The following is a 111,459-nucleotide window of genomic DNA, read 5'->3' as shown; positions in this document are numbered from 1 at the left end:
CAGGCCCTGGAAGGCGCCGAGGACCTGCTCACCGATCTGCTGGACATCTCCAAGCTCGACCAGGCGGCGGTCAAGCCCGACCCGGCGGTCTATCGCCTGGATGAAATGCTCGCGCCGCTGGTCTCGGAGTTCCAGTCGGTGGCCGAGGCGGCGGGCCTGGAGCTGCGGGTGCGCTTCGGTGACTTTGCCCTGTTCACCGACCTGCGGCTGATGACGCGGATTCTGCGCAACTTCCTCAGCAATGCCTGCCGCTACACCGAGCGCGGCAGTATTTTGCTGGCGGCGCGGCGCCGCGGCGATCAGTTGCGGCTGGAGGTGTGGGACACCGGGCGCGGCATTGCCGCCGACCGCCTGGAGTCGATTTTCCTCGAATTCAACCAGCTGGATGTGGGCCGCGCCGCCGACCGCAAAGGGGTGGGCCTGGGGCTGGCGATCGTCGAGCGCATCGCCAAGATTCTCGGTTACCGGGTGCAGGTGCAATCGAGGCCGGGACGCGGCTCGCGGTTCAGCATCGAGGTGCCCCTGGCGGCCCGGGTGCCGTTGCCCATCAGCTTGCAGGCGCCGCAGCCGGGCACCGGCAACCCGCTGCCGGGGCGGCGTCTGCTGGTGCTGGACAACGAGCTGAGCATCCTTGAGAGCATGGCCGCGCTGCTTGGGCAGTGGGGCTGCGAAGTGCTCACCGCCACCGATCAGGCGGCCGCCCTGGCGGTGCTCCAGGGCCGGGCGCCGGAACTGATCCTGGCGGATTTTCACCTGGATCACGGGGTCACCGGGTGCGAGGTGGTGCAGCAATTGCGCGAGCATTTCCAGCAGCCGCTGCCGGCGGTGATCATCACCGCCGACCGCAGCGACCAGTGTCGCCGGGCCTTGCAGCAACTGGGCGCGCCGTTGCTCAACAAGCCGGTGAAGCCGGGCAAGCTGCGGGCCGTGCTCAGCCAGTTGCTGGGCTAGGGCCGGGCCTCCGGTACGGGGCACTCCAGTACTAGCACTCCAGTACCGGGCGGTCGGGTGCGGGGCTTCTGGCATGGGCGCAGGCTTGCCGCTAAGATGCCGCTCTTTTTTCAAGGACGAAGCCGGTTCCTGCGCCGTCGCGCCGGGCCGCCGTTGACCCATCGATGAAACCCTTGTCCTCGTATCACCCGCTGCTGTACTGGCTGCGGGTGCGCCAGAAGCGCCTGATGCGCCACCTGGCCTGGCGCTGTTCCGGGCGCCGTTACGCCCGGCCCGAGGCCGACAGCCCGCGCCTGCCCCATCGGCTGATCAAGCACACCTCGAAACTGATCCGCACCCTGGGCGACTCCGACCTGGCGCTGCAGCACAACAAGGTGATCAACCTCAAGCTGGCGGTGGCCTGCATCGATGGCGTGCGCATTGCCCCCGGCGAGTATTTTTCCTTCTGCAAACTGGTGGGCCGGCCCAGCCGCCAGCGCGGTTTTGTCGAAGGCATGGAGCTGTCGTTCGGCGAGGCCCGCAGCGGCATCGGCGGCGGCATCTGCCAGTTGAGCAACCTGATTCACTGGATGGCGATGCATTCGCCGCTTCAGGTGGTGGAGCGGGCCAACCACAGCTTCGACCCGTTCCCCGACGAGGGCCGGGTGCTGCCCTTCGGTTCCGGCGCGGCGATCTTCTACAACTACATCGACCTGGTGCTGTACAACCCCGGCCCCCAGACCTTGCAGCTCAAGCTGCAGGTCGGCGCGCAGCAGCTGGAGGGCGAGCTGCTCTGCGAGCGGCCGCGGGAGTATCGCTATCACGTCTATCAGCGGGGCCATCGCTTTGTGCGCGAGGGCGCCCGGGTGTACCGCGAGAACCAGATCTGGCGCGACATCCGCACCAAGGGCCAGGACGCCACGCTGTTGCGCCAGGAGTGCCTGTATCGCAACCGGGTGGTGGTCAAGTACCCGGTGGCCGAGGCGCTGCTCGATCCGCCGCTGCCGGGCTCAGATGATGCGCAGCATCCACAGTAGGCCCAGGTAGACCGCCGCGCCGCCCAGCGGCCAGAGCACCAGCAGGCGGGTCTGGCTGAGGAACGCTGGCGCGGCCTCCACCAGGGTCGACTCCTCCAGCTGTTGCAGGGTCCTGGCGGGCACGCCGTCCTCGACCGGGGCGTTGAGCTGGGCCTCGATCAGCGGTTCCACGGCCTCGACCTTGCGCATCAGCATCCGGCCCGAGGCGAACAGGGCGGCGCCGACGAAGATCAGCAGGTAGATCAGCAGGAACTTCCAGTGCACGGCGTTGCTCAGGCGCAGGAAGTCGGGGGTCGGGCTGTTGTCCCAGAACCAGTCCAGGGCCCGGGTGTTTTCCGAGACCATCACGGTGAACTGCTGAATCGGGCGGTTGATGGTGCTCGCCATGGCGGTGTAGCTGTCCAGGCGCCAGTGGAGCATTTTCAGGGTGGAGAACAGCGTGGAAATCAGCGCGCCGGTGAACAGCAATGTGCCTGCGCCGATCTGCAGCCGGTACTTCAATTGGGCCCGGGTGTAGTTCATCTGTGCGTCCTGCCTGGAAAAAAGTGGCGCAATACTATATTTCACCGGCACGGGCCGATAGGGGCGGTGCTGCTCAGGCTATCCTTGGCTCCCTCTTTACTCGGACGACTCAGCCCATGCTGCAGGTGCAAGGCATCTTCAAGAGCTACCCCACGCCCCAGGGCCCGCTGGCGGTGCTGCGGGGCGTGGACCTGCACCTGCAGCACGGCAGCAGCCTGGCGCTGATGGGCGAGTCGGGCAGCGGCAAGAGCACCTTGCTGCACCTGGTTGCCGGGCTCGACCGGGTCGACGCCGGCAGCATCCGCATCGGCGGGCAGCACCTGGAGCAGATGAGCGAGGGCCAGCGCGCCGATTGGCGGCGCACTGAAGTGGGCCTGGTGTTCCAGCAGTTCAACCTGATCAGCAGCCTGCGGGTGGAAGACAACCTGAGCTTCCAGGCGCGCCTGGCCGGGCGCTTCGATCCGCTGTGGCAGGCGCAGCTGGTGGCGCGCCTGGGCCTGGGGGACCTGCTGCGGCGCTATCCGGAGCAGCTCTCCGGCGGCCAGCAGCAACGGGTCGCCCTGGGCCGGGCCCTGGCGGCGAAACCCGGGTTGCTGCTGGCGGACGAACCCACCGGCAGCCTCGACGAGGCCACCAGCGACGAGGTGCTGGATTTGCTCCTGGAGCTGTTGGCCGACAGCCCCACGAGCCTGCTGATGGTGACCCACAGCCAGCGCGTGGCCAGCCGTTTGCAACGCACCGTGGTCCTGCAGCGTGGCCGCCTGGCCGAACCGGGCGGGGCTTGAGATGCGGGTGCTGCGTGGCACTTTGCAGGCGCTGTTGAGCCACTGGCGCCGGCACCCGGTGCAGTTCTTCAGTGTGCTCACCGGGTTGTGGCTGGCCACCAGCCTGCTGACCGGGGTCCTGGCGCTCAACAGCCAGGCCCGGGACAGTTACGCCCGGGCCAGCCAACTGATTGGCGGTGAGCCCCAGGCCAGCCTGGGCACGGCCACTGGCACAAGCTTTAGCCAGCAAGGGTTCGTCGACCTGCGCCGCGCGGGCTGGCCGGTGTCGCCGGTGCTGCAAGGGCGGGTGCAGTTGCGCGGGCATGACGACCTGCGCCTGCAGTTGATGGGCATCGAGCCGCTGTCGTTGCCTGCGGGTTCGGCAATCGCCGGCAAGGCCCTGGAATTGCAGCAGGTGGTCGAATTCTTCAGCCCGCCGGGGCGCACCTGGATCGCCCCGCAGACCCTGGCCAGCCTCGGCTACCGCGAGGGCCAGCAGCCCCAGGCCAGCAATGGCCAATTGTTGCCGCCGCTGCAGGTGCAGGCGGACATGGCCCCGGGGCTGCTGTTGATGGACATCGGCTTTGCCCAGCAGGTGCTCGAGCAGCCGGGGCAACTGAGCCGCCTGCTGCTGCCCCGGGACTTTGCCGCCCAGGCGCCGCCTTTGCCGGCGCAACTGGCGGGGCAACTGGTGCTGCACCCGGGCGAGTCGGAGAACAATCTGGCGCGCCTGACCGAGAGCTTTCACCTGAACCTGGATGCCCTGGGTTTGCTGTCCTTCGTGGTCGGGCTGTTTATCGTGCATGCCGCCATCGGCCTGGCCCTGGAACAGCGGCGCGGCCTGTTGCGCACCCTGCGCGCCTGCGGGGTCAGTGCGCGGCTGCTGATCTTCAGTCTGGCCCTGGAATTGGGAGCGCTGGCGTTGCTGGGCGGGGTCGCCGGGGTGGTCAGCGGCTACCTGCTGGCCGGGCTGCTGTTGCCGGATGTCGCCGCCAGCCTGCGCGGCCTGTATGGCGCCGAGGTGGCGGGGCAGTTGAGCCTGAGCCCTTGGTGGTGGTTCAGCGGCATGGGCCTGAGCCTGCTGGGCGCCTTGCTGGCCGGTGCCGCCAGCCTGTTGCGCGCGGCGCGCCTGCCGCTGCTGGCCCTGGCCGCCCCCCAGGCCTGGCACCAGGCCCATGCCCGCTGGTTGCGCCGTCAGGGCGTGGTGGCTGGGGTGGCCGCGCTGGTGGCCGTGGCGGCGTGGCAATGGGGCGCCAGCCTGGCCAGCGGTTTCACGCTGATGGCGGCCTTGCTGCTGGCGGCGGCCCTGGGCCTGCCGGTGTTGCTCGATGCGCTGCTGGGGGCCTTGCTGGGGCGGCGTCGCGGCGTGCTGGGGCAGTGGTTTCTGGCCGACTGCCGTCAGCAGTTGCCGGCATTGAGCCTGGCCTTGATGGCACTGCTGCTGGCGCTGGCGGCGAACATCGGCGCCGGCAGCATGACCGCGGGGTTTCGCCAGACCTTCAACGACTGGCTGGAGCAGCGTCTGAGCGCCGAGCTGTACATCAACCCGCAAAGCCCGGAGCAGGCCCGGCAGTTGCTGGACTGGCTGCCGCAACAGGCGCAGGTGAGCGCGTTGCTGCCCAGCTGGCAGGTGCCGGTGCAAGTGCAGGGCTGGCCGGCGGACCTGTATGGGGTGATCGACCATCCCAACTATCGTCAGCACTGGCCATTGCTGGAAACCGACGGCGCCGGGCCCTGGGAGCAACTGGCGGGCCAGGACACCCTGATGCTCAGCGAGCAATTGGCCCGGCGCCTTAAGGTGCGCCCCGGCGATCGCTTGAGCCTGCCGGTGCCGACCGGCCAGTGGGCGCCCCGAGTGGTGGCGATCTACGCCGACTACGGCAACCCCAAGGGCCATTTGCTGGTGAATGCCAGGCACCTGCTGGAGCATTGGCCGCAGCTGACACCGAGCCGTTTCAACCTGCGCCTGGCGCCCGGGGCGATGCCGGGGCTGATCAGTGCCGTGCAGCAGCGGTTCGCCCTGGATGACAGTCGGATCGTCGATCAGGCCCGGCTCAAGGGCTGGTCGCAGCAGATCTTCGAGCGTACCTTCGCCGCCACCGCGGCCCTCAACAGCCTGACCCTGGGAGTGTCCGGGGTGGCGTTGTTCATCAGCCTGCTGACCCAGAGCCAGAGCCGCCTGGGCCAGTTGGCGCCGCTCTGGGCCCTGGGCGTGGGGCGGCGTCAGTTGATGCTGCTGAACCTCGGCCAGACCTGGTTGCTGGCCCTGCTGACCCTGGCGCTGGCGCTGCCTCTGGGCATCGTCCTGGCCTGGTGCCTGGACAGCGTGATCAACGTCCAGGCCTTCGGTTGGCGCTTGCCGTTGCGGGTGTTCCCCGGGCAGCTTCTGCAGCTCCTGGGCCTGGCCATGCTGGCGACCCTGTTGGCATCGGCCTGGCCGCTGCTGCGTTTGCAGCGTGCGCAACCGGCGGACTTGCTGAGGACCTTTGCCCATGAAGATTGATCGCTTGAGCAGGGCTCTGGCCGGGCTGCTGCTGGCCCTGCTGGCTGGTTGCGAACCTGCCGCCGAACCGCCCCAGGGGTTTGCCGGGCTGGGCAGCGAGGCAGCAGCCTTCACCCCGGTGCTGCCGGGGCGGCGCTTCAGCTTTCCCGCCGACCACGGCGCCCATGACGGCTTTCGTATCGAGTGGTGGTACCTCACGGCGGACTTGAGTGACGCGCAGGGTCGGCATTTCGGTGTGCAATGGACGCTGTTTCGCAGTGCCCTGCGCGCCGCTCCCGAACAGTCGGGGTGGGGCGCGCCGCTGGTCTGGCTGGGCCATGCGGCGGCCACCTCGGCTCACAGTCACCAGGCCGCCGAGCGTTATGCCCGCGGCGGCGTGGGCCAGGCCGGGGTGGTTGCTCAGCCGTTCCAGGCGTGGATCGATGACTGGCAATTGCGCACCTTGAACCCCTCCGGCGACCCGCTGGCGCGGATGCAGGTGCAGGCTGCGGGGCCGGGGTTCGCCTACCGCCTGCAGCTGTCCAGCAGTCGGCCACTGGTGCTGCAGGGCGAGGGCGGCTACAGCCGCAAGTCTGACCAGGGGCAGGCGTCCTACTACTACAGCCAGCCGTTCTTCCAGGCCTCGGGGGAGTTGCAGATCGATGGCCAGCGCTATCAGGTCAGCGGCCCGGCCTGGCTCGATCGCGAATGGAGCAGCCAGCCCCTGGCTGCCGACCAGAGCGGCTGGGACTGGTTTTCCCTGCACCTGGACAGTGGCGAGCGGCTGATGCTGTTCCGGGTCCGCGAGCGGGCCAAGGCGCCGTACATCACCGGCACCTGGATCAGCGCCGACGGCCACACCCAGGCCTTGGACCGGCAGCAGATCCAGCTGACCCCGCTGAGCCAATCCACGGTCCAGGGGCGGCAACTGCCCACGGCCTGGCAGTTGCAGATTCCCGCCAAGGGGCTGGATATCACCACCCGGGCCTTGAACCCCCAAGCCTGGATGAACCTGAGCATTCCCTACTGGGAAGGGCCGTTGCAGTTCAGTGGCAGCCACAGCGGCAGCGGCTATCTGGAAATGACCGGTTATTGACGGGGTTGTGATGCAGGGGCTGATGCGCGGCTGAACACCACCACGGTGTTTATCCTCAAGGCCCTCAAGGTTGGCCGGAGCGTGCTGGTGACCTGCACCGACATTCGGCAGGTGACCACTGCCCAAGAAGATTGAGGCAGCGAGGCTGAATGGGCGAGTCGGTGGATGAGTCAGTTAATCGTCCTGCGCAGTTTTATTCAGAATCTGCTCACGGACTTTCCCCGTCAGTTGCACTAGAATGCCTACCGTTCGCCCGGTGCAAGGGCTCTTTACCGGTGCAAGGATTGCCAAGGCCAGAGCACTGGGCGAACACCTTTCCCTGTCGTGCCCCGCGACTTTTCTGCTGCACACTTCCCTGAATGGATCCTTGCTCGATACTCCCGCTGTGGCGTGTCGCCGGTGGCCCTGGCTTACAGCGCAACCGGGTACAGGCTGACCTCGCGCGCAACCAGGCTGACAAATCCGGGCAGTTGCGCAGGGGCGTCCTGCAGCGACAGCAGGACCACGGTTGGGCCAATTGCCAGTGCCACGACGTCCTCTTCCCTGCGCAGCAATTCCCCGGTCAGCAGCAGGCCTTGCCGATCCCTCTGAATGTGCGGCGCGTCCCGGGTGGCGGCCCACAGGTTGTGATCCCAGCGAAACTCTTCCTCCAGGGTCAACTCCACCTCATGCACTTGCGCAACCTGTGGCGGCGCTCCCAACCAGCGGCCGCAGCCTTCGCCGAAGGCGCTGTCGAAATCGACCCAGAGGCTGTCAGACGTTTCGACATGGATGGCGCTGAGGGTGATACGCATGACGGATCCTTGGGGGGGGCTGGGGGCTCATGAGGCGTCGAACCGCGTGTTGGCAGGTTGGCCAGGTTGCATGGCCAGCGGCCACTGCGCTTTTCATTGCGCAGTCAGAGGCGCTTCAACAGAATGCGCGCTTGCCCGGCCGGGACGGGTCGCGGGCGGTGAATGATAACGGAGATTCTGGATTGATTTGGTTAAGGCGTTTTCTCATGTCGGTTGGCGTACTGGCCCTGGCGTTGCTGGCAATGGCCCTGTTCATGGTGGATTTTTCCAAGGCCCCGGCGCATGTGTTGGCCGAGCATCCCAACGCGCAGTGGCAGGGCGCCGAGGACGGTGGGCACTACATCGAGATAACCCGCTCCGAGCCGCCTTATTTCTTTGTTCAGGTGCGTCATGAAAGTGGCAACTTGTGGGAAGAGGGCTGGCTTAAACATGAACGTGGCGGCGGTGAAACATTGACCGCCAATGACGTTATTGCATTCGACGGCGATGGGGTGATTTACCTGCAGCAGCGCAAAGTGCTGGCGACTGATAAATCCAAGGCCCGCTGAGGGCTTGGATGGTTTTATATATGTTTGATTAATAAGGGAATATATAAAGATTAAATCTGCGACAGGATACGTATTCAACTGTGCAATAAGTTGCGCGTAGGAACTTAATCATATTTGTTCGAGATTTTTACGTATCTATATAAGATATTTCCTATGTTTTTGCCTGAGGTGTTCCGTTAGTGTTTTTGCCACCTGAACGGACATCCGGTAGTTCCAGTGCGCACTTCGCTTCCCACCTTTGCGAAACCCTCCAATAGAGAGCGAAACAACGGCTTGTGCCTTGCCTGGATGGCGGGCATGGAAAGTGGTTGCGCATGAGCTATTCCCGCAAGCTGTACTCCCATCACCTCAAACTCGCCCAGTCCTTTGTGCACGAGCACAGTTTCGCGGGCGACGACGTACGCTTCTCCAATGAATTTGAAGCCCTGGAAAACGAGCTGGGCAAAGCGCAGTCGATGCATGCCAGCGGCCAGGTCGACTGGCTGAAGATCCAGGAACAGAGCGAAGCCCTGTTGCGTCATCAATCCAAGGATCTGCGGGTCGCCGCCTGGCTGACCTGGGCCCTGCACCAGCGCGAGTCGTTCCCAGGCCTGCTGGCGGGCCTGGGGATGCTGCGCCACCTGTGCGAGCACCATTGGGATCAGGTGCATCCGCTCAAGCTGCGCACCCGCACGGCGGCGATTGCCTGGTTGGTGCCGCGCCTGCAGGAGGTGCTGGATGACAACGTGCCGATCAAGGAGCAACTGCCGCTGTTCCGCCGTGTGGTGGAGCAACTGGAAGGCCTGGACGGCATCCTGACCCTGCAACTGGGGGACGACGCGCCCTTGCTGTTGCCGATCTGCCGCCGCCTGCGGGGCATGGTGGCCCGGGCCGCGGACCATCAGCCGGAACCCGGAGCCGTGGGCACCGTGGTGGCTCAGGTCAAGCAGGCGGCGACGCAACTGTTCACCCCGGGTTCGCCCATCGATAACGAAAAGGACGCGCACAAAGCCCTGCGCGCGCAGCAGGAGAGCGCGCGGTCGTTGTGCGCCTGGTGGCTGCGCCAGAAGGCCACCGACCAACGGGCGCTGCGCCTCAATCGGACCCTGCTGTGGCTGTCCATCGACGCCGTGCCCGAGCGCAACGCCGAGCAGGTCACCGCCTTGCGCGGGTTGCCGGCGGACAAGCTGCGTCACTATCAGGAACGCTACAGCCAGGGCCAGTACGCCGACCTGCTGGTGGAACTGGAAGCCAGCCTGGCTCGGGCGCCGTTCTGGTTCGACGGCCAGCGCATGGTCTGGGAGTGCCTGCAGGAGCTCAATTCCGAGCACGCCATGCGCGAGGTGGAAATGCATTTCGCCTTGCTGCTGCAGCGACTGCCGGGGGTCGTCGAGTTGCGCTTCCATGACGGCGTGCCCTTTGCCGAACCGGCGACCCGCAGCTGGATCAGCGCCAACGTCCTGCCCCACCTGCACAGCACCAGTGCGCCGCGCAAGGTCGAGTCCGCCAGCCAGTTGCCAGCCTGGGAGCAGGCCCTGGAAGACGTGCAGCCGACCCTGCGCAAGGATGGCCTGAAGGCGGCGGTCCAGGTGTTCAAGCAGGGCCTGCAGAGTGCCCAGGGCGGGCGCGTGCGGTTCTTCTGGCAATTGAGCCTGGCCCGCCTGTGTTTCATGGCCAAGAAGTACGAACTGGCCCGGACTCAACTGGAAACCCTTGACCAGCAATTGCAGGACAGTGGCCTGCAGGCCTGGGAGCCGGACCTGGCGCTGGAAGTCCTGCACCTGCTGCACAACTGCTGCGAGCTGTTGCCGCAGAACCATGCAGTGCGCGAGCGCAAGGAAGAGGTTTATCGCAGGTTGTGCCATCTCGATCTCGAGGCGGTACTCGAATAGGCCCCAGGGCCGACAACCCCAAGGAGAAGTGACATGGCCAAAGAAGGCTCCGTAGCCCCCAAGGAACGTATCAACGTCACGTTCAAACCCGCCACCGGCGGGGCTCAGGAAGAGATTGAACTGCCGTTGAAGCTACTGGCGATTGGCGATTACACCCAGCGTCTGGATGAACGCAAGGTGGAGGATCGCAAACCCATCAGCATCGACAAGATGACCTTCGACGAGGTCCTGGCCAAGCAGGAACTGCGCCTGACCCTGAGCGTGCCCAACCGCCTTCAGGACGACGGTGGCAGCGATGAGCTGGCGGTGCAGTTGCGCGTCGACTCGATGAAGGATTTCAACCCGGCCAGCCTGGTGGAGCAGGTTCCGGAACTGAAAAAGCTCATGGAACTGCGTGACGCCCTGGTGGCGCTCAAAGGGCCATTGGGCAATGCGCCGGCCTTTCGCAAGGCCATCGAAGGGGTGCTCGCCGACGACGAGTCCCGCGGTCGGGTTCTGGGTGAACTGGGCCTGAATGCCGCTCCCGCCGAGCAAGCCTGAGACCCCCAACAGCAAAGGAAGCTAGATCATGAGCAGTAGTGCCGCACAGCAGAAGAATCAGGACAGCAGCGAATACAGCATCCTCGATAGCATCATCGCCGAGACCCGCCTGACCCCGGACGACGAAGCCTATGACATCGCCAAGCGCGGAGTCTCGGCCTTTATCGAAGAGTTGCTGAAACCGCAGAACAGCGGCGAGCCGGTGAAGAAGGCCATGGTCGACCGGATGATTGCCGAGATCGACGCCAAGCTCAGCCAGCAGATGGACGAGATCCTCCACCATGCCGATTTCCAGTCGCTGGAGTCGGCATGGCGTGGCCTGCAGTTGCTGGTGGACCGGACCAATTTCCGCGAGAACATCAAGATCGAGATCCTCAACGTTTCCAAGCAGGATCTGCTGGACGACTTCGAGGACTCTCCGGAAGTGATGCAGGCGGGTCTCTACAAGCACATCTACACCGCCGAATATGGCCAGTTCGGTGGCCAGCCAGTGGGCGCGATCATCGCCAACTACTTCATGTCCCCCAGCTCCCCGGACGTGAAGCTGATGCAGTACGTTTCCAGCGTCTCGTGCATGTCCCATGCGCCCTTCATTGCCGCGGCGGGGCCGAAGTTCTTCGGCCTGGAAAGCTTTGCCGGCCTGCCGGACCTCAAGGACCTCAAGGATCACTTCGAGGGCCCGCAATTTGCCAAGTGGCAGAGCTTTCGCCAGTCCGAGGACGCACGCTACATCGGCCTGACCCTGCCGCGCTTCCTGTTGCGCAACCCTTACGATCCGGAAGAGAACCCGGTGAAGTCCTTCGTCTACAAGGAAAACGTCGCCAACAGCCACGAAGACTACCTGTGGGGCAACACCGCCTACGCCTTTGGCACGCGCCTGACCGACAGCTTCGCCAAGTTCCGCTGGTGCCCGAACATCATCGGCCCGCAGAGCGGCGGCGCGGTGGAAGACCTGCCGCTGCACCACTTTGAAAGCATGGGCGAGATCGAGACCAAGATCCCCACCGAGGTTCTGGTTTCCGACCGCCGCGAGTATGAACTGGCGGAAGAGGGCTTCATCTCCCTGACCATGCGCAAGGGCAGTGACAACGCGGCGTTCTTCTCGGCCAGCTCGGTGCAGAAGCCCAAGTTCTTCGGCATCAGCGCCGAGGGCAAGGCAGCCGAGCTCAACTACAAGCTGGGTACGCAACTGCCCTACATGATGATCGTCAACCGCCTGGCCCATTACCTGAAGGTGCTGCAGCGCGAGCAACTGGGTTCGTGGAAGGAGCGCACCGACCTGGAGCTGGAGCTCAACAAGTGGATCCGCCAGTACGTGGCCGACCAGGAGAACCCCAGCAGCGAAGTGCGTGGCCGGCGTCCCCTGCGTGCCGCGCAGATCATCGTCAGCGATGTCGAAGGCGAGCCGGGCTGGTACCGGGTCAGCCTCAATGTGCGGCCGCACTTCAAGTACATGGGCGCGGATTTCACCCTGTCGCTGGTGGGCAAGCTGGACAAGGAATAAGGCAGAAGGAGCCAAGCCATGCGTCGCTACGGCAGTCTTTTCGAACGCCTGAGCGGTGAAGCCGAGCAACGTGTCGGCTGGAGCCGCGAAGTGGCCGCCATGGCTTCGGTGGCTGCCCATCTGGCGAAGATGCTCAGCACCCGTGCGGGCAGTGTGCAGACGCTGTCCGACTACGGCTTGCCGGATCTCAACGACATGCGCCTGAGCCTGCACGACTCCTTGAGTCAGGCGCGCCGGGCCATTGAAAGCTTTATCGAGACCTATGAACCCAGGCTGTCCAACGTGCGGGTGGTGTCACTGCCGCGCGACCACGACCAGCTCAAGCTGGCCTTCAGCATCGAAGGCCTGCTGGAGGTGGAAGGGGTCAAGCGCCAGGTCAGTTTCGCCGCGCGCCTGGATGGCAGCGGTCAGGTTCGGGTCAAGTAGGGAGGGTGCGGCGATGTCTGGAAAACCTGCGGCGCGGGTCAGCGATCCAACGGCTTGCCCGATCCCCGGGCATGGGGTCAACCCCATTGCCAGCGGCTCGGCGGACGTGCTGTTCGACGGCCTTCCGGCCGCGCGCCAGGGCGATGTCTCGGCCTGTGGTGGTGCCCTGGTGGGCGGCTTGAGCGGTACCGTGTCGATCAATGGCCGAGCCGCGGCGACCCAGGGCTCGGTGGGCGCTCATGGCAACACGGTGATTGGCGGGTCGGGCACCGTGATCATTGGCGACAGCTTTACCCCGGCGCCGTTTGTGGCGCCGTTGCCGGTGCAGATCAATTGGCCGTTCAACGAACAGTATGCGATTGAGTGTCAGAAGACCGGAAAACCATTGGTGGGGATTGCCTATACCTTCAAAACGGCTTCTGGAAAGATCTTTAGTGGAGTGACGGGGGCCGATGGTAAGACCGAAAAAATATCATCTTCGAATGCCGAGATGTATGAACTGATTATCGAACGGCAGACCGAAGTGGTGATTGCTTGATCATGGTCGATGGCGTTGAAGAGTCGGCGGCAATCCCACTCTTGCATGCAAATGGGAGTTCCTAGGTGACGGAAATAGTTGCGACATCTAGTTTGAGTCCTGCGAATAAGCATGCCGAAAAGACCTTGGCGATTCGTCTTTTCGGAGTGAGTGATATTCCAGCAGCGATGAGAAAAATGAACTGGAATGTCGCCGCCGACCTGATGCAGTACTGGTTTGATGGCAAGCCTTGGTCGACGATAGATGGCGCAATGTCGAACGAAGTCAAGGACCATGCTGCCCTTGCTCCAGCGCCCTATTTCAATAGTGCAATCGTCAAGATGAGTTGGCTTGCCAAGTTTGAGCGTTTCAATAAGGTGCTGAATGTTCTACGAGTGGCTTGGAATAATGGACCGGCTCAAGACCTGATGCGCGAAAAAATACTGCCGAAATTCAAGGGGCGAACTCCTGGTGTGTACCCGCTTCAGTTTAATGGGGAGGCGAGATCGGTAGAGCGGTTCGGTTATTGCAATAGTCGGTCGGTAATTTTTCGATTCGTCGATGAGATAGACGAGTTAAGGGCGGCTCTGGCTGATTTTAATGTTCGGGTCTTTCCCGAGGGAGAGGTTGTTGTAACTAAGGATAAGGTGCAGCTTTTAGTCAGTCGCATAGGCTTTTATGTTGAAGATGCTTATGACTTTAATGATGCCCCCAGCAGCTTTTTTAGCCAGCCTCTGGGTTTTTGGAACTTTGATGGTATTGAAGGGCCATTCGCTGCAAATGCTGCCAATGTCGGCCTAGCGGAAGCCCAGGGTGCTGTAACGATGCAAGGGCCTGGAGACGCTGCCTCGGATCGTATGTACAAAGAAATTGCCGAGGCGCGTTATTTCTATATTAAGAATTCGCACTTTGTTGCCTATAGACGACAAACAGGGAAGGGTGGCGATTTTCAGGTTTTCTCTGATGTTCTATATGAGCATGTCCCTCTTGTTGTCATGACACTGTAGGAGTGAAGTTTCGTGTGGGGCAAAAAAACAGCATGGGTATTATTTTTAATGTCTGTTTTTTGATCTGAGGCGAGTGCTGGGAATCGGGTGGTGCGCAATGATGAAGATGGCCAAAAGCAAATGGTTTCGGCGAACAATCCTAGCCGCTGTCGTGTTGGGTACAGTGTTGGCATACACCGTAAACGTAATGCTTGGGTATCCCGCGAGTACTGCACTGATAAGTCCGTCTGGCCGATTTGTGATGGAAAATGTGCGTGTTGATGGCGTCTTCTTTCTGGGTGGAATGGCTTATCTTCGAGTCATTGATAGGCAGGCTCCTGAAAAAGTCTACCGAACACCTTTGTACGACACGCAGTCTTTGGATATGCGGGCATTTGAAAATGATCATGAGGTTGGAATTTATTGGATCAAGTTTGATTGGCAGAAAAAGCTGTTTGTCATTTCCATGCCGGAATGGGAAGAGAGCTGGATGAATGTTTTTGTAAGTAATACACCTTATACCCATTTTAAAAATTAGATGGGGAGGCTCTTGCTGTAGGGGCACGAAAGTGCTCGTTTGTCTCTTGCAAAGTGTGAAGAGGTTTTCCTGTTTTTTGGTTTGTCCGCTCATTGATAGCGTATTGGGAGGTTGCTTGAGTATTGCCGTAATAGTTTTAAAAGCTTCCTTGGAACGGCTGTTTTCGGAAGTGACAACACGGATTCAAACATCACCCTGAACCGGGGCATTTTCAGCGCTCGCCCATTTCACTCACTCCAGGCAGGTACGCCATGTCCTTCAACCACTACTACCAAAGCGAACTGACCGCGCTGCGCCAGTTGGGCCGGCGTTTCGCCGAGCGTAGTCCGGCGCTGGCTCCGTTTCTCGGGCAGGCCGGGCGGGACCCGGATGTGGAGCGCTTGCTGGAAGGCTTCGCCTTTCTTACCGGGCGCCTGCGGCAAAAACTTGATGACGAACTGCCGGAGCTCAGCCATTCGTTGATGCACCTGCTATGGCCGAACTACATGCGGCCGTTGCCGGCGTTCAGCGTCTTGCAGTTCGATCCGTTGCAGCGCTCGGGGCCAGCGGTGGCGGTGCCTCGGGATACCCCGGTGGAAAGCCAGCCGGTCAATGAGGTGCGCTGCCGCTTCCGTACCTGCTATCCCACCGAGGTATTGCCCCTGGACCTGAGCGGGCTGAGCTATTCGGTGAAGGGCGATGGCGCCTTGCTCAGCCTGCACCTGCACATGAGCTGCGACGGCCATGTCGGCGAGCTGGAGCTCAGCCGCTTGCGGCTGCACCTGGCCGGTGAGCGTTATATCAGCCAGATGCTCTACCTGAGCCTGCTGCGCAACCTGGAAAGTATCGAGCTGGTGCCGTTGCAGGAAGGCGGCGCGCCGCTCCAAGGCGCCAACGGCGACCCGCTGTCGTTGAAGATTCCAGCCAGCCAGCTGCAGCCGGTGGGGTTTGCCGAGGAGGAGGCGCTGATCCCGTACCCGCTGAACACCTTCCGTGGCTACCGCTATCTGCAGGAGTATTTCTCCTTCCAGGACAAGTTCCTGTTCGTCGATCTCGGCGGCCTGGAGGCGTTGCGTTCACTGCCCGAAGACAGCCTCAAGCAGGTGCGCGGGCTGGAGTTGCGCTTCGATATCCGCAAGAGCGGCATCCAGCGCCTGCGCCCGACCCTGGACAACGTCAAGCTGTACTGCACGCCCATCGTCAACCTGTTCAAGCACGACGCGCTGCCGATCCGCCTCGACGGCAAGCAGGACGAGTATCTGTTGCTGCCGGCGGAATACGACCTGGAAAACTGCGGGGTGTTCTCGGTGGATTCAGTCACCGGCTGGGCGCCGGGCGGGGTTGGCTACCAGGACTATGTACCGTTCGAATCCTTCGAGCATGACCCCAGTTTCGACGTGCCCCAGAGCCGCCCGCACTACAGCATCCGCCAGCGTTCGTCGTTGCTGCATGACGGCCTGGACACCTACCTGAGTTTCGCCATTCGCCAATCCGAGGCCCAGGAAACCCTGTCCATCGAGCTGACCTGCACTAACCAGAATCTGCCTCGCCAGCTGCGCCTGGGGGACATCAACCTGCCTTGCGAGGCGACGCCGGATTTCCTCAGTTTTCGCAATATCACCGCGGCCACTTCCAGTTACGCGCCGCCGCTCAATCGCGATTTTCTGTGGAAACTGATCAGCAACATGTCCCTCAACTACCTGTCGCTGGCCAACGTCGATGCGCTCAAGGTGATTCTCGAAACCTATGACCTGCCGCGGTACTACGACCAGCACGCCGAACGGGTCAGCAAACGTCTGCTCGGCGGGCTCAAGTCGATCCGTCATGAACACGTCGATCGCCTGCACCGCGGCCTGCCGCTGCGAGGCCTGCGCACCGAGCTGACCATCGACCCACAGGGCTATATCGGCGAAGGCGACCTGTTCATCTTCGCCTCGGTGCTCAACGAGTTTTTCGCGCTTTACGCCAGCCTCAATTCGTACCACGAGCTGCGGGTAAACAGTACACAAGGAGAGGTGTACCAATGGACGCCACGCATGGGCTTGCAGCCCCTGCTTTAAGCGAGCTGTCCCGGGGTATACGGGAGTACTCGCTGTTCCAGGCGGTGATGCTGGTGGTCGATCGACTGCGTGATGCTCACCCCAACCTGAGTGATGACGAACTCTACGATCAGCTGGAGTTCCAGGCCAATCCGAGCCTGGGATTCCCTGGTAGCGATGTCGATCGGGTGGAGTTTTTCGAAGAGCACGGCCTGTTGCATGCGCGCCTGCGCTTCAACCTGATCGGCCTGTTCGGCGCGGGCTCGCCGTTGCCGGCCTTCTATGGCGAACAGGCGCTGGGGGATGGTGAGGAAGGCAACCCGACGCGCCATTTCCTCGACCTGTTCCACCACCGCCTGCAACGTCTGATGCTGCCGATCTGGCGCAAGTACCGCTATCGCGCGAGCTTCTCCAGTGGCGCCCTGGACCCGTTCTCCAGCCAGCTGTTCGCCTTGATCGGCCTGGGCGGCGTGGAGATTCGCCAGGCCCGGGAGTTGAACTGGAAACGCCTGCTGCCCTACCTCGGGCTCTTGAGCCTGCGGGCCCACTCGGCGGCGTTGATCGAGGCGGTGCTGCGTTACTACTTCAAGCATGCGCAGTTGGTGATCGAGCAGTGCATCGAGCGCCGAGTGGAGATTCTCCACGAGCAGCGCAACCGCCTGGGCCTGGGCAACAGCGTGCTCGGCGAGGACCTGGTGCTGGGGGAGCGGGTGCGCGATCGCAGCGGCAAGTTCCGCATCCATATCCGCGAGCTCGACTGGCAACGCTTTCATGAATTCCTGCCGATCGGCTTCGGCTACCAACCGCTCTGCGCGCTGGTGCGCTTCACCTTGCGCGACCCGCTGGACTACGACATTCGCCTGGTGCTGCGCCAGGAAGAAATCCGTGAACTGTGCATCGGCGAACAAAACGCCTGTCGCCTGGGCTGGACCAGCTGGCTGGGACGCGAACGCGCCGACGGCGTGGTGACCCTGGGCAGCCTCTCTCATTAAGGACGAGATCGATGATCAACGTAGATCTGCAACAACTGATCCAGGCACTGGATGCCGATACCCGCCGTGATCTGGAGCGCTGCGCCGAGCGTTGCGTGGCCCGGGGCGGCAGCAAGATCCTGGTGGAAGACCTGCTGCTGGAGTTGCTCGAACGCCCCCAGGGCCTGCTCGCCAGGGCCCTGCAGGATGCCGCGATCGACCTCGGTGAACTCAGTGGCGTGTTGCAGGCCGGGGCCGAGCACAGCGCGTCGCGCAATCCGGTATTCGCCCCGGAACTGGTGCAATGGCTGCAGGATGCGCTGCTGGTGGCCAACCTGGAGCTGGGGCAGACCCAGGTGGAGCAGGCCGCGTTGATCCTGGCGTTGCTGCGCAACCCGCTGCGCTATGCCGGCAGTCGCTACCAGCCGTTGCTGGCGCGGCTGAACATCGAACGCTTGAAGGATTTCGCCCTGGCTCAGCAGGGCGAGCGGGGGGCGAGCGGTCAGCCGGCGGCGGGCGGCGAGTCACTGCTGCAGCGCTTCACCCACAACCTCACCCAGCAGGCCCGGGACGGCACCCTCGACCCGGTGCTGTGCCGCGACGATGCGATCCGCCAGATGGTGGATATCCTGGCCCGGCGGCGCAAGAACAACCCGATCATTGTCGGCGAGGCCGGGGTCGGCAAGACCGCGGTGGTCGAAGGCCTGGCGTCACGCATTGTCGCCGGCGAGGTGCCACAGGCGCTGCAGGGGGTCGAGCTGCTGTCGCTGGACATGGGCCTGCTGCAGGCCGGGGCCAGCGTCAAGGGCGAGTTCGAGCGGCGCCTGAAAGGCGTGATCGACGAGGTCAAGGCGGCGCCGCGGCCGATCATCATTTTCATCGATGAGGCCCACACCCTGATCGGCGCGGGTGGCAACGCCGGGGGCAGCGATGCGGCCAACCTGCTCAAGCCGGCCCTGGCTCGGGGCGAGCTGCGGACCATCGCCGCCACCACCTGGAGCGAATACAAGAAGTACTTCGAGAAGGACCCGGCCCTGGCCCGGCGCTTCCAGCCAGTGCAGTTGCATGAGCCTCGCGTCGACGAAGCGGTGACCATCCTGCGCGGCCTGGCCCGGGTCTATGAAAAGAGCCACGGCATCTACCTGCGCGACGATGCCGTGGTGGCGGCAGCCGAATTGTCGGCCCGTTACCTGGCGGGTCGGCAGCTGCCGGACAAGGCCGTCGACGTGCTTGATACCGCCTGCGCCCGGGTGCGCATCAGCCTCGCCACCGCGCCGCAAAGCCTGGAGCGGTTGCGGGCCGAACGGGCGCAAGGCGGCCGTCAGCAGCAGGCCCTGCGCCGGGATGCCGAAGCCGGGCTGGAGATCGACCACGACGCGTTGCAGTTGCTGGAGCAACGCCTGCTGGAGGCCGAGGTCGAGCAACTGGCCCTGGAGCAGCGCTGGGCCGAGCAACGCCAGCAGGCCGAACGCCTGCTGGCGCTGCGCCAGGAATTGGCCCTGGCCCGGGAGGCGCTGGCGGTTGCTTCCACAGACGGGCAAGCGCCTGGCCGCGAGCCCGAGGAGCACCTGCAGGCGCTGGAAACCGAGCTGACGGCAGTCCACCGCGCGCTGAGCGCGGCCCAGGCCGAAGAGCGCCTGGTGAGCTTCGAGGTGTGCCCGCGGCTGGTGGCGGAAGTGATCAGCGCCTGGACCGGGGTGCCCCAGGAACAGCTGGCGCGCGAGCACAACGCCCGCGTGGCCAGTTTCGCCGACGACCTGCGGGCACGGATTCGCGGGCAGGAGCAGGCCGTGCAGGCCCTTGACCGTTCAATGCGCGCCAGCGCCGCCGGCCTGAACCAACCCGACGCGCCGGTGGGGGTGTTCCTGCTGGTGGGGCCCAGTGGCGTTGGCAAGACCGAGACGGCCCTGGCCCTGGCGGACCTGCTGTATGGCGGCGAGCGTTTCCTGACCACCATCAACATGTCCGAGTTCCAGGAGAAACACACCGTCTCGCGCCTGATCGGCGCGCCGCCCGGCTACGTCGGTTACGGCGAAGGCGGCATGCTCACCGAAGCGGTGCGGCAGAAACCCTATTCGGTGGTGCTGCTGGACGAAGTGGAAAAGGCCGATCCGGATGTGCTCAACCTGTTCTACCAGATCTTCGACAAGGGCCTGGCCAATGACGGTGAAGGGCGCGAGATCGACTTTCGCAACACGCTGATCCTGATGACCTCGAACCTGGCCAGCGAGCGCATCGATGCACTCTGCGCGCAGGGCCAAAGGCCCAGTGCCGAAGCCCTGGAAGCGGCGATCCGGCCGGCCCTCAGCGCGCACTTCAAGCCGGCGTTGCTGGCGCGCATGCGCGTGGTGCCGTTCTACCCGGTGGACGGGCCGGTGTTGCGCGAGCTGATCGAAATCAAATTGCAGCGCCTGGGCCAGCGCCTGCTGCGCCGGCAGTTGCAGTTCAGCCACTGCCAGGCGCTGGTCGGGCACTTGGCCGAGCATTGCGGGCAAAGCGACAGCGGCGCGCGGCTGATCGATCACCTGTTGGAGGCGCAGTTGGTTCCCCGGGTGGCCGACCGCCTGCTGCAGGCCATGGCGACCGGCGAGAGCCTCAAGCAGGTGCATGCCACGCTGGATGGCCAGGGCAACGTGACCTGTGAGTTCGCGTGAGGTGGCCACGATGTTTACCCAGATAGCCCAACCACTGGCCTATGCCGAATCCCTGCTGGGGATGTACCGCGACCTCGGGCATGCCCGGGACGAGGCCAGCCTGCTCGCGGACTTTGTTGGGGCCGTCGCCCGGCTCAGCGGTTGCGAGCTGACTCAGTTGTACCTGCTGGATGCCGCCCACACTCACCTCGGCCTGTGCGCCGAGCACCTGCAAGGCAGCAGCGCGCCACGCGCCGCCGAGGTCTTGCCGGCGGACTACCACGACGAACAATTGTTGCAGTTCTGCCTCTGCCAGAACCGCGTGCTGTTCCTGGCGGACCTGGGGAACGGCTTGTACCGGACCGACTTCCTGCCGGAGGCGGGCGATCCCTGGCATTGCCTGTTGTGCGTGCCCCTGGCCAATGCCCAGGGTGCGGTGCAGGGGTTGTTGCTGTGTGCCAGTCGCGCCCCTGCCCAGTTGCAGGGCTTTGCTGGCTCCCTGGGCCTGTCCGGGTCCTTCCTGCTGGCCCAGCTCAGCCTGCGCCAGCGCTGGCAGCGCAGTGCGGTTGCGCTCCAGGGCGCGCCCGCGGCCCAGCGTCGGGCCAGTGACTACGGCCTGGTCGGCAAGAGCCTGGCGATGCGCCAGACCTGCCAGTTGATCAGCAAGGTGCTGCACAGCCCCTATACCGTCCTGCTTCAGGGCGAGACCGGCACCGGCAAGGAAGTGGTGGCGCGGGCCATCCACGATTACGGCCCGCGTCGCTTGCGGCCCTTCATCGTGCAGAACTGCGCGGCGTTGCCCGAGCACCTGCTGGAAAGCGAGCTGTTCGGCTATCGCAAGGGTGCGTTCACCGGTGCCGACAGCGACCGCATCGGCCTGTTCGAGGCGGCGGACGGCGGCACGCTGCTGCTGGATGAAGTCGGCGACATGCCGCTGCCCCTGCAAGCCAAGCTGTTGCGGGTGCTGCAGGAGGGCGAGATCCGCCCCTTGGGCGACAACCACACCCGCAAGATCGATGTGCGCATCATCGCCGCCACCCACCGTGACCTGCCGGCCCTGGTGAGCAGCGGCGAGTTCCGCGAAGACCTGTACTACCGCCTGGGCCAGTTCCCCATCGAATTGCCCGCCTTGCGCGAACGCGAAGGCGACATCCCGATCCTGGCGCGCTACTTCTGCGACAAGACCTGCGCCTTCCTGCAGCGCGAGGTGCTGGCCTGGTCCGACAGCGCCCTGCACATGCTCGGGGCCTACGCCTTCCCCGGCAACGTGCGCGAGCTCAAGGGCCTGGTGGAGCGCGCGGTGCTGCTCTGTGAGGGCCGCGAGTTGCTCCCCGAACACTTGCTGCTGCGGCGCTCTGCGCGGGTCGATGTGCAATCGTTGAACCTGCGCCTGCGCATGGAGCAGGTCGAACGCGGCCTGCTGCTGGAGTGCCTGCACAAACACGCTGGCAATCGTACCCATGCGGCCCGTGAGCTGGGCATGTCGCGCCGAGCCCTGCATTACCGCCTGGCGCGCTTGAAGCTCCAGCCCGAAGAGCCACAGGAGGTGCACCAGTGAGCCCGGCCGCCCCCCGTGCACCCTTGCTCGGCGGCCTGCGCATGCCGTGCGGCCGCAGCCCTTTTCCCTTATCTGGAGATCCGCCGATGCCTGTTCGTCACTGGCCCCTGGTCCTGCTGTTGCTGGTGGTTTCCGGCCACCTGAGCGGCTGCAGTGGTAACTACAAATTCAACGACCACCACTATCGCCCGCTTGGCGACCCGCAGACGGTCAATCGCGGCAAGTGAGCGCAAGGAGCAGCACCATGGAACTGGTTTTTGAAATGCTCGATCCGCCGCAGCGCCTGCCTGCCGAGAGCGTCAGCAAGACTTTCAGGCGCCGCGGTGGTGTCATCGGTCGCGGCGAGGATTGCGACTGGGTGATCGCCGACGGCAAGCGTCACCTGTCCAACTATCACGCCCGGGTCAGTTATCGCGAGGGGGCGTTCTTTCTCACCGACACCAGCAGTAACGGCATCGTCCTCAAGGACAGCGGCGCGCGCCTGCGCAAGGGCGAGGCCTTGCGCATCGAGCATGGCAGCACCTATGAGCTGGGGGGCTTCGGGATTCGCGCGCGGCTGGTGCCACTGGGCGAGGATCTGGCTACCGAAGTGGGGCGGCCGCTGCCGGCGGGCAGCGTCATTCCGGATGACGCCTTTATCCACCTCGACCCGCTGGTGGCCCTGGCGCAGGAAGAGCAGGGCGCACGCGAGCAGGATCCGCTGGCGATCCTGCGCAGCCCGCCCCAGGCCCCGCGGTCCTTTGCCGACTATGCGCGGATCGACACCGAGAGCCTGCTGGTGCCCGAACTGGTGGCGCCTGCTGCGGCCGTGGCACCAGCACCTTCGCCGGCCGTCCCCGGCGGCCCCGGCGAGCTGTTCTGGGAGCAGTTCGGCAACGCCCTCGGGGTGTCGCTCAAGGGGCTTGATGCGCAGGCCAGGGAAACCCTGGCGATCCAGGCGGCGGCGCTGCTCAAACAGAGCATCGGCGGCCTGCAGCAGAGCCTGCGCACCCGCAGTGAATTGAAAAACGAACTGCGCCTGGCGCAGACCGTGGTCCAGAGCGCCGGCAAGAACCCGCTGCGTTTCGCCGTCGACGCCAGTGAAGCCCTGGGCCGGTTGCTGCTGGACGACAAGCCTGGGCAGTTACCCGCGCCGCAAGCCATCGCCCGGGCCTTTGGCGATCTGCAGGCGCATCAGGTGGCGCTGCTGGCCGCCAGTCGCGCGGCGGTGCGCAGCACCCTGGAGCATTTCTCGCCACAACAGCTGGTCTTGCGCTTCGAGCGAGACGGCAAGCAGCCCTGGCTGGCCAGTTCCGCTCGCTACTGGCGGGCGTACCTGCGCTATCACCACAACCTGCGTCAGGACAATGACTGGAGCGAGCGCCTGCTGGCCCGGGATTTTGCCCAGGCCTACGAGGAGCAGCACCGGCTGATCTCCACCCTCAACACCGAAGCCCATCAAGGATGACCCCCATGTCCCGCTGCAAGGCCTTAGTACTGCACACCGCGACCCTGCTCGCGCTGCTGCTGGTCTCCGCGTGCACCTCACTGTCGCCGTATTCCAGCCTGACCAAGCTCGACCTCAGGTTGACCGCCAGTGACCAACTGAACCCCGACCTCAATGGCCGGCCGTCGCCCATCGTGGTGCGGCTGATGGAACTCAAGCACCCGGTGGCCTTTGAAAACGCCGACTTCTTCAGCCTCTACGAGCGGGCCAAGGAGGCGCTGGCGCCGGACCTGGTGGCCAGCGAGGAACTGGAGCTGCGTCCGGGGGAGAGCGTCGACCTCAAGCTCAGCGTCGACAGCCAAAGCCGTTATGTCGGGGTGCTGGCCGCCTACCGCGACCTGCCGGAAACCCGCTGGCGCTACGTGATCCCGATCACCGCCATGGATGTCACCCGCAGTGAGCTGATCCTCGATCAGGCGGGCATCCGCAACCGCCTGCAAACCCTGGCCCAGGCGGGGGAGCGACCATGAACGAGCACAAGGTGATCTGGCAGGAAGGCATGCTCCTGCGGCCCCAGCACTTCCAGCACAACGATCGTTACTTCGACCACCAGCTCAAGACCCGCACCCAGTTGCTGGGCAGTTACACCTGGGGCTTTCTCGGGCTGGAAATCGACCTGCAGTACCTGAACATGGGCAAGCTGGTGATCAGCCAGGCCGAGGGCATCCTGCCCGACGGTTCGCTGTTCGCCCTGGGCGACAGCAGCGAGCCGCTGGCGCTGGACGTGCCGGCCAACACCAGCAAGACCTCGGTGTACCTGGCGCTGCCGCTGGTGACCGGCAACCACATCGAGGCGCGCCGCGCCGAGCAGTCCGATGTGCTGGCGCGCTACATCACCTATGAGGCGCAAGTCGCCGACTCCAATGCCGACGACGACTCCAGCAGCCAGATCAGCTGTGGCCGGCCGGATTTCCGCCTGTTGCTCGGCGAGCAGCAAAGCGACCAGGCCTACGTCAAGCTCAAGGTCTGCGAGATCCAGGGCAGCAATGCCGAAGGGGTGATCAGCCTCGACGGCGATTTTTTCCCGACCTTCATCCAGACCCACGCCAGCGCCTACCTGCTGTCGTGCCTGAAGGAGGTGATCAGCATGCTCGCGCACCGTGGCGACACCATTGCCGAAAGAATCCGTTCCAACGGCAAGGTCGGTGGCGCCGAGGTGGGCGACTTCATGATGCTGCAACTGATCAACCGCACCGAAGTGCTGCTGCGCCACTACCTGGACCTGGAGCAGGTGCACCCGGAGGAGCTGTATCGCAGCCTGCTGAGCATGCTTGGCGACCTGTCGACCTTCTCCAGCGAGAGCAAGCGCCCGCGCCTGGACACGCGCTACCAGCACAGCGACCAGGGCGCGAGCTTTCGCAGCCTGATGGATGCGATCCGCCAGGTGCTGTCGATGGTCCTGGAGCAGCACGCCATCGAACTGCTGTTGCAGGAGCGCCAGTACGGGATCCTGGTGGCGGCGCTGAACGACCACACCCTGCTGGAGTCGTCCTCGTTCGTCCTTGCCGCCAGCGCCAACTGCGACACCGAGGAACTGCGGCACCGCCTGCCGGCCCACCTCAAGGTCGGCCCGGTGGAGAACATCCGCCAGCTGGTCAACCTGCACCTGCCGGGGATCAAGGTCAAACCGCTGTCGGTGGCGCCACGGCAGATCCCGTTCCACTCCAGCAAAACCTATTTCATTCTCGAATTCAGCGCCCAGGAACTGACGCAGCTGGAACGCTCCGGGGGCTTCGCCTTCCACGTTTCCGGTGAGTTTTCCGAGCTGGAGCTGAAATTCTGGGCCATCAGGAACTGAGCGCCATGATCAAGGACAGGGAATACCGCGGGGATGACAAGACCGTCCTCCTCGATCGCCAGGAACCGCACGCCGGCCCCGCCGCACTGACCGATTTCGCCGCGCCGCCGCGTTTCGAACAGCTGGAGGAGCGGATGATCTACGCCGCGCGCCTGCAACCGGCACAGGCTTTCAACGTCAGCCTCAATGCGCTGGTGGCGGCGGCCTCCGAACTGCTGTCGGAAGTGGTGCGGCTCAAGCACAGCGTCAACAGCGAAGACATGCTCGCCCTCAACCAGCAACTGAGCGCCGGGGTCAAGCAGTTCGAGGCCCGGGCGCTGCACAACGGCGCCGACGGCGGGCAGGTCATGAGCGCCCGCTACGTGCTCTGCACGGTGGTGGACGAGGCGGTGGTGACCACCACCTGGGGCAATGAAAGCGAATGGTCGCAGATGAGCCTGCTGAGCCATTTTCACAGCGAGACGTTCGGCGGCGAGAAGGTCTTCCAGCTGCTTGAACAGATGACCCGCAACCCGGTGCGCCACTTGCCGATGCTGGAGCTGATGTACCTGTGCCTGTCCCTGGGGTTCGAGGGCAAGTACCGGGTCATGGCGCGCGGGGTGCTGGAACTCGAAGGCATTCGCGACGCGCTGTACCGGCAGATCCGCCAGTTGCGCGGCGACGTGCCCCGGGAGCTGTCGCCGCAGTGGCAGGGCTTTGGCCAGCAGCGCCCGAGCCTGGTGCGCATCGTGCCCGGGTGGACGGTGGCGCTGTTCACCCTGGTGAGCCTGGTGGTGATGTATTCGGGCTTCGCCTGGGTGCTGGCCGAGCAGCGCGAGACGGTGCTGCAACCTTATCGGCAGCTTGATTCGGCTCCGCTCGCGAGCCAGCCGCAAGACGGGAAACTGCAATGAAGACTCTATGGAAGAAAACCATCGCGTTCCTCGCCCGGACCTGGGTCTGGACCCTGTTGCTGGTAGTGCTGGTGGCGCTCGTGGTGTGGTTCGTCGGGCCGCTGCTGGCGGTGGACGATTACCGGTTCTGGGAAAGCGCCACCTCGCGCCTCTTGACCATCAGCGTGTTGTGCCTGGTCTGGGGCTTGAGCATGGTGTTTGTCAGTTGGCGCGTCGGGGTGCGCAAGAGCGCCCTGGAGCAGAGCGAGGAAGGCCAGGAAAGCCTGCAGCGAGAACAGCGCATCGACGAGGAGCAGAAAGAGCTGCGCAGCCGTTTCAAGGACGCGCTGCGCACGCTGAAGACTTCCAGCCTGTACCGCGGGCGCAGCGAGCACTGGCGCGATGACTTGCCCTGGTACTTGCTGATCGGCCCCCAGGGCAGCGGCAAGACCAGCCTGCTGGACTTTTCCGGCCTGGAGTTTCCCCTTAACCGCATTGAGCGCAAGCTGACCCGCGACACCCAGGGCAGTGCCCATTGCGACTGGTATTTCGCCGAGGATGGGGTGCTGATCGACACGGCCGGGCGCTACCTCACCCATCCCGATGGCGAAGTCGACAGCCATGCCTGGAACACCCTGCTGGAACTGCTGCGCAGCCGGCGGCGCAACCGCCCGCTCAACGGCGTGCTGCTGACCCTGCCGGTGGAGGTGTTGCAGGGCGGCGACGAGAAAGCCCTGGAGGTGTTGGCGCGCCAGGTGCGCAGCCGCCTGCAGGACGTGCAGCAGAAGCTGCGCGTGGACCTGCCGGTGTACCTGGTGTTGAGCAAGGCCGACCAGTTGCTCGGCTTCGACGAGTTCTTCGACCAGTTGAGCCGCGAGGACAGCGACCAGGTGTTTGGCGCGAGCTTTGGCAAGGAACAGGACGGCACCGATGTGGCGGTGCTGCGGGGCGAGTTCGAAGACCTGCTGCGACGGCTCAACAGCCAGATGATCATGCGCATGCACCAGGAGCGCGATACCCAGCGCCGCGGGCGGATCCTCGATTTTCCGCACCAGCTGGGGTTGATCGGCGAGCGCTTGTGCCTGTTCGTCGACATGGCCTTCACCGGCAACCGCTACCAGCGCGCCAGCCAGTTGCGCGGCTTCTACCTCACCAGCGCGCCGCACCTGAGCCAACAGCTCGACCCGGATACCGCCGCTATTGGCGCCAAGCTGGGCCTGGAAAGCGCCGTGCTGCCAACCCTGCACAACGGCCGTTCGCGGTTTATCCATCACCTGCTGAGCCAGGTGATCTTCCCCGAAGCCGACCTTGCCGGCCTGCAGCAGGGCGAGCGACGGCGCATTCATTGGGGCCAGCGCGCCCTGTACCTGGGGGCGCTGGGCTCCCTCGGGCTGTTCGGGCTGGTGTGGGCCACGGGCTTTTCGGCCAACCACGGGCGCCTGGAGCAGTTGCGCGAACTGGCCCAGCAATGGACGGCGCAACGCGCCTCCCTGAACGCCCAGAGCGATGCCATGGCCGCGCTCAAGGCGCTGGACCTGAGTTACCAGGCGACCCAGGTATTCCCGCCCAAGGGCGAGGTGGCGCTGCATGAACGCAGCGGCCTGTATCAGGGCGAGGCCAGCAACCCGCTGCTGCGGGCCGCCTATGAGCGCGAGCTGCAAGAGCAGTTGCTGCCCCGGGTGGCGCAGATGCTCGAAGGGCAGATCCGCGCCAACCTCAAGGACCGCGAGCGCCTGCTCAACAGCCTGCGGGCCTACCTGATGCTCAACCTTGAGCAACGTCGCGACCCGAGCTGGCTGCAGGATTGGGTGGCGGCCGACTGGTCGCGGCGCTACACCGGCAACAGCACGGTACAGAACGGTCTCAACCAGCATTTCGAGCGCCTGTTGCAACAGCCGTTCAGCTACCCGCTGAACGACCGGTTGGTGGCCCAGGCGCGCCAGGTGCTGCGCAGCGAATCCCTGGCCGACGTGATCTACCGGGTGCTGCGCGAACAGGCCCGGAGCCTGCCGGACTATCGCCTGAGCCAGAACCTGGGCCCCCAGGGCGGCTTGCTGGTGGGCGCCGACTACGTGATCCCGGGCTTCTACACCCAGCAGGGCTACCAGCAGTATTTCTCGATCAAGGGCGCCAGCCTGGTGAACGAGATCCTGCATGACAACTGGGTGCTGGGCGAGGGCAGCGACATCAGCGGCATGGACCTGCGCCAGCTGATGGTCAAGCTGGAGCAACTGTACTTTCGCGACTACGCCAACCATTGGGGCGAGGCCGTGGGCCGGGTGCTCCTGGAACCCATCACCGACGCAGCCGAAGGCGCGGACCAGGTGGCGGGCCTGACCTCGGCCAACTCGCCGATCGTGCAGTTGCTGGTGGAGGTGCGCGAGAACACGCGCTTCCCGGTGCTGGCCGAGCCCACTGACGAACTGGCCGAGACTGCCGGCAAGGCGGTCGGTGGCGGGGCCCTGGGCAAGGTCGCCGTGGCGGCGGCGGGCAAGGCCCAGGACGCGCTACTGAAGAAGCTCCCGGACACCGCGAAGAAGACCCTGCAAAGCCGCTTCGAACCCCTGCACCGACTGCTGGACGACAACAACGCGCCGACCGCCGACCTGGCCCCGGCGCTGCAGGCGCTCAACGAGCTGCAACTGCAACTGGCGCAATTGGCCCGCTCCAGCAACCCCGAGCAGGCCGCCTTCGAAATGGCCAAGAGCCGCATGAGCGGTCAGCGTGACGCCTTGAGCAGCTTGCGCACCACCTCGGCACGTTTGCCGCGGCCGGTCAGCGCCTGGTTCAGCCTGATGGCCGAGGAGACCTGGGGCCTGGTGCTCAACGATGCGTACCGCTACCTCAACCAGCGTTACCAGGGCGAGCTGTACAGCTTCTATGGCAAGGCGATCAACCAGCGCTACCCGTTCGATGCCCACAGCAGCAGCGATGTGGCCATCAGCGACTTCCGCGAGTTCTTCAAGGCCCAGGGCATTGCCGAGCGCTTCTTCGACAACTACCTGCGCCCCTTCGTCAGCGGTGACGCGGGCGACTATCGCCTGCGCAGCATCGACGGCCGCAGCTTGCCCATGTCGCGCACCTACCTCGAACAGATGGCCGCGGCCCAGGTCATCCGCCAGAGCTTTTTTGCCGACAACCCCAGCGAGCCCCAGGTGCAGTTCCGCCTGGAGCCCTACACCCTGGACCCGGCCGTCAGCCGCGCCGAGTTCCGTTTCGGCAATCAGTTGATCGAGTACCGCCACGGGCCGATCGTGCCGGTGGCCTTCAAATGGCCCACCGACGCGGAAAACGGACGCGCCAGCCTGGTGCTGGAAAAACTCGCCGGCCGGCCCATCGGCATCGAGAAAAACACCGGCCCCTGGTCGCTGTTCCGCCTGCTGGACCTGATGCAGAGCGAGTACCTGACCGGGCGTGACGTGCTGGTGCTCAAGGCCGACCTGGGCGGGCTGCGGGCCAACTACCTGCTGCAGAGCCAGCGTACCCCCAACCCGTTCGACCTGGGTGTGCTGCGCAGCTTCCGCCTGCCGGTGCAGCTCTGATGATCGCCAACGGCGCCTGGCGCAGCGCGGCCCGCACCGATCCGGGCAAGGTCCGGGCGCGCAACGAAGACGCCTTTCTCGACTGCCCGCAGCACGGCCTGTGGGCGGTGGCCGACGGCATGGGCGGGCACCAGGGCGGGGACATCGCCAGCCAACTGATAGTCGCCAGCCTCGCCGAGCTGCCGCCTGTGGGCGAGTTCGACGCCCGGCTCGACAGCCTGCGCCGGTGCCTGCACTGGCTCAACCGACGCCTGGGCCAGGAGCTGACGGTGACGGCCGGGCGGCGTGACAGCATCATGGGCAGCACCGTGGTGGCGCTGCTTCTGCAAGGTGATCGCGCGGCCTGCGTCTGGGCCGGCGACAGCCGCTGCTACCTGTGGCGCGAGCAGCGTCTGTACCAGCTGTCCCGGGACCACTCGCTGATGCAAACGCTGATCGACGAGCAGCAGATGAGCGTCGAACAGGCCCGTTCGCACCCGGCCGCCAATGCCTTGACCCGGGCGGTGGGCGCCGGTGAGCGGCTGAGCCTGGAAGTACTGGAGCTGCAGGTCTATCCCGACGATGTGTTTCTCCTGTGCAGCGACGGCCTGTACCAGGAAATCACCCGCAATGCCCTGTGCCGCGCCCTGAGCCTGGCGGCGCCGCAGGTGGCCCTGCAGCGGCTGTTCGACGAAGCCCTGGACGGCGCCGCGCGGGACAACCTGACCGCCGTGGTGGTGCGCCAATGAACCTGCCGCTTTGGCCAGGGCACTCGCCATCGCCGCTGCCGGGCGAGCCGACCCGAGTGGTGGCGGCCGCGCGGCCCGCCGACCCGGCGCGGCCGGCCAAGGCGCGGCCCAAGGGCCGGGGTAAAGCCAAGGGCCGCGGCAAGGCACGCCGCCCGGCCGTGGCGCCACTCAAGGCCCTGACACCGCTGGGCGGACTGCCCCAGGTGCTTGCCGGCCGCTATCGCCTGGAGCGCCTGCTGGGGGCTGGCGGCATGGGTGTGGTGTATCGGGCGCGGGACCTGCTGCACGAACAGTTTGGCGAGCCCGAGCCTTACGTGGCGCTGAAGCTTGTCAGCGAAGCCTTCGCCGAATCGCCGGATGCCAGTGCCTTGCTCTACAGCGAATTCGCCCTGGCCCGGCGCCTGCGTCATCCGAACATCGTGCGCCTGCACAGCTTTGAAGTGGACACCGGGCACGGCTGCGCCTTTATCACCATGGAACTGCTGCGCGGCATGACCCTGGACCAGCTGCTGTGCCAGTGGCCCCTGGGCTTGCCGTGGGACGAATCGAGGGAGCAGGTCCTGGCGCTGCTGGAGGCCCTGGCTCACTGCCACGGCCGCGGCGTGCTGCACGGCGACATCAAGCCCAGCAACCTCATGCTGGGCGATGAAGGCCTGCGGCTGTTCGATTTCGGCCTGAGCCGCGCCGCTCAGGGCCTGCTGCCGGGTCTGCCACGGCTCAACCGCCAGCGCTTCAACGCCTGGACCCCAGGCTACGCGGCCCCGGAACTGCTGGACGGTGAGCCGCTGTCGGCCGCCGCCGACCTGTTTGCCGTGGCCTGCGTGATCCATGAACTGGCCGGCGGCAAACACCCCTATCGGCGCCTGCCCTCGACCGAGGCCCGGGACCAGCAATTACACCGGCAACTGCAACGCCCGCGGCACTTGCCGGGGCACTGCTGGCCGGCCTTGCGTGCCGCCCTGGCGCTGGACGCCAGGGAGCGCGCCATCAGCGTCGAGGAGCTTTACCGCGCCGTCGCCACCGAGGGAGGCTGGCTGCGTGGCTGGCTTTCGGGGCGCCCACGATGACCACCGGACAGGGAGCAGTAGATGTTCAATTCGGCCAATGAAACCCATTTCAGCCTCAGCGTCGAAGACTTTGCCGGCGACCTGCAGGTGCTGTCCTTCGAAGGCAGCGAAGGCATCAGCCAGCCTTTTCGCTTTGACCTGCAACTGGTCAGCGAAGACCCGGCCCTGGACCTGCAAGGGTTGTTGCACAAACAGGCATTTCTCGCCTTCGACCCCCAGGGCCATGGCATCCACGGGCAGATCCGGCGCGTGGCCCAGGGCGACTCCGGCAAGCGCCTGAGCCACTATCAAGTGACCCTGGTGCCGCGCCTGGACTACCTGCGCCATCGCACCAACCAGCGGATTTTCCAGCAACTGGCGGCGCCCCGGATCATCGCCACGATCCTTGAAGAACACGGCGTCCTGGCCGACGCCTACCAGTTCCAGATCGAGCATCCGTGCCCGGAGCGCGACTACTGCGTGCAGTACGACGAGAGCGACCTGCACTTCATCCAGCGGCTGTGCGAAGAGGAGGGGCTGCACTACCACTTCCAGCACAGCACCAGCGGCCACCTGCTGGTGTTCAGCGACAACCAGACCGCCTTTCCCAAGCTCGGCCGGCCCACCGCCTATGTACGCGGCAGCGGGCTGGTGGCCGACGAACCGGTGATCAAGGGCTTCGAAGTGCGCCTGGAATCGCGCACCAGCCGTACCAGCCGGCGCGACTACGACTTCGAGAAGCCGCGCCTGCACCTGGAGGCCAGCTACAAGCCCGAGGCCCAGGCCCAGGAACCGGACCTGGAAGACTACGACTACCCCGGCCGCTTCACCGACCGCCGCCGCGGCAAGTTGCTCAGCCAGCGGGCCCTGGAGCGCCACCGCGCCGACTACCGGCAAGCCGAAGGCTGGGGCGACCAGACCTGCCTGGTCAGCGGGCACTTCGTGCAATTGTCCGAGCACCCGCGCCAGGAGTGGAACGACCTCTGGCTGCTGACCCGCATCAGCCACGAAGGCAAGCAACCCCAGGTGCTGGAAGAATCCATCACCCGCGACAGCGATTCGAGCGATGGCTTCCAGCAGGGCTACCGCAACCGCTTTTTGGCCACCCCCTGGGACGTGTTCTACCGAGCGCCGCTCAAGCACCCCAAGCCCCAGGTGCTGGGCAGCCAGACCGCGGTGGTCACCGGCCCCGAGGGGGAAGAGATCCACTGCGACCAGTACGGCCGGGTCAAGGTGCAGTTTCATTGGGACCGGGAGGGCCAGGGCGACGACAAGAGCAGTTGCTGGCTGCGAGTGGCCTCCGGCTGGGCCGGCGACCGCTACGGCGCCATCGTCATCCCGCGCATCGGCATGGAAGTGCTGGTGACCTTTCTTGAAGGCGACCCCGACCAGCCGCTGGTCAGCGGCTGCCTGTACCACAAGGAACACGAAGTGCCCTACGCGCTGCCGGCGAACAAGACCCGCAGCCTGTTCAAGACCCTGAGCTCCCCGGGGGGCGGCGGCTTCAACGAACTGCGCATCGAAGACAAGAAAGGCGCCGAACAGATCTTCGTCCACGCCCAGCGCGACTGGGACCAGAACATCGAACACGACCATAAGATCCGCATCGGCCACGAGCGTCACGACAGCGTCGAGCAAAACGCCTACAGCGAATTCAAGGCCGAGGAACACCGCACCACCCACGGCGAGCGCAAGACCGAAATCCGCGCCGACGACCACCTCACCGTGGCCGGCACCCAGCACATCAAGCTGGGCGTGGCACAACTGACCCAGGCCGGCACCGAGATCCACCTCAAGGCCGGGGACAAGATCGTCATCGAAGCGGCCCTGGAAATGACCCTCAAGGCCGGTGGCAGCTTCATCAAGCTCGACCCGGGTGGCATCACGGTGCTGGGGGCACTGGTGAAGGCGAACGCCGGCGGCGCCCCGGGCAGCGGCAGCGGGATCGGCATCAAGCCGCCGTTGCAGCCGGGGGCGGCGGATCGGGATCTCCCGGGGGCCTTGCCCCAGGTCGCCGCGCCCAACCCGCCGGTGCCGGTGTGCAAGGAGTGCCTGGCCCGGGCCAAGGCCAACAACCAAGCGCTGGAAGCGCGCTGAGGAGCCCGCCATGTACACGAGCAACCCACTGTGGCACGAACTGCTGTGGCAACAGGTGCAGCGGCTGGAACACGAGCACCTCGACCTGCTGATCGATGCCACCAGCCTCAACTACCCGCTGCTGCAGGAACTGGCGAGCCTGGCCGACGGCCCCGAATTGGCCAAGCTGTTCGACCACACACCGGAAGCGGCCATCGCCGATGCCGGCCCGTTGTTGCTGCGGCTGCATCTGCGGCACAAGACCTGGCTGCTGGCCTTTCTCAGTGCCGTCGACTGCACCCAGCACGTCCTGGCGCTGCTCAGCCCCTGGCGCTTCGACGCCCTGGCGGCCCACCTGAGCCGCTGCACCCAGGCGCAGTGGAACCAGGGTCGCGAACAAGGAGTCCTGCGCTACTACGACCCGCGCCTGTTCCTGCCGGTGAGCGAAGCCCTGACCCCGGCCCAGGGCCGCGTCCTGCATGGCCCGATCATCGCCTGGCACTGGCTCGACCGTGATCACCGGGCGCAGCACCTGCTGGGGCGCTACTCCCGACACAGCGACGCCCCGAGGGCGGAGGGCTTCATCTTCGACCCCGCCCAGATCGCCAGCCTGCGGGCCTGGGCCGATGCCGACGGGCACCGCCGCGAGCACAGCACCACCCCGCAGCACTACGGCCTGAGCCGCGAGGAAGGCCTGATGCGCCACCTGTTCCACAGCCAGATGGCGGCCTACCAGCAAGGGCTTCAGGAACCTGCGGAGCGGCAGGCGTTTATTCGTCAATGGCTGTTGGATAACTCGCCGTTTGTGGTGGATGAGTAGGGGGAGGGAGGTGCCATGAAACAGATGCGCAGAACGTGGGCCTGGAAGACGGCAGTGTCATTGACCGGGTGGCTGAGCGCCGTGTTGCTGGTAACCGCCTGCCAGAGCCAGTCCACGATGCTGAGCGCCCCGGTGACGGGGTACAACCATACTTCGGCGGCGATCAATCGGTTTTCTGTTAATGGGGCAGGGGGCGGAAACATTGGTCCACATCAAGGAGGAGGTAGCCAAGTTTGCTGCGGTGTTGTTCCTCGTCATTGGGTTCCAGGATTAAAAGCCATTGTTGAATGGGAAAAAGATCCGAATCCTTACTCTTCGAGCACATGGACAGAACGACCTTACTCAGATGCTTGGACTAAACGTATGAAGGCGCAAAAACAAGAGTACTCACGTCATAAGGTTACTGTTGAAATTCCTCGGTACTCTGTGGCTGGAACATTGAAAGTTCACTTTCTACCGTGCAATCAAGTACGTGTTTCCGCAGACAATATCAAGGTAAAGGATCCACGTTATCCTTACAGCTATCCAATGGAAATGGAGGAGCCTGAAATATGTCAGGGCCAATTATGAAAAAGTTTTTGGTGGGTGGTTTGTTTGGTGTCTTGAATATTGTTCGTGTGTGCTTGTTGGCCGTAGGTATGTTGATTGCAAGCGCTTGTCAGTCTGAGTCGAAGATGTTAGGTGCGTCGGTGACGGGCTATAACCATACATCGGCCGCGATCAATCGCTTTTCGGTTAATGGGGCGGGAGGGCCAAACTTAGGTCCACATCAAGGTGGTGGAAAAAAGAGTTGTTGTGGTGTTATTCCACGTCATTGGGTTCCAGGGTTGAGAGCCATTGTTGAGTGGGAAAAAGATCCTGACCCATATGCTTATGGGGAGTGGCCAGAGCGACAGTTTTCAGACGCTTGGACTAAGCGTATGGCGGAACATAAAAAAGGTTATTCACGTCATAAAGCTGTTGTTGATATTCCTCGATATTCCGTGGCTGGAGCATTAAAGGTTCATTTTCTTCCTTGTGATCAGGTACGTATCTCTGCAGATAATATTAAGCCTGGGGATTCACGTTATCCCTACAACTATCCGATGAAGATGGAGGAGCCTAAAGTATGTTAGGGCTAATGATGAAAAAGAATTTGTCGGGTGATTTATTTGGTATTTTGAATATTGCTCGTGTGTGCTTGTTGGCCGCAGGTATGTTGACTGCTAGCGCTTGTCAGTCTGAGTCGAAGATGCTAAGTGCGTCGGTGATTGGCTATAACCATACTTCGGCCGCGATCAATCGGTTTTCTGTGAATGGGGCAGGAGGGCCAAATTTGGGGCCACATCAAGGCGGTGGAAAAAAAAGTTGTTGTGGTGTTATTCCTCGTCATTGGGTTCCAGGGTTGAGAGCCATTGTTGAGTGGGAAAAAGATCCGGATCCTCGCGGTTATATTAAACGAGACCAGTATGGTCAATTTGATAATAAGGATTATGAGCGTCATGCCGCCAATTACTCTAGACATAAAGTGATTGTAGAAATTCCTCGGTATACCGTGGCCGGAACCTTAAAGGTCCATTTTCTTCCCTGCGACCAAGTGCGCGTTTCTGCGGACAATATCAAACCTGGAGACTCACGTTACCCTTACAACTACCCAATGGAAATGGAGGAGCCTGAAATATGTCAGGGCTAATTATGAAAAAGGTTTTGGTGGGTGGTTTATTTGGTGTCTTGAATGTTGTTCGTGTGTGCTTGTTGGCTGCGGGTGTGTTGACTGCAAGCGCTTGTCAGTCTGAGTCGAAGATGTTGTCGGCACCGGTGACGGGTTATAACCATACTTCGGCGGCGATCAATCGGTTTTCGGTGAATGGGGCGGGTGGGCCGAACTTGGGGCCGCATGAAGGTGGTGGTAGCCAAGTTTGTTGTGGCGTTGTCCCTCGTCATTGGATTCCAGGGTTGAGAGCTGTTGTTGAGTGGGAAAAAGATCCTGATCCATATGCTTATGGGGAGTGGTCGGAGCGCCAGTTTTCAGACGCTTGGAGGAAGCGTATGGCGGAGCACAAAAAAGGTTACTCACGATATAAAGCTGTTGTGGAAATCCCGCAATACGATACTCCAGGTGTATTGAAAGTTCATTTCTTGCCTTGTAATCAGGTACGCATTACTGCTGCTGGAACCTCTCCAGGATACCCGGGTTATCCTTACAACTTTTCGATGAATATGGAAGAGCCGAAGGTATGTCCGAAATGACTAGAAGTGAAATAAAAAGAAGGCCTGCCCATGCGTTGGTTGCGCCGGACTTTCCTTTGGTTGGGCTTCTACCATCCGTACCAAAGAAACTCTCTGAAAATATTCTTAGACAAAAACGAGATGAGCTCGCATTCGGCGACCGGCAGCGTAAGCTTGTCCAAGCTAGAGGCGACGCATACAGTGGAACACCTTGCTGTAAGACTTTGCATATTACATTGGCATTCGATGGAACCAATAATAACGACGAGGCTGACAGCGCTTCGAGCCCATCTTCATGTAGCAATATGGCTCGGCTTTATCATGCTAGTTTAGGTTCGGATGATGCTACTCGGGAGAATGGCTATTTCAGGTATTACAGTCCGGGTGTGGGTACGGTGTTCCCTGATATCAAGGAAATGGTACCGAATAATTGGGGGCTGATAGCTGCCAGTGGTGGTGAAAATCGAATCAACTGGGGCCTCACTCGATTAATCGATGCGCTCAAAATGGTACTGACACCAGCAACACCACTGCTGCTTCCTGCAACTCAGGTTCTGGTAGAGAGCATGGCTACTTGTTGGTACGGCAACGTGGCGACTTTAGGTCTACTGGAAAATGGTGAAAAGAAACGTGAAGCCGCCATGCGTCCGTATATAAATGACCTAGAAAAGCTATTAGATCAGCGAAGAGAAATCGGGGAAAAACCCCATATCTTGGCCATGCGCCTATATGTCTATGGCTTCTCCAGAGGCGCTGCACAAGCCCGAACTTTTGCCAATTGGCTGCAAACCCTGACCCGTTGTAAAGGCAGCGATGGTGCAGTGGAGTATCGCTTTGCCGGGCTGCCGATCTCCATTGAGTTCCTCGGTATCTGCGACACAGTGGCGGCAGTGGGTATCGCCGACAGTTTTCCCTTTACCGCCGGCCATATGGATTGGGCTGATGGCACCATGCGTTTGCCTGATGAAGAGTCTGCAATCTGCATGGACACTTCCATTCCTGAAGACTGTCACTTTCTCAAGCGCTGTGTGCATCTGGTATCGGCCCATGAACAGCGGGCCAGCTTCCCATTGGACTCGATCCGTCGTCGACCGAAAAACGCCGGTGGCCAGCGCGATACGACTCAGCCCTCCAGTTACCGTAGTGGCACCGTCGAATATCTTTACCCCGGCGTGCACTCGGACGTAGGCGGTGGTTACGCGCCAGGGGATCAGGGTAAGGCGCTTGCAGGTACCGAGCATTTGTTATCGCAGATCCCGCTACATCATCTTTATGCAGCAGCGTTTTCGGCTGGGGCTCCTTTACAAGTGCCACAAGCCGCATATCGGGAAGGAACTCATGAGAAATGGCGGAAAATGAGTGCGGAAACGCTAGAAGAGTTCGACGTCTCCGACGAACTCATCAAACGCTTTAACGCCTGGCAAGCCGACGCCGCCCAACACACCGGTACCCTGGAGGACATGATCGAGTGGCAGCAGGCACTTATCACCGGCTGGCGCATCGACCGTTATGCCGGTGGTGTGGAAAAGCAGCCGTTCTATCAAAATGCTCCGCCTGACATGCCCAAGGCCAAGGTTGAGGCCTGGGAGGCGATCCAGGCGCGGCGTGACGCCGAGGCCGCTGCCGACGTTGAAGGCAAACCTATACCGACTTACACCGAGGCACAGGAAAAGGAGTACCAACTTAACGTGCAGATCGTCGGTGGTCAGGAAAAAGTCGACAGCATGCGCTGGGAGAAAAAGTTCGACCCACCCCTGGATCACCAGCAACTCAAAGGCGCCGCCGACGAGTTTCGTCATGACTACAAGCAAGAGTGGGGACTGCTCGACGACAGCATGAAGGTCGGCGGCGTTCTGGATTTGCTGCTGGGCGGTACGGTGTTCCTGATCAACGAGGAAGACGAGGCCAAGGAGTACGCTTATCTGCACGAAAAAGGCACCGAGTTGTACGGTGAGTTGTTCAGCGCGCCCAACACGCCCAGATCGGGCAAGGAGGATCTGGTGGCGCTGTTCGACGAGCAGATCCACGACTCCCGCGCCTGGTTCATGAACACTTCGGCGCTGGGCCCGCGCGAGCCGTTCACCGATTACTTCCGCATTCGCCTGGTGCATTTTGACAACGAGTCGAACAAGGAACTGTCGCTGCTGGCCACCGCGGGCCGAGTGGTGGGAGTGGGGCTGATGCTGGCCAGCGTGGGCTTGAGCATCAAGAAGAAGGACCCGCGCATGTTGCTGGGCCTGTTCCTGCCCTCCCTGGCGCGGCCGGTGCTGGCGGGCAAGGTCGGGCTGCCGGGTTCACCGCAAGTCAGCGCTTTCGACCCGCTGACCGGTCTGGCCTTGCCGATGTTGAGCAACTTGGATGGGCTGCGGGCCTTCACCCGATCCCCGGGGGATGTGGTCGCCCTGGTCGCGGCAATGCCGCCTCCGCCACCCTTGAACGCAAGCACCGCCACCACCCCGGGGCTGCAGAAAATCCTGGTGGCCCACCAAGCGCTGGAAGCCGCACAAGCGGCGCAGGACAAGGAGGACGCCCGCCTTGCCGGGCTATTGGCGAGCGCCAGCGATCAGGGCCAGCCCGCTGGCTGGCAGGATCTGCTGGCCGATCAGTTGGGCAATCTGCAGTCGTCCGGGAAGCAGGTGTAGCCATGGACAACCTGAAGGGTGGCACTCCCGGGGCAGCCCTTTTGCTCACACTTGAGGGTTCGCTGTGAAGAATGCATTAGTTCTTTGTTTTTCTTGCTGTTGAGCAGTATTTCTTGCGCAGATTCTGACTGTGATATGGATCTGAACGGGGATGGTGTGTGTGATTCTTATTCTGTAATTGGTCTGGAGCTTGATAGCGAACTTTCAGAAATAACTATTAAGGTTGGTGGTACAAGGCAGGAGAGAAAGGGCTTTTTTAGTCTGGGTAATGGCGGTCTGTTTCCTGGGTATATCTCAGGTGATTTTTCATTGCTGTTAGATTTTTATACAAGAAATACTGATCTGACAAAGTATGATTTTAGATGGGAGCCAAGATTTAAAGATTGGGTTGTTTACAGGGTTTCAACTTGGGTGGAGCCCAGTAGGGATGAAAGGTATTCTCTTGACAATGAAATACTTCCAGGTGAGGCGAGGTTTCCCCAGCCGTTTCATGTGTGACGTATAAAATGCTGTGCATTGTTTTTGGAGTTTTTAGGTAGTGGTCCTAATTTGCAGGAGTTATCTTCTGATGATGCAGTGCGTGAAATAAAGAAGGACTTTCAGTTTGTGCTTGAGAGTTTTCGGGTAGGAGGGGAAGACTCGCTGATTGATATGGTGGATGATAACGGAAAGCAAATGCAGAGAAGTATTTCTAAGGATTTTTTATATGAGGTGACGTTGATTTTGGGGGGGTAATATTTCATCGATTAATGGGCGCGCTAATTTATTGTATCAGAACGAAAATTTAGTAATGTCTGCATTTCTGCTTAGGGTTATTCATAAGAAATACCCAGAAAGAGTGGATGCGACTCTCAATCTAGTAGATGCTTACTGGGATATGGGTATGAAGAAAGAGGCTTGCCCTCCGTATGAAGAGTATATAAGTAAATGCTTGCTCTTGGTCGGGGAGATCAAATTCTTGAGTCAGTAAGATTAAAGGGAAGTTGTATGTGATATTGTCATGGTTTTTGCTATTGATCTTCTTGTGAGAAGTTAAGCTTCGCTGCGGAGGATTATATGTGCAATGTTCATGGCGGTTACGATGGTGATGAGTTTGGGGGGTGAAAGGTGATCTTTATAAGCTCTAAGGACTTTCCGAAAAAGTTCTCGGATGTACTGGAATACGCCTGATAACCACGGGGGCAGTCCGAACTGACCGTAATACCTTTATTTTGGATGAGTGAGCATGAAATATCTCCTAGCGTTTTTACTGCTTTCTCCGATTACTTGCGCTGCAACAGTGAAGATTTGTAGCGCCGACGGTCCCCAATATTTTATTTCGCAGTGGTCAGAAGATGGTGATCCTGTTCAGGTTCTTTCAAGAGTTGATGGGGTGAAGTTCTCTGCTCAAGAAGGTAGGGTTATCTATAATGATGATCTTAATGGTGATGGGGTGAAGGACTTTATTTTTTCTTCTTCTGGTAGTGAGGGGTCAAGTAAGGACAGGGTTTATGGTTTCTTTATTCAGTGTCGAGGGTATTTGAAATTTGTTGGTGGGGACTATTTTGCAGGTGTTAAAGTTTTAGATATCTCCCCTGGTGGTGAAAATAAATATAAAGATATTGAGGTGTACTCCTATCAGAGAGATAAGGATGGGAATGTTGTATATAAGGGGGAGGGGGCGGTGACTAAGTCGTATGTGTGGAGCTTCAATCACGGCGCTCAGAGGTATGAAGGTGCGCTCGAATAACTTTTTATGGTTTGTGTCTGAAAGAGAAGTCACTGCTTATGAAGATAAATAATTAGTGCTTTCTATTTTTGGTATGCGTTATTAATTTAATCTCGACTCTGGTATGCCATTAGAAACATCATCGATAATGGCTTTGCCCATCTCGCATAAATAGTAGGCGGGCCAAGCATAACGCTCTCCTTGCTTTTCCATTGCAGCATCGAGCATGAGCTTTTTGGCGTAGTAGAACAGATTGGAAGCATGTTCCAGGGCTTCCCGAGCTGGAATATCCGGATTGACCTTGAACAGGTTTTGTTCTTTGTCGCCGCACTGGGCGAAGGTCACGATGCCAATGGTTTTGACTGAGGCAGTCATTGGGCACCTCCTGTATTGCATAGAAGGTGAGTCTTTGCTGTGACGATAACGTGCATGGGCGTAACCCCGTCCCCGGGGGACGTAGTCGCCCTGGTCGCGGCAATGCCGCCTCCGCCACCCTTGAACGCAAGCACCGCCACCACCCCGGAGCTGCAGAAAATCCTGGTGGCCCACCAAGCGCTGGAAGCGGCACAAGCGGCGCAGGACAAGAAGGACGCCAGCCTTGCCGGGCTATTGGCGAGTGCCGCCAACGACCAGGGCCAGCCCGCTGGCTGGCAGGACCTGCTGGCCGATCAGGTGGGCAATCTGCAGTCGTCCGGGAAGCAGGCGTAGCCATGACCGCATCTTGATAGGCGGTCGCTGGCTCATGCCCGGATTGGCGGCACCTTACGGAGTCCCGTCCGCTTTAACCCCCACCCCATACGCATCCCACAACTTGTTGCGGAACTTGTTCTGCGGATCGACCCGGGCCTTGAGCGCGAGAAACTCCCCGGCCCGTGGATAGGCCGCGCGAAACTGCTGCGGCGTGGCGTGGATCTGGTACGGCAGGTAATAGCTGCCGCCGTGCTGGATGGCGCTGTCCACCAGGGCGCGGGTCCATTCGCCGACTTCCTTGCGTTCCTCCGGCGCGGTGCTCTGCTGGTAGTACAGCACCAGGGCGAAGACCTCGGTCTTGGCCCAGGCCAGCAGGGTGCCGGGGTCGGCCTTGGCGTGGCGGATCGACAGGTTGATCACGTTGACATGATGCGCCCGCAGGGTCGCGCCCATCTCCTGGACGAAGCTTTCCAGCTGGTCGGGGGGCACGAAGTATTCCTGCAGCACGTAGGTGCGCTTGGCCCGGGATTCGGGCTCCAGTTCGCGCACGTCGAGGCTGGCTTCGTGGTTGCGCCAGGACACTTGCGGTTTCTTCAGCACCAGGGGGTCGATCACTTCCTGGCGCAGGGTCTTGCCGCCGGGCCACTGGCTCACCACTTTCAGGGCTTTCTGTTCTTTCCAGTAGTTCTGGTCCAGGGGCGTGAGGCGTTCCTTGACCGTGACCGGCAGGTCGGTCTGGCTGTAGGACACCGCGCGCAGGGTCTGGTACTGGTCGGGGTAGAGCACGGCGTTGTGCAGGATGACCTTGGGGTTGTTCTGGATCTGGGCCTGGAAGTAGGGCCGGTAGTCGCCGAGGGGCATTTCTTCGACGCTGCGCAGCAGGCGCACGTTGTCGCTCAGGTGCAGGGTGGCTTGGACAATCACCCCCAGGCCGCCGTAGCCGCCGATGGCGCCGTAGAACAGTTCGCTGTTGTGCTGCGGGCTGGCGTCCACCACTTGGCCGTCGGCCAGCACCAGCTTGATCGATTTCACCGAGCTCACCAGCGGGCCGTAGCCGATGTAGCGGCCGTGGGCGTTGACGCTCAGGGCGCCGCCGACGGTGAAGTTGGCGTAGCTCTGCATGATGCTCACGGACAGGTCGTGGGGGTCGATGTAGTCCTGCACGGCACGCCAGGTGATGCCCGGCTGCACGGTGATTTCCTTGCGTTCCCTGGAAAAGTCCAGCACCCGGTTGAAGCCGCGCATGTCGATCTGCAGGGCATGCTCGGTGGCGGTCTGGCCGCCCATGCTGTAGCGCCCGCCGCCAATGGCGATGGGCCCGGGGTGCTCGGCCACCTGTTTGACGATCTGCTCCAGGGTGCTGGGGCGCACCACCTGATCGACCACGATGGGGTTGAGCTGGGTGATGTCGTTGACGGTTTCTGCTGCGTGGGTGGTGAGTGCGCTGCTGAGTGCCGCGCATAAAAACAGGCCGATCGCGAATCTCATTCGCCGTGTCCATCCCTGGTGGTGGCGCGCCGCCGGAGGGGCGCAAGTGGCGGCAGAATAACGCCGCGGCGGGTCCATGACCATGGGGCAACGCACAGCGGGGAAGGGCGGCATCGACCCTTGGGCCGATGCCGGGCGCGACTTACAGCGCCGGCAGGCCGAGGGTGGCGGCGCAGTGCTCCAGGGAGCGCTGCTGGGTCTGGGCGTAGAGCTGCAATTCATCGAGGGTGCGGCGGCCCAGGGCGGCTTCGAAGGCCTGGCGGTTGGACTGCCCGGCGTAGTGGCTCTGGCTGTCATCCCCCAGGTTGGACTGGAAGATCCCGGCGGCGCTGACCGGCAGGAAGTCTTCGTACACCAGGGGTTCGACGCTCAGGTGCCCGGCCGCCAGCAGCGCCGCCAGGGTGGTGGGCCGCTGGGGCTGGTTGCGCGCCGCCAGCCCGGCGTCGCTGACGAAGTAGCGGAAGTAGGCCAGGCCCTGTTCACGCATGGCCGGGTGGCTGTCGGGAAACTCCCTGAAGTGCTCTTGCATCAACTGGTTGTAGCGTTGCGCGTTGGCTTCGTTGGGAAAGTCGCCCAGGGCGTCGCGGGCGGCGTTCAGCAAGCGGTCGTAGAGCTCGCGGCCCTTGGGGGTGAGCGCCGCGCCGCGCTGTTCGATCTCGCCGAAACGCGCGCTGTGGCTGCCCTGGCTATGGGCCTGGTCGGTGAAGGCCACGGATTCCTCCAGGGCCTTGAAGCTGGTCTGGCGCAGCAGGATCGGGCATGCCCGGCGCGGCGGGCCTTCGATCACCGCCTTGGGGGTGATGCCGCGCGCGGGCATCAGCCGCTGCACGTCGTCGATGTCCAGGGTGCGCGGGGTCAGGTGGTTGATGTGCGGGCCCTTGAACGCCACCACGTCGGCGATCAGCCGGTGCTGGGCGCTGAGGCTGGCGTACTGGGCGGCGGTCACCGTGGCGTGATGGTGCCAGCGGAAGGTTTCCAGGGCCTGGCGGATAAACGCCTCGGCATCCTCGGCGTCCAGGCCGCCGGCGGCCTCGGCCTGCTGGATCAGTTCCAGCACCCGGGGGGTGAAGATCTGGCGCCGGGCCAGGACCTGCTCGGCAAAGCCGCGCAGGTCCGGGTTGTCGATCAGTTCCAGGCGCAGCAGCGAGGTGAAGACCCGGAACGGACTGACCTGCAGGGCCTGTTCATGCACCGCGCGAAACGCTGTGGAATGCACCGGCACCCCGGCCGGGGTCAGGTCGTAGTAGCCCACCGGCTGCATACCCATTACCGCGAACAGCCGGGCCAGGGTCGCCAGTTCCGCAGCGCTGCCGACACGGATCGCGCCGTGGCGCTCCAGGTCCAGGCGCTGCAGCTCGCCGCTGTTGTGCAAGTGCTCTGCAAGTGCCGGCTGCTGCTGCAGAACCCGGGCGTTGACCTCGGCCACCAGTTCCATCAGGGCACCGTAGAGGGGCACCTCCTCGCGGTACATGTCCGACATCGCCCGGGAGAATCCCTGGCGGATCAGGTCCGGGCTGACGAAGTGCTGGTTGCTCATGAACAGGCTTCCCGTGGCAGTGGTTCGAAGCGAGAGAGGTACGGATCGGCCTCGATTCTGCTGGGCCCGGTCAGGGCTGACAAACGAAAGTTCCTCTGAACTTCATTCTGCAAATGAATGCATGGCAGCCCGGGGCCGCGAACCTCCGCCGTTCGCCGTGGCTCACTGGCTCAGGGCCCAGAGGCTGACCAGCACCCCGTAGAGGTTGATGCCCAGGGCCGCCAGGCGACTGCCCAAGCCGGCGTAGGCCTGGTGCTCGACCCGCCACAGATGGCGCAGCACACCGCCCCAGCCGATCGGCAGCAGGCACAGCAGCAGGCCCAGGCGCAACCATTGCGGGTCGTCCAGCGCCCCCAGGCACAGGCACGCCGCGTACAGCAGCATCATGCCGATGCCGCCCCAGGGGTTCACCGGGGTCAGGCTGCGGCCGTGACTGCGCTGGCGGTGCAGGCTCAAGAGGTTCATCGCCAGCCCCAGCAGCGGGTACAGCCACAGGGCCAGGGTGAGGCGGTTCATGCCGACCTCGTGATGCCCAGGGAGCGTCGCACCAGATGCCCGAACAGGCGCTGCTTGACGTTGCGTCGGCGCAGTACCAGTGGCGTTTCGATGCCGGGGGCACGGGTCAACAATTCGTAGCCGTCGTCGGTGATCAGCACCGTGTCCGAATGCCGGTAGCCGCCGTGGCCCTCGACGTACAGGCCTGGTTCGATGGACACCAGCATGCCGGCCTGCAGCACGTCCTCTGAACCTTCGGCGAGCCACGGGCCCTCATGATTGCCCAGGCCGAAACCATGGCCGATGCGGTGCAGGCGCTGGTGCGGGGTGCCCATGCCCTCGACGGCGAGGAACTGGTTGACCCGGGCATCGATCTCGGCGCACGAGCGCCCCGGGTGCAGCAGGCTCAGGCCCAGCTGGCGGGCGCGCACCATCAGCTCGAACAGCTGGCGCTCGGTGCTGGTCAGCGGGGCGGTGAAATAGGTGCGTTCGCTCTCGGCGGCGTAGCCGTTGACCCGGGTCAGCACCAGGGTCACGTGCGGGCCATCGAGCAGCAGGTCGTCCACCGCCGGCACCGAGTGTGGCTGGGCGCTCAGCGGTGCGGGGAAGCTGGCCATCAGCACCCGGGTCGACAGCGCGTCCCAGTGTGGCGTCTCGCGGATGATGGCCTGCATCACCTTGCTGCTGCGGGCAAACCCCTCGGCCACGGTGGCGCCGTAGTAGGAGTGGCGGAACAGTTCCTGCACCCCCATATCGGCATAGTGCGCGGCGCGGCGGATCATCTGGATCTCGGCCGGGCTCTTGACCAGGCGCAGTTGCTCGATCAACTGCTGGTGGCGTCCGCCGAGCCCTGCGAGCACCTGGGCCAGGGCCATGGGGCAGGAGTCTTCGTAGATAAAACCCGGCTCCAGGCCGCCGTATTCCAGCAACGCCGAGTGCCAGCACTGGCCATCCGGGGCCGGGTAGTCGCGGTAGCAGTGGATGGCGTGCGGGTCCACGGCGCGGGCCTTCTTCAGGTGCTCGCGCTCCAGCTGCGGGACGATGAAACGCAGACCGCCGTCGCTGGACAAAATCAGGAAGAACGGCCGCTCCAGGGCTTCGAAGCTGGCGCCGCACAGGTAGTAGATGCTTTCTGCGGCGGTGGCCACAAAGTGCCGGGCGCCCTGGCGCACCAGCAGCTGTTGCAGGCGGCGCCGACGCGCCAGGTATTCACGGTCTTGGATCATGGCAGGGTCTCGCAGGTCGATGAAGAAGGCGCGCGGCCGAGCAGGGCGCGGCTGGCGGCGGCGCTGATCAGGGCGGTCAGCAGCAGGTACAGGGCTGGTGCGTAGTGGATGCCGTAGCCCAGGGCCGCGGTGGACACCAGCGGTGCCAGGGCGCCGAACAGCGCCACCCCGAGGTTGTAGCCCAGGCCCAGGCCGAGGGCCCGCTGACGGGTGCGGAACAGGTTGCAGACGCTGCTGAAACTGGCGCCGACGAACAACCCCAGGCCCACCCCGTTGAGCCCCTGGAACAGCAGGATGCTGCCCATTCCGGGGTGCCACAGCAGCACGCCAAAGGCTGGCAGGCCGCCCAGCAGGATCACCGCCAGGCCGCCGAACATCGGCAGTGCCGGGCCCAGGCGATCACTCAGGTGGCCGCCGAGCACAACGCTGGCGGCGACGATCAGGCAGGCCAGGCTGGTGGCGATCGAGGTGTCGAGCACCGCGATATCGAAGGCCGCCTTGGCGAAGGCCGGCATGAAGATCATCGACAGGTACAGCGACGAGGTGCCCAGGGAGGTCAGGCCGATCACCACCAGCACCGCCTGCCAGTCGATGGGCGCGGCGGCTTGCCGCGGTTGCCGGCGGGCCTGGCTGAAGGCCTGGGACTCGGCCATGCCGGCCCGCAGCCAGAGGCCGAAGGGCACGATGCACAGGCCGATGACAAAGGCCAGGCGCCAGCCGTAGGCCTCGGTCGCTGCCGCGCCCAGCAGGCTGTAGACCAGCACCGCCAACAGCGCGCCGCAGGCCAGGGCCAGGTAGGTCGAGACGATAAACAGGCTGCCGTACAGGCCCTTGCGGCCAGGGGGCGCCACCTCGATAAACATGGCGGCAGCGGCGCCGTACTCCCCGGAAGCGGCCAGCCCCTGCAGCAGCCGGCCCAGCAGCACGCACAACGCGCCCAGCAGCCCGGCGCTGGCGTGGCTCGGCGCCCCGGCGATCAGCAGGGTGCCACCGCCCATCAGCATGAAGGTCAGGATCAGTGCTGCCTTGCGGCCCTTGGCGTCGGCATAGCGGCCAATGAAATAGGCCCCCAGGGGCCGGGTGATAAAGCCGCTGGCAAAGGCGCCGATGGTGGCCAGCAGCGCCAGTTGCGGGTTGCCCGGGGGAAAGAAGGTCAGGGCGATGGCGGTGGAGAAGAACCCGTACAGGGTGAAGTCCAGCCATTCGAAAAAGTTGCCCAGGGCGGTGCCCAACAGGGTCAGTCGGGTGCTCTTGTGCATCACGACACTCAACAGGCTAAAGGGTGGCGGGGAGGCGGGCCGCCAGTGCGGCCCGCAGGTGCGGCTGGCTCAGCGCCCGCTCAGGCGCGGCAGGTCGTTGGGCTTGAACATCCCGGCGTCACCGGGCGCCGGCAGAAAGCGGATCACTTCCGGCTGTTCGTTGCTCAGGCCCTGGGCTTGGTAGCGGCGCGATTGCAGGTCGTGGAACACGTCCACCGCGCTCATCACCGCCGGCAGGTTGTAGTAGTTCACCAGGTAGGCCATGGACACCCGCCACAGCTCGCCGCGGCTGTCGAACTGGTCGGCGACGGCGATGCTCCAGCTGTCCTCGTCGAGGTAGAAGCGGCGCTTGGAATACAGGTGGCGGGCGCCGGGCTTGAGGTTGGCCTCGATCACCCACACCCGGTGCAGTTCATAGCGGGTGTGCTCGGGGTTGAGGTGCCCCGGGCGCAGCAGCGCGGCGTACTTCAGGCTTTTGTCCAGCAGCCGGTAGTTGTTGTAGGGGATGTACAGCTCCTGCTTGCCCAGCAGCTTCCAGTCGTAGCGGTCGGGGGAGCCGTTGAACATGTCGGTGTCGTCGGCGGTGCGCAGGCCATCGGAGCTGCCGATGGGGCTGTCGTAGGCGATGGTCGGGGCGCGGCGCACCCGGCGCTGGCCGGGGTTGTAGCCCCAGGCCTTGCGCGGGTTGTCCAGCTGGTTCAGCGGTTCGTGGATCAGCACCGCCTCGCCGGCCAGGCGCGCCGGCGCCTTGGCGATACCCAGGTAGTAGTAGAGGGTGTCGCCGAGGCTGGCGGCATCTTTGCCGGGGATGTTGTAGAGCGAGTAGTAGCGCACATCCAGCAGGCTCGGCACGAAGCTGCCGTCGCGCTGCACGGCGATGTCCGCGCTGCTGCGTTCCAGGTAGGTGCCGTTGAACTTGAGAATGTGGTTCCACACGGCCTCCAGCCCCGACTGCGGCACCGGGAAGGGCACCCCACCATAAGCGTTGTGGACCACGGCGCCACCTTCGCCGAGCTTGGCGTCGAAGGCGTTGCGGCGGATGTTGTCGTACACCCATTGTGGCGCCGCAGCGCTGCGGCGGGTCGGGTAGACCGGCATGCGGAACGTCTCGGGATAAGCCTTGAACAGCGCGATCTGGCCCTGGCTCAGGTGTTCGCGGTACTGCTCCAGGTTCTGCCTGTCGATGGTGAACAGCGGGCGGTCGGCGCTGAACGGATCAAGGTAGGGCCCGCCAGCCTGGTAGCCGGCGGGGCCCTGGGTCAGGCCGCCGTCCCAGGGCGGAATGCTGCCGCCGGCATTGCCGGCCTGCTGCGCCCCGGTGGGGGTCAGGCGCTGGCCATCAGCGCTCTTGAGGGCGTCGGCCGGCGCGGCGGCCAGGCACAGGGAGGAGAGGGCGGCGAGGCCGAGGCCGGCCACCAGGGTGCTGAGTCTGCGCATGGGGGTTCTCGTCAGAAGGAGTATTTGAGGGTCAGGCCAAGGTTGTCGCGGTCGCGGCTGATGTTGCTGCGGCCGGCGCCGTAGAAATTGGTGTATTGCAGCTCGGCTTCGATCGAGGCCTGGTAGCTGGCCCGCACGCCGAGGGTGTAGGCCTTGCGGCCTTCGATGAAGTTGCCGCCGGAATAGGAGTTGCCGAGGAAGTCGTCCTTGTAGACCACATAGGGCGAGACGTTGACCCCGGCCAGCAGATCGTTCCAGGTGCCGCTCAACAGCAGGGTGGCGCCGTAGGCGTTGCGGTCGATCTGCTGATCGCGGCCGAAGCCGGCGCTGTATTCCTTGTTCGCCCGCCCGGCGTAGTAGCGAATGCTGCCATCGAAGGCGCGGTACTTGAGGCTGCTGCCGCGCACCTGCTCGGCGGCCACCTCCAGGGTGCCCACCAGGCTGTCGAAGGACAGCTGCGGGCCGAAGTTGTAGAGGGTGCCCAGGGAGCTGTTCCAGGCCTCCACCCGTTCGTAGTTGTGCAGTGGCCGGCCGATGCCCACCTGCTCGCCGGCGACCATCACGCTGCGCCCGGAGAGGATCTGCGGCGCCTGGGCGAAGCTGTCGTACACCGTGTCGTTGAGCGCCGCCTTGGCGATCGGCAGGTTGGGCCGATAGGCCACTTCGCCGAACACCGAGGCTTCGCCCACCGAGGTGTTGAAGCTCAGGCCGTACATGTGGATGTTCTCGGGAAACTCGCGCTGGGCGGTGGTCAGGCGGCCCAGCTCGACGCTGGACAGGCCGTTGACCAGGCCCAGCAGCTGGCGCAGCGCCGGATTGCCCCCGGCAGCCCGGCGCAGGGCATCGTAGCTGCTGAAGGCGCCGCTGCTCAGGGCGCCGGTCAGGGCATCGGGGCTGGCGTGGCCGGCGGCCATGGACGAGGCGATCATCGGGTCCTTGGCGTGGTAGTTGACGAAGTAGGCGCCGAACTGGGTGGCATTCAGCGACTCGGCGAAGTAACGCAGGGCCAGGCCGAACTGGCCGCTGTCGGAGGCCGCCAGGTCGTTGCCGATATGCGCCACCTGGAAGGTGCCCTGGCGGTCCAGGTAGGGGTTGCCGCCATAACCGCCGAGGCCGGCCTGGGTAATGGCCCGGTACTGGTTCTGGAGGGCCGCGCTGGCCAGGGCCGGGTTGTTGACATAGGCGGTGTTGCTGCCGGGCACGAACAGGTCGGATTCGGAGAAGAAACTGCCCACCGGATCGTACTGCGACTCCTGCCATTTCCACTGGTAGAAGGCTTCGCTGCTGAGGTTGTCGGTCAGGTCGAACTTCAGGCTCAGGCTCTCCAGGGGCACCAGCACTTCCTTGATCTCAGCCCCGGGCAGGCGCAGGCGGGCCACGTTCAGCGGGTTGGTGGTGTTGACCCCGCCGCGATAGAACAGGCCTTCGCCCCAGTTGAAGACCTGGCGCCCGAGGCGCGCCGACAGGTTGTGCCCGGCCGGTTGCCAGTCGCCGTAGACATAGGCGTCCAGCAGTTGCACCGCGCTGCCGGCGTGGTCGCGGGTCTGCTCGGTGAAGCGGTTGTCGTGGGGGTAGTTCTGGCTGGGCTGGGGCGGCTGGTTGTGGCGGTCGTAGTCGTTGTGCCGGTCCATGATCTGTACATCGTAGAAACCGCTGCCGCGCACCAGTGCGCCATAGTTCTGGTATTTCAGCGCCAGGTCCGAAGTCAGTTTGAATACTTGCGCAACAGTGCCGGTGTCGAAGTTGCGATTGCCGTCGTTCTGGTTCAGCGCATCGTTGTTCTTGTCGGCGCCCTGGACCCGCCACATCTGTCCGTAGGAGAGGGTCGAATCCAGTCGCAGCGACAGCTCGCTGTCTGCCGGCGAAAGGTCCAGGCCCCAGGCCGGGGCGCTGCCCAGGGCCAGGCCCAGCAAGGTCGCCAGCGGGGCGCAGGGGGCGGCGGACAGCGGCTTGCCAACCGCCTTCGGAATACTGCGGGAATAGCCCTTGGAGTTCATCGTGGCCCTCTTTTCTTATAGTTGGTCAGGCAGCAGATCGCTGTAGGCCGAACCGTTTCCGGCGACCGTCAGTTGTTGTTATTAGTTAATTAAAAAGTGCGTACCATTTGGTACGTCAAATGCTATTCTCAGGCTGTTTTTAAAGTCAACGAAATTTTTCACGACCCTGGGAAGGGGCTTGGGCGACGGTTGGCGGGCGCCGGCGAGAAAGCGCTTGCCTGCACCGCCGGGCAATGGAAGGATCGCCCCGCTGGAGTGCCAGTGGGCAGAAGAGGAATGCGGGTGAGCGAGACCAACAAGACGACACGCGGCGCCACGGTGAAGAAAGCGCCGATCGACGTGCTCAACAAGGTGCTGGAGGATGCCTTGAAACACGGCTTCGCCTTCCGTTCGTTGCGGGCGATTGCCGAGACGGCAGGCATCAGCCACCGCATGCTGATTTATCACTTCGGCAGCCAGGAAGGCTTGTGGGCGGCGATCATCGACAAGGTGCGCAGTTCGGAAACCCTGCTGTTCGAGACCGAGGCCGAGGCGGTGGATTCGCCAGCGGCCTTGCAGGCGCTGCTCAAGTCGTTCTGGCAGCGCTACACCTCGGAGCAGTTCCTGCCGTTCTACCAGCTGCATTTCGAGACCTACAGCTATGCCTTGCGTCATCGCCAGGAATGCGGGGTGTTTCTCGACGGCGTGGTCGATACCTGGGTGCAGATGCTCACGCGCTTGTTCGAGCGGGCCGGGTTTGCCCCCGAGGCGGCGCGGCATCGGGCGCGGATGGTGCTGGCGGCGACTCGGGGTTATCACCTGGATCTGATTACTACGGGGGATCGGGAGGCGGTGGAGGCTTCGGCGTTGGCGATGGTGGAGGTGGTGTGTGCCGGGCCGGGGTAGTGGCCGCTCACGGTTTCGCCCTTACGGCGAGTTTGGGGTACATATCCGTTGCTGCGGGTGTGGCCACTGGCGGTTTCGCCCTTACGGCGACTCACTTTGGAAAAGCCCCAAAGTAAGCAAAGGGCTCCTGCCCCTGCATCCGGCGCCTCGCTAAGGCTCGGCGTGCCCTCGCTCCGGCATTGCTCCGGGGGCACGCCGCCACAGGCCATCCATGGCCTGGGGCGGCTAGCTCGGCATCCATGCCGAGCTGCCCCCTACGCAATGCCTACGCTCGGCCTCCTGAAGGGGCAGGGAGATCAAAAGCAAGATCAAAAGCCAAAGCCAAAGCCCAGCGCGGTTTACGCGCTTTTGTAGGAGCCGGCTTGCCGGCGAAGAGGCCCGTAAGGCATGCATCGCCCTTGCTGACGCCTTCGCTGGCAAGCCAGCTCCTACGCAAGCCGGCTCCAAAGCCAAAGGCTTAGCCGCAAGCCGCAAGCCTGCCGCTGCCTGCTTGCCGCTAGTCACTTGCCGCTTGCCGCTGTTTTTGATGGAGGCGCCGGGCCAGTTCCAGGGCGGTGCGGCCGCTGGTGATGCCGGGCACCAGTTGGGTGAAGGGGAGGTCGATCAGGCGTTCTTCGCGCACGGCGCGCAGGCGTGAGAGCACCGGGTCGTTGTGCAGCAGGCGGCGTTTGCGCGAGGCCGGGGACCACAGGGCATCGGCCAGGAGCATGACGTCCGGGTCGTTGGCCAGGAGGGTCTCGCTGTCTACCACCAGGCGTGGGCGGTCGATGCTGGCAAAGCTGTTGCGCGCTCCGGCGGCGCGTAGCAGCACTCCGACAAAGCCGCGCTGGCCCTGGCTGGCCAGGCCGTTGACCTCGCTGTCCAGGTAGAACACGGAAGGTATGTCGCGACCCTGGTACAGGGCGGCGGCAGCGCTGAGGTCGGCGTCCAGTTCGGCGATCAGTTGTCGGGCCCGGGCCTGTTTGTCCAGCAGGCGGCCCAGGGTCAGCAGGTCGCGGCGGATATGCCCGAAGTAGTCCTCGTCATGCCCGGCACAGGCCGACTCCAGCAGGTAGCTGCCCACGCCAATGGCACCCAGGCGTTCCCGGGAGCTGAAGTTGTTGGGGAACGCCGAGGCAAAACCACCCACCACCAAATCCGGCTTGAGGCTGTAGAGCACCTCCGGCGACGGGTACTGGCGGGCGATCACCGGCACTCCGTGGTACTGCCCCTCGGCCTGGGCGCGGCCATCGTCGTCGAGGTAGGCGATGCCGATCATCGAGGGCCCGGCGTCCAGGGCCAGCAGCAGGTCGGCGCTGTGCTGGTTGAGGGCGACGATGCGCTGTGGCGGTGCCTTGAGGTTCCAGTTCTGGCCGCAGTTCTGGTAGCTGTCGGCCAGGGCCGTCAGGCTGGACAGGCACAGCAGGATTGCCAGCCACGGGTGCTGCTTGATCCTAGGCATCGGCATTACCTGCATAGGGCGCGGCGATCTGCAGTTGTGGCAGCGCAGTGCCCGCCAGTAGGTGGCCTTCCACCAGTTGCAACACCTGGGTGTCGTTCTGCACCCGGTACCAGCAGCCATCCGGGTGCACCGTGAGTACCGGCCCCAGGTTGCAGGGGAACTGGCACGCGGTGCGGGTCAGCAGTACGCCGCCGGGCTGCTCCAGAAGATCCAGGCGCAGCAGTTCGCGGCGCAGGGTTTTCCATAACGGCAGGGCGCCGCGCCGCACGCAGCGCGGGCCGGTGCAGAGGAACACCTGGCGGGCATGGGGCGGCACCCGTGACCAGTCCGGGTCGCTGGGCACGGCATTGACCTGATCGCAGCTCAGGTGGCGCTCGTGCTGGTCGATGCTGGCGCAGGCCAGGGCCGCGTCCAGACCCCGTCGCCCCAGGGCCTGGGCGGTGATCCACAGCTGCGGCGCCTGCGGGTGGGCGCGGGCCAGGCGCCCCAGTTCATCGCGCAGCCAGTCCAGGTAGGCGCTGTCGGAGCTGGGCTCCAGGTCCACCACCAGCAGCGCCGCGCCGTCTGCGGGCAGGGGTTCGCCCAGGGCCGCCCAGAGGCCGTCGAAGCCGTCCAGGGTGTCGATCACCCGGGTGCCGGTGGCGTCGCCCCGCAGTCGTTGCAGCTCGCGGCGAAACGCCTCGCCCAGGGCGCCGCCGTTCAGGCCGGGGCCGACGAACAGCACGCGTTGATAATCCTTGTGCATGGCAGCCGTCCTCAGAAGCGGTAGGTGTAGCGCACCTCGGTGGTGAAGGGGCGTCCCAGGTTGTCCACCCGCGGGTTGTTGCTGGCGATGCTGGTGCTGTAGTCGCGGTCGAAGAGGTTTTCCACCAGCAGGCTCAGGCGATGCTGCTGGGCCGCGTCGAGGTAGCGATAGGCATCGGCGTCGACCACCGAGTAGTGGCCGTAGTCGATCTTCTTCGGGCTGTCGATCTGGCCGATATAGCGGATAGCCCCGCCCACGCCCCACATCCGGTCCTGGGATTCGAAGCCCAGGCGCGAGCGGGCGAAGAAGCCGGGGATATTGCTCAGGGTCACGCCGTTGCGCGATTCCGTCAGGTTGCGGGTCATGTCGGCCGAGAGGGTCCACTGCGGGCTGAACTGCCAGCGCCCGTCGACCTCGATGCCGCGTACCTTGATCCGTCCTTCACCGTTGACCCAGTCGATGCCGTCGAGGGCGATCAGGTCGTCGATCTTGCGCTGGAACAGGGTGCCGCTGGCATTGAACTCGCCAGCCAGCAGGCTGCCCTTGTAGTCCAGGCCCAGCTCGGCGTTCACGCTTTTTTCCGGCTTGAGGTTGCGGTTGCCCTTTTCATCTTCCTCGTTGGCGAACAGCTGCTCGGCGTTGGGCAGCTTGAAGGCACTGCCGAACTGGCCGCGCAGTTGCCAGTTGGGCGAGAGGTCGTACAGCGAGGTGAGCATGCCCACCGTGGCGCTTTCACCGCCGCTGATCTTTTCGTGGCGCACGCCGACGCTCGGGTGCCAGTCGGGCAGGGCGTCGAATACCGGGCGCAGCTGGGCGTACAGGGCGTTGGCCTGGGCGCTGTTGTCGTCGATCTTGAGTACGTCGTCCTGGCCCTTGAACCACTGGTTGTCGGTGCCGAATACCAGTACATGGCCGCCGTCCAGCTCGGCTTTGCCCTCGGCCTGCAGGCCCCAGTCGGTGAAGCCCCAGTAGTCGTTGTGGTTGATCACCTGGGTGGCGCCGCTGGCGGTGCTGTTGATGCGGGTGTAGCGGGTGTCCCAGTCGTTGACATGGCCCTTGACGAAGTAGCTGAAGCGCTCGCTCGCACGCTGTTCGAAGGTGGCGGTGGCGATCTGCTGGATACGGTCGTTGGTGGTTTTCTTGTTGTTCAGCGGGCGGGCGAAATCCAGGTTGGCGTCGCTGTACTGGTAGAACAGCTCCAGCCGCGAATCGTCGCCCAGACCCTGGATCGCCTTGGCGCCGAAGGTGGTTACCTCGTAGGCGCGCTTCTTCTCCTTGGTATTGGCGTTGTAGGCGCTGTTGCGAAACGGCTGGTAGCCATCGGAGACGTTGTGGCTGACATAGGCCAAGAGGCCCAGGTCGCCCAGGCCGTTGCTGACGATGCGTTCGGCGCGGGCATCGCCACTTCTGCCCATGAAGCTGTCCAGGCCCAGGTTGACCTCGCCGGAGGTGTCGCGGGTCTGTGGGCTGCGGGTGACGATATTGATCACCCCGGACACCGCCTGGGTGCCGAACAGCAGGCTCTGGCCGCCCTTGAGCACCTCGATGCGCTCGATGGCGTTGGCCGGCAGGGTGTCCAGGTACAGGCCGCCGTACAGGCGGTTGTTCAGGCGCACGCCGTCGAGCAGGATCAGGGTGTCGTCGTTGCGCCCGCCCAGCAGGGAATAGGTGCCGTAGTCGAAGGGGCCGTTCTTCGGCGCCACGTACAGGCCCGGCACATACATTTGCAGCACCCGGGTGATATCGCTGCTGGGGCCGGCGCGTTCGATCTGCTGGCGGTCGATGATTTCCACCTTGCTGCCGTACTTGGCCATTTCGGCCACGGTGGTGGATTCCACCGACGGCGCGGAAACGAATTGCTGTTCCAGTTTCAGGGTGTTGTCGTCGGCCAGCAGCAGAGGGCTGAACAGGCCGCCGAGCAGAGCGCCGCCGCAGGTGCGACGCAGGGCACGCCAGTCGCGTGCAGGGAAAGTGTTGGAGGTTGTCATTGTTGGTCTTCTCGAAAGTCATTTCGGGAAGCACGCAGGAGAAGGTAGCGGCCACGCGCACGCGACCTTACCGGCCCATGCCCGCCCACCGCAGGATTGCCAAACAGAAGTTCCAGGCCGGTCTCCGGGCTTGCGAGTCTGGCGGCATTCGCCTTCCCGTACCTTGGGTACAGTGGCGTGTTGAATGCAGCACTCGCTTACCGTTGCGGGGGCAGCACCGGACTTGCCCTGGAGGGGCGCACCGGTTTCCCGTTTCACCCCATGCACGGCGGCATGGGGCACCTGAAACTGAGCGGCATATTACGCAGCAAAGCTGCGAGCTCCAAGCTCCAAGCTCCAAGCGGCAAGCTAAAAGCTGTTGCTTGCAGCTTGAAGCTTGCCGCTTGCCGCTTGCACTGCCCTTACCGTGTCGCCGGGCTGCAGTAGCAGGCGCTTGGCGGTCATCCGGTCGACCAGCAGGCAGCCCGAGACCAGGCGTCCGGGGGCGGCGGTGATGCGGCAGCTTTCCAGGCGCCGGTTGTGGATCAGCCACAGCGGCGCCTGGTCGTCCGGGGTGCCCACCAGCAGGGGCAGGGTCTGGCTTTCGCGCACGCTGCGGATCTTCGTCACCTCGGCCTCGAGCAGCGGCCCGCCATCGAAGATGTCGATGCAGCCCTGATGGCTGAAGCCTTCGCCGCGCAGGATGCTCACCGCCTGTTCGGTGCTGGCGTGGGCCTGGCCGATGGCGGCCTGGGCCTGGGCGCTGAGCAGGCAGGTGTACAGCGGCTGGCGCGGCATCAGTTCGGCGATGGAGGATTTGCTACCGTGGCTGGACAGGCGATTGGCCTGCTGGAAACCCATCTTGAAGAAGTGCCGCCCCAGGCTGTCCCAGAACGGCGAACAGCCCTGGCTGTCGAGCTGGCCGCGCAATTCGGCCACCAGCTTGTCGCCGAACAGGGTGGGGAATTCGGCGACAAACAGCAGGCGCGCCTTGGACAGCAGGCGGCCGGTATAGCCCTGGCGCTGATCGCGGCGCAGGAACAGCGAGCAGAGCAGGGATTGCCCGGTCATCTCGTTGCACAGGAACAGGGTCGGGATGTGTTTCTCGATGCCCAGCACCGGGGCGCTGCCACGGGTGGTGCCGACCCGGTAGTTGTAGCAGGGCTCGCGCAGGCCAATGGCGCCGCTGATGCCGCAGACCCCGATCACCTGCTGGTCGTCATCTTCCATGACGAACAGGTAGTCGGCGTCGGCCCGTTCGACCTGCCTGGCGAAGGCTCGCTGCGCCCAGCGCACCCGATGGGCCAGGCGCTCGGGGTCGGTGGACAGGTTGTTCAGTTCGCGACCGTTGCCTTCCAGCAGGGTCAGCAGCGCCGGCAGATCGCTGACGCGGATCGGACGCACGATCATCGGCTGATTCCTTGCCCTGGCGCCGGGCAGTGGCGCTGCGCAAACGGCTTCATAGGGCAACGCTGCGCACCGGTTCGCCCGGGGCCAGTTGCAGGGCCTGGAGCATTGCCCGGTCCAGGCCGACGGTATCGCCGGGGGCTTCGTCCAGGGGCGCGACGATGGCGCGAAAACCCTGCAGCCGGTCGTTGCTCAGCAACCACTGCCGGCCCTGGCCGCTCTGCGGGCTCAGCTGGCTGCGGGCGACGCGGCTGTGGATGATTGAGCGCAACTGGTTGCTGCGCCCCTGCAGGGTCGGCCCGGCGTCGAACAGGTCGATGTACTGGGTGCTTGTGAAGCCCTCGTCGATGAGGATCTGGCAGGCTTCCCGGGCATCCACGTGGACCTGCCCGATACAGTCCTGGGCCGGCTGCGCCAGCATCGGAATGTACAGCGGGTACTGGGGCATGAGCTCGGCGAGAAAGCCCCGCCCCTGCAAGGCGCACAGGCGTTCGGCCTCGACATAGGGCAGGTCGAAGAAGTGCTGGCCCACCGCTTCCCAGAACGGCGATTCACCGGCGTCGTTGCTGTAGCCGACGATCTCGCTGATGCAGCTGTCGGCAAAGCGCTGGGGGTGTGCGGCCATGAACAGCAGCCGGCCGCGCGAGGTCAGCTGGGCCAGCGGCGTGCCGGCCAGCTCAGGGTCGACATGGAAGCTGCGCAACAGGGTCTGTTCGCTGAGGTCCTGGCACAGCGACAGGGTCGGCACCCCGTGCTGGATGTTGAGTTCCCGCGAGCTGCTGATGAACGGGCGATTGCGCAGGCTGTAGAACGGGCTGGCAAACCCGGCGGTGGCGAGGATGTCCGAACAGCCATGCAACTGGCCGCTCTCCAGGTCCTCAAGTACCAGGAAATAGTTTTCCGGGCCCTGGCTGGCCTCGGGCTTGGCGAAGGACGCCAGGGAATCCTGAATCTTGTCCAGCAGGTAGGTTTCGTCGTCCACCAGCGACGTGACGCCCAGCAGGCGCTCGCGGGCCAGGCGCCGTAATGAGGGCAGATCGGATAACGCCACGGGACGCAAGGCCTGCAAGGGTGTACTCCTGTATCAAGGGCCGCTCGCCCCTGGGGGCGAGCACTGGCCAGACATCACTGTCGATGACCACGCAGTTCCACGGCCGCGGCATCCGGCGGCCAGGCCCCGGGCGGCTCTTGCCGGCCGCTGCCAGGGGCCGCGCGACGCCGGGGCGCCGCGCGCTGACGACTAGGGCTTGAGCGGGTCGGGCAGGGCGGCGCCGCTGCCCAGCTTGTTCAGCAGGAACAGGTAGACCAGCCCGGCGAGGATCCAGATGGCGCCGAGTTTCTGCGCATCCACGCCCATGTTGTACATGATGGCGCAGACGATCACGAAGCCGATCACCGGGCAGATCAGGTGGCGCAGCACCTGGCCGGACTGCTGTCGGCGCCAGTAGAAGTTGATCACCGTGATGTGCAGCAGCATGAAGCCGCTCAGGGCACCGAAGTTGACCAGCGAGGTCAGGGTGTCCACCGAGTTGATGAACAGGTAGCAGATCAGCAGCGAGAGCACCGCCACCAGGTAGATGCTGATGTGCGGGGTGTTGTGTTTCGGGTGCACCTTGGCCAGCACCTTGGGCAGCTTGCCGTCCCGCGCCATGCCGAACAGCAGGCGCGACACCGCGGCTTGCGAGGTGATCGCCACCGCCACGCCCCAGGCCAGCGCCGTGGCCACCCCGGTGAGGGTCGCCAGCCAGCTGCCGGCGGCCAGTTCGGCGATCTCGTAGAAGGCGGTGTCGGCGGACTTGAAGCCCATGCCGGCGGCCAGGTCGGTGGCGATCCAGGTCTGCACCACGAAGATCGCGCCCATCACCACCAGGGTGATCAGCGCGGCGCGGCCGACGCTGCGGCCGGGGTCGCCCTTGACCTCTTCGGCGAGCGTCGAGATGGCGTCGAAACCGAGGAACGACAGCACCGCGATCGATACGCCCTGCATCAGCATGCCGAAGTGGAAGTTGTCCGGGTTGTACAGCGGCGCCAGGGTCAGTTGGCCGTTGCCGGCGCCACCGTGCAGGGCGTTCCAGGCGTAGAACAGGAAGATCCCCAGGACCACCAGCTGCGCCAGCAGGAACAGGATGTTCATCCGCGCGGTGAAGGTGATGCCGCGCAGGTTGACGAAGGTGGCGCTGACCAGGAACGCCAGGATGAAGCCGACCTTGGGCACTTCCGGGTACAGGTGGTTGAGCGCCATGGCCGCGTAGACGTAGAGCAGCGGCGGAATCAGCAGGTAGTCCAGCAGCATCAGCCAGCCGGCGAGAAAGCCGACATGCGGGTTGAGGCCGCGCTGGGCGTAGGAATACACCGAGCCGGCAATGGGAAAGGCCCGGGCCATGGCGCCGTAGCTCAGGGCGGTGAAGACCATCGCCACCATGCCGATGATGTAAGCCAGGGGCACCATGCCCGGGGCTTCCTGGTTGACGTAGCCGTAGACCCCGAACGGGGCGATCGGGATCATGAAAATCATCCCGTAGACCACCAGGTCACGCAGGCTCAGCCCGCGCTTGAGTTCCTGTTTGTAGCCGAATTCTTCAATCTCCATGAAGCTGTTCTCCTTGAGCCTGTGTCAGTGGATAAAGGCGTTGCCCTCGGGTCGTCATTGACACCTCGGGCCGCGCTTTCGTGTTTGAACCTGGCAGGGTTTAAAGACACACCACAGCGGTTTTTCTAGTTGTTGTACCGGTCCTGCATACAGCCTGTTGGCGCGCCGGGTGAATCCTTCGGGGCGTGCCGGTCGAGCGTTTCTTCAACAGCGGTTACAGCAGCGGCGCCAGGGTGTCGCTCCAGTGCTGCACGGCTTCAGGGCTGCGCAGCAGATCGTTGCGCACCTCGATCAATACCGACGCCAAGCCACGGGCGTCACCGTGCACCGGCACGGTCATGTCGCTCAACGGGTCGATCTCGTAGGGTTGGTTACCCGCCACCTTGATCGGCAAGCGCCACAGCCCTTCGAGAATCCGCGCCGCGTAGTCGGTGGCGCTGCCATACAGCACGCCGATTTCCAGCGCACGCGGTTGCCCGTAGTAGATCGGGGTGAAACTGTGGATCCCCACCACCCGCACTTCGCGGCCCTGGGCCAGGCGCCGGTCGATGATCCGTTGCAGACGCTGGTGAAACGGCGTGAACAACTGCTGGCGGCGGTACTCGCGGGTGGCCTCGTCCAGCTGCTGGTTGCCCGGCACCTGATAGATCTCGCTTTGCAGCGGGATGCTGTCGGGGGCGTGGCGCGGCCGGTTGAGGTCGATCAGCAGGCGCGAGTAATTGGCCGCGATCAGGGTCGCGCCCAGGGCCTGGGACAGGCTTTGGGCCAGTTCCAGGGCACCCGGGTCCCAGGCGATGTGCTCGCGGGCCGCCACCGGGTCCAGCCCCAGGTCGTGCAGGGCCGGTGGAATGTAGTGGCTGGCGTGCTCGCACACCAGAATCAGCGGATGCTCGGAATCTTCCCGCAGCAGGCGGTAGGCCGGCTCGGTGTAGAAACCGTGCTCGGCGGATTTAGTACAGGTGTCCATAGTGCTCACAGAGTTGGGCAGCGGTGAGGTGCTCGGTCAGGGACACTTCCTTTTGTTTGACGGCAAGATAGGTCGCCAGCAGGTCCTGAGGCAGGAACTGCAGCAGTTCAGGGTTGCCGCGCAGGCATTCCAGGGCCTGGGGCAGGGAACCCGGCAGCGGCACGATGCCACTGGCCAGGCGTTGTTCGGCGCTGAGGTCCGAGGGCGCCTTGTCGGTCACCGCGTTGAGCGCCAGCTGCTGCTCGATGCCCAGGCGCCCGGCGATCAGGATCACCGCCATCGCCAGGTGCGGCGAAGCGGTGGCGTCCAGGGCGCGGAACTCCAGGTTGTACTGCGGCGCTACCGGCTTGCCGCCCAGGCTCAGGGTCGGGCAGATGCGCAGCGAGGCTTCGCGGTTGCGCAGGCCCAGGCAAGCGTAGGAGGCGCTCCAGTGATGGGGTTGCAGGCGCTGGTAGGAGATCGGCGTCGGCGCGGTGAAGGCGCACAGCGCCGGCAAGTGCTTGAGCACCCCGGCGGCCCAGTGCTGGCCCAGGCTCGACAGGTCGTCGCCACTGACGGCGTGGGGGTCGTAGAGCAGCGGTTGGCCTTCCAGGTCCTGCAGGCTCAGGTGCAGGTGCACACCGTTGCACACTGCGTCCTCGGCGGTCTTGGGCGCGAAGCTGACCCGGTGCCCCAGTTGCCGGGCGATTTCCCGGGTGATCTCGCGCACGTTCACCGCGCGGTCGGCGGCGGCCAGGCCTTGGGTCGGCCGGCAGGTGATCTCGTACTGCTGCTTGCCGTATTCGGGAAGGAACATCTCCGGCTCGGCGCCGGCAGCCCGCAGCGCCGCCAGCAGCCAGCCACCGAAGGCCGCGCCCTGGCGCTGGGCTTCCAGGGAGAAGGCCAGGTGCTCGACCTGGCCGGTGCCGGTGTCGAGGTTGAATTCATGTTCGAAGGCGGCGGTGATCTGGATCCCCAGCTCGCGGTAGCGCTGGACTTCGGTGCGCAGCAGGGTGCGCGGGCAGGCGGCCCAGGGCGTGCCGTCGGTCTCGCAGATGTCGGCGTGGATGAAATCCAGCGGCGCCGCGCTGGCATCCGGCCCGGCGCCGACACTGACCCGGCTGTCCAGGTCGGGGATCAGCCGCAGGTCGCCGTAGGCACCCCAGGGGTTGTCCTCGGCGATCAGGTCCTGCGGTGTCAACGCGCTGTTGGCCGGCACCCAGCCGCAGCCGCCGACCCGGTAGCGCTCCAGCTCGTCACTGGGAAAGGAGCGGCCCCGGGTGACGCCGATCAGGTCGGTGGTGACGATGCTGGTCATCGCCACCGGGGTCAGGGCCTCGATGCCCTGGCCACGGCTCATCCGCGGATCTCCCGCAGGCGGCCGAGCACGGTGTCGGTGTCGGTGATCCAGCAGTAGCCCTTGATCGCGTTGAGGCAGGCCTGGTGCCGGGTATCGCCGTAGGTGGCGCAGGCGTCCTCCACCAGGGTCACCAGGTAGCCGCGGTCGGCGGCGTCGCGCACCGCCATGTCCACGCACTGGTCGGTGACGATCCCGGCGATGATCAGGTGGCGGGTTTCCAGGTTGCGCAGCACGTAGTCGATGTTGGTGGAGTTGAAGACCCCGGAGGAGGTCTTGGGCAGCACGATCTCGTTTTCCACCGGCGCCAGCTCGGCAATGATCGCCGCCTGGGGGCTGCCCTTGGGCAGGTGCATGTCCGACAGCTTGTGGTCCAGGGAGCGGTCACGGCCGTCGGCGGTCAGGCTTTCGATAATGGTGTGCAGCACGTTCTGCCGCGCCTCGCGCACCGCCGCCAGCAGCCGTTGCTGGTTGGGGATCACCCGCTCCCGGGCCCGCTTGAGAAAGGCTTCGCCCTCGGGGCCTTGCAGGTGCGGGTCGAACTGCGGTTCGAGCCAGGCGCGCTGCATGTCCACCAGCAGCAGGGCGGTGTGGTCGACGACGAAGGGCAAGTCCCGGGGCGAACGATGGGGCAGGCTGAACATCCTTATTTTTCCTCCAGCACATGGGTAGCGAATTCCGCCCGCAGGGCATCGATGCCCTCCAGGCGTTGATCAAGATGGGGGCTGCGCGGGGTCAGGCAGGCGATCAGCGCCTCGACCTGGGCCAGCGCCGGCACCAGGCTGTCGAACGGCGACAACGACTCAACCGGCGCGCTGATGACCAGGTCGGCCAGCTCCCGCAGCGGCGAGGCATAGATATCGGTGAACAGCACCACCCGGGCGCTGTGCGCCTTGACCGCACTGGCCACGCGCAGGGCCTGGGACTGGTAGCGGCGGTAGTCGAACAGCAGCACCAGGTCTTGGCGTTGCACATCGAACAGGCGGTCCGGCAGTTGCGCGTTGTCGTCGAGGAAGTAACAGCCCGGGCGCATCAGCCGCAGGTGGTTGAACAGGTAGTGGGCGAGAAAGCTGCTGAAGCGCCCGCCGAAGCAGTAGACCGAGTGCCGGCTGTCCAGCAGCCAGTCCATGAGCACGCGGATGTCTTCGGGCTGGGTCAGGGCCAGGGTGTCTTGCAGGGCACGCTGGCTGTCCGCCAGGTAGCGGCCCCAGGTATCGCCCTGGGCCACCTGCGCCCTTGGACGCAGCAGGGTGCTGGGCGAACGCAGGCGGTCGTCCATGTCGCTGAGCAAGGCTTCCTGAAATTCGCCGTAGCCGCTGAAACCGAGCTTCTTCACCAGGCGCACGATGGTGGGATCGCTGACCCCGGCGTGTTCCGCCAGACGTGACATCGGCCCCAGCCCGTTGCGCGGGTAGTGGTCGAGCAGAGCGCGCACGACCTTGCGCTCGGAGGGCGTGAGGTCGAGGGTGGGGGCGGTGATCAGGTCTCTGAGGGAGGGCATCGGGGTGCCTTGGGCGGTGATGTCGTTTTTATTTCATGGAGAGGTCAAATTGATATTTATGTAATGGACGCTACATGTCTAGTGAAATTTTGTCTGATATCAAAATGCCCTGAAATGGGGCGGGGGATGGGGGTTCAGAGGGGGCCGGAAGATCAAGAGCCAAAGCAAAAGGGGGATGAAGGGGGCATGAAAGCGGGACCGCATGGAAGGGCAAGTGGCCGCCCCGCTGCAATACTACTCTTCCTGCGAGCGCTCACAGGCAATTCCCAGCTCAATCAATTTCTCCAATGGCACCGCCGGCGAGAAGAAGTACCCCTGGGCACAGCCAATGCCAATGCTTTGCAGAATATCAATCTGTTCCTGGGTCTCGACCCCTTCGGCAGTCAGCGTCGCCTGGTACAGGCGGGCGCTTTCCTGGGCGATGGAGACCGCCGTCCGCATGCGCTCGTAGTGCAGCAGCGAAATCATCGAATGGTCGATCTTCACTTCGGCAAAAGGGTACTTGGCCAGAATGCTCAGGGCCGAATAGCCGGTGCCGAAGTCGTCCAGCGACAGGGTCACGCCGTGGTCCTTGAGCAGCAGCATGTTGTGGGCCACTTGCCGGGTGTCTTGCAGCAGGGTGTTCTCGGTCAGTTCCAGGGTCAGGCGGTGGCCGGGCAGCCCGGCTTCCTTCAGGCGCTGTATCAGCAGCACGGCAAAGTTGGCATCGCTCAGGGTCGAGGCCGAAACGTTCACCGCCAGCGGTCCCGGCAACCCGGCGTCGATGTAGGACCGGGCATCACGGATCACCGCTTCGATGGTCGACCACTCGAAGGCGTGCTGCAGGTCGTGGTGGCGGATGACTTCGAGAATCAGCAGGGGAGAAATGGCCGCGCCTTGTTCATCCTGGGCCCGCAGCAGGGCTTCGGCACCGATCACGGTGCGCCGGCTCAGGCAGAACTTCGGCTGGTAGTACAGCGGCGGGTTGTTCGAGCGGACCCACTCCAGCAACTGCTGGCGGATGCGTTCGTTGCTCTGGGCCTGCTCGATCAGCGACTGGTGCAGGTAGCGCACCGGTTGGCGATTGTCCTGCAGGGCCAGGCTGATATTGCGCAAGGTGATGTTGGCACTGCCGCCGGCGCAGGCGTCGATCACGCAGAATTGCAGCTTGGGGGGCAGGCCGCTGTCGCTGGGCAGGCTGGCCTGCAGGGTCATCTGCAGGGTGGCCAGCAGCGCCGATTCCTCGACGTGCTGGATGCTGCAGTCCGGCAGCGCCAGGGCCAGGCTCAGGTCCGAGAACATGAAGGGCCTGGGCTCGGTCGCGGTCTGCAGGACATGCCGGGCCGCGCCATCCTTGAAGTCTTGCGCCAGGCCGACCAGCAATTGATCGGTCCAGTCGTGGCCGTGAATGGCCACCAGGTCCTTGAGGTTGCGAATCTTGATCACGATCAGCGTGTGGCGCCCGAGCTTGTGTTCCTGGCGCTGCAGCAGCTGTTCCAGGTAGATGCTCAAGGCCCGGCGATTCGGCAGTTGCGTGGTGGGGTCGGTCAGCGCCTGTTGCAGCAGGCGCTGCTGGGCCTGCTGGTAGCGCGCCTCGCGGCGCAGCATGGCGAGTATCAGGACGATCAGCGGCAGGGAGAACAGCGCCGAAATGAAGCGCAGCGACAGCAGTTGTGCGGCGGCGGTCGAGTCGATGCTGCCTATCCAGTGAATCAGCGGCACCGGCGCAATGGCGACGCCGACCCGCATCAGCAGCACCAGGGCCATTTCCTTGAGCTGCAGGGACCACAGCCGGCGCGATTCGAACCAGCGGTGCAGCAGCACGCCACCCAGGGTCATCAGGCTGAAACCGAACAGGGCTTCGGCAAACAGTTCGCTGCCGGCAAACCAGAAACGCGCCAGCGCCACCAGCGTCAGGCAGGCCAGGCCGCCCCACCAGCCGCCCAGCAGGCCGGCGAGAAACAGCATGTCGTTGCTCGGGAACACCTTCACTGGCGTCTGCATGAACTGCGAGGCCAGGGCGATCAAGGTGACGTTGCTGGTTCCGAGGATCAACCCCAGCAGGACCTTTTTCGACTTGATCAGGCGCTGGGCGTCCTCACGCAGCATCAGCAGGGTGCTGAAGACTCCCACCATGGCCACGTATTGCAGCAGGATGATCGGCAGGGGTGAGGCGTTGACCGCAAGGTTGAGAGACATGAGCTCCCACATACCGCTGTGCATGGTGGTTGAGGTGCCTGGTTGGGTCGAGACGTGGAAGGGGGGTGGAGGATAAGAGCCAGGCGCTTTTGTGGCCTATAAGCCAATTCTCTTTTGGAGGTGGTTTATTCTTGATTTTTTCGAGAGTCTTCCGATTTTCGCGGCTGGGAATATCCATGGCCGCCGTGCTAAAACCCTCGCCTCAGTCCTGATTGCCCCTTGTCGAGATCGCTCCGTTGCCGGCCACCCGCTTGACCCTGATCTGCCATGCCCGTACCGCCGCCCAGAAACAGGCGCGGTTGCCCCTGGACGAAGCGTTGGAACTGGACTGGCAGGCCCAGGCCCTGAGCCGCGCTGCTGGGTTCAAGCCCGGTCTGCGGGTGCTCTGCGGCCCGGAGTTGCGCACTCGCCAGACCGCTCACTTGTTCAGCGCCGAGCCGCAGGTGCAGGAAGCCTTGCGCGACTGCGGGTTCGGCGCCTGGCAGGGGTTGTCGATCAAGCAGTTGCAGGCGCGCGAGCCCCAGGCGTTGCAGGCCTGGCTTGCGGACCCGCACCTCGCGCCGCCGCAGGGTGAGTCGGTGGCCCAGTTGTGCCAGCGCGTGGCGCTGTGGCTGGAAAGCATGGCCGAGCGCCCCGGGCACTGGTTGGCGGTGACCCATCCCTTTGTCATGCGTGCCGCCTTGGTGCAGGTCCTGCAGGCACCCCTGGCGAGCTTCAACCTGATGGATATCGAGCCGCTGTCCCGGCTCGACCTGAGCCACGCCGGGCGCTGGCGCCTGCGCGTGCTCGACCCGTCGGCCGGCTAGCCGCTGGCGTGCCCGCGGCGACGGCGCGGTACAGAAACGTTTCTCATCGAGCCAAAGCCCCCGCATACTTGCGGGCTGGCAAAACAGCGAGAGCAAGACCCATGAAAACCCTCCTGGTCATCGGCATCGGCGCCGGCAACCCCGACTACATCACCATCCAGGCGATCAAGGCGCTGAATCGCAGCGATGTGGTGTTCCTCATGGACAAGGGCCCGAGCAAGGATTCGCTGATCGACCTGCGTCGCGAACTCTGCGAACGCTACATCACCGAGCGGCCGTTTCGTTTCGTCGAGGCGCAAAACCCGGAGCGCGAACGTGGCGACGTCGACTACCGGGCCAGCGTGCAGACGCTGAACCGAGACAAGCAGCAAGTCTTCGAGCGCCTGATCAACGAGGAGCTGGCCGAGGGGGAAACCGGCGCCTTCCTGGCCTGGGGCGATCCGGCGCTGTACGACAGCACCCTGCGCATCCTGCAGCAGATCCTCGCCAGTGGCGCGGCGCAGTTCGAATACCAGGTGATCCCCGGCATCACCAGCGTCCAGGCCCTGACGGCCCAGCACAAGGTGCCGCTGAACCGCATTGGCCGCTCGGTGGAAATCACCACCGGCCGGCGCTTGGCGGCGGGGCAGGCCAGCGACGCCGACAGCCTGGTGGTGATGCTCGACGCCGAGGATTCCTATCGCCAGTTGCGCAACCAGGACCTGGACATCTACTGGGGGGCCTACCTGGGCACCGCGGATGAAATCCTCATCAGCGGCCGACTGGACCAGGTGGCCGATGAGATCCGCCGGGTGCGCCTGCAAGCCCGCGAGGCCCACGGTTGGATCATGGACACCTACCTGCTGCGCAAGCCCCAGGACTGAAGCCCGCTGGCGAAGGCTGCGACAAGGCCCGCAGGGCCTGTGTCGCCCTCAAGAGCGCGGTCTGCTGCGCAGCCTTGCGGCCAATGGCGGTTTTTTCAGCGGCTGGCGCACCCAGGCCGGGGGACGGCAAAACAGCCCGGATCACGCCGTGTATTTTTTATAAGTATTTGTCGCATAAACACAATTTGCTTCCCGGGAGCCGCTCTAGACTGCTGGCCACTTCGATTTGCCCCTAATCGAAACCAGCCAATAAAAGTCTCCGTCTCCTGGAGTTATAAATGAACAAGTTTGCGCTGTTTGGTGCCCTGGCACTGTCGCTGTTTTCCTTCACCGCTTCGGCCGACGAGGCCAAGCCGATCCGCATCGGTATCGAAGCCGGCTACCCGCCGTTCTCGATGAAGACCCCCGACGGCAAGCTCACCGGTTTCGATGTCGACCTGGGCGACGCCCTGTGCGAGCAGATGAAAGTCAAATGCACCTGGGTCGAGCAGGAGTTCGATGGCCTGATCCCTGCGCTGAAGGTGAAGAAGATCGATGCCATCCTGTCGTCCATGACCATCACCGACGACCGCAAGAAGAACGTCGATTTCACCATCAAGTACTACCACACCCCGGCGCGCTTCGTGATGAAGGCCGGTACCGCCATCAAGGACCCGCTGACCGAGCTCAAGGGCAAGAAAGTCGGCGTGCTGCGCGCCAGTACCCACGACCGCTTCGCCACCGAAGTGCTGGTGCCGGCCGGCATCGACCTGGTGCGCTACGGCTCCCAGCAGGAAGCCAACCTGGACATGGTCTCCGGCCGTGTCGACGCGCTGCTGGCCGATTCGGTCAACCTCAACGACGGCTTCCTGAAAACCGACGCGGGCAAGGGCTTCGCCTTCGTCGGCCCCGAGTACAACGATCCGAAGTACTTCGGTGGCGGTGCCGGCATCGCCGTGCGCAAGGGTGACAAGGAGCTGGCGGAGAAATTCAACAGCGCCATCACCGAGATCCGCGCCAACGGCAAGTACAAGCAAGTGCAAGACAAGTACTTCGATTTCGACGTCTACGGCGAGTAAGCCGACGGGCTCGATACGTGAGGTAAAAAAAGGTGGCGGCCGCAACTCGGCCGCCACCTTTTTTCTGCGCGGCTGTTTTATTCTGCACCGCGCTTTTTCTTGAACCCTGGAGCCTGCATGCAACGCATCGACCATTCCCTGCCCTGGGGCCACCTGGGCACCCAGCGCCAGCTCAGTGTGTTCCGCTTTGGCAGCGGCACGCGCAAGGTGTACATCCAGGCCAGCCTGCACGCCGATGAATTGCCGGGCATGCGCACCGCCTGGGAGCTCAAGCAGCGCCTGGCCGAACTGGAGCGCCAGGGCCGCCTCAAGGGGGTGATCGAGCTGGTGCCGGTGGCCAACCCCATTGGCCTGGACCAGCAGGTGCAAGGCAGCCACCTGGGGCGTTTCGAACTGGGCAGCGGCAAGAACTTCAACCGCGCCTTCGTCGAACTCAGCGGCCCGGTGGGCGACCTGATCGGCAAGCAGCTGGGCACCGATGCGGCCACCAATATCGCCTTGATCCGCCGCGCCATGGTCCAGGTGCTGGATGAACTGCCGCCGCCGGCCTCGCAACTGGAGGCCTTGCACCGGTTGTTGCTGCGCCATGCTTGCGACGCCGATATCACCCTCGACCTGCACTGCGATTTCGAAGCGGCGATCCACCTCTATGCCTTGCCCCAGCACTGGCCGCAGTGGCAGTCCCTGGCGGCGCGGCTCAAGGCCGGGGTGGCGCTGCTCTGCGAAGACTCCGGCGGCAGCTCCTTCGATGAGTCCTGTTCCGCGCCCTGGCTGCGCCTGGCCCGGGATTTTCCCCGGGCGGCCATTCCCCCGGCGAACCTGGCCACCACGTTGGAGCTGGGCAGCATGGGTGACACCCGGGTCGAGCAGGCCCGGGCCAATGCCGAGGCCATCCTCGGCTTTCTCGCCGAACAGGGGCTGATCAGCGGTGACTGGCCCGCCGCGCCGCAGCAGTGCTGCGAAGGCATGCCCTTCGAAGGCACCGAATACCTGTTTGCCCCGCACCACGGCGTGGTCAGCTTCCTGCGCGAGGCCGGCGAGTGGGTGGAGCGCGGCGATGCCCTGTTCGAAGTGGTCGACCCGCTGAACGACAGCGTCAGCATCGTGCGTGCCGGCACCAGTGGCGTGCTCTTTGCCCTGGACCGCGGGCGCTACACCCAGCCGGGCATCTGGCTGGCCAAGGTGGCCGGCCGCGAGGCGATTCGCGCCGGCAAGCTGATCAACGACTGAACCGCCAGGGGCGAGGCCGACGTGGTGCGGGAACTGGCTGGCCAGGGAACGCGGCGCTGCGTTGGCCCTCGACGCGCCAGCGCGCCCTTCGCCGGCTAGCCGGTTCCTGCACTAGAGGTGTCCGTGTCGCGAGTGTCCCTGTCTATCCGCCTGCTGTTCACCCTGTGCCTGCTGGCGGCCACCTTCAACCACCTGCGCGCCGTGGTGGACCACGGGTTGCTCTGGGACTATGGCTACGGCGTCGACACGCCCCTGGCCAGCCGGGCCTTCTGGGGTTCCCTGAGCTTTTTCGATCCGTTGGCGGCGTTGCTGTTGTGGGTGCGCCCGCGCTGGGGGCTGATCCTGACCCTGGCGATCATCGTGCTGGATGTCGTGCACAACAGTTTTTATGTGGCGGCCCACGACCAGTGGCTGGCCACCTTCTACCTGTCCCAGGTGGGGTTCGGGCTGGCGGTGCTGGTGCTGCTGCCTTTGGCCTGGCGCGGGTTGGCGCAGCCCGACAGATGAACCTCCGGGCCCGGCGATGCTAGGCTCCGGCACTGATTTTCTTGCCACCCCTCAGGCACAAGGAGCCGTACATGATCCGCTATCTGGCGCTATTGTTCGCATTGGCCGCGCCGCTGGCCCACGCCGAGCCGACGCTGCACGACGACCTGCCATTGCGCTACCTGGAGCAGGCCCCCGCTGACACCCGCAACCAGCCGCTGGTGATCTTCCTGCATGGCTACGGCAGCAACGAGGCCGACCTGTTCGGCCTGCATGAGCGCCTGCCGGCGACCTACACCTACCTTTCGGCCAGGGCGCCGCAGACCCTGGAGGAGGGCAGTTACCAGTGGTTCCAGCGCAAGGGCCAGGGCGCCTATGACGGCGTGACCGACGAGCTGGCCAGCAGCGCCGAGCTGATTGGCCAGTTTGTCCGCGCGGCGCAGGCCAAATACCAGACCCAACCGGACAAGGTGGTGCTGGTGGGGTTCAGCCAGGGCGCGGTGATGGCTTATGAAGTGGGCCTGCGTCATCCGCAGTCGGTGCGGGGCATCGCCGCCCTGAGTGGGAAGATCCTGCCGCTGCTGGCCGCCCGGGTGAAGAACAGCCCGGACCTGCAGCGCCTGGGCATCTTCATCGGCCACGGCATCGTCGACCCGCGCCTGCCCTACAGCGATGCGCTGGAGGCCCATCGCTTGTTGCGGGCGGCCTCGCTGCAACCGCAGTTCCATGCCTACCCGGGGCTGGGGCACAGCATCAGCGAAGCCGAGATCGAAGACCTCAAGGTTTGGCTGCAGGGGCTCAACCCCTGAGCCGAAGCGGGTTTTACTGACCGAGGATCTGCTTCATCAGCGCCGCATGCCCGGTCTTGTCGGCGGCCCGGGAAATCACCTGGACCACCGCCATGCGCGAGCCGGAACCGGCGATCAGGGTCGAGTTCAGGGTCTGGCCGCCGCCCTGGGTGGCGGTGCTGTCGATCTGCCGCACGCCGAGGCCCTTGAGGGTCATGCTCTTTTCGCTCTGCTTGCTGAAGTCCGGCAGGGCGGCGGCCTGTTGCGAGAGAAAACCACTGACCGCGGCGTCGAGAAAGGCACTGTCGTTGTCCTTGACCTGGGCGCCATTGGGAATGCGATTCTGCGCGGCGATGACCACGGTGCGGGTGGTGGCGTTGGAATACAGGGTGCCGCTGGCGCCCGCGGTGCCGTCGGCCTCGCTGCCGGCCGGCAGGGCCGAGGCGCTGAAGCCCTTGGGCAGGGTAAAGCTCAGCTTGCCGTCGAGCATCGAGACCTTTTCCCCGGGCGCCTGCTTGGCCGTGGATTTGCCGGCCGCGAGCGCGTTCAGCGCACCGAAGCCCGCCACCGCGGCGAACACCAGGACCAGGGCTTTTCTAGCGAAGGATGACATGCACAATCTCCGGGCATGGGATCAGGGGGGCGCATCATCCCATGCCCGTTATGGCCGGCTCCAGAAAGTTTTTTGCGTGGCAGCCGTGGTACTTCGGATGGCCGTTTCGGCTGGCCGCTTCCGGTGCCGCGCATCAGGCGCCTGGGGGGCGCCGGCCTGAGGTGGCAATCACTGCCCCGGCGATGATGAGGACCGCGGGCACCAGCAGGATCGGCTTGGCGTGGACCTGACCGGCGACGATCAGCAGCAGGGTGGAAAACAGCGGGGCGAGATAGGACAGCGCGCCGAGGCTCGCCAGGTTGCCGTGTTTGGTGGCGTGGTCCCATGCAAAGAACGCCAGGCCTACCGGGCCCAGCCCGAGGCCGATGATCGCCAGCCATTGCCCGGCATCGGGCTGAACCGTGGTTTCGAAGGCCAGGTGACAGAGCAATCCGGCCACGGCCACCAGGCCGCAGATTGCCCCGATGATGCTGCTGGGGACGTTGCTGAAGCGTCGATTGATCACCGAGTAACCCGACCAGACCAAGGCACAGAGCAAGGCGGCCGCATAGCCGGCGATCGGCATGCTGGCCACGCCTGACTGTGAGCGTTGCTGCATGATGAACGCCGTGCCGGCGAGCCCCAGGAGCGCTCCCAGCAGTTGTCGTGGGCGCAGTTGCTGACCACCCGTGACACTGGCCAGCAAAACCATCAGTAGGGGCCAGAGGTAGGCAATCAGGCTGGCCTCGGCCGGGGGCGCGGCCTTGAGGGCAAAGAAGTACAGCGCATGATAGGCAAAGATTCCCAGAAACCCCGTGGCCCAGACCTTCCACGGTTGGCGCCAGCCATGGAAGCCGGCGGTGCCTCGCAGCCCGAGAATGAGCAGGCTGGCGAGGAATGCCACGCTAAAGCTCAATGCCAGCAGCTCAAAGGGCGGAATGCCTGACGTCAGGGTGGTGAGCAAGGCCAGGCAGGACCACAGAAAAACCGCAATGACCCCCATGGCGGTTGCCCAGGCGGCAGGCCTGTGGGGCGTGGCTGCTTGGGTCGAGGTTGCTGGTTGTGTCATGAGGCCCGCCTGATCCGCGTTTCGAAGCGCGGATGATAGAAAAGGCGCTGGCCCGGGTATTGGCGTGGGCTGCCGAATACGTGTTCCAGGCTGCACGTTTTCAGGACGTGCTGGCGCCCCTTCGGACCGCTGCCGGTGTCAGGTTGCGGTTCTTTTTCAGCGCGTGATTCAAGGCGCTCTGGTCGGCGTAACCCGCACGCTGGGCAATGTCCGCGATCGACAGTCGAGTGTCGCGCAGCAGGTCCATGGCCAGGTCCAGGCGCAGACGCGTGACATGGGCAAAAGGCGTGGTTTTCAGGTGCTGCTCGAACAGTGTGTACAAGCGTCGTTCGCTGGTGCCTGAAACCCGGGCTATTTGCGCGGCGGTCAGATGCGTACCCAGATTGTTTTCGATATGGGTCAGGGCCCTGGCCAGGGTGAGTGGCCCGTGCTCAGGTGCATGGCCCGAGGGCTGGAGCAGGGACGCAATCAGCAAGGTACTCCAGGATTGTGCCACCTCTGACGAACGGCTCAGCAAGGCCTCGCTGTGCGTGGCGTAGTCAAGCAGGTGACGAATCGGCGGCCTGACCGCGAAGAAGCGTTGTTGCTGAAGCCGCTTGATGCTTTCTGCTTCGCTCTGGTCGGTGCCGGTCGAGGCGAGCGGCAGATCCAGCACCAGGAAGCGGTTGGCGGCGCTGGCGCAAAAGGCATGCGCGGTACCTGCCGGAATGATCACGCCCTGGCTCCAGTCGACTCGGCCGCCACGGCCATCGACCTCTATCTCCATGGCGCCTGATTGCGGCAGCACGATCTGGTGATAGTCGTGGTCATGCCGCTCAACCTGCTCCGAATAGGTTCGTAGGGCCCATGCAACCTGGAGTGTGCTCATCACGCTCTTCCACCTGTCTGAAAATCCGTCATGCAGGCGTGCCCAGGCCCGGCGTTCGCCACTGAATGCCGGGCGCGCGCGCCCGTTTATCGACGCTTCAAGGACGCTGCCCAGCGGCGGCGCCGAGGGTGTTTCGCGCCAACAGGCGCTTGCTCAAGCCCAGCACCAGCATCGACACCGCCACCGCCAATCCGAAGGCGAGCATTCCCAGCGTGGGCAGGGCCAGGGCCAGTACCAGGCAGAACGCCGCAAAGGAATACAGGCCGGTGGTCAACGAGCGCAATAGCACGGTGGTAAAGGCCACGCCGTGGCTCTGGTGGGAGAACACCGCCAGCACGCTGCCAAGCACCGGGAACACCGCGAGCATGCCGCTCCAGCGTTCGCCGACGGTGCTGGCCAGCAGGGTCACGGCCAGGGTCAGTGAAGCCCCGGCGAGCATCCGGTACGGCAGTTTGTCGGAACGTGGCGCGGGGGCGGCGGCCAGGTCGCCGACCCGGGGAAACAGGCGCGGCGCCAGGAGCAGGGCGCTGGCGGCGCAGAGCATGGAAAAGCCCAGGGAGGCTGGGACCTGGGCGATGGCACTGGCCAGCACGGCCCAGACCAGCGTCGCGATCGCCAGGGCCGCGGGCCAGGCAAGGCGCTGCGCGGCATGGGTGTAGGCGACGCTGAAGGCAATCATCGCCAGCACCGCCGACAGGGCGGCCAGCGCCGCGTGGGTGGCGAACGCCTGGCCTTGCTCCAGGGCGAGAAACAGCAGGATCGGCCCCACCACCACTGGAAACCCCGCCAGCCAGCCGGCGACATTCGGTCCCCAGCGCCTGCTCGCCAGGGAGATCAACCAGAGGAATCCGGGAACCGTCAGCAGTTTTAACAGCAGCATGCGTGCACTCAGCGGATGAACGGTGCGCCACGCTAGCATCCAGCGAGGCATTTGGCGCGTATCTGCTGCCAGGAAAGCGGTCGGGCGTGAAGCGCAGCGTCGGCTTTCTTGTACAGCGAAAAGGTTTTGAATCGATTAAATGCGGTTTTGTACAAGTATTTAGGCGTCTAAGGCGTTTTTTATCGATAAAAATTGTACAAAAATTAAATTGTCGTATAGGTTTTTAAGGGTGGGATGTGCTGATGCCTGCTCAGCCCTTTCAGGGGCAGGTTGTCGCGCTCCACGCTTTTGCGGCTCCGAGGTCAGGCCCGGGTGGAACCGGGGCTGGGTCAGTTAGGCAGTCGACCACCTCGGGGCCCTTTTTTCCTTGGCACGTGCAAGGAATTGCCCGACCCGCCAGTCTTTCGGAATCCATGCGCCATGCACGATCCTCTCTCCCGGCACTTTCACGGCATTCTCCAGGGCCTGGGTGAAGACCCGTCACGCGAGGGCCTGCGGGACACCCCGCAGCGGGCCTCAAAGGCCTTGCGCTATCTGTGTCACGGCTACGACACCCGCCTCGACGAGTGGGTCAACGGTGCGCTGTTCAGCTCCAGCAGCACCCGCCAGGAGTTTCTCCAATTGCTGCCCAGGCGTTCCTGAATGAACCGCACCGGGCGTGTTTCGTTGACGCGCTGGCTGTGGCTGCTGGTGCTGCTCAGCGCCACGGCCAGCGCCGGCTGGCAGGCATCGCTGCCCGAGGCCCGGCTGCTGGGCAGCGGCGAGTTCAGCTGGTTCGGCTTCAAGGTCTACCACGCGCGGCTCTGGGGCAGGGCGTTGCCGCTGACGGACGACAGCCCCTTCGCCCTGGAACTGACCTACAAGCGCAGGATCCGCCGCGACGAGCTGGTGCAGACCAGCCTCGACGAGATCCAGCGCTTGTCCGGCACTGCGGTCAGCCCGGCGCAACTCAAGGACTGGCAGGCGCAGATGCAGCGCGCCTTCGTCGATGTCGAACCGGGCCAGCGCATCACCGGGGTGTTCCTGCCCGGCCGCGGGGTGGCGTTCTTTGTCGACCAGCGCTTGCCGTACAGGGTGGACGACCCGGCCTTCGCCCGCGCGTTTTTTGCCATCTGGCTCGACCCGCGCACGCGCAATCCGCAGCTGCGCGCACAACTGCTGGGCCAATAGCGGCCGCGGCACAGGAGATTTGCCATGTTGAAGCATTGCCTGCTGGTGCTGTGCCTGGGGCTGGTCGCTTGCAGCGATACCGACGTCAAGCACTACCGTGAACAGCAGCCCGCGCTGGAGCTGCGGCAGTTCTTCAGCGGCCGGGTCGAGGCCTGGGGGCTGTTTCAGAAACGCTCCGGCGAGGTGATCAAACGCTTCCACGTGCAGATCGACAGCCGCAGCGAGGGCGAGAAATTCATCATGCACGAGGACTTCACCTACAGCGACGGCACCCGCCAGACCCGGGTCTGGACCCTGGTCCCCACCGGGCCCGGGCTGTGGCGCGGCACCGCCGACGACGTGGTCGGCGAGGCCCTGGGCGAGGTGTCCGGCAATGCCCTGCGCTGGCGCTACGTGCTCAACCTGCCGGTGGACGGCAAGACCTACCAGGTGCACTTCGACGACTGGATGTACCTGTTGGATGAAAACACCCTGGCCAATCGTTCCTACATGACCAAGTTCGGCTTCGAGCTGGGGCAGGTCAGCCTGTTCTTCCGCCGCCAGCCCGGCTGACGGGCGCTTGAGCCGGGGCTCAGGACGGGTCGTCGAGAAAGCGTCCGCGATGCTCGGGGCTCGGCAGCAGGCACACCTCATGGCGGCCGAACCAGCGGTAGCGGTTGCCGGCGATGCGGTCATAGGCCCAGTCCCGCAGTGGCCGCGGGATCCAGCGCAGCAGGCGCAGCCAGCGCCAGGGCGCGGGCAGTTGTGCCATCAGGCGGATAAAGGCCTCGGAACGCTGGGACAGGCCCTGGTCCTCGATCAGCAGCACCGTGTCGAACCGTTCGGTGGGCTGGCCGAACCACTTCAGCAGGGCCTGGCCCTGGGGTGATTGCATCGACGCCAGCTTGATTCGCCGCTGGCGGTCGTGGCGGATCACGAATTGCACCGAGGCATTGCACAGCTTGCACACCCCATCGAACAGCAGGACCCGGTCGCCGGGTTGCAGGAAGGGCGGCTGGCTATCGGGTTGTGGCGTTGTCGCAGGGCTGTTCACGGGGGCCGCCTCGGGTAGGAAGTCGATGCCTGCTGCAGGCGTCGACTGGGTCTGGAATGGCAGCAGCATACGCGCCTTCAAGGTCAAGATTCAGGCTTGGGTGCCCGCGCTGAAACCTCTAAGCTGGGCCCTTGCTCCAATCCGTCGTGGAAATCCCCGTGAAATTCAGCCTGCCGAAAATCGCCACAGCGCCCTTTTGTCCGCCGGAAGTGGCGGGTTCCGTATCCGTCGATCCCCGTGCCTCGTTGTTCAAGCGCCTGCTGCGCTTTGCCGGCCCCGGGCTGCTGATCTCCATCGGCTACATGGACCCGGGCAACTGGGCCACGGCCATCGAGGCCGGCTCGCGCTATGGCTACAACCTGCTGTTCGTGGTGCTGCTGGCGAGCCTGGCCGGCATGGCGGTGCAATGCCTGTGCTCGCGCCTGGGCATTGCCACGGGGCGCGATCTGGCGCAGCTGTGCCGGGAGCGCTACAGCCGCCGTTCGGCCCGGGCCCAATGGCTGGCGGCCGAGGTGTCGATCATTGCCACCGACCTGGCCGAAGTGCTGGGCTGCGCCCTGGCGTTCCACCTGTTGCTGGGGGTATCCCTGAGCACCGGGATTGTCATCACCGCCTTCGACACCTTGCTGGTGCTGGCCTTGCAGAACCGTGGCTTTCGCCGGCTGGAGGCGATCATGCTGGCGCTGGTGGCGACCATCGGCGTGTGTTTCTTCATTGAGCTGCTGCTGATCAAACCCCACTGGCCGGACGTGGCCCGGGGTTTCACCCCGTCGCTCTCGGCCATCAGCCAGGCCGCGCCGCTGTACCTGGCCATCGGCATCCTCGGGGCCACGGTGATGCCGCACAACCTGTACCTGCACACCTCCATCGTGCAGACCCGGCTGATCGGCCAGGACCGGGCCAGCCGCGCCGACGCCATCAAGCTGGCGCGGATCGACACCATCGGCTCCCTGGCCCTGGCGCTGCTGGTGAACGCGGCGATCCTGATCCTCGCCGCCGCGGCCTTCCACAACACCGGCCACAGCGACGTGGTGGAGATCCAGGACGCCTACCACCTGCTCGACCCGCTGGTGGGCGGGGCCCTGGCCAGCGTGCTGTTCGGCGTGGCGCTGCTGGCCTCGGGGCAGAGCTCGACCTTCACCGGCACTATTGCCGGGCAGGTGATCATGGAGGGTTACCTGAACCTGCGGATTCCCTGCTGGCAACGGCGTCTGATCACCCGCGGGCTGGCGCTGATCCCGGCGTTCATCGGCGTCTGGTTGCTGGGCGACGGCGCCGTGGGCCAGTTGCTGGTGCTGAGCCAGGTGGTGCTCAGCCTGCAGTTGCCGTTCGCCCTGTACCCGCTGATTCGCATGACCAACGACCGGCGCCTGATGGGCGAATTCGTCAACCGCTGGCCGACCCGGATCCTCGCCTGGAGCCTGTTCGCCATCATCAGCGCGGCCAATGCCTGGCTTCTGTTGGAAACAGCGGCAAGCTTCTAGCGGCAAGCTGCAAGCTCAAGCCATCCGCGCCATGCTTTGCGCTTGCAGCTTGCAGCTTGCAGCTTGCAGCTTGCAGCTGATCGCGCTAGCGATCCCAGTAAGGCTCGGGGCCGAATTTCTCGACGAAGAAGTCGATCACGGTGCGCACTTTCACTGACAGCCGTCGGCTGCCGGGCCACAGGGCAGCGATCTGTTGCGGTTCGAGGCTGGTGGCCACCTCGAAGCCTTCGAACAGCACCACCAGACGGCCCTGGTGCAGGGCTTCGCCAATCAGCCAGGAAGGAAACATCACCAGCCCCAGGCCCTGTTCGGCGGCCTGGGTCAGGGTGTCGGCGTGGTTGCCGGTCAGCGGGCCCTTGACGCTGTAGGGCGTCCAGTCTTCCCGGCCCCGGCGGAAGAACCAGCGCTGCTGGCCGGTCTCGCCCTTGTAGGCCAGGCACTGGTGCTGGTGCAGCTGCTCCGGGTGTCGCGGTGTGCCATGCCGGGCCAGGTAGGCCGGGCTGGCCGCCACCCGGTAGCGCTGCGGGGCCAGCAGGCGCGCTTGCATCGAGGAGTCTTCCAGGGTGCCGATGCGAAACAGCAGGTCGGTGCCGTCCTGCAAGGGGTCGATGTAGTTGTCGGTCTGCTGGATGTCCAGTTGCAGCTTGGGGTAGCGACCCAGCAGTTCGCCAAGCCAGGGCGACAGGTGACGCTGGCCGAACACCACCGGGGCGTTGATCCGCACCAGCCCGGCCGGTTCGTCCTGCTGTTCCTGCAGCGCCTGTTCGGCTTCTTCCCACTGCGCCAGCACCCGCCGCGCATGATGGCCCAGCAGGCGCCCGGCCTCGGTGGGGCTCACGGCGCGGGTGTGGCGGTAGAGCAACTGCTGGCCCAGGGCCTGTTCCATCAGCTGGATCTGCCGCGAGATGGACGAGGGCGCCAGCCCCTCGCGGCGCGCCACGGCCGAGAAACTGCCCTGGTCGAGCACCGCGATGAACAGGCGCAGGGCCTTGAAACCGAGGTCGTTGAAGCCTTGCATGGGGGAATCCTGCTGTGCGTTTTGCGCAAAAGAGTTGTCGGCATGCTGGCATTTATCGCAAAGCTCGTGCAATCGATAATGCCGGCCATTCCTTGATGTCGAGCAGGTGTCGCATGTCCTCTGAAGCTTTAGATACACCGCTGCCGAAGCCGATGGCGGGCGCCGTGCCCGCTGCCGGCTGGCAGCGCCTGATGTTGTTGCCGCTGGTGATCCTGGCCGGCATGGGCCTGTCGGTGGAGGCCGGCTTGCTCGGCCCGCTGGGCGCCCAGGTCGGGCACTTGTGGGCCACCCTGAGCATCTTCGGCGTGGGCGCGGCGCTGCTGTTGCTGATGCTGTTGTTTAGCGGTCCGCAACCGGGGCCAGCCCTGAGCCAGTTGCCGCGCTGGCAGCTGCTCGGCGGGGTGCTGGGGCCGATCTACGTGGTGGTGCTGACCCTGGCCACGCCGCATATCGGCATTGCCATGACCATGATCGCGATCCTCTCCGGACAGGTCGGCAAAAGTGTGCTGATCGACCATTTCGGCTGGTTCGGCAGTGCCCGCAAACCGCTCAATGTCGAGCGCGGGCTGGCCCTGGCGCTGATTGTCGTCGCGCTGATCCTGATGGCCCGAGGTTGAAGATGAAACTGATTCTATTGCTGGTCGTGGTGGTGGCCGCCGGTGCGCTGCTGAGTGTGCAGGCGGCGATCAATGGCCGCCTGGGGGAGCGCGTCGGGGTGCTGCGCAGCAGCCTGCTGACCTTTGCCGTGGGCGCCTTGATCACCGGGCTGCTGATTGTGTTTTTCCAGCCCCCTCAGGCCATGAGCCTGTTGCAGGCGCCGAAATGGCAACTGACTGGCGCGCTGTTCGGCGTGGTCTACATGCTGGTGATGGTCGGCGCGGTGCCGCGGGTGGGCACCGCGGTGGCCACGGTGGCAGTGATTCTCGGGCAGTTGGGCATGGGCATGCTGATCGACAACTTCGGCTGGTTCGGCAACCCGGCCATCGAGCTGTCCTCCAGCCGTCTGCTGGCGATGCTGTGCCTGGCCCTGGCGCTGCTGTTCATGTATCGAAGCTGCAAGCCATAAGCCATAAGCCGCAAGCCGCAAGCCGCAAGCCACAAGCCACAAGCTTGAAGCTTGCCGCTTGGCGCTTAGTCCAGCACTTCGATCCAGTGGCGGACCGGGGTCCGGCCGGCGCCGTCGAGGTGGGTCTGGCAGCCGATATTGGCGGTGACGATAAGGTCCGGCCGGCCGCTTTCCAGGGCCCGCAGCTTGTCGTCCCGCAACTGCCGCGCGAGCTGCGGCTGGGTCAGCGAATAGGTGCCCGCCGAGCCGCAGCACAGGTGGCTGTCGGGCACGGCGGTGAGGGTGAAGCCCAGGCGTTGCAGCAGGCTTTCCACGGCGCCGCCGAGCTTTTGCGCGTGCTGCAGGGTACAGGGGCAGTGGAAGGCCAGCCGCTGTTCGCTGTGGGCGCCGAGCTGTTCCACGGGTTCGTTGTGCAGCACCTCCACCAGGTCCCGGGCCAGGGCGCTGACCTGCCGGGCCTTGTCGCGGTAGGCCGGGTCGTGGGCCAGCAGCTGCTGGTACTCCTTGATGAAGGCGCCGCAGCCGCTGGCGGTCTGGATGATCGCCTCGGCGCCCTGTTGCAGGTGCGGCCACCAGGCGTCGATGTTGCGTCGGGCACGCTCCAGGCCAGCGGCCTGGGCGCCCAGGTGATAGTCCACGGCGCCGCAGCAAGCGGCCGCGCTGACCGGCTGCACGCTGATGCCCAGGCGATCCAGGACCCGCGCCGTGGCGGCATTGGTGTTGGGCGACAACCCCGGCTGCACGCAACCTTCGAGCAACAGCACGCGCCGCGAATGGCGCGGGGTGGGGCGCGGCTTGGCCGTGGGCAGCTGGCGCGGCAGCTTGTCCTGCACCGCCTGGGGCAGCAGCGGACGCAGGCGGCTGCCGCTGTTGATCAGGGCCTTGAACAGCTGCGGGTTGGCGCAGAGGACCCGCAGCCCGCGGCGCAGCAGCTGCTGGCCGGCGGGCCGGGGCAGGGCGGCATCGACCACGGCGCGACCGATGTCCAGCAGGTTGTGGTAGTCGACCCCGGACGGGCAGGTGGTTTCGCAGTTGCGGCACGCCAGGCAGCGGTCCAGGTGCACTTGTGTCTGCGCAGTGGCCGGGGCGCCTTCGAGCACCTGCTTGATCAGGTAGATGCGCCCTCGCGGGCCGTCCAGTTCGTCGCCCAGCAACTGGTAGGTGGGGCAGGTGGCGTTGCAGAAGCCGCAATGCACGCAACTGCGCAGGATGCGCTCGGCTTCGGCGGCCCGGGGCAGTTGCCGGGCCTCGGGGCTGAGGGTGGTCTGCATGGTCTAGAGCTCCGCGTAGAGTCGGCCGGGGTTGAAGATCCCTTGCGGGTCCAGCTGCGCCTTGAGCCGTTGGTGGTAGTGCAGCAGGGCCGGCGCCAGGGGCTGGAACGGGCTGTCTTGCAGGCCGTGGCTGTAGCAGCTGGCGTGGCCGCCGACGACACCGACGACGGCGCGGATCTCGGCGGCCGTGGCGTCGGTCTTCAGCCAGCGCTGGGCGCCGCCCCAGTCCAGCAGTTGTTCGCCGGGCAGTGCCAGCAGCGGCGTGTTGTGCGGCAGCGACAGGCGCCACAGCGGCAGGCCGGGGTTGAAGAAGTCCAGCTGCTGTTCATTGAGCTGGCTCCAGTAGCCCGAGTCCAGAGGCTCGCCGCCCAGGCGCTCATGGGCCGCCGCCACTGAACCTTCGCCGCCTTCCAGGCGCAGGTGCAGGCGCTCGCCGTCATGGCAGGCCGCGCTGATCGGCAAGGGCTGCTGGCCCCATTCGGCCAGTTGCGCGAGGGCGCGCTGGCGGTCCATTTCCAGGCTCAGGCTCAGGCATTGCCGGGGCTTGGGCAGGACCTTCAGCGAGACTTCGGTGATCAGCCCCAGGCAGCCGTAGCTGCCGGCCATCAGCCGCGACAGGTCATACCCGGCGACGTTCTTCATCACCTCGCCGCCAAAGCGCAGGTGCTGGCCGCCGCCGCTGATGATCCGGGTGCCGAGGACGAAATCCCGCACCGCGCCGGCCCAGGGCCGACGCGGCCCGGACAGGCCGCTGGCGAGCATGCCGCCCAGGGTCGCGCCGGCACCGAAGGACGGCGGCTCGCAGGGCAGCCTCTGCCCGGCGGCGTCCAGGGTGGCGTGCAACTCACTGAGCGGGGTGCCGGCCCGGGCGCTGATCACCAGCTCCGTGGGGTCATAGCTGACGATGCCGCGATGGCTGCGGGTATCGAGGATTTCCCCGGCGCACTCGCGGCCGAGAAAAGCCTTGCTGTTGGAACCCTGGATGCGCAGCGGGGTATGGCTCTGCAGGGCGTCGCGCACCTGTTCGAGCAACGCCTCGGCGGCGTCGAAATCGCTGTCCGTGCTCATCAGAACCGCTCCAGTTCGGGGAAGGGCAGTTGCCCGTGATGGATGTGCATGGCGCCAAATTCCGCGCAGCGTTGCAGGGTCGGGATGTTCTTCCCGGGGTTGAGCAGGCCGCTGGGGTCGAAGGCCGCCTTGATGGCGTGGAACAGGTTCAGTTCGTGGTGGTTGAACTGGGCGCACATCTGGTTGATTTTTTCCCGGCCCACGCCGTGTTCGCCGGTGATGCTGCCGCCCACCGCCACGCACAGTTCGAGGATCTTGCCGCCCAGGGCCTCGGCCCGTTGCAGCTCGCCGGGCTGGTTGGCGTCGAACAGGATCAGCGGGTGCATGTTGCCGTCGCCGGCATGGAACACATTGGCCACCCGCAGTTGGTGCTCCTCGGCCAGGCGGGCGATGCCCCGCAGCACCCCCGGCAGCTGGCGCCGGGGAATGGTGCCGTCCATGCAGTAGTAGTCCGGCGCCAGGCGCCCCACCGCCGGGAAGGCGTTCTTGCGCCCGGCCCAGAAACGCACGCGCTCGGCTTCGTCGCGGGCCAGGCGCACCTCGCTGGCGCCAGCACGCTGCAGCACCTGGCGCACCCGCTCGCAGTCGTCGTGGACATCGGCTTCCACGCCGTCCAGTTCGCACAGCAGGATCGCCTCGGCGTCCACCGGGTAGCCGGCGTGGATGAAGTCCTCGGCGGCGCGGATCGCCAGGTTGTCCATCATCTCCAGGCCGCCAGGGATGATCCCCGCGGCAATGATGTCGGCCACGGCGCGGCCGGCGGCTTCCACCGAATCGAAGGCCGCCAGCAGCACCTTGGCGATCTGCGGCTTGGGCAGCAGCTTGACCGTGACCTCGGTGATCACCCCCAGCAGGCCTTCGGAACCGGTGAACAGCGCCAGCAGGTCGAAGCCCGGCGAATCCAGGGCCTCGCTGCCCAGGGTCAGGGGCTGGCCCTCGACGCTGAGCATCTGGACCTTGAGCAGGTTGTGCACGGTCAGGCCGTATTTCAGGCAGTGCACGCCGCCGGCGTTTTCCGCGACGTTGCCGCCAATCGAACAGGCGATCTGCGAAGACGGGTCGGGGGCGTAGTACAGGCCGAAGGGCGCGGCGGCCTCGGAGATGGCCAGGTTGCGCACCCCGGGCTGGAGCCTGGCACAACGCGCGGCGGGGTCGATCTGCAGGATGTCCTTGAAGCGCGTCATCACCAGCAGCAGGCCTTTCTCCAGGGGCAGGGCGCCGCCGGACAGGCCGGTGCCGGCGCCCCGGGCCACCACCGGCACGCGGCGCGCATGGCAGATCTGCAGGATGCGCTGCACCTGGTCCAGGTGCCGGGGCAGGGCCACCAGCATCGGCGTGCTGCGGTAGGCGCTGAGGCCATCGCACTCGTAGGGCTTGAGCTGCTGCTCCTGGTCCAGCAGCTCCAGCTCCGGAAGCTGTTGGCGCAGGGCCTGGATCAGGGCTTGGCGGTCGACCTTGGGCAGGGCGCCGTCGAGGCGTTCGTCGTAGAGCATGGTCATGGCGGCGAAGGACCTTGAGTGGTTTTGATCAGGTCGCGACAGCGGTCTCAGCGGCTCTGGTGTCCGTCCGTCCGCGCTGGCGCTGGCTGAACCACTTTAGTCGCTTGTGGCCGGGTAAGGGCAGCGGATTGGCCTAACCTTTTCAAGTACTCGACCCCGGCGCTGGGCGCCGCTGTTCCAGGCGCTGCGCTGATCGAGTCTCATCAGAAGGCCGTTCAAGAGGAATCCAGCCATGTCCAATGAAACCTGTGCCTGTCCGGCTTGCACCTGCAAGCTTGGAGCCCATCCGATTGTCCGTCACGGTAAGCACTACTGCTGTCAGGCGTGCGCCGATCACCACGCCCATGGTGAGCCTTGTGCCTCCACCGAAGGCTGCAAATGCGCCAAGGGCGCCCACGGCTGAAGCGGGTAGGGCGGGTGGAGCCGCAGGGCCCCACCCGCATCGGCGGCGCCTAGACCGAAGGGCGCCAGGTGACGTTCTCGATGCCGAACTTCTCGGCTATGGGCTTGCTGGTTTTCTTCACCCGTTCGCGGCCGAAGCGGCCGATGCGTCCGACACCGGCATCGCAACTGGCCCAGTGCCAGGCCTCGGCGTTGTCCATCTTGTCCTGGCGGATGATGAAGGACTTGGGCGCGCCGTGGAGGGTGTATTCGATGACGAAGAGTTTTGCGTTGTTCATAGAGCCGTTCTTCCTCCCTGTGATCCTTGAGTGATCCTGCGGGCAAGAAAAAATTCACTTTGATTGTCCGACTCTGGCGCCAACGGTCCTTGCTGCCGGGCCCCTGAAAAGTGCCTGCTCCCGGGGCGCTTTGCGGCGTCTGGCGGGCGCTGCGGCCGCTGGTTACCATGGGCCCCCGCCGACCCGTAGCGAGCTTGTCATGGCCCTGGCCACCCCTCCCGATCTGAGCGACCCCGCGATCCCGGTGCAACCCCTGGCCCGCACCTATCCGCGCGGTTTGTTCATCGAGCCGCATGACCACGCCTGGGGCCAGTTGCTCTATGCCATGAGCGGGGTGATGTGGGTCGAGACGCCCGCCGAGGCCCTGGTCGTGCCGCCGCAGCGCGCGGTCTGGCTGCCACCGGGGGTCAGCCACGGGATTCGCGTGGTCAGCGACCTGCAGATGCGCAATATCTACCTGCGCCCCTCTTTGGCGGCGACCCTGGACCCCAGCGTCCAGGTGCTGCAGGTGGACAACCTGCTGCGGGAGTTGATCGTGCGCCTGGTGGAGCTCGACCCGCCGCAGCCGGAATACTACGAGGCCCTGGTCGCGCTGGCCCTGCTGGAGCTGCAACGGGCCCGCCGCTCGCAGCTGAAGATTGCCCTGCCGGACGCTTCCGACCGGCGCTTGAGCAGCCTGTGCCAGGCGGTGATGGCGGCACCGTCCCTGGCTATTTCCTTTGAACAGCACGCCGACGCGGCGGGGGCCAGCGTGCGCACCCTGGCGCGGCTGTTCAAGGAACAGTTGGGCCTGGGCTTTGCCGAATGGCGGCGCCAGGTGCAATTGGCCACCGCTGCCGCGGAACTGATCCAGGGTGTACCGGTGAGCCGCATTGCCCGCGAGCTGGGCTATTCCCCCAGCAGCTTCAGCGACATGTTCCGCCGCGAACTGGGCGTCGCGCCTTCCCAGTACGCCAGCCAGGTGTAGCCGCTCTTGGCCGAAATCCTGAAGCACTTGGCCGATGCCGCTGGCGCCCGCCACCTAGACTGTGCCGCACACGCCACCTCACCCCCGGCATGAGCCGCCACGCCTCTGGAGTGCAGCATGAACTACCTGATGTCCCTGGCCGCCGGCCTGTTGGTCGGCCTGCTTTACGGCGCCTTGCAGGTGCGTTCCCCGGCGCCGCCGGCGATTGCCCTGGTGGGCCTGCTGGGCATGCTTGGCGGTGAGCAGTTGTGGCCCCTGGGGCGGCAGTTGCTCGGCAACTGGTGGTCTTGAACGAGCGTTTTTCTTTATTCCTGACGCATGGAACCGACGATGAAAGCACTGCAATTTTCCGCTACCGGCGACCTCGCCGCCCTGCACGTGGTGGACCTTCCCACCCCGGTGCCGGGTGCCGGCCAGGTACGGGTGCGCATCCAGGCCGCGGGCCTCAACCCCAGTGACGTGAAGAACGTGCTCGGACGCTTTCCCTACACCACGCTGCCGCGGATTCCCGGGCGGGATTTCGCCGGGGTGGTGGAGCAGGGGCCGGCCGAGCTGATCGGCCAGGAGGTCTGGGGCACCGGCAAGGAGCTGGGTTTTTTCGCCGACGGCAGCCATGCCCAGTACGTGGTGCTGTCCGCCCAGGGCGTGGCCCGCAAGCCACGGCACCTGAGCTTTGCCCAGGCCGCGAGCCTCGGGGTGCCGTACACCACCGCCTGGGATGCCCTGGAACGCAGCGGCGTGACGGCCGGTACGCGGCTGCTGGTGATCGGCGGCGGCGCGGTGGCCACGGCGGCCCTGGCCCTGGCCAAGGTGCGCGGGGCCCGGGTGCTGGCGGCGGCGCGGCGAGTGGAGCAGGTGCAGGCGCTGGAGGCCCAGGGCTATCCGACCCTGCACCTGCAACAGCCGCAAACCCTGGCGGCCCAGGTGGGCGAGGTGCACCCCGGCGGCGCGGAAGTGATCTTCGACACCACCGGTTTCTGGCTGCCGGCCTCGGTGCCGGCCCTGGCCACCTTTGGCCGCATCGCCATCATCGCCGCGCCGGCCGACGGCCTGGTGCAACTGCCGGCCCTGGCCCTGTACCGCAAGGGCGGTTCGGTGGTGGGCATCAACTCGCTGCTGTACGGCGTGGCGCAGTGCGCGGCGATGCTGGAGCAATTCGGCCGCTACTTCGATGAAGGCCTGCTGCCGCTGCCGGAAGGCTTGGTCGAATCGCCCCTGGAACAAGGCCAGGAGCGCTACGCCGAAGTGAACCAGGGGCGTGGCGAAAAAATCATCCTCATCCCCTGAACAGGGCCACCATCGTCCCCGTAGGAGGGATCAGGCGTCGGGCACGCCTGTTTCCCAGGCCGACCAGTTGCTGAGGATGTCCTGCACCAGCGGATTGCCGGCCCGGTAGAGGTTTTCCAGGGCCGGGACAAAACCGCCCTGGTCGGCGTACTTGAGCAGGTTGTCGACTTCACTGGCCCCCGGCGCCGGGCGGTCGAAGTCGGAGCCGGCGCGCAGCACCGCCAGGCGCTGGATGTCCACCAGGCCCTCGCGGCTGGCCCGCAGCAAGGCTTCGTAGGTGGAGTTGTCTTCCTGCTGGGTGGTGCAGTAGGTGCCTTTGTTGTCGGTCAGCAGGCGGGTCCAGACCTCGGCCCGTTCGCTGAGGCGGGTGCCGGAAAACCAGGTGTTGCCGGCCAGGGTGTCACAGCGGGTCACCACCGGCGGCTGGTTAGCCGGGGCCTTGGGGTATTTCAGGCGCCAGGCCGCCGATTCCTTGCTCTCGCTGAGGGGCACGTTGCGGCTCAGGGCGAAGGCCTTGGCTTGCAGTTTCGGGTTCAGCTCAAAGACCTCGGTCTTGTAGTCCAGGGGCGGTTTTTCAGCCGGGCCCTTGGTGTTGATCCCCAGGTAGCCGGTGGGCCAGCCCTGGGGCGCATCCCGGGAGTCGATTTCCCACTGGGTGCCGAACTCCACCAGGTAATGGGCCCAGGCCGCGGTGCCGATGGTGCCCTGGTGCGGGCTGATGCCGGCGATCCCGGCAATCAGGAAATAGCTTTTGCGCAGGTCGAACTTCGGCGACAGGGCCAGCGCCAGGGTCGAGGCCGCGGCATTGGCCTGGCCCATGCCGGTGGTCAACAGGCACACCTCCCGGTCGTTGCAACGAATGATCGGATACTCCGCCGCCAGCCCCGGCACACGGACCTCGCGCTTGAGCTCCAGGCGCTCGATCCAGTGCTGCGCCTCCGGCGCGAACATGCTGATCAGCACCACCTTGGGCCTGATCGGCGCCTCGCCGGCCCAGGCACCACTGGCGAGCGCAACACTCAAGCCCAGTCCCCACGAAACGGTTTTAATCCCACGCATACAACCTCCTTCATCTTCAGAAATATCAAGCATCAAGCTACAAGCCTCAAGCTACAAACAGACGGCGCTTGCCGCTGCTTCTAGAACTGATAACCGACCCCCGCGTAATAACCCCAGCCGTTGGAGCGGGCGCGGAACTCGCCATCGCCGAAATTCAGCACGCTGCCGTCCTCCCAGTTGCCGCCGTTGTGAAAGTAGCGGCCCACCAGGGTGAAGCGCAGGTGGGTGAAGGAATAGAGCAGCACGTTGGTGGCCACCGTGGCATTGGCGGTGCGCGCCGGGTTGTCCTGGTGCAGGTCGGAGCCGAAATCGAAGTTGGTGAAACCGATGTAGGTCAGCGAGGCGCCGTTGCTGAAGGTGTCGATGGGCACGATGTATTTCAGCTGGGCGCGGTAGCCGTCCCAGGAATATTCGTTGCTGGCGCCGTAGTTTTCCCACTGGTAGCGGCCGTAGAAGTTGGCCGAGAGGCTGACCCGCGAATGGGTGTCGATGTCGGTGCCCAGGCCGCTGTACAGGGTGTTGGCGCGGTTGGCGGTGCGGCTGCCGTGGTCGTAGATCCAGTCGAAGGCCACATACCACTCCTTGAACGGGCCGATGGCCAGGCTGCGGCCGGCCAGGTAGTCGATGGAGATCCGCGGTTCGTGCTCCATGAACAGCGGCGAGCCGTGGTCCCAGATGCCCTGGTCATGGCTGTTGCCGATATCGAGGATCTTCGGCAGGTCGATGTAGCCGTACAGCTCGAAGGGGCCCTTGCGCCCGAAGTATTCGTACTCCAGGTAGACGTCGTCCGCCGGGCGCGGGCCGAAGCTGATGTCCTTGCTGCCGATCAGCATCAGGTCCTGGTTGTACCAGTCGGAGAGGTAGGCGCCCTGTTTCGCCGGTTGGACCTCGGCGCTCAGGCGTTCGCCCTGGGCGGACTCGTCCGGCGCGGGCGATTGGGCCAGCGCGGCGTGGCTGAGTAGACCCGTAACGCCGGCCAGCCCGAGGGAAACAGCCCATTGGCCGTGACGGGGGAAGCGGTCGTGCATGGAAAGTCCCTGTTCGTGCGGTGTGAAGTCCCTGATGTCCGTTCTCGCCTGGGGCGGTGGCGAACACCCACAAAAATGCAACTCGCAAACGTTTGCATATGACGTACCAACTTGAAATAGCCTTCGCAAATAAAAGCTGCAATCGGTCGTCGACAGGGTTTTTGAGCCCGCGCTGTTCTGGCTGACGGCGCTAGGAAGCGGCCCCCGATGGAGGGCTGGCGGTGAGCGGGGTTGGGTATTACCAGCGGGAATATAAAGGGCCGCCTTTTCTATTATCCAGTAATGACGACCCTGGCTAGCATCCGGACTCGCTGGCGGCCTTTGCTGCGGCCCCGGCGCCCCAACCATCGACACCGAGGGATCGTCATGAGCCATTTAGCGCCCTGTACCCGGGAGCAGATCCAGCCGTTGGATCAGTCCGACCCGCTGGCTTTCTGTCGCCAGCGTTTTACCTTGCCGCAACACAAGATCTACCTCGACGGCAACTCCCTGGGGGCCATGCCGGCCCATGTGCCGGCGCGCCTGGAGCAGGTGCTCAAGGTGGAGTGGGCCCAGGGCCTGATCAACTCCTGGAACGACGCCGACTGGTACCCGGCGCCACAGCGCACCGGGGCGCGCATTGCCCGATTGATCGGGGCGAAGGGGCATGAGGTGATCGTCGCCGACTCCACCTCGATCAACCTGTTCAAGGTGCTGGTGGCGGCCTTGCGCATGCAGCCGTCGCGCCGGGTGATCCTGGCGGAAAACGGCAACTTTCCCACCGACGTGTACATCGCCCAGGGCGTCGCGGAACTGACCGGCTGCCGGCTGCAGTGCGTTGACCCGGAGCAGATCCTCGACGCCCTCAGCGACGAGGTGGCGATCCTGTCCCTGACTCACGTCAACTACAAGACCGGCCGCCGCTACGACATGGCGGCGATCACCGCGCGGGCCCATGAGCTGGGCGTGCTGGTGGTCTGGGACCTGTGCCACTCGGCCGGTGCCATGCCGGTGGAGCTGAACGCGGCCGGCGCGGATTTCGCCGTGGGCTGCGGCTACAAGTACCTCAATGGCGGCCCCGGCGCGCCGGCCTTTGTGTTTGTCGCCGAGCGGCATATCCCCCAGGTGCGCCAGCCACTAACCGGTTGGCACGGGCACGCCAGCCCCTTTGATTTCAGCCATGACTACCAGCCGCACCCGAGCCTCGACCGGATGCTGGTGGGCACCGCGCCACAGCTGGGTGTGCTGGCCCTGGAAGCGGCGCTGGAAGTGTTCGACGGCGTCGACCTGCAGGCCTTGCGCAGCAAGAGCCTGGCCTTGTCCGAGCTGTTCATCCGCCTCTGTGACGAGCAACTGGCCGGGCTGGGCGTGCAGTTGCACACCCCGCGCGACGCCGAGCAGCGCGGCAGCCAGGTGTCGCTGAGCCACCCCCAGGCCTACCCGGTGATGCAGGCCCTGATCGCCCGGGGCATCGTCGGCGACTTCCGCGCGCCGGACCTCCTGCGCTTCGGTTTTGCCCCGCTGTACAACCGCTATGAGGACATCTGGGACTGCGTCAGCGCACTGCGGGAGATCCTCGTCAGCGGGGAGTGGAACCAACCGCAGTTCCTGGCCCGCAAAGCGGTGACCTGAACCCCGTGCCCAGCCTTGGAGCAAGAGTGTCATGACAAAAACAATACGCACCTTCAAACAAGTGGCAGACCGTGAACAAGGCCTCAAGCAAAGCCTGAGCAGTGGCCAGCTGTCGATGATCGCGATCGGCGGGGCGATCGGCACCGGGCTGTTCCTGGGCAGCAGTTTCGCCATCGGCTTTGCCGGCCCCAGCGTGCTGCTGAGCTACGCCATCGGCGCGGTGATCGCGCTGCTGCTGATGGGCTGCCTGGCGGAAATGACCGTGCGCCATCCGACGTCCGGCTCGTTCGGCTCGTTCGCCGAATTCTACGTGGCGCCCTGGTTCGGCTTTGCCATCCGCTACGCCTACTGGGCCTCCATCGTGTTTGCCGTGGGCACGGAAATCACCGCCGCGGCGATGTACATGAAGTACTGGTACCCGGACGTCCCCGGCGGTTACTGGATGCTGGGTTTCTCCCTGGCGCTGATCCTGGCCAACGCCTTCAGCGTCAAGGTGTTCGGCGGCATCGAGTATGTGTTCTCGCTGCTCAAGCTGTGCGCCATCCTGGTGTTCATCCTGCTCGGGGCCTGGGTGGTGTACGGCGCGGCGCCCGGCTCCGGGATCGGCCTGGCCAACTACAGCAACGACGGCGGCTTCTTTCCCCACGGCGCCTGGGGCACCTGGGTGGCGGTGATCGTGGCGTTCTTCAGTTACTTGAGCATCGAGATGATCGCCGTGGCCGCGGGCGAGGCCAAGGACCCGGAACGTGCGGTAACCCGGGCCTTTCGCATCACCGTGGTGCGCCTGGTGGTGTTCTACCTGCTGACCATTGCCCTGGTCCTGGCCATCGTGCCCTGGAGCCGCAACACCGGTGGCGAAAGCCCCTTCGTCATGGTCATGGCCGCCACCGGCATTCCCTATGCCGGCGGGGTGATCAACGCGGTGATCCTGGTGGCGGCGCTGTCGGCGATGAACAGCCAGCTGTACATCACCACGCGCCTGATGTTCAGCCTGTCCCGGGCCGGCCAGGCGCCGGCGCTGTTCGGGCGCCTGAGCCGCAACGGCGTGCCCCTGGCGGCGCTGCTGCTGTCGTCCCTGGGGATTGCCCTGGCCACCTTGCTGTACCTGGCCTACGCCGACCAGGCCTTCACTTTGATGATGTCGATCGCCATGTTCGGCGCCATGTTCACCTGGGCCGGGATCTTTCTCACCCACCTGTTCTTTCGCCGGCAACAGGGCCCGGAACCCCTGGCGTTCAAGCTCTGGGGTTACCCCTGGACCAGCCTGGGAGGGCTGTTGCTGATGCTGGCGGTGATGATCACCACGCTGTTCACCGAGCAGTTCTTCCTGACCCTGGTCTGCGGGCTGCCGTTCCTGGCGCTGATCCTGTTGATCTACTACCTGCGCTTTCGCGGCAAGCGCCCGCTGGACGCCGCGGCGCCCAAGCCGTTGCCACTGCGTCCCTGAGCCTCGGGGCAACCCCGTGTGCAGGGGCCGGCAAGCCGGCTCCTGCGTGGGCTTTGGACACTGTCCAGCCCTGTACCCCGCCCCACAAAAACAATAATCCACCAAGGGTTTTGCCATGTCTGACGTCACGCGCCATTCACCGCTATTGCTGTTGCCGCTGCTGGGTTGCCTGCCCTGGACCGCCCACGCGTCCGAAGAAGGGCAGGCCGGTTTCATCGAGGACAGCCACCTACGCATCCTGGCCCGCAACTACTACCTCAACCGCAGCGTCCAGGACGGCCGTGCCGACCGCAAGGACTGGACCCAGGGCTTTATCGGCCGCTTCGAATCCGGGTTCACCCAGGGCACGGTCGGCGTCGGCGTGGATGCCTTCGCCACTCTCGGGCTCAAGCTGGATGCCTCCGGGGGCAAGACCGGCACCTACAACCTGCCGATCCACGACAACGGCAAGCCGGCGGACGAATATTCCAAGGCCGGGGCCGCGCTGAAATTGAAGGTCTCCAACAGCGTGCTGCGTTTTGGCGAACAGTCGGTGGACACCCCGGTGTTCGCCGTTGGCCACAACCGGCTGATCCCGGAAACCGCCACCGGCTTTGCCCTGGACAGCCAGGAACTGGACCCGCTCACGCTGCAGGCCGGGCATTTCACCTCGGCCACCGGCCACGTCACCACCAACAGCAACGGCGATCTCTGGGCCTTCTATGCCGGCGTCACCACCCCCTCGGTGGACTACCTGGGCGGCCAGTACCGGTTCACCCCGGACCTGGGCGCGAGCTTCTATGCGGCGCGTTTCGCCGACATCTGGAACCAGTACTACGCCAACCTCAATGGCCGTACCGACCTGGGGCAAGGCCGGCAGGCCGGTTTCGACCTCAACCTCTACCGCACCCTCGACACCGGTCGGGCCAGAGCCGGCGCCATCGACAACACCACCCTGGGCGCCTCGGTGTTCTATGGCCTGGGCGCCCATCGCCTGACCCTGGCGCTGCAGAACGTCGACGGCAATACCCCGTTCGACTACTTGGGCGTGGGCGACCTGGACCGCAACGGCCGCAATGGCCGTGACCAGGGCGCCTCGATCTACCTGCCCAACTCGGTGCAGTATTCGGACTTCAACGGCCCCAACGAACGCTCCTGGCAACTGCGCTACGACCTGTCGCTGGCCGGCTACGGCATGCCCGGCTGGAACCTGATGACCCGCTACCTGCGCGGCTCCGGCATCGACGGCACGCACACTCCGGCAGGCAGCGCCTACGCCGGGATGTATGGCCGGGACGGCGTGCACCGCGAGATCAACCTTGAGGCGCGCTATGTGGTGCAGAACGGTCCGCTGAAGGACCTGAGCTTTCGCCTGCGCCAGACCTGGCACCGGGCCAATGTGGCGCAGGGCGAGGGCAACATCGATGAGTTCCGGCTGATTACCGATTACCCGATCGATATTTTTTGACTCAACCCTGCCTGAACAGGTAAAGCCGCGCCCCCTAAAGGAGGCGCGGCTTTGTGCTATGGGACGCAAGCGCGTGCTCGTGCTCAGTCCAGCTCCACGGCGCTGCTCGCCGGCTCTGGGGTCGGTTGCCCCAGACGCTGCATCGCGCCCAGCGCCACCCCCGCCAACACCACCGGCACCGCGATCCAGGCAAAGAAGTGCTGCAGGTCGCCAGCGTGGGTGAACAGCCAGCCACCGAGCAGCGAGCCGACGATGGAACCGGCGCGGCCGGCCGCCAGCGCCCAGGCCACGCCGGTGGCCCGGGACGGGGTGGGGTAGAGGGTGGCGGCGACGACGCTGAGGTTGTTCAGGGTGCCGGTCAGGCTGAAGCCGGCCAGGAACACGATCGCCAGGGTGCCGGCGGCGCTGTGCAGTTGGCTGCCGGTCAGGGCCAGGGCGCAGGCGGCGATCAGGCACAGCCAGGGCAGGATGCGCAGGGCGCCGATGCGGTCCATCAGCAGGGCCATGGCGATGCCGCCGAGTACGCCGCCAAAGGGGATCATGGCGCTGATCCGTGCCGCGCCGCCGGTGTCGTAGCCGCTGGCCCGCAGCACCGTGGGCAGCCAGTTGGTCAGCAGGTAGAACACGAACAGGCAGCAGAAGAAGGTCAGCCACAGCAGCAGGGTGCGGGCCAGCTGGCCGGGGCTGAACAACGCTGAAAGCGGCGAGCGTGCGCCGGTCTCGCCGCTATCGCCCACCAGCCGGACGCGTTCCCAGTCGGACTGGCCGCTGATCCGGGTGACGATCCGGCGCAGGGCGTCGGCGTGCCGCGGGCTGTTGGCCATGAAGCACACCGACTCCGGCAGGGCCAGGTACAGCACCGGCAACAGCAGCAAGGGCGCCAGGCCGCCGATCAGCAGCAGCCCCTGCCAGCCCACCCGAGGCAGCAGCGCGCCGGCCACCGCGCCGCCCAGCGCCAGGCCCAGGGTGAAGCCTGAATAGCTCAGGGTCACCAGCAGCATGCGCCGGCGTGCCGGGGAGTATTCCGAGCTGAGGGTGATGCAGTTGGGCAGCACGCCCCCCAGGCCGATGCCGGTGATAAAGCGCAGCAGGCTCAGCACTTCGATGTTCGGCGAGAGGGCCGAGGCCAGGGTGCCCAGGGCGAAGATCGCCACGCAGGCCAGCAGCACGGTCTTGCGTCCGTGGCGGTCGGCCAGGGGGCCGAAGCAGAAGCTGCCCAGGAGCATGCCGAACAACCCGGCGCCGAAGGCCGGGGCCAGTTGTGCCCGCTCGATGTTCCAGTGCTGGATCAGCTCCGGGGCGATGTAGCCGATGGCGGCCGTGTCGAAACCGTCCAGCAGCACGATCAGGAAGCACAGCAATAGCACCCGCATTTGCAGGGGTGACACAGGGCTGCGGTCGATGAGTTCACTGAGGTGTTGCGTTCGCTCGTACATGGGTGGCTCCGTTTATAGGTTTTGTTCGAGGCGGGCATGGGGTGCCCGCCGGATGACCACGGTGACGGGTGCAGCGAGGGGGATGGGGGGCTGAGTGCGGGCACTCAGTTCAGGTTGAAAAAGGCCTGGGCGTTGCCGCCGAGCAGGCGTGCCTTGTCGGCCTCGGCGAGGGTCGGGTGCTCGGTTATGCCGCTGCCGATGCGCTGTTCGCCGAGGGGGAAGGGTGAGTCCGAGCCGAGCATCACCCGTTCGCTGCCCATGACCTCCACCAGCAGTTTCAGGGCACCGGGATCGAACACCGCCGAGTCGACAAAGAAGCGTTTGACGTAGCTGGACGGCAACTGCGGGCAGTCTTCGCGGACGATGTCGCGGTGGCGCCAGGCGTTGTCCACCCGGCCCAGCAGAAAGGCGAAGCCGCCACCGCCGTGGGCGAAGCAGATACGCAGCGATTCGGGCAGCCGCTCGAAGGCTCCGGAGAGGATCAGCGACAGAATCCCCAGCTGGGTTTCCGCCGGCATCGCCACCAGCCACGGCAGCATCCACTTGCGCATGCGCTCGCCGCCCATCATGTCCCAGGGGTGCACCAGCACCGGGATGTTGTTGCGCCCGCAATGGTCGAGAAAGGTCACCAGGTGGTCGTGGTCCAGGTCGTGATTGCCCACGTGGTTGCCGATCTGTACGCCCACGTGGCCGATGGCCTGGGCCCGGCTGGCTTCGGCGCAGGCCGCGTCCAGGTCCTGCAGCGGCACCTGGGCCAGGACCTTGAGCCGCCGTTCGTGCCCGGCGGTCATGGCCATGGCCCGATCGTTCATCAGCCGGGCCCAGGGCAGGGCCCGTTCGATGGGCGCGTCGTAGGCGAACATCACCGGCGTGGCGCACATGATCTGCAGGTCCAGGCCTTGCTCGTCCAGGTGCTCGACACGCCGCGCCGGGTCCCAGAGCACGTCGTGCACCGGGCGAAAGGCGCGGTCGCCGACCATGATCTGGCCCCGGGCGCCGTCCTTGTGCAGCCAGGGCGCGCGCACCGGGTCCAGGCGTGCGGCCTCGGCCTGGCTGATGTCGGGGAAGAAGTGCGAGTGCATGTCGATTTTCATAAGGGGGTCGCCGCCTTGAGGGTGTGGTGCCAGGTCTGCCAGTCGCGGCCCGGGTGGATTTCGCCGCAGCCGGTGCAGCGGCGCTGCTCCTGGCTGGTGGCGTAGAACTGCTCATAGACCGGCGGCAGGTCGTTGACGATGCTGTGCAACTGCATTTCATAGCGCTGGATCAGCGTGCCGCAGCGGGCGCAGGACCATTGCAGCGCATCCAGCAGGCCCTTGGGCCGCTGGCGCTCCACCACCAGGCACAGGCTGCCGGCTTCCGGGCGCTGGGGGGAATGGATGACGTGGGGCGCCATCAGGTAGATGTCGCCCTCGCGCAGGTCGATGCGCTCGTAGCGTCCGCGGTCCCAGATGTTCAGGTAGGCATTGCCCTTGAACTGGTAGAAGAACTCTTCCATGGGGTCGTCGTGGAAGTCGGTGCGCTGGTTAGGGCCGCCGACCACGGTGACCATGAAGTCGGCGTCCTGCCACACCTGGCGGTTGCCCACAGGCGGTTGCAGCAGGTGGGCGTGTTCATCCAGCCAACGGTTGAAGTTCAGCGGCGCGCTGTAGTGGTGCTTGTCCATTGTTATTGTTCTCGGCGATTGAGCGGGGCGTAGGCCACCGCCTTGATTTCGATGCGCAGGTGCGGGTGTGGCAACTGATGCACGGCCACGGTGGTGCGGGTCGGCCCCTGTTCGTCGAAGTACTCGGCGTAGACCTGGTTGTAGGGGCCGAAATCGTTCATATCCACCAGGAAGGCGCTGATGTCCACCAGGTCCTGGAGGCCGGCGTTTTCGCTGGCGAGGATATCGCGGATGTTCTCGATCACCGCCCGGGTCTGGGCGCGAATGTCCAGGCAGGTGGTGCCCAGTTCGTCCACGTCGACGCCGTCGAAGCTGTTGTCCGGGCGCCGCGAGCTGGTGCCGGAGATGAACAGCAGGTCGCCGGCACGCTTGATGTGGGGGAAGCGGCCGCGGGGCTTGGCCTTGCCCGGCACCAGGGTGGCGCGATTGGCGGTCATGAGCCTGCTCCTTGTGCCTGGCCGGTGCAGGTGAAGGCGCATTCGCCGTAGCCATTGATCTCCACCGACAGGTGCGCGCCGGGTGTCAGGGCTACGGCGGCGGTGGCGGCGCCGGCCATGATCAGGCTGCCGGCGGGCAGGCTGATCTCGGCCCGGGCCAGCAGTTGCGAGGCGTGCACCAGGCTGCGCAGCGGATGGCCGAGGATCGCCGCAGTCGAACCGGCCTCCACCAGGGCACCGTCCAGGCGCATCAGCACCCCGGCGTTGGCCAGGGCGGAAAAATCCCGGGACCAGGGGCCGACCACCAGCCCGGCCGAGGAGCAGTTGTCCGCCACCACGTCTTCGAGGCTGAATTTGAACGCCTCGTAGCGCGAGTCGATGATCTCGATGGCCGGGGCCACGGCTTCCAGGTAGTCCACGGCTTCGAGCTGGGTCAGCGGCCGGTCGATGGCGCGCCGGGTGAGGAAGCACAGCTCCGGTTCGGCCCGGGGGTGGATGTAGCGATCCAGGTTCAGCAGGCCGCCGTCCTCTTCCAGCATGGCGTCGGTCAGCCAGCCCCAGATCAGGCTGTCGACGCCCATCTGCAGCATCTTGGCGCGGCTGGTGAAGCCCAGCTTGAGGCCGATCATGCGTTCGCCATCGGCGTAGCGATGGGCCATGGAGGCACGCTGGATCTGGTAGGCCTGCTCCAGGTTGAAGGGCGTGTGCCGGCTGAACTGGGGCAGGGCGCGAGCGTTGCGCGCGGCCTGATCCAGGGCACAGGCAATGGGGGCAAGATCGAGGTTCATGGGCGGGACTCCCGGGCAGCGAGCAGGTCGAGGGCGACGTCGACGATCATGTCTTCCTGGCCACCGACCATGCGCCGGCGGCCGAGCTCGACCAGGATGTCGACGGTTTTCAGGCCGTACTTGTGGGCGGCCAGTTCGGCGTGGCGCAGGAAGCTGGAGTAGACCCCGGCGTAGCCCAGGGCCAGGGTTTCGCGGTCGACCCGCACCGGCCGGTCTTGCAGCGGGCGCACCAGATCGTCGGCGGCGTCCATCAGGCGATAGAGGTCGGTGCCGTGGTTCCAGCCCAGCTTGTCGGCGGCGGCGATGAACACTTCCAGCGGCGCATTGCCGGCCCCGGCGCCCATGCCGGCGAGGCTGGCGTCGATGCGCTGGCAGCCTTCTTCCACGGCCACCAGGGAGTTGGCCACCCCCAGGCCGAGGTTGTGGTGGGCGTGCATGCCGGTGGCGGTGTCCGGCTTGAGTGCGGCCTTGAGGGCGCGAAAGCGCAGGCGGATGTCCTGCATGTTCATGGCGCCGCCGGAGTCCACCACGTAGACGCAGGTGGCGCCGTAGCTTTCCATTTTCTGCGCCTGCACGGCGAGGTTCTCCGGGCTGGTCATGTGGCTCATCATCAGAAAACCCACGGTGTCCATGCCCAGCTCCCGGGCACATTCGATGTGCTGGCGCGAGACATCGGCCTCGGTGCAATGGGTGGCCACCCGCACCACCCGGGCGCCGGCCCGGTAGGCGGCCTTGAGGTCGTGCACGGTGCCGATGCCGGGCAGCAGCAGGGTGGCGATGCGCGCGTGTTCGAGCACATCGGCCGCCGCTTCGATCCACTCCAGGTCGGTGTGGGCGCCGAAGCCGTAGTTGAAGCTGGAGCCTTGCAGGCCGTCGCCGTGGGCCACTTCGATGCTGTCGACCCGGGCCGCGTCCAGGGCCCGGGCAATGGCCTGGACCTGATCCAGGGAGTATTGGTGGCGGATGGCGTGCATGCCGTCACGCAGGGTCACGTCGGAAATGTACAGCTTGTTGCCGGAGGTGGAGGTCATGGCGTGGCTCCTTCAGCAGTTGAGCAGCGACTGGGCCATGCGCTCGGCGGTGGCCAGCGCGGCGCAGGTCATGATGTCGAGGTTGCCGGCGTAGGCGGGCAGGTAATGGGCGGCGCCCTCGACCTCCAGGAACACCGAGGTTTTCAGCCCGCTGAAACGCCCCAGGCCCGGGATCAGCAGCGGCGCCGAGGCCGGGATCGGCTCGAACTGCACCTGCTGCTTGAGCCGGTAGCCGGGCACATAGGCCTGCACCGCCGCGGCCATCTCGGCGATGGAGGCGGCGACCTCCTGCGGGTCGGCGGCGGCCGACAGCATCAGCACCGTGTCGCGCATGATCAGCGGCGGTTCGGCCGGGTTCATGACGATGATCGCCTTGCCCCGGGTGGCGCCGCCGAGGGTTTCGATGGCGTGGCGTGTCGTCTCGGTGAACTCGTCGATATTGGCCCGGGTGCCGGGGCCGGCGGACTTGCTGGCAATCGAGGCGACGATCTCGGCGTAGTGCACCGGCGCCACCCGGGACACCGCGGCGACCATGGGAATGGTCGCCTGGCCGCCGCAAGTGACCATGTTCAGGTTGAGGCTGCCCAGGTGTTGCTCCAGGTTGACCACCGGAATGCAGTAGGGGCCGATGGCCGCCGGGGTCAGGTCGATCAGGCGGATGTTCGGTTTGGCCTGGCGCAGCAGCGCCTCGTGGTGCCGGTGGGCGCTGGCCGAGGTGGCGTCGAAAACGAGGTCGATGTGGGCGAACTCGGGCATGCGCAGCAGGCCTTCGACGCCTTCGTGGGTGGTGGCCACGCCCAGGCGCCGGGCCCGCTCCAGGCCGTCGGAGGCCGGGTCGATGCCGACCATGGCGCTGAGGCTCAGGTGCTGGCCCTGGCGGAGGATTTTCAGCATCAGGTCGGTGCCGATGTTGCCCGAACCGATGATCGCGGCCTTGAGGGTTGTGTTCATGAGTGGCTCCGGTTCATTGGGTTCTGGCGAAACTGGCGCTGACGCTGCCCAGGCCCTGGATGTGTGCGCTGAAGCGATCCCCCGGCCGCACCGCGACCATGGGCCCGAGGGCACCGGTGAGGAGGATGTCGCCGGCCCGCAGTGGGGTGCCCAGGCGGGCCTGGGTGTCGGCCAGCCACAGGGCGGCGTTCAACGGGTTGCCCAGGCAGGCGGCGCCGGCGCCGACCGACACCGGCTCGCCGCCCCGGGTCAGGCTCATGCCGCAGCGCACCAGGTCCAGCTGTTGCAACGGCACCGGCCGGCTGCCGAGCACGAACAGGCCGCTGGAGGCGTTGTCGGCGATGGTGTCGCTCAGCTGGATGTCCCACTGGGCGATGCGGCTGCCGACAATTTCGATGGCCGGCAGGGCGAAGGCCGTGGCGCGGATCAGGTCGGCCAGGGTGTGCCGCTCGTGGGGCAGATCGCGTTCCAGCACCAGGGCGATCTCGGCCTCGACCTTGGGCTGGCAGGTGTCGCTCCAGGCGATGGGCTGGTCGTCGCCGCGGGCCATGTCGGCGAACAGCTGGCCGAAGTCCGGCTGCTCCACCCCCAGTTGCCGTTGCACGGCGTGGGAGGTCAGGCCGATCTTGTGACCCACCGGGCGGCGTCCGGCATCGATGGCCGCCAGGTTGTTGTAGCGCTGCACCTGGTAGGCCAGGTCGGCCAGTGAGGTCTGAGGTTGGGCGGTTCGAGCCTGGGCGATCAGCCCGCGCACCGGGGCGCAGGGCTGGCCGTTGAGCTGGGCCTGGCGCAGCTGGTGCGCCGCTTCAATCAGGTCTGCATGCATGTCGGGGTGCCCCTCAAGGGTTGACGCAGATGGTGGTGATCTCGGAGTAGAAATCCAGGGAATGGCGGCCGCCTTCGCGCCCCAGGCCCGAGAGCCGGGTGCCGCCGAACGGCGTGCGCAGGTCGCGCAGGAACCAGGTGTTGACCCAGACCATGCCCACACGAAAGCGCCGCGACAGCTGATGGGCGCGCTTCAGGTCGCGGGTCCACAGGGCCGTGGCCAGGCCATAGGCGCTGTCGTTGACCTGCTGCAGCACTTCGTCCTCGGTGTCGAACGGGGCGATGTGGCAGACCGGGCCGAACACCTCTTCGCGCAGGCAGCGGGCGTGGTCCGGCAGGTCGGTCCAGATCGTCGGCTGGACGTAGGCGCCCTGGTCCCGGGCATCGCCGAACTGTGGAATGCCGCCGCCGGTGACCAGGGTGGCGCCTTCCTCCAGGGCCAGCTGGAAGTAGCCCAGGACCTTGTCCCGGTGCTTGTGGGAAATCAGCGAGCCCATGTTCACCCCGTCTTCATCGGGGTAGCCGATCTTCAACTGTTCGGCGCCGGCCTTGAGGGCGGCGACGAAGCGCTGGTAGATCGGCCGTTCGACGTAGACCCGTTCCGAGCACAGGCACACTTGCCCGGCGTTGGTGAAGCTGGAGCGCAGCACCCCGGCCACCGCGGCGTCGAAGTCGCAGTCGGCGAACACCACTGCGGCGTTCTTGCCGCCCAGCTCGAAGGACACCTCGCGCACGCCTTCGGCGGCGGCTTTCATGATGGTGGCGCCGGTACGGGATTCGCCGGTGAAGGTGATGGCGTCGACGTCGCGGTGGGCGGTGAGGTATTCCCCGGCCGAATTCGGCCCGAAACCGTGCACCAGGTTGAACACGCCAGCCGGCACCCCAGCGTCGCGCATCACTTCGGCCAGCAGGGTGGCACTGGAGGGGGTGTCTTCGGAAGGCTTGACCACCACCGAGTTGCCGCAGGCCAGGGCCGGGGCGACTTTCCAGGTGAGCAGCAGCAATGGCAGGTTCCACGGCGAGATGATCGCCACCACGCCGTGGGGCTTGCGCACGCTGTAGCTGAACACGTCATTGCCGTCGGCGCCGCGCATCTCGAAGATTTCGCCGCCGGACTGGCGCAGCAGCTCGGCGAAGGTGCGGAAATTGTGCACGCCACGGGCCACGTCCAGGGTCCGCGCCTGCTGCACCGGGCGCCCGGTGTCGGCGACTTCGGCGGCGACGAACTCCTCGAAACGGGCCTCGATACCTTCGGCAATCCGCAGCAGCAGGTCGGCGCGCTGGCTGGCGCTGTAAGCGGCCCAGGGGCCGGACTGCGCCGCCTTGGCCGCCGCCACGGCGCGGTCCACCAGGGGCCGGTCGGCCTCGCAGACCTGGCCCAGCACCTGGCCATCGACCGGGGAGACATTGGCAAAGGTCGTGGGGCTGGCGACGAACTCGCCGTCGATGAAATGACGCAGCAGGACTGTGGACACTTGAACCTCCGAAACATGGGTTTCGGGGCGAGTGTAGGAAGGCCTGGTATTAGTGAATAATCAAAGATCGGCCGCTAACTATTAGCAATTGGAATATCAGGGCAAAGCCTGGATCGGCGCTTGCCCGTTGGCGGTCTCTGCCCGGGCCAGGTCCAGGCATTCGCGGAACAGCCGGGCCGCCGGGCCCAGATGGCGCTGGGCGGCGTAGAAGCAACCGATGTCGCCGAACTGCAGCGGCGTCCCCAGATCGAACGCCTGGAGCATGCCGGCCTGGATGAACTGCAATGAGGCCTCGTAGGGCATCAGGGCCACGGTGCGCTGATCCTGCATCAGGGTGATGTTGGTGAGGATCGACAGCGACTCGGCGACATTGTCCGGCGTCGATAGACCGTTGTCCGCGAACAGCCGGTCGGCGGTGCGCCGCAGCAGCGAATCGCGGGTCGGCAGCACCCAGGGGTAGGCGTGCAGGTGCTCGAGGCTGACCGGGGTTTGCTGGTGCAACGGGTGGTGGACGCCAGCGACGATGCTCAGGTCCTCGCGGTACAGCACGTCGACTTCCAGCGACTCGCTGCGCCGGTGCCAGTCGTCCGGCACCCGGCCCACCACCAAGTCGACATCGCCCACCGCCAGCGCCGGAAACAGCTGGTCCATCTGCCCGACCCGCAATGACACCAGCACCCCTGGCGCGCGTTGCTTGAGCAGTTGGATGGCCCGGGGCAGCAGCGAGGTCGAGGCCGAGATCAGGGTGCCGACCATGACATGCCCCGAGGTGCCTTCCTGGAAGGCGTTGACCTCATCGGTCAGGGCGCGCAGTTCCGCCAGCAGCGACTTGGCCCGTTGCACCACCACCTGGCCCAGCTCGGTGGCGGTCACCCCGCGGTTGCTGCGCACCAGCAACGGCGCTTCGAAGTAGGACTCCAGCTCGTGAATGATCTTGGTCACCGCCGGCTGGGTCAGGTTCAGCGCCTGAGAAGCCCGCACCAGCGAGCCGCTTTGCAGCACCTGTTCGAACACCACCAACTGGTGGAACTTGAGTTTGCGGGCGATGGACTGAGTGGTGAATTTCATGCGAAAGCCTCGGTTCATTCCCAGGACGAGTGATTATGCGCAGGCGCGCGCCTTGTGCCGCCTTCTGAGATCGGGCAGGTCTGAGCCTGCTCAGTGTTTTGCCGCTGTCGAACAGGCCCGATACCTTGGGTCTCAATAGGCTTCAAAGAAGCTGAAATGAATTCGTTCCCTGATCGGTTTGGCGTATTCGTGAGCCACCAGCCACAGGTCATCGACTTCATGTAAGCAGTCCATCACGGCCTTGGAGGGGTGATGACTTGAGGTGTAGCGGGCACAGATGATCGCCAAGCGGCCAGGAATGGCGTCGACGAACTCCACGCTATGATTGCCGGCGGCGCCATGATGAGGCACCACATAGGTGCCAACATGGGTCAAGACATCGGCAAAGTGTTTGCGAAACTCTCGCCAGTGCTTGCTCATCAAGCAGTCTCCAGTGGTTATCCAGCCGGTGGGGTTATTCCTCAGACGTTTGTCGCGGCTTGCGCGTCGCTCATACCGGAAGTCACGGTTCGGCGTCAGTCGGGCTTGAGGGCCGCTGTACAGGCATATTGACGGTGAGTTGGAGTTGTTCGACTCGGCGCGCAGCCCGGTTTGCGCGAAGAGAATTTCGGCGCACTGTTTCTTCAAGGTGGCGGCATTTTCTTTGACCGCACTCAGATCTGCGGCGGTGATTGCGGTGGTGCGATCTTTCAGATTTTTCAGGCTGGCTATTTTATCGACGGCTTGGCTCATCGTTTTCAAGGCAGCGGCTGTTTGTTTATAGCTCCACGGGCGCAGGATCCAGGGCAGTACGATTTCCCTGCAGCTCAGACCAATGTTCGCACCATTGGGTAGATTGCCGGAAATGGGTCGCTTCTGGTCGTTTGCGTCAATGTGTACCGCCCTCAGGCGTTGCGGATTATCACTTGGCGCCTCAGTCGTACCTTCTTCAGACGGTAGGTCTGCGCCGATCATGGTAACGGGAGCGCCAAACAACGAGCGGCGTCCATTTGCGATTTCCTTCAGATTGTTCAAATAGTCGGCCGTGCGACTGTCCGCGCTGATTTCGTGGGTGGCAAATACCAGCAGAATGTCGTCGATGGTGAAGTACGGCAAATAAATACGTGAAACGGTCTTGAGTGCGCAGAGTTTCTGCGCTCCTTCATAGTGGTCGATGTCTAGATGGGAAATGAACAGAGCGTCAATGATGCCGTCGCCAGGTTGGTACTTGTGGATGTGCTGTTGCAGAAACTCGTTGATGTCAGTCTCGCCAGGCCCCCTGGATTTGGTACCGCAGTCGAAAACATACTCAAAAGCGCGCTCGCCATGTACGCGAATGGTGCAGGAGTGAAAACCACCCTGACCCACGGCGTGTTGTGTGCGCTCGATGGCAATATCAGGGGAGTCGCGATAGCGTCGATCCGTTGATAGGCAGTTATGTAGGCTTTTCAAATCAGCAATCCTTGTTCGGCAGCGCGCGTTGATCAATCGTTATGACGAGGCTTGATGGGCATCCATGTCAGGCCTGAAAACAGCAACTGATTGTCGTGGCTCAAGACGCGATGTCAATCTGCCTTTTGGCGAGAAGCGTCGCGGTTTCGAAAGCTATTTGCCGGGGGTACTGCTGCTCAGTCACACAGCAGGAGGCTTGCTGTTAGACTCTCCCACCCAGCCAGACTTGACGAGGTGCCCCATGAGCGAGCCGATTCGCCTGACCCAGTACAGCCACGGAGCCGGCTGCGGCTGCAAGATTTCACCCCAGGTGCTGGAGGTGATCCTGGCCGGCAGCGGGGCACAGAACCTCGACCCCAAGCTCTGGGTCGGCAACGCTTCGCGCGATGACGCGGCGGTCTACGCCATCGACGAAGAGCGTGGCGTGGTCTCCACCACCGACTTTTTCATGCCCATCGTCGACGACCCCTTCGACTTCGGCCGCATCGCCGCCACCAACGCCATCAGCGATATCTACGCCATGGGCGGCGACCCGCTGATGGCCATTGCCATTCTCGGTTGGCCGGTGAATGTGCTGGCCCCGGAAATCGCCCGGGAAGTGATCCGCGGCGGCCGCGCCGTGTGCGATGCGGCGGGCATTCCCCTGGCGGGCGGCCATTCCATCGACGCGCCGGAGCCGATCTTCGGCCTGGCGGTGACCGGGCTGGTGGAAAAGCGCTTCATGAAGCGCAACGACACCGCGACCGCCGGCTGCCTGCTGTACCTGACCAAGCCCTTGGGGATCGGCGTGCTCACCACCGCCGAGAAAAAGGGCAAGCTGCGCGACGCCGACATCGGCCTGGCCCGCGACTGGATGTGCACCCTGAACAAGCCCGGCAGCCGTTTCGGCAAGCTCGAAGGGGTGACCGCGATGACCGACGTCACCGGTTTCGGCCTGCTCGGGCACCTGGTGGAAATGGCCGATGGCAGCGGCCTCACCGCACAGATTCACTACGACCGCGTGCCACGCCTGCCCGGCGTCGAATACTACCTGGACCAGGGCTGCGTGCCCGGCGGCACCTTGCGCAACTACAGCAGCTACGCCGAGAAGATCGGCCGGGTCCAGGAGCTGCACAAACGCGTGCTCTGCGATCCACAGACCAGCGGCGGCCTGCTGGTGGCGGTGACGCCTGAAGGCAATGCCGAGTTCCTCGCCCTGGCGGCGGAGCTGGGCCTGGAACTGGCGCCCATCGGTGAACTGGTGGAGCGACAGAGCCACGCGGTCGAGGTGTTCTGATGCCTCTGGACTGCACCGACTACCGCGAGATTTTCCTCAACGACCGGCCGATGATGGACACCCGCGCGCCGATCGAATTCATCAAGGGCGCCTTTCCCGGGGTGCTCAACCTGCCGCTGATGACCGACCAGGAACGCCAGCGGGTCGGCACCTGCTACAAGCAGCAGGGCCAGCAGGCGGCGATTGTCCTGGGCCATCAACTGGTGTCCGGGGACATCAAGCAACAGCGCATCCAGGCCTGGGCCGATTTCGCCCGGGCCCACCCCGACGGCCTGCTGTACTGCTTCCGTGGCGGCCTGCGCTCGCAGATCGTCCAGCAATGGCTCAAGGAGGCGGGCATCGACTACCCGCGGGTCGGCGGCGGCTACAAGGCCATGCGTACCTTCCTTCTGGACACCACTGAGCAAGCCCTGCAGCAGTGTGATTTCGTCCTGCTGGGGGGCATGACCGGCACCGGCAAGACCGCAGTGCTGGGCCAGTTGGACAACGCCCTGGACCTGGAAGGCCACGCCAACCACCGCGGCTCCAGCTTTGGCCGGCGCGCCACCGGGCAGCCGAGCAACATCGACTTCGAAAACCGCCTGGCGGTGGACCTGCTGAAAAAGCGCGAGCGCGGCGTGCGGGGTTTTGTCCTGGAAGACGAAAACCGCATGATCGGCAGCTGCGCCTTGCCGCTGCCGCTGTACCAGAGCATGCAGGGCTTGCCCATGGTCTGGCTGGAAGACCACCTCGACAGCCGGGTGCAGCGCATCCTCGACGATTACGTGGTCAACCTCAGCGCCGAGTTCGTGGCCGTGCATGGCGAAGAAGGTTTTGCGCTGTTTGCCGAGCGCCTGCTGGAGAGCCTGAACAAGATCCACAAACGCCTGGGTGGCGAGCGTCACCAGCGCCTGTTCCTGCTGATGGAAGCCGCGCTGGCGGAACAGGCCCGCAGCGGCGATGTGGAGCTGCACCGGGCCTGGATCGAAGGCTTGCTGGGCGAATACTACGACCCGATGTATGCCTTCCAGCGCGAGAGCAAGGGCGCGCGGATCGAGTTCAGCGGCGACCACGGCGCCGTGCTCGATTACCTGCGCCAGCGCCCGTCGCCCTCGCGCTAGCGCTCAACAATCCGCGCGCTCATAGCACCTGAGCGCGCGGTGCTCGCGGGCGTCAGCGGGCAGGGCGTGGACGGTCGAGCAAAGCCTCGACCACGGCCCGGGCCATTTCCACGGAATGCACCATGGACCAGATCAGGCCACGCTCGATGCCGCTGGCGCGCTCGGTGATTTCATCGGACACCTCCTCGGCGCACTTGAGCAGCAGGGCGACGTGCCTCAAGGCCTCTTCGGCGTTGACCCCCGGTTGCACGCTGAACAGGGCATTGCCCTGGGCATCGCGCAGGCCGAACGGGCGTGCCTGGGTAGGTTTCAGTGCGGCGAGCAGGCTGGCGTTGGCGCGATCCAGTTCGGGGTCGCGTAGCGGGCGGGGTGGATCGGGGACGAGCTTTTTCATAGGGGTACCTACGCGTTAAGGGCGATGTACCTTTGACTCTTCCAGACTTCCACATCCGGGTCGCTGATTGTGCAGCGGCTCAGGGAGGCTGCCTGACGAAAACCAAGGGCGCAAGCCGCTTAAAGGCGTTGGGGATACTCTCGGAAGCGCCTTACAAAACAAAGCGAAAATTCTTGTTTCGGGAATGGCATTCCCTGACCTGTTTGTTTCAAGACGATGCGGGGGGGCGTGCAGGAATTTCCATTGGAGGCCAGCACTCAACGAACGCCAGAGCCTCCACGAGATACCGATCAGTGGTGATGTTGCAGGTATTCGTTCAGGGCCTGACGGGTCAGATCGTTCAACGATACATTCTGCCGGGTGGCGGCCACGGCAGCCGCTAGATGAAGGTCGTGGCCTACCCGAACGTTGAACGAGCCTTTGCAAGGGATTTCGGGTGCTGTGCCCGATTGCTCACAGGTATCCAGATAGTCGTCTACTGCCTCTTTGAAGGCCGCTTCGAGTTCAGCCACGGTCTGCCCTTCATAGCTAATCAGGGCCCTTATGAACTGAAGTTTGCCAAAGAGGCAATTGTCCTCGGTACTGACTTCGATAGAGCCGAAATAGCCCTTGTGCTGCAGTAAGTTGTTCACGGTATGAGACCTCCCGATTTCAGTTGTTCGATCACTTGACGGCGTATATAGGCCTTCAGCTCATTACCGGGGTGCGGTTTGTGCAGGTTGATCATTGCGCCGGGATCGCCATTGTCGAATTTTACCCGGCTGCCCGAGCCCTCCAACGGCGTGTAACCCAGGCGCTTTAGCAGAGTGACCAGTTCCTGCCAGGAAAAGGTCCCCCGTTCGTTAAGTAACTTGGCGAGAAGCTTATCGTTCTTGGACACGGCACCCTCTTTTTTTTGCGACTAAATGTAGTTGCATGCTTCAGAGGGTGTCAATGTGAGTCACTTATCAGCTTCGACTGCCAGTGTTCTAGAGTAACGCCGCACCCATCAACCCGCAGACAATCCCCACCAACATGGTCAGCACGGCCACGGTTACCAGCACCCGGGCATCGAAGTCTTTGCGCAGCATCAGCAGCGACGGCAGGCTGACGCTCGGCAGGGTCATCAGCAGGGCGACCGCCGGCCCGGTGCCCAGGCCCAGGGTCATCATGGTCTGGACGATGGGAATCTCCGCTGCGGTGGGGATCACGAACAAGGTCCCGGCAATCGCCAGGGGCACCAGCCACCACAGGCTGTCGCCCATGGCGCCGTCAATGTGCGGGAACAGCCAGACCCGCGCCGCGCCCAGCGCCAGCACCGCCAATACGTAGATCGGAATGGTGCTCCAGAACAGTTGCCACAGGGTCTTGCCCCAGCGGCTGAGGAACGGCTGGTCGTCCGCCGTGCTGGCTTCCACCACCGCATCCACCGCGGCTTCGGGCAGTTGCTCGGGGCCGGCGACCCGCTGCGCCACCAGGGACACGCCGAGCACCAGGACGATGCCCGCCACCAGGCGCAGGGCACTGAAACCCCAGCCCAGGACAAAGCCCATGAACACCAGGGTCGCCGGGTTGAGCACCGGGTTGGCGATCCAGAACGCCAGGGCCGCGCCCACCGAAACCTTCTGCCGCCGCAGCCCGGCGGCCACCGGCGCGGCGCAGCAGGAACACATCATGCCCGGCAGGGCGAACAGCCCGCCGCGCAGGGTCGAGCCGAAACCGGCGCGGCCGAACAGGCGCAGCAGCCAGTCCCGGGGAATCAGCACCTGCAACAACGAGCCGAGGATCACCGCCAGCACCGCAGCTTTCCAGATCGCCAGGAAATACACCTGGGAATAGGCCAGGGCCGCGCTCCAGGGCGAGCTTTGCTGATCGTTGAGGATCGACGCGCCGATGCTGTGGCTGTCCGCGGCGACAAAGGCCTTGAGGTAGTAGGGCGACCACTTCACGTAGTACAGGCCGATGGCGGCCACGAGCAGGAACAGCAGGGGTTTGCACCAGAACGCCCAGCCGCGGGTGGGCTGGGTAGGGGCGAGGTTGGACATGAAGGGAATTCCGCACAAGACAATAAGCGCGAATTGTAGCCGCTGGCGCCGGTGCGCCGCGAACCGATCTCGTCCGGCATTGGACTGTAGCCGCTGCCGAGCGTCAGCGAGGCTGCGCAAAGGCCCGCAGGGCCTTGCTTGGCGATTTCCTGTCGACCTCGCAGCAACCTAAAGATCGTGGCGTCTCCTGCGGAGCCGTTCGCAGCCTGCGGCAGCGGCTACAGGGGTGGAGGGCGCCTGTAGTCCGGAACCATCAGCTCGGGCAATCCTGCTCGCCGCCGTCCAGGCCCTGCTTGTAGCTCTGGCTGTGCAGGCTGGCCTTGCCGTTGCGCCAGGTCAGGGTCAGCACGTACAGCGAGTCGAAGTCGCTGGAGGCCCAATCCTCGGTGATCGGGTGCTTCTGGCCCACCGCCTCTTCGGCGACCTTGTTGATCAGCTCGGGCAGGTAACCGTGGGACCAGGCGGTGTAGATGATCGCGTTGTGGTAGCGGTCATGCAGCAGCTCGTCCGCCAGGTCGCTGGTGTCGTTGGCGGCAAAATCGATGTTCACCGGCAGGCCGAGCTTGATGGCGCTGGGGCTGATGGTCATCAGCGGACGGATGTAGCTGTAGGAGTTGTCCAGCTCGCCTTCCTCGACATTGCGCGTCGGGTCGGCGGCGAACACGTACTGCGCCTTGCCGAATTTTTCCGGCAGCAACGTGGCCAGGTCGAGGGCCCGGTTCAGGCCCTGGCAGTTGAGCTGGCCGAGGCCGCCGGCGGGCTTTTCCGCATGGCGCAGGAACACCAGGGTCTGGGTGCCGTCCACCGGTTGCGCGCGGCTGACGCTGGACTCCAGCGACAGGCACAGGGCACTGCCCAGCAACAGGGCGGGCAGCGGCAGGTAGCGGCGGTGCTTGAAGGGGCGGGCAAGGCGGCGGAGCAGCTTCATGGGGTGGCGATTCTTCGGGGCAATGGGGCGCGGCTGACAAACCGGTGTTCCCTGTCATCGAGCGTGGCCTGTCGCGGCCGTGGTTTCTGAGTCCCTGAACGGCATTTGGTTCGATTGCCCGCAGCTTAAGCGCTGCATGTTGCCGATTTAAGAAAGCCCGGCGGATAATCCCCCGCTGTTGCCCCTCTGTGGCGTCTCCCCCTTTGATTGAGACTGGAAGCCTGTCATGAGCGATCTTTCCGCCTTTGCCGTTACCCAGAAATGGCCTGCGCAATTCCCCGAGTGGATTCAGCTGTACTCGTTGCCGACCCCCAACGGGGTCAAGGTCTCGATCATGCTCGAAGAGATCGGCCTGCCGTACGAAGCGCACCGGGTCAGCTTCGAGACCCAGGACCAGATGACCCCTGAGTTCCTCAGCGTCAGCCCGAACAACAAGATCCCGGCGATTCTCGACCCCCACGGCCCGGGCGACCGGCCGCTGGCGTTGTTCGAATCGGGAGCGATCCTGATCTACCTGGCGGACAAGAGCGGGCAGTTGCTGGCCCAGGAGTCGGCGGCGCGTTATGAAACCATCCAGTGGCTGATGTTCCAGATGGGCGGCATCGGGCCGATGTTCGGGCAGGTGGGGTTCTTCCACAAATTCGCTGGCAAGGAATACGAGGACAAGCGGCCGCTGGAGCGTTACGTGAACGAGGCCAAGCGTTTGCTGGGGGTGCTGGACAAGCACCTGCAGGGGCGTGAGTGGATCATGGGCGAGCGCTACACCATTGCCGATATTGCGACCTTTCCGTGGATTCGCAATCTGATCGGGTTTTATGAGGCGGGTGGGTTGGTGGGTATCGACAGTTTCCCGGATGTGCAGCGGGTGCTGGCCAAGTTTGTGGCGCGGCCGGCGGTGATTCGTGGGTTGGAGATTCCCAAGGTGGTTTGAGGGGGAGGTCTGGGGTTGTGGTTAGTGGGATGGGGGGTATATCCGTTGCTGCGGGTGTGGCGGCTGGCGGTTTCGCCTTTACGGCGAGTTTGATGGGGTACATATCCGTTGCTGCGGTC

Annotated in this window: 106 protein-coding genes, 1 pseudogene and 1 riboswitch (1 of these 108 only partly in view); of the genes and pseudogenes, 58 read left to right on the top strand and 49 right to left on the bottom strand. The window is 64.7% G+C overall.

Annotated elements, in window-relative coordinates:
- On the top strand, window positions 1–951 hold the 3' portion of the coding sequence (locus LXM55_RS29360; RefSeq protein WP_233323621.1) for a hybrid sensor histidine kinase/response regulator. Its footprint begins 777 nt before the window's first position; the window shows 951 of its 1,728 coding nt (coding positions 778–1,728); its start codon lies beyond the left edge, outside the window; its stop codon occupies window positions 949–951.
- A 164-nt stretch (window positions 952–1,115) separates the two neighbouring features.
- Window positions 1,116–1,967, top strand: coding sequence for a VanW family protein (locus LXM55_RS29355; protein ID WP_233323620.1), 852 nt, complete (start codon window positions 1,116–1,118; stop codon window positions 1,965–1,967).
- Here LXM55_RS29355 and LXM55_RS29350 read toward each other — a convergent pair.
- Window positions 1,941–2,489 (bottom strand): YniB family protein, encoded by a 549-nt coding sequence (locus LXM55_RS29350; protein ID WP_233323619.1) that lies wholly within the window; start codon window positions 2,487–2,489, stop codon window positions 1,941–1,943. The two genes, LXM55_RS29355 and LXM55_RS29350, sit on opposite strands and share 27 nt — an antisense overlap.
- Before the next feature lie 116 nt (window positions 2,490–2,605).
- On the opposite strand from LXM55_RS29350, the gene LXM55_RS29345 reads away from it, so the two are divergent.
- From LXM55_RS29345 to LXM55_RS29335, 3 genes are read left to right on the top strand one after another with little or no spacing between them, the layout of a single operon-like run.
- Entirely contained in the window at window positions 2,606–3,274 is a 669-nt protein-coding gene (locus LXM55_RS29345) for an ABC transporter ATP-binding protein (protein WP_233323618.1), read from the top strand.
- Between the two features lies 1 nt (window position 3,275).
- On the top strand, window positions 3,276–5,756 hold the full coding sequence (locus tag LXM55_RS29340) for an ABC transporter permease (RefSeq protein WP_233323617.1): 2,481 nt from the start codon (window positions 3,276–3,278) through the stop codon (window positions 5,754–5,756).
- Window positions 5,746–6,831, top strand: a complete 1,086-nt coding sequence (locus LXM55_RS29335) for a lipocalin-like domain-containing protein (protein WP_233323616.1) — start codon at window positions 5,746–5,748, stop codon at window positions 6,829–6,831. The genes LXM55_RS29340 and LXM55_RS29335 overlap by 11 nt, the downstream gene beginning before the upstream one ends.
- Before the next feature lie 410 nt (window positions 6,832–7,241).
- Here LXM55_RS29335 and LXM55_RS29330 read toward each other — a convergent pair whose 3' ends face one another.
- Window positions 7,242–7,625 (bottom strand): hypothetical protein, encoded by a 384-nt coding sequence (locus tag LXM55_RS29330; protein ID WP_233323615.1) that lies wholly within the window; start codon window positions 7,623–7,625, stop codon window positions 7,242–7,244.
- 158 nt (window positions 7,626–7,783) lie between these two features.
- On the opposite strand from LXM55_RS29330, the gene LXM55_RS29325 reads away from it, so the two are divergent.
- From LXM55_RS29325 to LXM55_RS29185, 29 genes are all read left to right on the top strand, one after another.
- Complete coding sequence (locus LXM55_RS29325) at window positions 7,784–8,173, top strand: hypothetical protein (RefSeq protein ID WP_233323614.1); 390 nt, start codon at window positions 7,784–7,786, stop codon at window positions 8,171–8,173.
- A gap of 314 nt (window positions 8,174–8,487) precedes the next feature.
- Entirely contained in the window at window positions 8,488–10,044 is a 1,557-nt protein-coding gene (gene tssA / locus LXM55_RS29320) for a type VI secretion system protein TssA (protein WP_233323613.1), read from the top strand.
- Between the two features lie 33 nt (window positions 10,045–10,077).
- The gene (gene tssB, locus LXM55_RS29315; RefSeq protein WP_233323612.1) at window positions 10,078–10,584 is read left to right on the top strand and encodes a type VI secretion system contractile sheath small subunit; all 507 of its coding nucleotides are present in this window, start codon (window positions 10,078–10,080) and stop codon (window positions 10,582–10,584) included.
- A gap of 28 nt (window positions 10,585–10,612) precedes the next feature.
- The gene (gene tssC, locus LXM55_RS29310) at window positions 10,613–12,088 is read left to right on the top strand and encodes a type VI secretion system contractile sheath large subunit (RefSeq protein WP_233323611.1); all 1,476 of its coding nucleotides are present in this window, start codon (window positions 10,613–10,615) and stop codon (window positions 12,086–12,088) included.
- Window positions 12,089–12,106: 18 nt separating this feature from the next.
- Window positions 12,107–12,514 carry a type VI secretion system baseplate subunit TssE gene (tssE, locus tag LXM55_RS29305; protein ID WP_233323610.1) on the top strand — a complete coding sequence of 136 codons (408 nt, stop codon included), beginning with the start codon at window positions 12,107–12,109 and terminating at the stop codon, window positions 12,512–12,514.
- 13 nt (window positions 12,515–12,527) lie between these two features.
- Window positions 12,528–13,052 carry a PAAR domain-containing protein gene (locus tag LXM55_RS29300; protein ID WP_233323609.1) on the top strand — a complete coding sequence of 175 codons (525 nt, stop codon included), beginning with the start codon at window positions 12,528–12,530 and terminating at the stop codon, window positions 13,050–13,052.
- A 65-nt stretch (window positions 13,053–13,117) separates the two neighbouring features.
- Window positions 13,118–14,038 carry a DUF6402 family protein gene (locus LXM55_RS29295; RefSeq protein ID WP_233323608.1) on the top strand — a complete coding sequence of 307 codons (921 nt, stop codon included), beginning with the start codon at window positions 13,118–13,120 and terminating at the stop codon, window positions 14,036–14,038.
- 97 nt (window positions 14,039–14,135) lie between these two features.
- Window positions 14,136–14,555: a hypothetical protein gene (locus LXM55_RS29290; protein ID WP_233323607.1), complete on the top strand. Its 420-nt coding sequence runs from the start codon at window positions 14,136–14,138 to the stop codon at window positions 14,553–14,555.
- 251 nt (window positions 14,556–14,806) lie between these two features.
- A complete protein-coding gene (gene tssF, locus LXM55_RS29285; RefSeq protein WP_233323606.1) occupies window positions 14,807–16,594 on the top strand; it encodes a type VI secretion system baseplate subunit TssF in 1,788 nt (595 codons plus the stop codon).
- Window positions 16,558–17,565, top strand: a complete 1,008-nt coding sequence (tssG, locus tag LXM55_RS29280) for a type VI secretion system baseplate subunit TssG (RefSeq protein ID WP_233323605.1) — start codon at window positions 16,558–16,560, stop codon at window positions 17,563–17,565. Before tssF ends, tssG begins: the two co-directional genes overlap by 37 nt.
- Before the next feature lie 11 nt (window positions 17,566–17,576).
- Window positions 17,577–20,198 (top strand): type VI secretion system ATPase TssH, encoded by a 2,622-nt coding sequence (tssH, locus tag LXM55_RS29275; protein ID WP_233323604.1) that lies wholly within the window; start codon window positions 17,577–17,579, stop codon window positions 20,196–20,198.
- Window positions 20,199–20,208: 10 nt separating this feature from the next.
- Window positions 20,209–21,735 (top strand): sigma-54 interaction domain-containing protein, encoded by a 1,527-nt coding sequence (locus LXM55_RS29270; protein ID WP_233323603.1) that lies wholly within the window; start codon window positions 20,209–20,211, stop codon window positions 21,733–21,735.
- 86 nt (window positions 21,736–21,821) lie between these two features.
- Window positions 21,822–21,962 carry a type VI secretion protein gene (locus tag LXM55_RS29265; protein ID WP_233323602.1) on the top strand — a complete coding sequence of 47 codons (141 nt, stop codon included), beginning with the start codon at window positions 21,822–21,824 and terminating at the stop codon, window positions 21,960–21,962.
- Window positions 21,963–21,979: 17 nt separating this feature from the next.
- Window positions 21,980–23,182: a type VI secretion system-associated FHA domain protein TagH gene (tagH, locus tag LXM55_RS29260; RefSeq protein WP_233323601.1), complete on the top strand. Its 1,203-nt coding sequence runs from the start codon at window positions 21,980–21,982 to the stop codon at window positions 23,180–23,182.
- Window positions 23,183–23,187: 5 nt separating this feature from the next.
- On the top strand, window positions 23,188–23,691 hold the full coding sequence (gene tssJ, locus LXM55_RS29255; RefSeq protein WP_233323600.1) for a type VI secretion system lipoprotein TssJ: 504 nt from the start codon (window positions 23,188–23,190) through the stop codon (window positions 23,689–23,691).
- On the top strand, window positions 23,688–25,019 hold the full coding sequence (tssK, locus tag LXM55_RS29250; RefSeq protein WP_233323599.1) for a type VI secretion system baseplate subunit TssK: 1,332 nt from the start codon (window positions 23,688–23,690) through the stop codon (window positions 25,017–25,019). Before tssJ ends, tssK begins: the two co-directional genes overlap by 4 nt.
- 5 nt (window positions 25,020–25,024) lie before the next feature.
- Entirely contained in the window at window positions 25,025–25,912 is an 888-nt protein-coding gene (icmH, locus tag LXM55_RS29245; protein ID WP_233323598.1) for a type IVB secretion system protein IcmH/DotU, read from the top strand.
- The gene (gene tssM / locus LXM55_RS29240) at window positions 25,909–29,433 is read left to right on the top strand and encodes a type VI secretion system membrane subunit TssM (RefSeq protein ID WP_233323597.1); all 3,525 of its coding nucleotides are present in this window, start codon (window positions 25,909–25,911) and stop codon (window positions 29,431–29,433) included. The genes icmH and tssM overlap by 4 nt, the downstream gene beginning before the upstream one ends.
- Window positions 29,433–30,161: a PP2C family protein-serine/threonine phosphatase gene (locus tag LXM55_RS29235; RefSeq protein ID WP_233323596.1), complete on the top strand. Its 729-nt coding sequence runs from the start codon at window positions 29,433–29,435 to the stop codon at window positions 30,159–30,161. Before tssM ends, LXM55_RS29235 begins: the two co-directional genes overlap by 1 nt.
- Window positions 30,158–31,228: a serine/threonine-protein kinase gene (locus LXM55_RS29230; RefSeq protein ID WP_233323595.1), complete on the top strand. Its 1,071-nt coding sequence runs from the start codon at window positions 30,158–30,160 to the stop codon at window positions 31,226–31,228. Before LXM55_RS29235 ends, LXM55_RS29230 begins: the two co-directional genes overlap by 4 nt.
- A gap of 21 nt (window positions 31,229–31,249) precedes the next feature.
- Window positions 31,250–33,304: a type VI secretion system Vgr family protein gene (gene tssI, locus LXM55_RS29225; RefSeq protein ID WP_233323594.1), complete on the top strand. Its 2,055-nt coding sequence runs from the start codon at window positions 31,250–31,252 to the stop codon at window positions 33,302–33,304.
- Window positions 33,305–33,314: 10 nt separating this feature from the next.
- The gene (locus LXM55_RS29220) at window positions 33,315–34,103 is read left to right on the top strand and encodes a DUF4123 domain-containing protein (RefSeq protein WP_233323593.1); all 789 of its coding nucleotides are present in this window, start codon (window positions 33,315–33,317) and stop codon (window positions 34,101–34,103) included.
- A 24-nt stretch (window positions 34,104–34,127) separates the two neighbouring features.
- Window positions 34,128–34,673, top strand: a complete 546-nt coding sequence (locus tag LXM55_RS29215; protein WP_233323651.1) for a DUF3304 domain-containing protein — start codon at window positions 34,128–34,130, stop codon at window positions 34,671–34,673.
- On the top strand, window positions 34,655–35,218 hold the full coding sequence (locus LXM55_RS29210; protein ID WP_442799798.1) for a DUF3304 domain-containing protein: 564 nt from the start codon (window positions 34,655–34,657) through the stop codon (window positions 35,216–35,218). Before LXM55_RS29215 ends, LXM55_RS29210 begins: the two co-directional genes overlap by 19 nt.
- Window positions 35,219–35,298: 80 nt before the next feature.
- Entirely contained in the window at window positions 35,299–35,775 is a 477-nt protein-coding gene (locus LXM55_RS29205) for a DUF3304 domain-containing protein (protein WP_233323649.1), read from the top strand.
- On the top strand, window positions 35,763–36,332 hold the full coding sequence (locus tag LXM55_RS29200; RefSeq protein ID WP_233323592.1) for a DUF3304 domain-containing protein: 570 nt from the start codon (window positions 35,763–35,765) through the stop codon (window positions 36,330–36,332). Before LXM55_RS29205 ends, LXM55_RS29200 begins: the two co-directional genes overlap by 13 nt.
- A gap of 374 nt (window positions 36,333–36,706) precedes the next feature.
- Window positions 36,707–38,953: a T6SS phospholipase effector Tle1-like catalytic domain-containing protein gene (locus LXM55_RS29195; protein ID WP_442799797.1), complete on the top strand. Its 2,247-nt coding sequence runs from the start codon at window positions 36,707–36,709 to the stop codon at window positions 38,951–38,953.
- Between the two features lie 135 nt (window positions 38,954–39,088).
- On the top strand, window positions 39,089–39,451 hold the full coding sequence (locus tag LXM55_RS29190) for a hypothetical protein (protein ID WP_233323590.1): 363 nt from the start codon (window positions 39,089–39,091) through the stop codon (window positions 39,449–39,451).
- Window positions 39,452–40,178: 727 nt separating this feature from the next.
- Entirely contained in the window at window positions 40,179–40,682 is a 504-nt protein-coding gene (locus LXM55_RS29185; RefSeq protein ID WP_233323589.1) for a hypothetical protein, read from the top strand.
- Window positions 40,683–40,763: 81 nt separating this feature from the next.
- Here the strand turns inward: LXM55_RS29185 and LXM55_RS29180 are convergent, their stop codons facing one another.
- Window positions 40,764–41,036, bottom strand: a complete 273-nt coding sequence (locus LXM55_RS29180) for a DUF3077 domain-containing protein (protein WP_233323588.1) — start codon at window positions 41,034–41,036, stop codon at window positions 40,764–40,766.
- A 54-nt stretch (window positions 41,037–41,090) separates the two neighbouring features.
- Between LXM55_RS29180 and LXM55_RS29175 the strand changes: the two genes are divergently transcribed.
- On the top strand, window positions 41,091–41,369 hold the full coding sequence (locus LXM55_RS29175; RefSeq protein WP_233323587.1) for a hypothetical protein: 279 nt from the start codon (window positions 41,091–41,093) through the stop codon (window positions 41,367–41,369).
- Between the two features lie 54 nt (window positions 41,370–41,423).
- On the opposite strand, the gene LXM55_RS29170 is transcribed toward LXM55_RS29175, so the two are convergent.
- From LXM55_RS29170 to LXM55_RS29140, 7 genes are all read right to left on the bottom strand, one after another.
- Window positions 41,424–42,839: an FAD-binding oxidoreductase gene (locus LXM55_RS29170; RefSeq protein ID WP_233323586.1), complete on the bottom strand. Its 1,416-nt coding sequence runs from the start codon at window positions 42,837–42,839 to the stop codon at window positions 41,424–41,426.
- Window positions 42,840–42,981: 142 nt separating this feature from the next.
- Window positions 42,982–44,376 carry a 2-oxoadipate dioxygenase/decarboxylase HglS gene (gene hglS, locus LXM55_RS29165; RefSeq protein WP_233323585.1) on the bottom strand — a complete coding sequence of 465 codons (1,395 nt, stop codon included), beginning with the start codon at window positions 44,374–44,376 and terminating at the stop codon, window positions 42,982–42,984.
- 162 nt (window positions 44,377–44,538) lie between these two features.
- Window positions 44,539–44,892 (bottom strand): hypothetical protein, encoded by a 354-nt coding sequence (locus tag LXM55_RS29160; RefSeq protein ID WP_233323584.1) that lies wholly within the window; start codon window positions 44,890–44,892, stop codon window positions 44,539–44,541.
- A complete protein-coding gene (locus LXM55_RS29155; protein WP_233323583.1) occupies window positions 44,889–46,097 on the bottom strand; it encodes a M24 family metallopeptidase in 1,209 nt (402 codons plus the stop codon). Before LXM55_RS29155 ends, LXM55_RS29160 begins: the two co-directional genes overlap by 4 nt.
- Window positions 46,094–47,356 (bottom strand): MFS transporter, encoded by a 1,263-nt coding sequence (locus tag LXM55_RS29150; RefSeq protein ID WP_233323582.1) that lies wholly within the window; start codon window positions 47,354–47,356, stop codon window positions 46,094–46,096. The genes LXM55_RS29155 and LXM55_RS29150 overlap by 4 nt, the downstream gene beginning before the upstream one ends.
- Window positions 47,357–47,425: 69 nt before the next feature.
- Window positions 47,426–48,793, bottom strand: coding sequence for a DUF1329 domain-containing protein (locus LXM55_RS29145; RefSeq protein WP_233323581.1), 1,368 nt, complete (start codon window positions 48,791–48,793; stop codon window positions 47,426–47,428).
- An 11-nt stretch (window positions 48,794–48,804) separates the two neighbouring features.
- The gene (locus tag LXM55_RS29140) at window positions 48,805–50,790 is read right to left on the bottom strand and encodes a DUF1302 domain-containing protein (protein ID WP_233323580.1); all 1,986 of its coding nucleotides are present in this window, start codon (window positions 50,788–50,790) and stop codon (window positions 48,805–48,807) included.
- Between the two features lie 282 nt (window positions 50,791–51,072).
- Here LXM55_RS29140 and LXM55_RS29135 point away from each other — a divergent pair, with 282 nt between their 5' ends.
- Complete coding sequence (locus tag LXM55_RS29135) at window positions 51,073–51,675, top strand: TetR/AcrR family transcriptional regulator (protein ID WP_233323579.1); 603 nt, start codon at window positions 51,073–51,075, stop codon at window positions 51,673–51,675.
- 496 nt (window positions 51,676–52,171) lie between these two features.
- On the opposite strand, the gene LXM55_RS29130 is transcribed toward LXM55_RS29135, so the two are convergent.
- From LXM55_RS29130 to LXM55_RS29080, 11 genes are all read right to left on the bottom strand, one after another.
- A complete protein-coding gene (locus tag LXM55_RS29130; protein ID WP_233323578.1) occupies window positions 52,172–53,116 on the bottom strand; it encodes an ABC transporter substrate-binding protein in 945 nt (314 codons plus the stop codon).
- Window positions 53,109–53,861: a (2Fe-2S) ferredoxin domain-containing protein gene (locus tag LXM55_RS29125; RefSeq protein WP_233323577.1), complete on the bottom strand. Its 753-nt coding sequence runs from the start codon at window positions 53,859–53,861 to the stop codon at window positions 53,109–53,111. Before LXM55_RS29125 ends, LXM55_RS29130 begins: the two co-directional genes overlap by 8 nt.
- An 11-nt stretch (window positions 53,862–53,872) precedes the next feature.
- Window positions 53,873–55,849, bottom strand: coding sequence for a TonB-dependent receptor plug domain-containing protein (locus tag LXM55_RS29120; protein ID WP_233323576.1), 1,977 nt, complete (start codon window positions 55,847–55,849; stop codon window positions 53,873–53,875).
- 98 nt (window positions 55,850–55,947) lie between these two features.
- Window positions 55,948–56,150: riboswitch (cobalamin riboswitch) on the bottom strand.
- Window positions 56,151–56,197: 47 nt separating this feature from the next.
- Window positions 56,198–57,238 (bottom strand): arginine N-succinyltransferase, encoded by a 1,041-nt coding sequence (locus tag LXM55_RS29115; RefSeq protein ID WP_233323575.1) that lies wholly within the window; start codon window positions 57,236–57,238, stop codon window positions 56,198–56,200.
- Window positions 57,239–57,287: 49 nt separating this feature from the next.
- Complete coding sequence (locus tag LXM55_RS29110; protein ID WP_233323574.1) at window positions 57,288–58,304, bottom strand: arginine N-succinyltransferase; 1,017 nt, start codon at window positions 58,302–58,304, stop codon at window positions 57,288–57,290.
- 171 nt (window positions 58,305–58,475) lie between these two features.
- Window positions 58,476–59,825, bottom strand: coding sequence for an APC family permease (locus LXM55_RS29105; RefSeq protein ID WP_233323573.1), 1,350 nt, complete (start codon window positions 59,823–59,825; stop codon window positions 58,476–58,478).
- Between the two features lie 214 nt (window positions 59,826–60,039).
- Window positions 60,040–60,792 carry an N-formylglutamate amidohydrolase gene (locus LXM55_RS29100; protein WP_233323572.1) on the bottom strand — a complete coding sequence of 251 codons (753 nt, stop codon included), beginning with the start codon at window positions 60,790–60,792 and terminating at the stop codon, window positions 60,040–60,042.
- A complete protein-coding gene (locus LXM55_RS29095; protein WP_233323571.1) occupies window positions 60,776–62,131 on the bottom strand; it encodes a glutamine synthetase family protein in 1,356 nt (451 codons plus the stop codon). The genes LXM55_RS29100 and LXM55_RS29095 overlap by 17 nt, the downstream gene beginning before the upstream one ends.
- Window positions 62,128–62,772 (bottom strand): isochorismatase family cysteine hydrolase, encoded by a 645-nt coding sequence (locus LXM55_RS29090; RefSeq protein WP_233323570.1) that lies wholly within the window; start codon window positions 62,770–62,772, stop codon window positions 62,128–62,130. The genes LXM55_RS29095 and LXM55_RS29090 overlap by 4 nt, the downstream gene beginning before the upstream one ends.
- Before the next feature lie 2 nt (window positions 62,773–62,774).
- Window positions 62,775–63,629, bottom strand: coding sequence for a MurR/RpiR family transcriptional regulator (locus LXM55_RS29085; protein ID WP_233323569.1), 855 nt, complete (start codon window positions 63,627–63,629; stop codon window positions 62,775–62,777).
- 234 nt (window positions 63,630–63,863) lie between these two features.
- Entirely contained in the window at window positions 63,864–65,807 is a 1,944-nt protein-coding gene (locus LXM55_RS29080; RefSeq protein WP_233323568.1) for an EAL domain-containing protein, read from the bottom strand.
- 236 nt (window positions 65,808–66,043) lie between these two features.
- Here LXM55_RS29080 and LXM55_RS29075 point away from each other — a divergent pair, with 236 nt between their 5' ends.
- The 6 genes from LXM55_RS29075 (at window position 66,044) to LXM55_RS29050 (ending at window position 71,059) form a co-directional block, all read left to right on the top strand.
- Window positions 66,044–66,613, top strand: a complete 570-nt coding sequence (locus LXM55_RS29075; RefSeq protein ID WP_233323648.1) for a histidine phosphatase family protein — start codon at window positions 66,044–66,046, stop codon at window positions 66,611–66,613.
- A gap of 101 nt (window positions 66,614–66,714) precedes the next feature.
- Window positions 66,715–67,476 (top strand): precorrin-6A synthase (deacetylating), encoded by a 762-nt coding sequence (gene cobF, locus LXM55_RS29070; protein WP_233323567.1) that lies wholly within the window; start codon window positions 66,715–66,717, stop codon window positions 67,474–67,476.
- A gap of 278 nt (window positions 67,477–67,754) precedes the next feature.
- Entirely contained in the window at window positions 67,755–68,534 is a 780-nt protein-coding gene (locus LXM55_RS29065; RefSeq protein WP_060838569.1) for an ABC transporter substrate-binding protein, read from the top strand.
- Window positions 68,535–68,651: 117 nt separating this feature from the next.
- Window positions 68,652–69,764: a succinylglutamate desuccinylase/aspartoacylase family protein gene (locus tag LXM55_RS29060; protein WP_233323566.1), complete on the top strand. Its 1,113-nt coding sequence runs from the start codon at window positions 68,652–68,654 to the stop codon at window positions 69,762–69,764.
- Window positions 69,765–69,881: 117 nt separating this feature from the next.
- On the top strand, window positions 69,882–70,271 hold the full coding sequence (locus LXM55_RS29055; RefSeq protein WP_233323565.1) for a hypothetical protein: 390 nt from the start codon (window positions 69,882–69,884) through the stop codon (window positions 70,269–70,271).
- Window positions 70,272–70,342: 71 nt separating this feature from the next.
- Window positions 70,343–71,059: an alpha/beta hydrolase gene (locus LXM55_RS29050; protein ID WP_233323564.1), complete on the top strand. Its 717-nt coding sequence runs from the start codon at window positions 70,343–70,345 to the stop codon at window positions 71,057–71,059.
- Window positions 71,060–71,072: 13 nt separating this feature from the next.
- Here the strand turns inward: LXM55_RS29050 and LXM55_RS29045 are convergent, their stop codons facing one another.
- The 4 genes from LXM55_RS29045 to LXM55_RS29030 all read right to left on the bottom strand — a co-directional run bounded on the left by LXM55_RS29045 (window position 71,073) and on the right by LXM55_RS29030 (window position 74,447).
- Entirely contained in the window at window positions 71,073–71,651 is a 579-nt protein-coding gene (locus tag LXM55_RS29045) for a hypothetical protein (RefSeq protein ID WP_233323563.1), read from the bottom strand.
- Between the two features lie 133 nt (window positions 71,652–71,784).
- Window positions 71,785–72,699: an aromatic amino acid exporter YddG gene (gene yddG, locus LXM55_RS29040; RefSeq protein ID WP_233323562.1), complete on the bottom strand. Its 915-nt coding sequence runs from the start codon at window positions 72,697–72,699 to the stop codon at window positions 71,785–71,787.
- Window positions 72,700–72,799: 100 nt separating this feature from the next.
- Window positions 72,800–73,567, bottom strand: a complete 768-nt coding sequence (locus LXM55_RS29035) for a helix-turn-helix domain-containing protein (RefSeq protein ID WP_233323561.1) — start codon at window positions 73,565–73,567, stop codon at window positions 72,800–72,802.
- A 97-nt stretch (window positions 73,568–73,664) separates the two neighbouring features.
- Complete coding sequence (locus LXM55_RS29030) at window positions 73,665–74,447, bottom strand: hypothetical protein (RefSeq protein WP_233323560.1); 783 nt, start codon at window positions 74,445–74,447, stop codon at window positions 73,665–73,667.
- Window positions 74,448–74,867: 420 nt separating this feature from the next.
- On the opposite strand from LXM55_RS29030, the pseudogene LXM55_RS29025 reads away from it, so the two are divergent.
- The 3 genes and pseudogenes from LXM55_RS29025 to LXM55_RS29015 form a co-directional block, all read left to right on the top strand.
- Window positions 74,868–75,047, top strand: a pseudogene (locus LXM55_RS29025) (GTP cyclohydrolase I); the annotation flags it as partial.
- Between the two features lie 42 nt (window positions 75,048–75,089).
- Window positions 75,090–75,617 (top strand): chalcone isomerase family protein, encoded by a 528-nt coding sequence (locus LXM55_RS29020; RefSeq protein WP_233323559.1) that lies wholly within the window; start codon window positions 75,090–75,092, stop codon window positions 75,615–75,617.
- A gap of 24 nt (window positions 75,618–75,641) precedes the next feature.
- Window positions 75,642–76,169: a DUF3833 domain-containing protein gene (locus tag LXM55_RS29015; protein ID WP_233323558.1), complete on the top strand. Its 528-nt coding sequence runs from the start codon at window positions 75,642–75,644 to the stop codon at window positions 76,167–76,169.
- A 19-nt stretch (window positions 76,170–76,188) separates the two neighbouring features.
- On the opposite strand, the gene LXM55_RS29010 is transcribed toward LXM55_RS29015, so the two are convergent.
- Window positions 76,189–76,650, bottom strand: coding sequence for a thiol-disulfide oxidoreductase DCC family protein (locus LXM55_RS29010; protein WP_233323647.1), 462 nt, complete (start codon window positions 76,648–76,650; stop codon window positions 76,189–76,191).
- A 158-nt stretch (window positions 76,651–76,808) separates the two neighbouring features.
- Here LXM55_RS29010 and LXM55_RS29005 point away from each other — a divergent pair, with 158 nt between their 5' ends.
- Window positions 76,809–78,134, top strand: a complete 1,326-nt coding sequence (locus tag LXM55_RS29005; RefSeq protein WP_233323557.1) for an Nramp family divalent metal transporter — start codon at window positions 76,809–76,811, stop codon at window positions 78,132–78,134.
- Window positions 78,135–78,219: 85 nt separating this feature from the next.
- Here LXM55_RS29005 and LXM55_RS29000 read toward each other — a convergent pair whose 3' ends face one another.
- Window positions 78,220–79,152 carry a LysR family transcriptional regulator gene (locus tag LXM55_RS29000; protein ID WP_233323556.1) on the bottom strand — a complete coding sequence of 311 codons (933 nt, stop codon included), beginning with the start codon at window positions 79,150–79,152 and terminating at the stop codon, window positions 78,220–78,222.
- A 152-nt stretch (window positions 79,153–79,304) separates the two neighbouring features.
- Between LXM55_RS29000 and LXM55_RS28995 the strand changes: the two genes are divergently transcribed.
- A complete protein-coding gene (locus tag LXM55_RS28995; RefSeq protein WP_233323646.1) occupies window positions 79,305–79,769 on the top strand; it encodes a DMT family transporter in 465 nt (154 codons plus the stop codon).
- A gap of 2 nt (window positions 79,770–79,771) precedes the next feature.
- Window positions 79,772–80,218: a DMT family transporter gene (locus tag LXM55_RS28990; protein ID WP_233323555.1), complete on the top strand. Its 447-nt coding sequence runs from the start codon at window positions 79,772–79,774 to the stop codon at window positions 80,216–80,218.
- 65 nt (window positions 80,219–80,283) lie between these two features.
- Here LXM55_RS28990 and glcF read toward each other — a convergent pair whose 3' ends face one another.
- From glcF to glcD, 3 genes are read right to left on the bottom strand one after another with little or no spacing between them, the layout of a single operon-like run.
- Window positions 80,284–81,489: a glycolate oxidase subunit GlcF gene (gene glcF / locus LXM55_RS28985; RefSeq protein WP_233323554.1), complete on the bottom strand. Its 1,206-nt coding sequence runs from the start codon at window positions 81,487–81,489 to the stop codon at window positions 80,284–80,286.
- Between the two features lie 3 nt (window positions 81,490–81,492).
- Window positions 81,493–82,557 carry a glycolate oxidase subunit GlcE gene (glcE, locus tag LXM55_RS28980; RefSeq protein ID WP_233323553.1) on the bottom strand — a complete coding sequence of 355 codons (1,065 nt, stop codon included), beginning with the start codon at window positions 82,555–82,557 and terminating at the stop codon, window positions 81,493–81,495.
- The gene (glcD, locus tag LXM55_RS28975) at window positions 82,557–84,056 is read right to left on the bottom strand and encodes a glycolate oxidase subunit GlcD (protein WP_233323552.1); all 1,500 of its coding nucleotides are present in this window, start codon (window positions 84,054–84,056) and stop codon (window positions 82,557–82,559) included. The genes glcE and glcD overlap by 1 nt, the downstream gene beginning before the upstream one ends.
- 232 nt (window positions 84,057–84,288) lie before the next feature.
- Here glcD and LXM55_RS28970 point away from each other — a divergent pair, with 232 nt between their 5' ends.
- Window positions 84,289–84,459 carry a metallothionein gene (locus LXM55_RS28970; RefSeq protein WP_233323551.1) on the top strand — a complete coding sequence of 57 codons (171 nt, stop codon included), beginning with the start codon at window positions 84,289–84,291 and terminating at the stop codon, window positions 84,457–84,459.
- Window positions 84,460–84,508: 49 nt separating this feature from the next.
- On the opposite strand, the gene LXM55_RS28965 is transcribed toward LXM55_RS28970, so the two are convergent.
- The gene (locus tag LXM55_RS28965) at window positions 84,509–84,736 is read right to left on the bottom strand and encodes a DUF6555 family protein (RefSeq protein ID WP_233323550.1); all 228 of its coding nucleotides are present in this window, start codon (window positions 84,734–84,736) and stop codon (window positions 84,509–84,511) included.
- Window positions 84,737–84,935: 199 nt separating this feature from the next.
- On the opposite strand from LXM55_RS28965, the gene LXM55_RS28960 reads away from it, so the two are divergent.
- The 3 genes from LXM55_RS28960 (at window position 84,936) to LXM55_RS28950 (ending at window position 86,990) form a co-directional block, all read left to right on the top strand.
- A complete protein-coding gene (locus LXM55_RS28960) occupies window positions 84,936–85,703 on the top strand; it encodes an AraC family transcriptional regulator (RefSeq protein ID WP_233323549.1) in 768 nt (255 codons plus the stop codon).
- Window positions 85,704–85,820: 117 nt separating this feature from the next.
- Window positions 85,821–85,994: a DUF1427 family protein gene (locus LXM55_RS28955; RefSeq protein ID WP_233323548.1), complete on the top strand. Its 174-nt coding sequence runs from the start codon at window positions 85,821–85,823 to the stop codon at window positions 85,992–85,994.
- A 39-nt stretch (window positions 85,995–86,033) separates the two neighbouring features.
- The gene (locus LXM55_RS28950) at window positions 86,034–86,990 is read left to right on the top strand and encodes a quinone oxidoreductase family protein (RefSeq protein ID WP_233323547.1); all 957 of its coding nucleotides are present in this window, start codon (window positions 86,034–86,036) and stop codon (window positions 86,988–86,990) included.
- Window positions 86,991–87,020: 30 nt separating this feature from the next.
- Here LXM55_RS28950 and LXM55_RS28945 read toward each other — a convergent pair whose 3' ends face one another.
- Both LXM55_RS28945 and LXM55_RS28940 read right to left on the bottom strand, forming a co-directional pair.
- The gene (locus LXM55_RS28945) at window positions 87,021–88,049 is read right to left on the bottom strand and encodes a purine-nucleoside phosphorylase (protein ID WP_233323546.1); all 1,029 of its coding nucleotides are present in this window, start codon (window positions 88,047–88,049) and stop codon (window positions 87,021–87,023) included.
- Window positions 88,050–88,129: 80 nt separating this feature from the next.
- Window positions 88,130–89,077: a nucleoside-specific channel-forming protein Tsx gene (locus LXM55_RS28940; RefSeq protein WP_233323545.1), complete on the bottom strand. Its 948-nt coding sequence runs from the start codon at window positions 89,075–89,077 to the stop codon at window positions 88,130–88,132.
- A 366-nt stretch (window positions 89,078–89,443) separates the two neighbouring features.
- Between LXM55_RS28940 and kynU the strand changes: the two genes are divergently transcribed.
- The 3 genes from kynU (at window position 89,444) to LXM55_RS28925 (ending at window position 93,582) form a co-directional block, all read left to right on the top strand.
- On the top strand, window positions 89,444–90,688 hold the full coding sequence (gene kynU / locus LXM55_RS28935; RefSeq protein WP_233323544.1) for a kynureninase: 1,245 nt from the start codon (window positions 89,444–89,446) through the stop codon (window positions 90,686–90,688).
- A gap of 31 nt (window positions 90,689–90,719) precedes the next feature.
- The gene (locus LXM55_RS28930) at window positions 90,720–92,135 is read left to right on the top strand and encodes an amino acid permease (protein ID WP_233323543.1); all 1,416 of its coding nucleotides are present in this window, start codon (window positions 90,720–90,722) and stop codon (window positions 92,133–92,135) included.
- Window positions 92,136–92,250: 115 nt separating this feature from the next.
- Window positions 92,251–93,582, top strand: coding sequence for an OprD family porin (locus LXM55_RS28925; RefSeq protein WP_233323542.1), 1,332 nt, complete (start codon window positions 92,251–92,253; stop codon window positions 93,580–93,582).
- Window positions 93,583–93,665: 83 nt separating this feature from the next.
- Here LXM55_RS28925 and LXM55_RS28920 read toward each other — a convergent pair whose 3' ends face one another.
- The 11 genes from LXM55_RS28920 to LXM55_RS28870 all read right to left on the bottom strand — a co-directional run bounded on the left by LXM55_RS28920 (window position 93,666) and on the right by LXM55_RS28870 (window position 104,687).
- Complete coding sequence (locus LXM55_RS28920) at window positions 93,666–95,018, bottom strand: MFS transporter (protein WP_233323541.1); 1,353 nt, start codon at window positions 95,016–95,018, stop codon at window positions 93,666–93,668.
- 104 nt (window positions 95,019–95,122) lie between these two features.
- A complete protein-coding gene (locus LXM55_RS28915) occupies window positions 95,123–96,112 on the bottom strand; it encodes an amidohydrolase family protein (protein WP_233323540.1) in 990 nt (329 codons plus the stop codon).
- On the bottom strand, window positions 96,109–96,681 hold the full coding sequence (locus LXM55_RS28910; protein WP_233323539.1) for a 3-hydroxyanthranilate 3,4-dioxygenase: 573 nt from the start codon (window positions 96,679–96,681) through the stop codon (window positions 96,109–96,111). The genes LXM55_RS28915 and LXM55_RS28910 overlap by 4 nt, the downstream gene beginning before the upstream one ends.
- Window positions 96,682–96,683: 2 nt before the next feature.
- Window positions 96,684–97,118 carry a RidA family protein gene (locus LXM55_RS28905; RefSeq protein ID WP_233323538.1) on the bottom strand — a complete coding sequence of 145 codons (435 nt, stop codon included), beginning with the start codon at window positions 97,116–97,118 and terminating at the stop codon, window positions 96,684–96,686.
- Window positions 97,115–97,906 (bottom strand): 2-keto-4-pentenoate hydratase, encoded by a 792-nt coding sequence (locus LXM55_RS28900; protein ID WP_233323537.1) that lies wholly within the window; start codon window positions 97,904–97,906, stop codon window positions 97,115–97,117. The genes LXM55_RS28905 and LXM55_RS28900 overlap by 4 nt, the downstream gene beginning before the upstream one ends.
- Window positions 97,903–98,937 (bottom strand): 4-hydroxy-2-oxovalerate aldolase, encoded by a 1,035-nt coding sequence (gene dmpG, locus LXM55_RS28895; protein WP_233323536.1) that lies wholly within the window; start codon window positions 98,935–98,937, stop codon window positions 97,903–97,905. Before dmpG ends, LXM55_RS28900 begins: the two co-directional genes overlap by 4 nt.
- A gap of 12 nt (window positions 98,938–98,949) precedes the next feature.
- Entirely contained in the window at window positions 98,950–99,888 is a 939-nt protein-coding gene (locus LXM55_RS28890; protein ID WP_233323535.1) for an acetaldehyde dehydrogenase (acetylating), read from the bottom strand.
- Between the two features lie 13 nt (window positions 99,889–99,901).
- A complete protein-coding gene (locus LXM55_RS28885; RefSeq protein ID WP_233323534.1) occupies window positions 99,902–100,714 on the bottom strand; it encodes a 2-keto-4-pentenoate hydratase in 813 nt (270 codons plus the stop codon).
- A gap of 13 nt (window positions 100,715–100,727) precedes the next feature.
- The gene (locus LXM55_RS28880; protein ID WP_233323533.1) at window positions 100,728–102,188 is read right to left on the bottom strand and encodes a 2-hydroxymuconic semialdehyde dehydrogenase; all 1,461 of its coding nucleotides are present in this window, start codon (window positions 102,186–102,188) and stop codon (window positions 100,728–100,730) included.
- Between the two features lie 96 nt (window positions 102,189–102,284).
- Window positions 102,285–103,256 carry a LysR substrate-binding domain-containing protein gene (locus LXM55_RS28875; protein ID WP_233323532.1) on the bottom strand — a complete coding sequence of 324 codons (972 nt, stop codon included), beginning with the start codon at window positions 103,254–103,256 and terminating at the stop codon, window positions 102,285–102,287.
- Between the two features lie 132 nt (window positions 103,257–103,388).
- Entirely contained in the window at window positions 103,389–104,687 is a 1,299-nt protein-coding gene (locus LXM55_RS28870) for a hypothetical protein (RefSeq protein ID WP_233323531.1), read from the bottom strand.
- Between the two features lie 241 nt (window positions 104,688–104,928).
- Here LXM55_RS28870 and selD point away from each other — a divergent pair, with 241 nt between their 5' ends.
- Together selD and mnmH are read left to right on the top strand one after the other, a co-directional pair.
- Entirely contained in the window at window positions 104,929–105,963 is a 1,035-nt protein-coding gene (selD, locus tag LXM55_RS28865) for a selenide, water dikinase SelD (protein ID WP_060838607.1), read from the top strand.
- Window positions 105,963–107,063, top strand: coding sequence for a tRNA 2-selenouridine(34) synthase MnmH (gene mnmH, locus LXM55_RS28860; RefSeq protein WP_233323530.1), 1,101 nt, complete (start codon window positions 105,963–105,965; stop codon window positions 107,061–107,063). The genes selD and mnmH overlap by 1 nt, the downstream gene beginning before the upstream one ends.
- 52 nt (window positions 107,064–107,115) lie before the next feature.
- Here the strand turns inward: mnmH and LXM55_RS28855 are convergent, their stop codons facing one another.
- From LXM55_RS28855 to LXM55_RS28835, 5 genes are all read right to left on the bottom strand, one after another.
- Entirely contained in the window at window positions 107,116–107,457 is a 342-nt protein-coding gene (locus LXM55_RS28855; RefSeq protein WP_233323529.1) for a DUF6124 family protein, read from the bottom strand.
- A 290-nt stretch (window positions 107,458–107,747) separates the two neighbouring features.
- A complete protein-coding gene (locus LXM55_RS28850; protein WP_233323528.1) occupies window positions 107,748–108,089 on the bottom strand; it encodes a type II toxin-antitoxin system HicB family antitoxin in 342 nt (113 codons plus the stop codon).
- On the bottom strand, window positions 108,086–108,337 hold the full coding sequence (locus LXM55_RS28845; protein ID WP_233323527.1) for a type II toxin-antitoxin system HicA family toxin: 252 nt from the start codon (window positions 108,335–108,337) through the stop codon (window positions 108,086–108,088). Before LXM55_RS28845 ends, LXM55_RS28850 begins: the two co-directional genes overlap by 4 nt.
- An 88-nt stretch (window positions 108,338–108,425) precedes the next feature.
- Window positions 108,426–109,481: a permease gene (locus tag LXM55_RS28840; RefSeq protein ID WP_233323526.1), complete on the bottom strand. Its 1,056-nt coding sequence runs from the start codon at window positions 109,479–109,481 to the stop codon at window positions 108,426–108,428.
- A 253-nt stretch (window positions 109,482–109,734) separates the two neighbouring features.
- The gene (locus tag LXM55_RS28835; protein WP_233323525.1) at window positions 109,735–110,409 is read right to left on the bottom strand and encodes a histidine phosphatase family protein; all 675 of its coding nucleotides are present in this window, start codon (window positions 110,407–110,409) and stop codon (window positions 109,735–109,737) included.
- A 226-nt stretch (window positions 110,410–110,635) separates the two neighbouring features.
- Between LXM55_RS28835 and LXM55_RS28830 the strand changes: the two genes are divergently transcribed.
- On the top strand, window positions 110,636–111,340 hold the full coding sequence (locus LXM55_RS28830) for a glutathione binding-like protein (RefSeq protein WP_233323524.1): 705 nt from the start codon (window positions 110,636–110,638) through the stop codon (window positions 111,338–111,340).
- Window positions 111,341–111,459 lie beyond the last annotated feature (119 nt).

Source organism: Pseudomonas sp. Au-Pse12, from assembly GCF_021341665.1.
GTDB lineage: Bacteria > Pseudomonadota > Gammaproteobacteria > Pseudomonadales > Pseudomonadaceae > Aquipseudomonas.
This window is presented reverse-complemented; position numbering and strand designations above follow the sequence as displayed.

What these genes read in the sequence shown, in the direction of transcription:
- LXM55_RS29345 (WP_233323618.1), top strand. Translation starts at nt 2,606, where the DNA reads ATGCTGCAGGTGCAAGGCATCTTCAAGAGCTACCCCACGCCCCAGGGC.
- LXM55_RS29350 (WP_233323619.1), bottom strand. Translation starts at nt 2,489, where the DNA reads ATGAACTACACCCGGGCCCAATTGAAGTACCGGCTGCAGATCGGCGCA.
- LXM55_RS29185 (WP_233323589.1), top strand. Translation starts at nt 40,179, where the DNA reads ATGAAATATCTCCTAGCGTTTTTACTGCTTTCTCCGATTACTTGCGCT.
- LXM55_RS29140 (WP_233323580.1), bottom strand. Translation starts at nt 50,790, where the DNA reads ATGAACTCCAAGGGCTATTCCCGCAGTATTCCGAAGGCGGTTGGCAAG.
- tssA (WP_233323613.1), top strand. Translation starts at nt 8,488, where the DNA reads ATGAGCTATTCCCGCAAGCTGTACTCCCATCACCTCAAACTCGCCCAG.
- LXM55_RS29100 (WP_233323572.1), bottom strand. Translation starts at nt 60,792, where the DNA reads ATGGACACCTGTACTAAATCCGCCGAGCACGGTTTCTACACCGAGCCG.
- LXM55_RS28910 (WP_233323539.1), bottom strand. Translation starts at nt 96,681, where the DNA reads ATGGACAAGCACCACTACAGCGCGCCGCTGAACTTCAACCGTTGGCTG.
- LXM55_RS29015 (WP_233323558.1), top strand. Translation starts at nt 75,642, where the DNA reads ATGTTGAAGCATTGCCTGCTGGTGCTGTGCCTGGGGCTGGTCGCTTGC.
- LXM55_RS29130 (WP_233323578.1), bottom strand. Translation starts at nt 53,116, where the DNA reads ATGCCTAGGATCAAGCAGCACCCGTGGCTGGCAATCCTGCTGTGCCTG.
- LXM55_RS29200 (WP_233323592.1), top strand. Translation starts at nt 35,763, where the DNA reads ATGTCAGGGCTAATTATGAAAAAGGTTTTGGTGGGTGGTTTATTTGGT.
- LXM55_RS29300 (WP_233323609.1), top strand. Translation starts at nt 12,528, where the DNA reads ATGTCTGGAAAACCTGCGGCGCGGGTCAGCGATCCAACGGCTTGCCCG.
- glcD (WP_233323552.1), bottom strand. Translation starts at nt 84,056, where the DNA reads ATGACCATGCTCTACGACGAACGCCTCGACGGCGCCCTGCCCAAGGTC.
- LXM55_RS28915 (WP_233323540.1), bottom strand. Translation starts at nt 96,112, where the DNA reads ATGAAAATCGACATGCACTCGCACTTCTTCCCCGACATCAGCCAGGCC.
- LXM55_RS29290 (WP_233323607.1), top strand. Translation starts at nt 14,136, where the DNA reads ATGATGAAGATGGCCAAAAGCAAATGGTTTCGGCGAACAATCCTAGCC.
- LXM55_RS29220 (WP_233323593.1), top strand. Translation starts at nt 33,315, where the DNA reads ATGTACACGAGCAACCCACTGTGGCACGAACTGCTGTGGCAACAGGTG.
- dmpG (WP_233323536.1), bottom strand. Translation starts at nt 98,937, where the DNA reads ATGACCTCCACCTCCGGCAACAAGCTGTACATTTCCGACGTGACCCTG.
- LXM55_RS29060 (WP_233323566.1), top strand. Translation starts at nt 68,652, where the DNA reads ATGCAACGCATCGACCATTCCCTGCCCTGGGGCCACCTGGGCACCCAG.
- LXM55_RS29150 (WP_233323582.1), bottom strand. Translation starts at nt 47,356, where the DNA reads ATGCACAAGAGCACCCGACTGACCCTGTTGGGCACCGCCCTGGGCAAC.
- glcF (WP_233323554.1), bottom strand. Translation starts at nt 81,489, where the DNA reads ATGCAGACCACCCTCAGCCCCGAGGCCCGGCAACTGCCCCGGGCCGCC.
- LXM55_RS28875 (WP_233323532.1), bottom strand. Translation starts at nt 103,256, where the DNA reads ATGAAATTCACCACTCAGTCCATCGCCCGCAAACTCAAGTTCCACCAG.
- LXM55_RS28890 (WP_233323535.1), bottom strand. Translation starts at nt 99,888, where the DNA reads ATGAACACAACCCTCAAGGCCGCGATCATCGGTTCGGGCAACATCGGC.
- selD (WP_060838607.1), top strand. Translation starts at nt 104,929, where the DNA reads ATGAGCGAGCCGATTCGCCTGACCCAGTACAGCCACGGAGCCGGCTGC.
- LXM55_RS29095 (WP_233323571.1), bottom strand. Translation starts at nt 62,131, where the DNA reads ATGAGCCGTGGCCAGGGCATCGAGGCCCTGACCCCGGTGGCGATGACC.
- LXM55_RS29000 (WP_233323556.1), bottom strand. Translation starts at nt 79,152, where the DNA reads ATGCAAGGCTTCAACGACCTCGGTTTCAAGGCCCTGCGCCTGTTCATC.
- LXM55_RS28840 (WP_233323526.1), bottom strand. Translation starts at nt 109,481, where the DNA reads ATGTCCAACCTCGCCCCTACCCAGCCCACCCGCGGCTGGGCGTTCTGG.
- LXM55_RS29065 (WP_060838569.1), top strand. Translation starts at nt 67,755, where the DNA reads ATGAACAAGTTTGCGCTGTTTGGTGCCCTGGCACTGTCGCTGTTTTCC.
- LXM55_RS29355 (WP_233323620.1), top strand. Translation starts at nt 1,116, where the DNA reads ATGAAACCCTTGTCCTCGTATCACCCGCTGCTGTACTGGCTGCGGGTG.
- icmH (WP_233323598.1), top strand. Translation starts at nt 25,025, where the DNA reads ATGATCAAGGACAGGGAATACCGCGGGGATGACAAGACCGTCCTCCTC.
- hglS (WP_233323585.1), bottom strand. Translation starts at nt 44,376, where the DNA reads ATGAGCAACCAGCACTTCGTCAGCCCGGACCTGATCCGCCAGGGATTC.
- LXM55_RS29160 (WP_233323584.1), bottom strand. Translation starts at nt 44,892, where the DNA reads ATGAACCGCCTCACCCTGGCCCTGTGGCTGTACCCGCTGCTGGGGCTG.
- LXM55_RS29145 (WP_233323581.1), bottom strand. Translation starts at nt 48,793, where the DNA reads ATGCGCAGACTCAGCACCCTGGTGGCCGGCCTCGGCCTCGCCGCCCTC.
- LXM55_RS29335 (WP_233323616.1), top strand. Translation starts at nt 5,746, where the DNA reads ATGAAGATTGATCGCTTGAGCAGGGCTCTGGCCGGGCTGCTGCTGGCC.
- LXM55_RS28950 (WP_233323547.1), top strand. Translation starts at nt 86,034, where the DNA reads ATGAAAGCACTGCAATTTTCCGCTACCGGCGACCTCGCCGCCCTGCAC.
- LXM55_RS28955 (WP_233323548.1), top strand. Translation starts at nt 85,821, where the DNA reads ATGAACTACCTGATGTCCCTGGCCGCCGGCCTGTTGGTCGGCCTGCTT.
- LXM55_RS29205 (WP_233323649.1), top strand. Translation starts at nt 35,299, where the DNA reads ATGTTGACTGCTAGCGCTTGTCAGTCTGAGTCGAAGATGCTAAGTGCG.
- kynU (WP_233323544.1), top strand. Translation starts at nt 89,444, where the DNA reads ATGAGCCATTTAGCGCCCTGTACCCGGGAGCAGATCCAGCCGTTGGAT.
- tssM (WP_233323597.1), top strand. Translation starts at nt 25,909, where the DNA reads ATGAAGACTCTATGGAAGAAAACCATCGCGTTCCTCGCCCGGACCTGG.
- tssG (WP_233323605.1), top strand. Translation starts at nt 16,558, where the DNA reads ATGGACGCCACGCATGGGCTTGCAGCCCCTGCTTTAAGCGAGCTGTCC.
- LXM55_RS29265 (WP_233323602.1), top strand. Translation starts at nt 21,822, where the DNA reads ATGCCTGTTCGTCACTGGCCCCTGGTCCTGCTGTTGCTGGTGGTTTCC.
- LXM55_RS28920 (WP_233323541.1), bottom strand. Translation starts at nt 95,018, where the DNA reads ATGTACGAGCGAACGCAACACCTCAGTGAACTCATCGACCGCAGCCCT.
- tssH (WP_233323604.1), top strand. Translation starts at nt 17,577, where the DNA reads ATGATCAACGTAGATCTGCAACAACTGATCCAGGCACTGGATGCCGAT.
- LXM55_RS29230 (WP_233323595.1), top strand. Translation starts at nt 30,158, where the DNA reads ATGAACCTGCCGCTTTGGCCAGGGCACTCGCCATCGCCGCTGCCGGGC.
- LXM55_RS29170 (WP_233323586.1), bottom strand. Translation starts at nt 42,839, where the DNA reads ATGAGATTCGCGATCGGCCTGTTTTTATGCGCGGCACTCAGCAGCGCA.
- LXM55_RS29050 (WP_233323564.1), top strand. Translation starts at nt 70,343, where the DNA reads ATGATCCGCTATCTGGCGCTATTGTTCGCATTGGCCGCGCCGCTGGCC.
- tssB (WP_233323612.1), top strand. Translation starts at nt 10,078, where the DNA reads ATGGCCAAAGAAGGCTCCGTAGCCCCCAAGGAACGTATCAACGTCACG.
- LXM55_RS28965 (WP_233323550.1), bottom strand. Translation starts at nt 84,736, where the DNA reads ATGAACAACGCAAAACTCTTCGTCATCGAATACACCCTCCACGGCGCG.
- LXM55_RS29105 (WP_233323573.1), bottom strand. Translation starts at nt 59,825, where the DNA reads ATGGAGATTGAAGAATTCGGCTACAAACAGGAACTCAAGCGCGGGCTG.
- tssI (WP_233323594.1), top strand. Translation starts at nt 31,250, where the DNA reads ATGTTCAATTCGGCCAATGAAACCCATTTCAGCCTCAGCGTCGAAGAC.
- cobF (WP_233323567.1), top strand. Translation starts at nt 66,715, where the DNA reads ATGAAAACCCTCCTGGTCATCGGCATCGGCGCCGGCAACCCCGACTAC.
- LXM55_RS29215 (WP_233323651.1), top strand. Translation starts at nt 34,128, where the DNA reads ATGCGCAGAACGTGGGCCTGGAAGACGGCAGTGTCATTGACCGGGTGG.
- tagH (WP_233323601.1), top strand. Translation starts at nt 21,980, where the DNA reads ATGGAACTGGTTTTTGAAATGCTCGATCCGCCGCAGCGCCTGCCTGCC.
- LXM55_RS29340 (WP_233323617.1), top strand. Translation starts at nt 3,276, where the DNA reads ATGCGGGTGCTGCGTGGCACTTTGCAGGCGCTGTTGAGCCACTGGCGC.
- LXM55_RS28990 (WP_233323555.1), top strand. Translation starts at nt 79,772, where the DNA reads ATGAAACTGATTCTATTGCTGGTCGTGGTGGTGGCCGCCGGTGCGCTG.
- LXM55_RS29235 (WP_233323596.1), top strand. Translation starts at nt 29,433, where the DNA reads ATGATCGCCAACGGCGCCTGGCGCAGCGCGGCCCGCACCGATCCGGGC.
- LXM55_RS29120 (WP_233323576.1), bottom strand. Translation starts at nt 55,849, where the DNA reads ATGACAACCTCCAACACTTTCCCTGCACGCGACTGGCGTGCCCTGCGT.
- tssE (WP_233323610.1), top strand. Translation starts at nt 12,107, where the DNA reads ATGCGTCGCTACGGCAGTCTTTTCGAACGCCTGAGCGGTGAAGCCGAG.
- LXM55_RS28970 (WP_233323551.1), top strand. Translation starts at nt 84,289, where the DNA reads ATGTCCAATGAAACCTGTGCCTGTCCGGCTTGCACCTGCAAGCTTGGA.
- tssC (WP_233323611.1), top strand. Translation starts at nt 10,613, where the DNA reads ATGAGCAGTAGTGCCGCACAGCAGAAGAATCAGGACAGCAGCGAATAC.
- LXM55_RS28900 (WP_233323537.1), bottom strand. Translation starts at nt 97,906, where the DNA reads ATGAACCTCGATCTTGCCCCCATTGCCTGTGCCCTGGATCAGGCCGCG.
- LXM55_RS29190 (WP_233323590.1), top strand. Translation starts at nt 39,089, where the DNA reads ATGGATCTGAACGGGGATGGTGTGTGTGATTCTTATTCTGTAATTGGT.
- LXM55_RS29210 (WP_442799798.1), top strand. Translation starts at nt 34,655, where the DNA reads ATGTCAGGGCCAATTATGAAAAAGTTTTTGGTGGGTGGTTTGTTTGGT.
- LXM55_RS29180 (WP_233323588.1), bottom strand. Translation starts at nt 41,036, where the DNA reads ATGACTGCCTCAGTCAAAACCATTGGCATCGTGACCTTCGCCCAGTGC.
- LXM55_RS28905 (WP_233323538.1), bottom strand. Translation starts at nt 97,118, where the DNA reads ATGACCGCCAATCGCGCCACCCTGGTGCCGGGCAAGGCCAAGCCCCGC.
- mnmH (WP_233323530.1), top strand. Translation starts at nt 105,963, where the DNA reads ATGCCTCTGGACTGCACCGACTACCGCGAGATTTTCCTCAACGACCGG.
- LXM55_RS28925 (WP_233323542.1), top strand. Translation starts at nt 92,251, where the DNA reads ATGTCTGACGTCACGCGCCATTCACCGCTATTGCTGTTGCCGCTGCTG.
- LXM55_RS29125 (WP_233323577.1), bottom strand. Translation starts at nt 53,861, where the DNA reads ATGCACAAGGATTATCAACGCGTGCTGTTCGTCGGCCCCGGCCTGAAC.
- LXM55_RS29035 (WP_233323561.1), bottom strand. Translation starts at nt 73,567, where the DNA reads ATGAGCACACTCCAGGTTGCATGGGCCCTACGAACCTATTCGGAGCAG.
- tssJ (WP_233323600.1), top strand. Translation starts at nt 23,188, where the DNA reads ATGTCCCGCTGCAAGGCCTTAGTACTGCACACCGCGACCCTGCTCGCG.
- LXM55_RS29030 (WP_233323560.1), bottom strand. Translation starts at nt 74,447, where the DNA reads ATGCTGCTGTTAAAACTGCTGACGGTTCCCGGATTCCTCTGGTTGATC.
- glcE (WP_233323553.1), bottom strand. Translation starts at nt 82,557, where the DNA reads ATGAGCACGGACAGCGATTTCGACGCCGCCGAGGCGTTGCTCGAACAG.
- yddG (WP_233323562.1), bottom strand. Translation starts at nt 72,699, where the DNA reads ATGACACAACCAGCAACCTCGACCCAAGCAGCCACGCCCCACAGGCCT.
- LXM55_RS29155 (WP_233323583.1), bottom strand. Translation starts at nt 46,097, where the DNA reads ATGATCCAAGACCGTGAATACCTGGCGCGTCGGCGCCGCCTGCAACAG.
- LXM55_RS29080 (WP_233323568.1), bottom strand. Translation starts at nt 65,807, where the DNA reads ATGTCTCTCAACCTTGCGGTCAACGCCTCACCCCTGCCGATCATCCTG.
- tssF (WP_233323606.1), top strand. Translation starts at nt 14,807, where the DNA reads ATGTCCTTCAACCACTACTACCAAAGCGAACTGACCGCGCTGCGCCAG.
- LXM55_RS29175 (WP_233323587.1), top strand. Translation starts at nt 41,091, where the DNA reads ATGGGCGTAACCCCGTCCCCGGGGGACGTAGTCGCCCTGGTCGCGGCA.
- tssK (WP_233323599.1), top strand. Translation starts at nt 23,688, where the DNA reads ATGAACGAGCACAAGGTGATCTGGCAGGAAGGCATGCTCCTGCGGCCC.
- LXM55_RS28945 (WP_233323546.1), bottom strand. Translation starts at nt 88,049, where the DNA reads ATGCGTGGGATTAAAACCGTTTCGTGGGGACTGGGCTTGAGTGTTGCG.
- LXM55_RS29270 (WP_233323603.1), top strand. Translation starts at nt 20,209, where the DNA reads ATGTTTACCCAGATAGCCCAACCACTGGCCTATGCCGAATCCCTGCTG.
- LXM55_RS29045 (WP_233323563.1), bottom strand. Translation starts at nt 71,651, where the DNA reads ATGTCATCCTTCGCTAGAAAAGCCCTGGTCCTGGTGTTCGCCGCGGTG.
- LXM55_RS29330 (WP_233323615.1), bottom strand. Translation starts at nt 7,625, where the DNA reads ATGCGTATCACCCTCAGCGCCATCCATGTCGAAACGTCTGACAGCCTC.
- LXM55_RS29115 (WP_233323575.1), bottom strand. Translation starts at nt 57,238, where the DNA reads ATGATCGTGCGTCCGATCCGCGTCAGCGATCTGCCGGCGCTGCTGACC.
- LXM55_RS28995 (WP_233323646.1), top strand. Translation starts at nt 79,305, where the DNA reads ATGGCGGGCGCCGTGCCCGCTGCCGGCTGGCAGCGCCTGATGTTGTTG.
- LXM55_RS28855 (WP_233323529.1), bottom strand. Translation starts at nt 107,457, where the DNA reads ATGAAAAAGCTCGTCCCCGATCCACCCCGCCCGCTACGCGACCCCGAA.
- LXM55_RS29090 (WP_233323570.1), bottom strand. Translation starts at nt 62,772, where the DNA reads ATGTTCAGCCTGCCCCATCGTTCGCCCCGGGACTTGCCCTTCGTCGTC.
- LXM55_RS28830 (WP_233323524.1), top strand. Translation starts at nt 110,636, where the DNA reads ATGAGCGATCTTTCCGCCTTTGCCGTTACCCAGAAATGGCCTGCGCAA.
- LXM55_RS28960 (WP_233323549.1), top strand. Translation starts at nt 84,936, where the DNA reads ATGGCCCTGGCCACCCCTCCCGATCTGAGCGACCCCGCGATCCCGGTG.
- LXM55_RS28835 (WP_233323525.1), bottom strand. Translation starts at nt 110,409, where the DNA reads ATGAAGCTGCTCCGCCGCCTTGCCCGCCCCTTCAAGCACCGCCGCTAC.
- LXM55_RS28930 (WP_233323543.1), top strand. Translation starts at nt 90,720, where the DNA reads ATGACAAAAACAATACGCACCTTCAAACAAGTGGCAGACCGTGAACAA.
- LXM55_RS29020 (WP_233323559.1), top strand. Translation starts at nt 75,090, where the DNA reads ATGAACCGCACCGGGCGTGTTTCGTTGACGCGCTGGCTGTGGCTGCTG.
- LXM55_RS28940 (WP_233323545.1), bottom strand. Translation starts at nt 89,077, where the DNA reads ATGCACGACCGCTTCCCCCGTCACGGCCAATGGGCTGTTTCCCTCGGG.
- LXM55_RS28885 (WP_233323534.1), bottom strand. Translation starts at nt 100,714, where the DNA reads ATGCATGCAGACCTGATTGAAGCGGCGCACCAGCTGCGCCAGGCCCAG.
- LXM55_RS29085 (WP_233323569.1), bottom strand. Translation starts at nt 63,629, where the DNA reads ATGCCCTCCCTCAGAGACCTGATCACCGCCCCCACCCTCGACCTCACG.